Consider the following 115,343-nt stretch of genomic DNA (forward strand, 5'->3'; position numbering starts at 1 on the left):
TGAACCTGCGCTTGCTGAAAGGCGGGCATGCCCTTGCCCAGCATATCGGCGAAGAACAGCACCAGAAACAGGCCGGCCAGCCCCAGGGCGCCCATGGAGATCCATTTCAACCGCGCCGACTTGCGGTGGCGACGCCGGAGCTGGGCGCTGATTTCGTCGAAGGATTGACTCATCTCGGCGATTCCTCGGGATTAAAGATTGTTGACGCGATACTTCTCGCGGAAACGACGGATCATCAGCACCGACACCAGGTTCAGCGTCAGGGTCACGGCGAACAGCACCAGGCCGAGAGCAAACGCGGAGAGCGTCTCGGCACTCTCGAACTCGAGATCACCGGTGAGCGCGGCGACAATGCGTACCGTCACCGTGGTCATGTCCTCCAGCGGGTTGGCGGTAAGGTTGGGTCGCATGCCCGCCGCCATCACCACGATCATGGTCTCGCCAAGCGCTCGGGAGACCGCCAGCAGCGAGGCGGAAATAATCCCCGGCAAGGCCGCCGGCACCACCACATCACGGATCGTTTCGCCCTTGGTCATGCCCAGTGCCAGTGACCCCTGGCGCATGCTGTCGGGTACCGAGTTGATCACGTCATCGGACAGTGAGGAGATGAAGGGAATGATCATGATGCCCATGACAATCCCTGGCGCCACGGCGTTGTTGAAGGAAGCATCGAGGCCGAAGAAGCCGGCCACGCTGACGATGATCGGCGCCACCGTGATGGCGGCGAAAAAGCCGTAGACCACGGTAGGAATGCCGGCCAGGACCTCCAGGGTCGGCTTGGCCAGGGTCCGCACTCGCTGAGGAGCGAACTCGGCCATGTAGATGGCCGACAGCAGACCGACAGGAATCGCCACCAGCATGGCGATGGCGGTGATCATGAAGGTGCCGGCGAACAGTGGCACCGAGCCGAACTGGGCGGCGCTGGCCCCCTCCTCGGCACGGCCGGCCGCCGCCAGGAAACTGGCCCCCGGATTCCATACCGTTCCGGTAATGAATTCCCAGAAGCTGTGCATCTTAAAGAAGCGCAGCGCCTCGAAGACAATGGAGAAGAGGATGCCGAAGGTGGTGAAGATGGAGATCAGCGCCGCCCCCACCAGAATGAAGCGGATCACCCGCTCGATGGCCTGTCGGGCATGGAAGTCAGGGCGCACCTGGCGCACGCCGACCGTCAAGCCCACAGCAGCCACGACCAGGCTGCCGGCCAGCAGATAAAGCGGCGGAATCTTGGCACCCAGCAACAGCATCAGGATAGCGCCCAGGATGCCCACGGTGATAGCGGGTCCAGCGGTAGCCAGCACGGCGAACCAGGCGTATTGATCAGGTTGGGCGAACATGGCCGTGCCGGTAGCGCGCACTCGCGTGGCCTTGGCACGGCCAATGAAGAAGGCTATCAGACCCAGCAGCAGCAGAATGCCACTGAACAGTGCGAGGAGTTGGTCGGTCTGCATAGAAAACTCTCGGTGGCTGTCGGCGGCAGCTTGGCTGCCATAACATGCGACGGCCGGCAGCCTGAGCTGCCGGCCGGGTCAGGCATCCTTGCCCAAGGAAATGCCTTACAGGTCGGACACCTGCAGCGAGGCACGGTCAGCGACCTTCTGGCGAGTCGTTTCGCGCTCAGCTTCGGGCAGCGGGATCAAGCCGATATCCATCAGATAACCGCCCTCACCGATCATGGCCTCTGAGATAAACATGTCGACATAGTCATACAGCGGCGGCACATCTTCGGCGTGCTGGTTCTTGACGTAGAAGAACAGCGAACGGGCGATCGGATAGTCACCGGCACTGATGGCCTCGGCCTCAGGCGCCACGCCTTCGATGCTGGAAGCTCCCAGAGCATCGGGGTTCTCGACCAGGAAGGAGTAGCCGAAGATGCCGAAAGCGTTGGTGTCCTCGGTCAGGCGCTGAACGATCAGATTGTCGTTCTCGCCGGCATCGATATAGACACCGTCGGAGCGAATCTCGGTGTAGCCCTCACCGCCGTAAGCTTCCATTTCCTCGGAAGGAACTTCCATGGCGAGCTCTTCGAAGGCATCACGGGTACCGGAGGTGCTGGGCGGACCATAGATGGAGATCTCGCGATCCGGCAGGCTGGAATCGATGTCGCTCCAGTTGGTATAGGGATTGTCGACCAGCTCACCATCCACGGGCACCTGGGCAGCCACGGCCAGGAACAGCTGCTCGAGGGTCAGATCCATCTCCTCGTTCTCGCTGGACTGGGCAAAGACAATGCCGTCAGAGCCGATCTTGACCTCGGTGACATCGGTCACGCCGTTCTCCGCGCAGCGCTCCAGCTCGGAAGCCTTGATGCGACGCGAGGCGTTGGAGATGTCGGGCGTACCCTCACCGACACCGTTACAGAACAGGCGGATACCACCGCCGGAACCGGTGGACTCGATGACCGGTGTCGGATACTCGGTGGTCGCACCGAATTCCTCGGTCACGTAACTGGCGAACGGATAAACGGTGCTGGAACCAACGATACGAATCTGATCACGTGCCTGGGCAACGCCGGCCACGCCCACGACAGCAGCGGCGATGACAGTAGTCTTGAAAGTGCGGCTCTTGAGGATGCGATTCATGGAGTAGAGCTCCTGTTCATGGAAGTGTTCATCCTGCGCGAGACACAAGATGCCCCACAAAAATGACAACTTCATGACAGTCACTCGATGTAAAACCTCGAGAACCTGTTCTCAGCACTCCTGGCGCGCCGGCGCCGGTCGACCAGCATGACCGGCCAGCACGCGCAGCGCGAAATTGCCACTCAGCGAGACACACAGCATGGTCAACACCATCGGCCAGGCACTGTCGATCTCGAAGGCGGTCACGATCACGCCGGCCAAGGCCCCGCAGGTGAACTGGATGCTACCCAGCAGTGCCGTGGCCGTGGCGCTCATATGACTAAAGTGTTCGAGCATCGAGGAAATGGCGTTGGGCGTGATCAAGCCGACCATACCCATGAACACCATGATCAAAGGCACCACGCTGATAGGCGAATCGAGCCCGGTGGCCACCAGCAGAATCAGGCTCAGTGCCACTGCCAGTTGCACGCCCATGCCTAGCCGCATGTTCTGTTGCGGGGTACGGCGGCGCAGCAAACGGATATTGAGGCGATTGGAGCCCGCCATGACGACGACGTTGGCGCCGAAGACCACCGGATAGAGCGCCGGCGAAAGGCCATAGTGCGTCATGTAGAGAAACGGCGAGGCGGTGATGAAGGCGAACATGCCCGCGAAGGTCGAGGCCACCGACAGCACATATCCCATGGCCTCGCGATGGCGCAGCACACTGGCGTAATTGCGCAGCACCTGGCGCGGCGAGGCACTGGGCGCATCCGGCGAGCGGGTTTCCGGCAGCCGGGTTCCCATCAACCACAGCAGAAAGGCGGCATAAGCGGCCAGGAAGACGAAAATCAGCCACCAGTCGGCCAGATACAACAAGCCACTGCCCACCGCCGGTGCCGCCAGCGGCGCCAGCATCATGATCATCGCCATGGTCGACATGACCTTGGCGGCTTCCCGGCCACTGAAACAATCGCGCACGATGGCCGCGGAGTTGACCACACAGGCACCGCCACCCAACGCCTGTACGAAGCGTAGGCCGAGAAGTTCGGCAAGCGAATCGACCTGGGTGATCATCAAGCTGGCCAGCAGAAACACCACCAGCCCCGACAACAGCACCGGCCGGCGGCCAAAGCGATCGGACATGGGGCCACCGGTCAGTTGCCCGAGGGCGAACCCCAGCAGGAAGAAGCTGATCGACAGCTCGGTATGGTGAACACTCGCCCCCACCGCCTCGGCCAGCGCCGGCATTGCCGGCAGATAGGCATCAATGGCGAAGGGAGCCAGGGCGGTATTGGCCGCGACCAGCAGGGCGGTGCGTCTAGCATTGAGGATCAAGAAGCCTCCGGCAATCTTCCATGACAAGCCATCAATGATAACGTCAATTCGGTTTTCTTGCCGGTCGCTGTACCTTGCCCAGCGCACTTAGCCTGTATATTCGATCATTCGGCCTTGTTAGAGTGAAAGGCCAGTTCGAACGATCCACCCTGAATCCAGGCACACAAGGGACGCCCCATGGCAGACGACCTGCTTTCACAACTCAAGACCATGACCACTGTGGTAGCTGACACCGGTGACCTCGAGGCGATTCGCCGCTTCCAGCCCACCGATGCCACCACCAACCCTTCGCTGATCCTGCAGGCCGCCCAGCAGCCGGAGCGTCGCGCACGGCTGGCGGAAATCGCCCGTAGTGCCACCGACATCAACGACGCTCTGGACGCCGTGGCCGTCGAGATCGGAAGCGAAATCAGCGAGCTGGTGCCCGGCTATGTTTCCACCGAGGTCAGCGCCCGCCTGTCCTTCGACACCGGGGCCACCCTCGCTCGGGCCCGCTCGCTGATCGAGCGCTACGGCCGCCAGGGCATCGCCCCCGAGCGCATTCTGATCAAGGTCGCTGCCACCTGGGAAGGCATCCAGGCCGCCAAGGTGCTCGAACGCGAGGGCATCCACACCAACCTGACGCTACTGTTCAGTTTCGCCCAGGCTCAGGCCTGCGCCGACGCCGGCGTCACCCTGGTATCACCCTTCGTCGGCCGAATCCTCGACTGGCACAAGGCCCAAGAGCCCGACACCGACTTCAGCGGCGAGCGCGATCCCGGCGTGCAATCCGTACGGCGTATCTACGAACTCTTCAAGGGACATGGCTACGAGACCGTAGTGATGGGGGCCAGCTTCCGCAACAGCGGCGAGATCCTGGCGTTGGCCGGTTGCGATCGCCTGACCATTTCCCCCGCCCTGCTAGGCGAGCTCGCCGATACCAAGGCGCCACTGCAGCGCCAGTTGACGCCGCTGGAGGCCGAAACCGAGGCCCCCGAGCCCCAGGACGAGGCAGAATTCCGCTGGGCATTGAACGAAGACGCCATGGCCACCGAGAAACTGGCCGAAGGCATCCGCAAGTTCATGGCCGATCAGCGCAAGCTGGAAACCCTGCTCGGGGAACTCCGCCAGTCATGAACCCAGGCGCTGGTGTGCCCCGGCGACACGGCGGGGTGCATCAGCAATCTCGGGGTCGGTTTCGGTAAAGCACAGGCTTCAGCGGTGCTCGAAGGTCGCGCCCTGCGCCTCCAGCATCTCCACTAGAGGCTGGAACTGCTCGCGATTGTGCTCGCTCATATGCATCAGGATACGGTGGGCTTCGAGCACGCGCTGACGCGTATCCGCCTCATCGGCGGGTACCTCGGTCAGATCACGCAACTCATGGGGCTCGGTGATCGGCGACTCGACCAATGTGTAATAACTGGCAAAGCCCATGACATCAAGCATGCGCCGCACGTCGGGATTATCGACCACGATGGTGGGCGCCTGCTCGAGTCGTCCGCGCAGCGCCATGGCGACCTTGGCCAAAAAGCCAAGGGCGGTGGAGTCAACATTGGTCGCCTCGCGCAGATCGACCATTACCGCCTCGAGTCCCGGGGTATCGGCCAATTGCTGCGCTTGTTGATCGAGGGTCGCACACAGTGTCAGGCGCACATCGCCACTCAGCTTGAGCACGAAGACACCGGAATCGAACGCCGCCTGAAGGCGGCCTTCATGAATCATCATCGCCAAATCCGCTCAACATCATGATCGTCAGGTCGTCGGGCAGCTCGTCGTGTTCGGGCGCATCCGCGGCGATATCTCCATCGTCCTCCGCCACCTTGCCCAACGCAAGCCCCGCCTTGAGTCCCCTCAGGGTCTCATTGGCCAGTACGCGGCGTTCGAGTTCTCCCAACCTGTCGTTGAGCGTCTCGCCCGGCAGGCACTCCAGGATGCCATCGGAGCATAGCCAGAGTCTGAAACGCTCGGGCAATGGACACCCCAAGCAAGGATATTCGACATCCGGGAAAAGCCCTACCGGCATGCCTTCGCCGGCCAGCAGCGAGACATCACCGCCAGCAACCAGCACGGGCATGGGAAGCTGCGCGCCGAGCGAATAGTGCAGATAGCGACGCTCGCGGTCAATCACCCCGACGAACAGGGTCGCATGCTTACCGATACCGGTATCGAGCAACTCCCGGTTGAGCGCCGCCAGCCAGCGCGGTCCTAGCGCCTCGGGATCGCGGCCATCCCATTCATTCTGCCAGCGGTTGAATAGATATTTGAGCAGCACGGTCACGAAAGCCGATGAAGCACCATGGCCCGAGACATCGGCGAAGTAGAACAACGTGTAGCGATCATCGTAGTGCTGGAAATCCAGGAAATCCCCGGAGAGATACAAGGAAGGTGCGAGCCAGTAGTCGCAGCGGACGCTGCCCGAGTACTGCGGACGCGGCGGCAGCAGCTTGCGCTGGATCTGCCCGCCGGCCTGCTGGTCGAGCCGCAACATGGCCAGGTGAGTCTCGAGATGCTCGTTGAGTTCGGCCAGCCGTTGACGGTCCTGTTCCCGCTCCTCGGCCAGCCGGTTAATCTCGATGACCCGACGAATCATCCGCCGTAACAGATGACCATGGCGCAGCGGATCGACGACATAATCCACCAGGCCGGCATCCACCGCCGAGATCAACTCATCGTTGTGTCGATCATCGCTGACCACCAGCGTCGGCAATCGTCGGCACAACTCGGGCCATGCCTCCGGCGGCACCGCACGCGAGTGCGCCACCACCAGTGCGGTCTCCTCGGGCAATTGCTCGACACTCGTCACCGCAAGCACCGCCAAGCCGTCCTTGGCGATAGTTTCGGCCAGGGCATCGCGCTGCTCGCCCGGCACATCGACCACTCCGATCAACTGATTGTCGCTCGGCATTCCGTCATCGCCTCATTCGGCGAAGGCATCGTCGAAGTCGGTGCCTTCCAGATCGAAACCGTCGCTGGCGAAGGGGTCCTCCCCCAGTTCTCCATCGCTGACCTCGAAGCGTCGGCGCTGCAACCAGGTGTCGCGGATGAAACTGTAGCGATCGCCGCGGATCAGATCTTCCTGGTCGAGCAGCCCCGCCCGGGTATCAATGAGCCGCAGCCCGGTCAGCGAATAGCGTACCGTATCGTCCTCGACATAAGTCACCGGATAAGTGTAGAAGTCCACCGGCAAGCCACCGGTGTCACGCACGGTGCTCGGCCCCAGGAAGGGCAGCACCAGGTAAGGCCCGGAATCCACCCCCCAGACAGCCAGGGTCTGCCCGAAATCCTCCTCCCGGGCCGTCAAGTCCATGTGTGACGCCACATCGAAGATCCCGAGCACGCCTACGGTGGAGTTGATCAGGAAACGTCCCGTGGAGGCGCCGGCATTGGCACCTTTGCCCTGCAACAGGCTGTTGAGCGTGGTGCGAATCTCACCGAGATTCGAGAAGAAATTGCCCACGCCGGTCTGCACCGGGTCCGGTGTCACGAAGTGATACCCCTGCGCCACCGGCTTCAGGGCATAACGGTCGAGCGTGTCGTTGAAGGCGAAGACGCCACGGTTGAAACCTTCCCAGGGGTCTTCGGGATTCGCCTCGGTACCGCCCGACGTCGTGGCACAGCCAGACAGCACGGCGAGCGTCAGCCCTGCCAACAGGACGCGCCCAAGCCCCGGAACGAATTGCGTGGATGGTCGATTCATTGACTCTGCGGTCTCCCTACACATCATGTTGATTCCTTGCCATCAGCGGCGACGCACCACGACATTGCCGGCACTGTAGCCCGCGCCGAAGGAACACACCACCCCCAGGGCTCCCGCTGCCAGATCATCGCGATGCAGGTGGAAGGCGATGATGGAACCGGCCGAGCTGGTGTTGGCATAGCGATCGAGAATGATCGGCGCTTCTTCCGGCGTAGGGTCCCGCCCCAGCACGCGTCGCGCTATCAGGTCGTTCATGTGGCGGTTGGCCTGGTGCAGCCACAGGCGCGACAGATCGTCGCCGCCCAGTGAAAGGCTCGCCAGGTGCTCGCCGATCAAAGCCGCGACCAGGGGGCAGACTTCCTTGAACACTCGACGCCCTTCCTGGACGAACAGCTTGTCGGCGCCCAGCGGGTCGCTGTCGGTGACTCGGTTGAGAAAGCCCGCGTTATTGCGAATGGCATTGGAAAAATGCGTCACCAGACGCGTGCCGAGCACCTCGAAGCGCGATGCAACCGTCGCCACGGTCTCATCCTCCAGCACGATAGCCGTGCAGGCATCGCCGAAGATGAAGTGGCTGTCACGGTCGCGGAAGTTGAGGTGCGCCGAGCAGATCTCGGGGCTGACCACCAGCACGCGGCTGGCCGAGCCGGCGCGAATGGCATTGGTCGCGGCATCGATGGCGAAGGTAGCCGATGAACAGGCAACGTTCATGTCGTAGGCATGGCCACCGGCACCCAGCGCCGCCTGCAGCTCCACCGCCACGGCCGGATAGGCACGCTCCAGGTTGGAGCAGGCGACGATCACCAGGTCGATATCGGCAGCCGCCACGTCGGCGGCCAGCAGGGCTTCGTTGGCGGCAGCAACGCCCATCTCGGCCTGTATGGAAAGCGCCTCGTCATCGCGCGCCGGCAGATTTGGCCGCATCCGCTCGGGGTCGAGGATGCCTTCGGCATCCAGCACATAGCGGCTGTGAATACCTGAGGCCTTGACGATAAACTCCTCGCTGGACGGCTGCAACGGCTCCCGCTCGCCTGCCGCGATGGCCTCGGCCTGACGGGCATTTTCGGCGTCCACCCAGGTGTTGAAGGTCTTCACCAGGGCGGCGTTGTCGATCGCCTGTGCCGGCGTGAAAAGTCCCGTACCGGTAATCACCACTCGGGTCATGCAATGCTCCCTTTTTGCGGCTCATGGGCCGCATCTCAGCCGCGGCCGGTGATCTCCGCCCAGCGCTTTTCAAGGCGCTTGGCCGATACCGGCATTCGGGTACCCAATTGCTGGGCGAACAGCGAGACCCGCAACTCCTCGATCCACCAGCCGAACTCAACCAGTGCCGGGTCTTCCACCTCGCCTCGTCGCTCGCTTTCGCGTCGCGCGGCCAGGCGCGCCTCAAAATCCTGTATCTCCTGCATATGCATCTGATCGCGCATGCGTTCCCGCGGCGCCTTCTCCAGGCGAATCCGAGCGGCTTCCATGTAACGAGGATACTCCTCCAGCCACTCCCCCGCCTCGCTGACGAAGCCAGGATGCACCAGACGCTGCATCTGTGCCTTTAAATCACTGTAAACCAGTGCCAGCGACAGGTTGAGATTCCCCTTCAACGCCTTGGTCACTGCCAGGTGTCCCTCGAGGGCCTGCTCCAGGGTCGTCAGCAGCGCCTCCGCCTTCGGCACCAGTTCCGCGCGACACGCCGCCAAGCGCTGCTCGAGCTCATCCGCCGAGCGTGGCAGCGGGTCCACCGCCACGACCTGGCGGAAGGCCGCCGCCACGACATCGTCACTGAGCTGGCGCTTGCTGCCGACCTTGGTGAACAGCAAGGCGCAGGGTTTCATGCTGCCAAGACGCTCGATGGCCCTGGCCTGATCGGGCAGGCGTGCCATGGCGGCCCACACCACGCCCCGGCGATGCGCCTCTCGCGCCTTGTCGGGATGATCGAAGAGCTCGACGTCCAGGGCATCGCCGCGAGGCACCACCGCCGGGAAGGCCTCGACGCGGATGCCCGCTTGAGTCGTCACCCGGGATTCGGGAAGTGCCGTTTCCGGCAGGCTATCGAGCGCGCGTCCTTCGCTGGCCTGTTCGGCCAGCGCCTGGGCGCCCTGCCCCGCCGCTTCTTCGAAGCGTCGCTCAAGCTCGCGGACATCACGCCCCTGTCCGAGCTCCCGCCCTTCGTGATCGACCACCCGCAGATTCATGATCAGATGGGGCTCGAGCTGATCGAGCCGCCAGTCGTCGGGATGCGGGCGCGCGCCGGTCTTGCGCCGCAGGAACTCGCCCAGCGCCTCGGTGAGCGGCGTGTCGTCCGGCGTCATGGTCCGCAGGGCGGCGTCCACCCAGTCGGGGATCGGCACCACCTGGCGGCGTATGGACTTGGGCAGTGACTTGAGCAGGCTGATGCACTTCTCGCGCAGCAGTCCCGGTACCAGCCACTCCAGACGCCCCGCGGGCAACTGCGGCAGCATGGCCGCCGGCACAGTCAGCGTCACGCCGTCGTCCTCGGCGCCGGGCGCGAAATGATAGCTCAGCGGATAACGCACCCCACCCAGGGAGAGTTCGTCGGGATAGTCTGCCTCGGTGACCTCCTCGGCCTGACGGGCGAACAGCGCCTGGCGATCGAACTTGAGGATATCGGGATCATCGCGCTCAGCCTTCTTGCGCCAGGCCTCGAACCCCTTGCCGTTGACCACATCCTCGGGAATCCGGGCATCGTAGAAATCGAACAGCGTCTCCTCGTCGACCAGGATGTCGCGCTTGCGGGCCCGGTCCTCGAGGTCCTCGACCTCTTCGATCAGCGACCGGTTATGGGCAAAGAACTCGCCGCGCGTCTTGAACTCGCCCTCGACCAGCGCCCGGCGAATGAACAGTTCCCTGGATTCCTGCGGCGCGATGGGGCCGTAATGGACACGCCGGCGGGCAACGATGGGCAGGCCGAACAGGGTCACCTGCTCGAAGGCCACCACCTGGGCACGCTTCATTTCCCAGTGCGGCTCGCTGTAGCTGCGCTTGACCAGGTGCTCGGCCGCGGGCTCGATCCACGCCGGATCGATGCGCGCCACGGTACGGGCGAACAGCCGCGAGGTCTCGACCAGCTCGAAAGCCATCAGCCACTTGGGTGTCTTCTTCGCCAGCCCCGAGCCGGGGTGGATCATGAACTTGCGGTTGCGTGCGCCCAGATACTCGCGATTCTCGAGAAACTGGCCCAGATGCGAGAGCAGGCCCGGCAGCAGCGCCTGGTGCAAGCGCGCGGCGTTCTCGCGACGTGCCTGCCGGGCGGCTTCGTCATCCGCCTTGTCATCGGCAATGGCGGCGGGTTCCGGGGGCTTGGCCGGTACCTCAATGTCCATGTCGCGCAGCAACTGGCGAAGCTGGCGGAAGGTGTCGTGCCACTCCCGCAGCCGCAGATAATTCAGGTAGTGATCGCGGCACCAGCGACGCAGGCGATTGCCAGACAGCTCGTCCCTGGCGGCCTCGAAGCCGTTCCAGAGGTTGAGCAGTGCCACGAAGTCGGAATCCGCATCCTGCCAGCGCCGATGCGCCTGATCGGCGGCCTGGCGCTTGTCGGCCGGCCGTTCCCGAGGATCCTGGGTGGCCAACGCCGAGACCACGATCAGCACCTCGCGCAAGCTGCCCTGCTCGGCACCGGCCAGCAGCATGCGCGCCAGGCGAGGATCGATAGGCAGGCGCGCCAGACGCTTGCCCATGGGCGTGAGGCGCTGCCCGCCATCTACCGCGCCGAGCTCAAACAGCAGGCGGAAGCCGTCAGTGACGAAGCGCGAATCCGGTGGATCAACGAAGGGAAAGGCCGAGATGTCACCGAGCTTGAGCGACAGCATCGAGAGGATCACCGAGGCCAGGTTGGTGCGCCGGATCTCCGGATCGGTGAATTCCGGACGCCCCAGGAAATCCTCCTCATCGTAGAGACGAATGCACACGCCCTCCGCGATACGCCCGCAGCGGCCCTTGCGCTGATTGGCGCTGGCCTGGCTGATCGGCTCCACGGGCAGACGCTGGATCTTGGCGCGGTAGCTGTAACGGCTGATGCGCACCAGTCCCGGGTCGATCACATAACGGATACCCGGCACAGTGAGCGAGGTCTCGGCGACATTGGTCGACAGCACGATGCGTCGCCCCTTGTGGGGCGCGAAGACGCGGTTCTGCTCGGCGTTGGAAAGCCGCGCATAGAGCGGCAGGATCTCGGTGTCGCGCAGATCGGCGCGGCGCAGGGTGTCAGCGGTCTCGCGAATCTCGCGCTCGCCGGGCAGAAACACCAGGATGTCGCGGGGGCCATGGAACCAGCGCTTCTCGCGCTCGATGGTCTCGATCTCCTCCACCGCGTGCAGGATGCCCTCCTGAAGAGTGCGATCCTCCTCGTCTTCCTCATCGCGAATCAGCGGACGATAATGCACCTCCACCGGATGGGCGCGCCCGGACACTTCCACCACCGGCGCCGGTCGTGTCTTGCCCTCGGCATCCTCGGTGGCGAAATGCGCGGCGAAGCGCTCCACGTCAATGGTCGCCGAGGTGATGATCACCTTGAGGTCGGGGCGGCGCGACAGCAGACGCTTGAGATAGCCGAGCAGGAAATCGATGTTGAGGCTGCGCTCGTGCGCCTCATCGATGATGATCGCCTCGTAACGGGAAAGATCCGGGTCGTTGCGCGTCTCGGCCAGCAGGATGCCATCGGTCATCAGCTTGACCCGGGTGGCCTCTGCCGTCTGGTCGGTGAAGCGCACCTGATAGCCGACCTGCTCGCCGAGCGGCACCTGCATTTCCTCAGCCAGGCGAGTCGCCACGGAGCGCGCCGCCAGCCGCCTCGGCTGGGTGTGGCCGACGAGGCCGCGCTGGCCGAGCCCGAGTTCCAGGCACAGCTTGGGCAACTGGGTGGTCTTGCCCGAGCCGGTCTCGCCGGCCACCACCACCACCTGATGGTCACGCAGGGCCGCGAGGATGTCCTCGCGGCGCTCGGAAACCGGCAACTGTTCGGGATAGTCCAGATGCACCGGACGCGCGGCACGGGCCTCAACCTTCTCCCGCGACCGTTCGATCTCACGGCGTATCTCGGCAAACCCGCGATCCACGGGCTTGCCTTGGCGAAAGCGTCGGGTCAACCCGGCGAGACGCTTGCTCAAACGAGGAGCGTCCCGCAACTGAACGCCATCGAGCTCGCTCTGCAGGGCCTTCAGGGCATCGAGATCGATTCGGGAAGCGTCGGCGGCTCGGTCGGTCTGGGGGCTACTACTCACGATGGCTCGATGACTCCGGTGATCGTTGGCGGGGAGATTGTAACGCCCCGCCGGGTGCGCCGCCTAATCGAACCGGCCCAACCCCGGAGCCTCGACCACAACACTCACGAACTTTCGCTATCCTCGTCGCGCAACTGGCGGCGCAGCACCTTGCCAACGTTGGTCTTCGGCAGCTCGTCGCGGAATACGACCTGGCGCGGCACCTTGTAGGCAGCAAGCTCCTGCTTGCACCAGCGGCGCAGGGTCTCGGCATCAAGCTCGGGGTCCTTGGCCACCACGAACAGCTTGATCGCCTCGCCGCTCTCCTCGTCCGGCACGCCCACCGCAGCGGATTCCACGACACCGGGATGCATGGCCACTACATCCTCGATCTCGTTGGGATACACATTGAAACCGGACACCAGGATCATGTCCTTCTTGCGATCGACGATGCGGATATAGCCATCATCCTGCAACAGAGCAATATCGCCGGTATGGAACCAGCCATCAGCATCGATCGCCTTGGCGGTCTCATCGTCGCGCTTCCAGTAGCCCTTCATCACCTGGGGACCACGAACGCACAGTTCACCAGCCTCGCCCCAAGGCAGATCGTGGCCCTCGAGATCCACTACCTTCACCTCAGTGCCGGCCGCCGGCTTGCCGATGGTGCCGAGCTGAATGGCATCGATCGGATTGAAGCTGACGATGGGCGAGGTTTCCGTCAGGCCATAGCCCTCCGCCACCGCACAGCCGGTCACCTCTTCCCAGCGCTTGGCCGCCGCCTGGGTCAAGGCCATGCCACCGGAGATGGTCAGCTTCAGCGACGAGAAGTCCAGGGCGCGAAAATCCTCACGATTGCACAGAGCATTGAACAGGGTGTTGAGGCCAACAAACCCGGAAAAATTTAGCGACTTCAGCTCCTTGACGAAGGCATCCAGGTCGCGGGGGTTGGTGATCAGCACCGAGTGGTTGCCCGTCTCCAGCATGAACAGGCAATTCACCGTAAAGGTGTAGATATGGTAGACGGGCAATGGCGCGATGATGATCTCGCCGCCCTCGCGCAGTCCCTTGCCGATGGCCTGACGCGCCTGAAGCATGTTGGCCACCAGGTTGCCATGGGTCAGCATGGTGCCCTTGGCCAGCCCCGTGGTACCGCCGGTGTACTGCAGGACCGCGATATCGTCGGCGCCCCGGCTCGCCTCGCGATGCTCCAGGCCGGCACCGAGGCGCAGGGCACGCCGCAAGGGCACCGCCTGGGGCAGGCTATAGGCCGGCACCATCTTCTTGACGTACTTGACCACGGCATTGATCAACTGGCGCTTGGGGAAGCTGTGCAGATCGCCCAGCTCGGTCACCACCAGGTGCTCGATGTCGGTACGCTCCAGCACCCGTTCCAGCTTGTCGGCCATATTGGCCAGGATGACGATAGCCCGCGCTCCCGAGTCCTTGAACTGGTGGGCCATTTCCCGCTCGGTGTACAGGGGATTGGTATTGACCACTACCAGGCCAGCTCGCAGGGCGCCGAATACCGCCACGGGGAACTGCAGCGTATTGGGGAGTTGGATGGCGATGCGGTCGCCGGGCTCGAGGCTCGTCTCGTGCTGCAACCAGGCGGCGAAGTTGCCGGAAAGGCGGTCCAGCTCGGCATAGCTGAGCGTCTGCCCCATGCAGCTGAAAGCGATATTGTCGGCAAAGCGCTCGACGCTGGCGTGAAAGACATCCAGCACCGAGGTGTAGTCGCCGGTGCCTTCCATCTCGGGGCCATTGAGAATGGCCGGGTTGGCGTGCTCGTTCATGGCGTTCTCCACGATTCGTGCCGACCCAAGGGTCGGCCATTGTTATTCTGGAACTACCCTATACCAGCATGACTCGACAGTAAAACAGCCGATTGAAACTTACGTTTGATAGCGCCCTTGAATCTCGCCATCACGCCAGACCAGCAACTCGCCGGGCGCCATGCGTACCCAGTCCTCGTTGTCGGTGAGCGGTTCGGTGGCGATGACCGACACCACATCGTTGGGCGTGGTGTGCTCGGCGAAGTTCACTGCCAGCTCGGCATCGGAAAGGCTCGCCCGGCCGAAGGGCGCCCGCCGGGTGATGTGCGCCAGCTTGGTTGAACAGTAAGTGTAGAGATACTCGCCATCGGCCAGCAGTAGATTGAAGACACCAAGTGTCCGCAGGTGCTCGCACAGCGTATGCAGGTAATGCCACAGGGCGTCACGGTCTGCCGGCGGCTCGGGGAAGGCGCGACGCAGCTCGCCCATCAGCCAGCAGAAGGCATGTTCGCTATCGGTGTCGCCCACGGGCTGATAGAACGACAGCGGCAGCTGCTGCCATTCGTGGCTGAGCTGGCCATTGTGGGCATAGCACCATGGGCGTCCCCACATCTCGCGGGTGAAGGGATGGGTGTTGGCCAGCCGCACCTGCCCGACGTTGGCCTGGCGGATATGGCTGATGACGACGTGGGACTTGATCGGATAGTCGCAGATCAAGCGCGCGATCGGCGAGTCGACCGACGGATGGGGATCGCGGAAATCGCGATAGCCGCCGGCTTCGTAGAAGGCGATGCCCCAGCCATCGCGATGCGGCCCGGTGCCGCCGCCGCGATGCAGGAATCCGGAGAAACTGAAACAGATGTCGGTGGGCACATTGGCGCTCATGCCGAGCAGTTCACACATGCGGTTCTTCCCTCGTTTTGCCCCGTGACCGACGGCGACGGCGCCATCCCATGGCCACCAGCCACAGCAGCAGCAACGCTCCGATGACGATCCATATCCGCGGGTCCCTGCCGTGCTTCGCGACGGCGCGCTCCACGCCGGGCCAGCCGGCCTGCCAAGCATCACGCATAAGCGTCGGCACGGCATTGACCCACTCGACGAAGCGATCGGCGATCGTGTCATCGGGCTCACTGGTCGTCGCTTCGTCCGCTTCCGCGAAGCGTTCGGCGGACAACGTCGGCCCGGCCATGTCGGGTCGACCAATTCCCACCTCGCTATCAGCGTTGAGGGTCACGGTCGGCAACGTCAATTCACGGGTCTCGCCGTCCAGGGTCACCGTCGCCACCAGGCGCAGCGGCTGGCTTGTATCGTCCTCCAGCTCGGGCAAGGACAACCGCCATCGAGTCTCGTCCACCGCGGCGGCCTTGAGGCGCTGCCCCTGAAAGTCGCCATGGATCTCGGTGTTGTCGCGATTGAGCCGGGGATGCTCGGCGGCCAGCACCAAGTCGTTGCTGGCCGGATCATGCACCACACCGATTGCCGGCAGAATATTGACGGCCTGGCCCCGCTGCCGCTCGAAACCCTCGCCTCGGGCCCGAATCAGCAAGCGGGCATTGCCGGTCTGCATCGGCGCCGACAGCCGGCCCCGGAAGCGACCATCGGCCGTGGCGTCGAGCTGTTCCGAGGTAATCGTTGCATCGTCATCTCCCACCAGCGTCACGGAAAAACGCAGCTCGTCGGGCAACGGCGTCTCGGCATCCTCATGCTCGAGCCAGGCCTCCACCGGTACCGGAAAGCCGCGGTACAGCGTCGTTGGCAGCCCCGACGTACTCAGCCGCCAGGGCGAGGTCACGCTGACCCGGCTCTTCGGCCCCACCGGCCCCTCGAGGCGCCATTCGCCGGCCTCGGGGTCGGGCACGCGAATCAGGTCGAAGTGCGGCTCCACCTGCCAGCGGATGTCGTCGGGAGCGGTCTCGGCGGTGTAGCGAGTGCCGTCCGGTGCCACCAGGGTCACCGGTTCCTCGTCGGGGCCGTGGAAGACCAGCGCCGAGAGATTCTCCACACTCGGATCGACGACGAAGCGGTCGTCCTCTTCCAGCGGCAGCTGGTCGGCCGGAAAGATTCGCTCGATGATGTCCAGGAAGGCACCCAGCAGGCTCTCCGGCGACTTGGCCACGCTGGCCAGCCCGCTGGTGCGCTGCGCCAGTTGCTCGACCAGGGCCAGATCGGCCTCGTCGGAAAAGGCGATGGCATGCACCACCACGCCCCGGTCGGCGAAGCGCGATGCCATGCTCTCCACCAGCCGCTGCCGGGATGCCGAGTCGATGCCGGGCTTGTTGCCCCGCGACGGCGGCAGGTCGATGACCCCATCGGTCATCAGGATCAGATGTCGCCAGCCATTGGCCTCGGCCGAGGCAGCCTGATCGAGCGCCGTCTCGATATCGGTATACTGCTGATAGTCACGCAGCGCGGGCGGCAACGCCAACGCCCGCTCGCGCCACTGCTCGGACACCTCACCCAGGGGAAGCGGATTGTCGACCCGCTCACCGAAGGTCCAGACGCCGGCACTCACGCCTCCCGGCAGCAGCGACACCAGAAGCTCCATGGCACTGGCCGCCAACTGGTCGGGATCGTTGCGCTTCATGCTGCCGGAGACATCGACCACCACCCGCACATCCGGGCGCTGCTCCGGCACCTGAGCCAGAGCCGCCCCGCCCCACCCCAGGCAACTTACCAACAGCGACATCACGAGGTAGATGGAGGAAGCGCGGCAACCGAATCTGGCCATAGTGGTTCCTTAGGTCTTGTACGAAAATCGACCACTTGTTCGTACTGACCTTAACCGACGACCGGCTCCCGGCGCGCCTTGTCATCCCGTCCGCGATCGGCATGCGACGTTGTCCCGGTCCGATCACCCTGCGAATCGCCGTTTGAGCGGCGCTTGGATACCCGGCCACGCCGCCACAGCAGCAGCCCCAACAGACCGCCCAGAGCAGCTGCCACCGCTACCAGCAACAGCGCCGAAGCCATGGTGCCGCCATCCTTCTCGAGGAAAGCCAGGCCTCCCACCACCACTGCCGGCGCCATGCCGGTATAGGCATCGCCGGCATCGTTCAGCGGCGTACTAAAGCTGGAAGGCACCCACATCACCCCGGCCACCGCCCAGGTGATCACCAGTCGCGGCAGGCGTGGCAGGAAGGCCAGCCCCAGATAGCCCGTGCCGAGCACCACCAGCGACAATACGCCGTAGCTCAGCCATAGTAGAGATATAGAATCCGAAATCAGCATCGATAACCCCATCGGCGTATGGTAAAGCTTCCCCAGTGACGCACCTTATTGAATTCATTCCGAGTATGGTACATCCAGCAGCATGAAAGCACAGCCGCCACGTGATCAAAACGTCGATAGCGACATCAACGCTCGCCCCATCCAGCGCTTCCGGCGCCCCGACGACCCCGACTGGCACTGGCTGGAGCAGCGTGACGCTCCCGAGGTGACAGCCTTCCTCGAGGCCGCCAACGATGAGGCTCGCCGCTGGTTCTCGACGCTCGAGGGCCTCACCGAGCGGCTCTATCACGGCCACCTCGCACGTCGCGAACTGGCCGTCCACGGCCTGCCGACAGCGCTGGACCATTTCACCGTATGGAGCGAAACGGCGGCGGATGCCGATCATCCGGTGTGGTGGCGCCATGCCAACGACGCGCCGGAAACCACCGAGCCCTTCTTCGACATTCAAGCCCGGGCCCGCGACAGCGCCTTCTTCGAGATCGGCGACATGGCGCTCTGCCCCGACGAGACCTGGCTGGCCTGGACGGAGGACACTCAGGGCAACGAGACATTCACCCTCTGGCTGCAGCACTTGCCCGATGGCGAACCGCTCAAGTTGCTCGACGACATCGGCCCGGAGCTCTGCTGGGCGGAGGATGGCACGACACTGCTGTTCACGCGCTTCGATGCCACCCAGCGCCCGGAGAGCATCTGGCGCCTGTCGTTACGGCTCACGGCGCCCTCTCCGAGTATCGACCACGAGGCGCTGATACTGCGCGAGACGGATCCGGAGTTCTGGCTCGGGCTGGGCAAGACACGCTCCCGGGAGTGGCTGGTGCTGGAGTCCGCCTCCAAGGACACCAGCGAGACCCACCTGGTTCCCGCCCGGACCCCGAATCGTCCGCCATGGCGATTCCAGCCCCGGGAAGCCGGCGTCGAATATGCCCTCGATCATCGCCCCGGCCACTTCTATGTGCTGCACAACCGCCACGCGCCTCACTTCCGGCTCGACCGGCTCGACGAAATCGCGCCGGATTCGGCCGGTGAGACGCTGATCGAACATCGTGACGACACCACCCTGGAGGGCGTCGACGCCTTCTCCTGGGGACTGGTGCTCACCGAACGCGACCATCAAGAAGCCCAGGTCCGGCTACGCGTCATCGAACTCGACGCGGCCCACGCCCGACAGCGGGACAGCTGGCTGCCGTTAAACGAGACACCCTGCAGCCAGGCGCTGGACGCCACGCCCCACTTCGACACTCGCCGCCTCAGATTGCACGAGGAATCCTTCACCCAACCGCCGAGCTGGACGGAAATCGACCTGGACAGCGGCCAACGCCGCCTGCTCAAGCGCCAGGCCATATATGGCGATCTACAACCCGAACAACTGACCTGCCAGCGCCTCTGGGCCCATTCCCACGACGGCGAACGAGTACCGGTCTCGGTGGTGATGCGCGCGGACCTGACGGGACACCCGCTGCCCACGCTGCTGCACGGTTACGGCGCCTACGGCGAAGTACTCGATGCCTGGTTTTCGCCCGCTCGCCTGGAGCTGCTGGCCCGGGGCGTCGCCTTCGTCGTCGCTCATGTGCGCGGCGGTGGCGAGCGCGGCGAACCCTGGTACCTGGCTGGCAAGCTCGAGCACAAGACCAACAGTTTTCAGGACTTCCTCGCCGCCCGGGATGCCCTGGTCGAGCAAGGCATCAGCGACGGCGAACGTATCGTGGCCCATGGCGCCAGTGCCGGCGGACTGCTGGTCGGCGCCAGCCTCAACCTGTCTCCCGAGCGTTTTCGTGCGGCGGTTCTCGACGTGCCTTTCGTCGATGTTCTGCGCACCATGCAGAATCCTGACCTGCCGTTGACCACCGCCGAATACAGCGAATGGGGCGACCCGCGCGACCCGGCCGTACGCCAGCGCCTCCAAGCCTACTCTCCCCTGGACAACCTGCCCGAGCGCCCCTGGCCACCCGTCTTCCTGCAGGGCAGCTGGCACGACACCCGAGTCGCCTACTGGGAGCCGGCCAAGCTCTACGCCCGCCTCAGCGAGCTGGCTGGTCCCGGCAACACACCTCCGCCGCTGCTGCGCACCGACATGGATTCCGGCCACGGCGGTGCATCCGGACGCTTCAAGGCCTGGCATGACCACGCGCGGGAGGATGCCTTCATTCTCTGGGCGCTGGGCAAGGCTTGACACCGCAAGCTTCGAGCTTCGAAATGCGAGCTTCACCCCCCGAAGTATGCCGCTCGCATCTCGCGGCCCGCAGCTCGTATCTCGGGTCTCGCGAATCAGACATCGCGCGAGCTGAAGGCGACGGTGCGGACCAGCGCCGTCACTTCCTGGCCCACGACCAGGCCGAGCTCGTCGTAGGATTTGCGGGTCAAGCGGGCGCCCAACATCTGGCTACCCAGGCGCAGGCGAAGTTCCATGGTGGCCGCATCGCCGGGCGGCACCCAGGCCTGCTCGATGACCGTGACCAGTTGGTTGCGATAACTGAGCTCGGCACTCGGTGCACGCGCCAGCGCCACTTCGCGCACCGGTACGCGTAGCCGCACGCGTTGCCCCAGCGAGGCCGTCATGCCGGGCACGATAAGCACCTGACCATCATCGAGGCCCAAGCGGGTCAGTCCGTAGGCCCCATCGTGCGCCTGGACGCTGGCCTCGAGGGGCATGGCAGCATCGAAGCCCCCCAGCGCATCGGTGAGATCGCAGCGTTCCATCAAGGCGTCCAGCTTGCCCTGGGCACGTACGCGCCCCTGCTCCATCAGGATCAGCGTATCGGCGACCTCGACCAGCTCGGCGGGTTCATGGCTGACATAGACGATGGGAATATCGACCTCGTCGGCCAGACGCTGGATATAGCGCAGCAGCTCCCGCTTGCGCGCCCCATCCAGGCCGGTCAACGGCTCGTCCATCAGCAACAGGCAAGGATCGCTGAGCAGGGCTCGCCCGATAGCCACGCGACGCGCCTCGCCGCCGGACAGCGTGGCCGGGTAGCGCGCCAGCAGATGATCGATGCCCAGCAAACCGACGACGGCCTCGAAGCGCGACGCCATGTGCGCCGGCATGGCGTAGGCCAGGTTGCCGCGCACCCGATAGTGCGGAAACAACCGGGCCTCCTGGAAGACCACGCCGAGGCGGCGGCGGTGGGCCGGCACGAAGTGACGCGTGGCGGTATCCACCAAGGGTTCACCATCCAGCTCAATGCGGCCGCGATCCGGCCTGTCGAGGCCGGCAATCAGGCGCAGCAGGCTGGTCTTTCCGCTGCCGGAAGCGCCGAACAGCGCCGTCACGCCACGCCCGGGCAGGGTCAGGTCGGCCTCCAGGGAGAACGCCCCGAGCCGATGGCTCACCTCCAGGATCAGGCCGTTGTCGTGATTCATGCGTCCCGCCCCTGGAGTCGTGCTCGTGCGCGCCTGGCCAGCCACTCGGACGCCACCAGGGAGATCATCGCAATCACGACCGACAAGGCGCAGAGCCGGGCCGCCGCCGCCTCGCCGCCGGGCGTCTGGATCAACGAATAAAGCGCCAACGGCAAGGTGCGCGTCTCGCCGGGAATGTTCGAGGCGAAGGTGATGGTGGCACCGAACTCCGAGAGGGCCCGCGCAAAGGCCAGCACGCTGCCGGTCAACAATCCCGGCAGCGTCAGTGGCAACGTGATGGTGGCAAAGACCCGCCAGCGCCCGGCGCCCAGTGTGCTGGCGGCGGCCTCCAGACGCGGATCGACCGCTTCAAGGGAGAGCCGCAGGGCGCGCACCAGCAGCGGAAAGGCCATGACACCACCGGCCACGGCGGCCCCTTGCCAGGTGAACGGCAGGCGCACACCCCACCACTCGTTGAGCCATGTTCCCAAAAGGCCCCGGCTGCCCAGCGACATCAATAGCAAGTAGCCCACCACCACCGGCGGTAGAACCAGTGGGAGATGCAGCAGGCCATCAAGCAGTGCCTTGCCGCGAAACTCGTGACGCGCCATCAGCCAGGCCACGGCGATGCCGGGAAGCAGGATCCAGGCCACGGCAACACCCGCGACCCGCAGACTGATCAGGATGGCTTCGATTTCGGCATCGCTCAGCATTCAATACGCTCCACACGATTCGAGACGCGAGACGCGAGACGCGAGACGCGAGACGCGAGACGCGAGACGCGAGACGCGAGACGCGAGACGCGAGACGCGAGCAGGATGGTGCCGCCGCCCTCTAAGCCGTCAACCCTTCAGCTCGTCGCTCGTCGCTCGTAGCGCGAGTCTAGGCTCCGAACCCCTCTGCCCGAAATATCGCCTTGGCGTCGTCGCTCTCCAACCAGCGGCGGAATGTCAGAGCACCTTCAGAGGGATTCGCGCCGATCACGGCGATGGGATAGATGATCGGCTCGTGAGCATCGGACGGGAACAAGCCCAACAGCCTGACGCCGTCGCTGGCCTCGGCATCGGTGCGATAGACCACGCCCAAAGGTGCCTCGCCGCGTTCGACCAGGGCCAGCGCCGCCCGCACGTTATCGGCACGCGCCAGGCGCGGCGCCAGCGCTTCCCACTCCCCCAGCGATTGCAGCGCCTGCCGGGCGTAGATACCAGCCGGCACATGCGCCGGGTCGCCGGCGGCCAGACGTTCGCTCTCGCCCAGTCGCGCGGCGAGCGGCTCCCCGTCTCCCGGAGTGAACGGCTTGCGCGACGTGTCAGCCGGCGCCACCAGCGCCAGACGATTGTGGGCCAGGTCGGCGCGTTCGCTCAGCGTCACTCCCTGCTCGCCCAGCCAGTCCATCCACTCGACATTGGCGGAGATGCAGAGCTCGGCAGGTGCACCGTTGGCGATCTGCCGCGCGAGCGTGGAAGAAGCCGCATAGACCGGCACCACGTCCACGTCATGCGTCGCCTCGAAGCGCGCCACCGCACGGTCGATGGCATCGGTCATCGATGCCGCCGCGAACAGTTCGACCCGCTCGCCCGCCGACGCCGATGACGCCAACATCAACAGCATCGTTCCGAGCAGGACGGCGGCCATGCACCTGCATCGTCGCTTCACGGCAAGCTCCCGGAATGCCTCAGTTATCGACGGGAATAATAGCGATGATATGGTCTTCAAGTGCTTCCTCCGGAATGCCTTGCTGCGAAACGGCGAAGCTGCGCACACTGATCCCCTTGCGATGGACACGCTCTGGGTCACCGGAAATCAACGGGTGCCAGCCGGCAAGCTTGCGCCCCTCGGCCAGGCGGCGATAGGCGCAGGAGCCCGGCAGCCAACTGAACTGTTCGACGCGATCCGGCGTCAGTTGCTGGCAGTCCGGCACACGCTCGAAGCGGTTCTCATAGTCACCGCACCGGCAACTGCCGATATCCAGCAACTCACAGGCCACGTTGAGCACCGCCAGATCCCCATCATCGTCCTGAAGCTTCATCAGGCAGCACTGGCCACAGCCATCGCACAGCGCCTCCCACTCCTCGTCGGTCAATTCCTCGAGGGGGAAGCGTTCCCAAAAACGTTCTCTCATGATTCTCCCGAGCTACGAGCGACGCGAGCAGCGAGGTTCGAGGTGACGAGCTGCGCGTCTTGGTTTTCGAGTCTCGCGGCTCGCCGCTTGTGTCCTTCCCTCTCCCTTCTTCCCTCTCCCTTCTTCCCTCTTCCCTCTTAATCTCTTCCCACTTCAGTACTTCGCTTCCGTCGGTGCACGATAGAGATCCAGCAGGTACTCATTCTTGGCCGGCGGCAGCTGCAAGTAATAGCCCTTCTCCTCGATGGCCGCCATGATGTCAGCCCCCGAGGTACGCGCCAGCCTCTTATCGGGGGTGAGCAGCAGGGTCATGGCCGAGACGGGTTCGCCGAAGCGCTCGAGCAGGGCTTCGGGCACCTCGGCAAGCCCCCGGGTCTTGTCCACGAAAAGATACATTTCGTCCTTGCGCGAACTCTTGAAGACTTCGCACAGCAGCTTGCCCTTGAAATAGGTCATGACGTTTCCGATGTTTCGTGAAGGACGGTCTCGAGCGCTTCGGCAAGCCGCTCGCCTCGCCAGCCGTCGGGCATGGGCAGCGGCTCACCCCGCAACGAGGCACTCACCAGGGCCTCCAGATCGCGGCGACGCAGCAATACCTCCGGTGCCATTCCCAGGGCTTCGGCCTCACGACTGACCACTTTCTTGAGTGCCTTGTAACGCTTCTTGAAAGCGGGCTCCATGGGCGACCAAGGCGGTGTCGGCAGATGCGCTTCCTCGACGTGGCGCGCCTCGCGCACCAACGCCAGCAAGGTATCTCCCTCGCGCTTGACCAAGGGTGGCTTCATGCCTTCCACACCGGCCAGTTCGTAGCGATTTTCGGGCATCCGTTCGGCAATGCCATAAAGCAGCTTGTCGCTGACCAGCCAGCCGCGCGGCAAGTCGCGCCGACGAACTTCGCCCTCGCGCCAGATGGTGAGCCGCCGATATGCCTCGATCTGGCGAGGCGAGAGCCGCCATAGCTGACGCTGTCGCAGGTACCACTGGCCATCGCTATGCTCGTCGCGCGCCGCTTGTTCGACCAGTTTCCGGCACTCTTCCTCCAGCCAGCCCAACCTGCCGTAACGCTCCAGGGCATCGCGCTGGGCCTGCCATACCTCCAGCAGATAGATCACATCGAGGGCGGCATAGGTCGTCTGCGTTTCGCTCAACGGCCGCTCCAGCCAGTTCGAGCGCGTTTCGTCCTTGGGCAAGGTTTCGCCGACCCAGAATTCGACCAGCTTCTGATAGCCCATTGCCGGCACCTCGCCGAGCAACGCCTGGGCGATCTGGGTATCCACCAGTGGCGATACCGTCACGCCGGCCCAGTGGAGGAAGACCTCCAGGTCCTCGCTGGATGCATGCAGCAGCTTCACCGGCCCTTCGCCGAGCAGCCGGCGAAAGGCGTCGGTGCAGGCCACCACCGTCGGATCGACCAGGTAGGCCGCACCGCCGACACAGAACTGGACCAGGGCGGGCACGGGGTGAAAGGTCTTCTCGCGGAAGAACTCGGTGTCCAGGGCGATGACATCGGCCTCGGCCACTTCGGCGCAGGCCTCGTTCAGGGCCTCCGGTGTGTCGATCCAGCGAATCTCGGGAGTCAGGGGCATGCAGGATTCCGGTGGGAAAATGAGATCACTCGCTCTCGAAAGGCAAACGACCATTGAAGGCTCGGCTCAGGGTGCCGCCGTCGACGTACTCCAGCTCGCCTCCCATGGGCACGCCATAGGCGAGCCGCGACAGCTTCACGCCGCGCGGCCCCAGTTGAGAGGCTATGTAGTGGGCAGTGGCTTCGCCCTCCACGGTGGGGTTGGTGGCGAGAATCACCTCTTCGACACCGTCCTCAGCTACACGGGCATCGAGCTGGTCGAGCCCGATGTCCTCGGGGCCGATGCCATCCAGCGGCGAGAGATGGCCATGCAGCACGAAATAGCGTCCCCGATAGCCCCTGGCGTCCTCGATGGCCAGCAGATCGGCGGGCGATTCCACCACGCACAGCACGCTGTCGTCACGGCGGTCGCTTTCGCACAGCGCGCAGATCGTCTCTTCGGTCAGGGTACGACAGCGCTGGCAATAGCCGACCTGCTCGAGCGCCACGCCCAGCACCTCGGCCAGACGCTGACCGCCCTCGCGATCACGCTCGAGCAGATGCATGGCCATGCGCTGGGCGGTCTTGGGCCCTACCCCGGGCAACACCCGAAACGACTCCATCAACCGATCAACCAGAGGGGAAAAGCTCATATGATGTCTAGCATCCTGCTGTCCAGGGAAGGCGACCAATGATTCCAGATGGTGCGCTGATTCATGTCGCGAGCGAAGACAGGCCGGCCGCCGCCGGCACGCAAGCCCCGCAGTTTACACGACAGTAAATGAGGACGCTGAGTACCGCCGGCAGCCGGGATGTCGAGCGCAGCAATGAATCAGTGCATCATCAGAAGGGCATCTTGAAACCCGGCGGCAGATTCATCCCAGCCGTCGCCTCTTCCATCAGCTCCTTGGAGCTGGACTCGACCTTGCGCACGGCATCATTGACCGCGGCGGCGAGCAGGTCCTCGAGCAGTTCCTTGTCTTCTTCCATGACGCTCGGGTCGATATCGACCGAGATCACGTCGTGGCGACCGTTCATGGTCACCTTGATCATGCCGGCCCCGGCTTCGCCCTGGACTTCGGCCTTGGCGACCTCTTCCTGGGCCTTCTGCATCTTGTCCTGCATTTCCTGGGCCTGCTTCATCAGGTTGCCCATTCCACCCTTCATCATGGCGGTATCCTCGTCTCGTGAATTATGTCGGCGCGGTGGCGGCATTTCACCACCGACGCGCGTTGTCTCGTCAATACGCTCGTCAATACATTGGGCCGGACCCAAGGCAGCTTGCGCTCAGCCCCGAGCGTGCTCGCCGGACGGCTTGACCGATGCCTCGACCAGGCGCGCACCGAATGCCTGCTGTAACTGCTTAACATGGGGGTCGGCCTTCAGGGCGTCAACCGCCTGGGCATGACGCTCGGCGGCGAGCCGGTCGGCACGCTGTTTGGGCGTTTCCACCGAATCGGGCAATTCACCATCGCTGATCACCAGGCGCCGCTCGACCCCCGCCCCGGCCAGGGCCTCCCGGATGCGCTCCACGTGCACCTCGGCCTGCATCGCGGCCTGGGAGGGATCCAGGCGCAACTGCAGGACCTCGCCGTCATCATGTTCGACCATGCAGTGGGCCGCCAGGTTGCGCGTGAGTCCGGACAATCCCAGGGTATCGAAGCTCGCCAGCCAGGCATCGTGGGTCAGGGCGCCATCGGCCACGACAGGCTCGGCGGCGGGTGTCGGTGACTCTTCCTCGATCGCCTCGGCAGGCGCCGGCTCCGCTGCCTCAGTCGCGACCTCGAGCGGCGGAGCGCTATCGATATCGGGGGCCGACGCAACGGATGATGCCACCTCGTTGGGTTCGAGGGCCTGCGCTTCGACGCTCTCTTCCGGCTCGGCTGGAGCCGGCTCAGCGGAGGCTTCCGGATTCGCGGGCATGTCCTCCCAGGGCGGCGTCGAAGCCGGCTGGGGCGACGCTTCGGGAGATTCTGGAGGCTCGACAGCCGGTTCGGGCACCGCTTCCAGGGTGGGATCAGGTGCTGCAGTGGGCTCCGGTGGCCTGGCCGATTCCTCCGCAGCAGGCGGCTCGGGCGCCGAGGTCTCGGTGCTGGCAGGCGCATTCTCCTCCCTGGCAGGCGCGGCGGAAGACTCGCCACTCGGAACACCTGCTCCGCCACTGCTTTCTCCACCGCTTTCTCCACCGCTTTCGCCGCCACTCTCGCTACGGCTTTCGCCACGCATCGGCAGCGGCGTTTTGGCGGGCCTGGGCACGCCCTGGGGACGGAAGGCCAGCATGCGCAGCAGCGTCATTTCCAGCGCGGTGCGCAGATCCGGCGCGTGGCCCATGTCGCCCCGCCCCTGCACACCGATCTGGTAATAGAGCTGGATATCCTCGGCGGTGAAGCGCGCCGCCAGTGCCAGCAGGTCATCCCGGTCGCCGTGTCCGTTGTCCAGCGCATCCGGCACCATCTGGGCGATTGCCAGCCGGTGCAGGATGGCGGTGACATCGTCGAGCACGGCGGCGAAATCCGGCCCCTGCTCGGCCAGCGCGGCGACCTCGGCCAGCAACCGGGCGGCATCCGCCTCGGCCAGGGCCTCGATCAACGCCAGTACGTGTCGATGATCGAGAGTGCCCAGCATGGCTGCCACATCGCCATGACGAACCTCGCCCTGACCAAAGGCGATGGCCTGGTCGGTGAGACTCATGGCGTCGCGCATCGAGCCCTCGGCTGCCTTGCCGAGCAGCCACAGCGCGCGCTCCTCGAAGGGAACGGACTCGGCCTCGAGCACCATCGAGAGATGACCAACGATGCGCTCCGGCGGCATGTGCTTGAGCGTGAACTGCAGGCAGCGCGACAACACCGTGGGCGGCAGCTTCTGCGGATCGGTGGTCGCCAGCAGGAACTTCACGTGGGGCGGCGGTTCCTCCAGCGTCTTCAGCAGGGCGTTGAAACTGCTGGTCGACAACATGTGTACCTCGTCGATGAGATACACCTTATAGCGCCCCTGGGTCGGCGCGTACTGCACGTTGTCGAGCAGTTCGCGAGTGTCCTCCACCTTGGTGCGCGAGGCGGCGTCGACCTCGAGCAGATCGACGAAGCGCCCCTGATCGATGGCCTGGCAGTTCGCGCATTGCCCGCATGGTTGCGAGGTCACGGCCTCGTCGCCCGGGCCACCCGCCGTGCAGTTCAGGCACTTGGCCAGTATGCGCGCCAGGGTGGTCTTGCCCACGCCCCGAGTACCGGTGAACAGGTAGGCATGATGCAGCCGCCCCTGGTCCAGGGCATTGACCAGCGCGCGCTGGACATGCTCCTGCCCGACCAGTTCATGGAAGGTGCGCGGCCGCCATTTGCGGGCCAGTACCTGATAGCTCATGCGGCTCGGAATCCTTGCAGCTGGGCCGGCTGGCAGCCGGAAACGTCTGATTCGCCGATCACGGCGAATACTTGGAAGTCGGCTCATTCTACCGGGTGGCGACCGGGGCGCAAAGTCGCGGCAAGGGCCGGCGTTTTCCATGCCGATCACTCGGAAGTCGCCGCTCTGCCCTCGAAGCCGCTCAGCACGTTGACGACGTTGATGCCGATCTCCTCCACCGCGTAACCGCCTTCAAGCAGGAAGGTCGTCGGCAATCCCAGACCGGACAGACGGCGACCGACCTCGCTGAAGTCGTCGCTGGTCAGCTTGAACTCGCTGATCGGGTCGTTCTCGAAGGCATCCACACCGAGCGAGACGATCAGCAGTTCGCAGCCGGCGGCGCGAATGCGCGCCAGGGCATCGTCCAGCGCCCTCGCCCAAGTTGCAAAATCGGTGCCCGGCGGCAACGGATAGTTGGCATTGAAGCCCTCGCCCTTGCCCCGACCGGTCTCCTCGGCATGACCGAGAAAATACGGGAAGCATTGGCGCGGATCGCCATGCAGCGACAGGAAGAGCACATCATCACGCTCGTAGAAGATCTGTTGGGTGCCGTTGCCGTGGTGAAAATCGATATCCAGCACCGCCACCCGGACGAGGCCGTGATCCAGCGCGTACTGGGCGGCAATGGCGGCATTGTTGAAGAAGCAGTAGCCGCCGAACTGGTCGGTAGCGGCGTGATGGCCCGGCGGCCGGCACAGGCCGAATGCCGGCTCGCCTGTGGTCAGGCTATGACGAACGGCGGACAGGGCGATGTCCTTGCTCGCCTGGGCCGACTCGAAGGTGCCCTCGCAGATCGAGGTGTCCGCCGAGAGCGCATAGTGGCCGAGCCGCCCATCGAGATGCTCGGGAATGACATCGCCCGGCATGGTGCGTGTCGGCCAGATCCAGGCGATCACCTCGCCCTGGCGCCCCAGGGCTTGCCATTCGTCCCAGCATCCGGCCAGAAAGTCCACGTAGTCACGATCATGGATCGCCAGGACCGGCGCGAGCCCGAAGTCATCGGGCTCGCGTACTTCTCCAAGCGCTGTCCTGTGCACTCGCTCGAGTACCAGATCGACGCGTTCGGGGCACTCATAGGGCGTCACCAGGACGCCGCCATCCAGCTCTGTACGCGCTCGCCGCTGCTGGGTAGCGACACTGTGGAAGGTCAACATCGGCGTATCGACTCCTTGAGCATCTCAGAGAGCTGACAGGATATCAGGAAGCTACCGCCTGCTGCTCCAGTTCGCGCTTGAGCGAATCATCGAGCCCCAGCGCGGACGCCAGCTGATCGAGCCAGGCACGCTCCATGGGATTGTCGTCGTCGATCACCGCGACGCTGACCAGGTACATTTCCCGGGCCGCCTGGGGCGAGTCTGCCTGGCGTGCCAAGGCCAGCGCGTCGAGCGGCGCCTTGAGCTGACGTTCCACCCAGTCGTGCAGCTCGTCATCGGCCCCCATTTCATCGATTTGCTCGGCGAGCATGACACGCTCCCGCTCGTCGACATGACCGTCGGCCCGGGCCGCCATGATCATCGCCTGCAGCAACTCCAGGCTGCGTTGTTCCTGCTGGCTGCCCTCGAGATGATCCATGGGCCGGCCTTCACGCGCCTCATCGCCATCGGCACCGCCCCGGGAATTCTGCCAGGCCTTCCAGGCCAGCATGCCGACACCGGCGATGGCGCCATACTTGAGCGCCTTGCCGCCCATCTTGCGCCCCCGCTTGGAGCCGATCAGCATGCCCAGGGCACCACCGCCCAGCAATTGCTTCGGGTCGAAACCGCCCTTCTGGCCTCCGCTCTGGCCACTGCCGCTTGAGAACTGGGACGACAGGTTATCGACCATGCCCTTGAGATCCGTGCCGCCCGTTCCGGAGCTGCCGCCGGCCTGCTTCATCAACTGATCGAGAATGCGCTTGGCGTTCATCCTGGCCTCCTTTTCGAGTTCGCCACTGCCTTGGATGATCGGCTCGCCACTTCGTTTCATCAAGCCGTAAATACGCAGGCAGGATGAGCCACGTACAAGCAGGATGAGCACGGAAGAATGGCGCAAAAAAGCAGAAGGGGGAGGACAGGATAGGGGAAGGAGAAAGAATGGGGAAATAACTCGGGCCAGAATGGAGGCGGCCCCGACAGCCACATCCCGGCACACGCGTCCATCACTACCGTTGCTCCCTTCCGGGCCTGGCGGGGTTCGCGATCTAGCGTTGCGGGAGGACCGACGGGGCCACCACAGACGACACATTTTGCTGTCGAACTCGACGGGCGATCAAGTGCTTATCGAGCGGTGCGCACTATAACAAGCACACGTCCTCCGGACAAGTCATGAAAGCTGTCGCGCCTTGCGTTGGTACGGATCGTCACAGGATGGCGCGGGTCTCGACTATGCTGAGGGATAGCATCATTCGAAGGGCGAGCGCCGATGCCTCGTCCATCGCACCATGGAGGTAGCTATGAAAAAGGATCCCGACAAGGGCTACATCGCTCTGCTGGGCTGGAGCCTGAACGCCATCGAGGCTGCCGAGAATTTCGACCGCCGCTACGTGATCGTGGCACCCGACTGGGCAGAGGAATATTGCCAGCAGCACGACCTGCCCTACGTTTCCTGGAACTTCGAGCGCCTCAACGACCGCTCCATGGAGATCGCCGAGACGCTCAAGGACATGGGCGTCAACGTCGCCATCCCGCTGTACGAGGAAACCGTGGAATGGGCCGGCGCCATCAACTCAGTGCTGCTCGACAATCCGCGCCTCTACGGCCAGTCGCTGTTGCTGCGCGACAAGGCGCTGATGAAACGACGCGCGCAGCTCGGCGGCATCCGTGTCGGCATCTTCGAGGAAGCCCACGACAAGGACGACGTCATCCGTTTTCTCAAGCGGGTCAACCAGACGCTGCTCAAGCTCGATGGCGACCCCAACGACCCCATCCACCTCAAGGCCTTCGACAAGGCGGGCTGCCTGGGCCACCGGGTCATTCGCACGCCGGATGAAGTCGACACCATCCCGGAAGAAGAATTTCCGGTACTGATGGAGTCCCACCTGGACGGCTGGGAGTTTGCCGTCGAGGCGTGGGTCCACAACGGCAAGATCGCCTTTCTCAATATCTCCGAATACGTGACCCTGGGCTACTCGGTGTTCGTGCCTGCCTCTCCCGAGCTCGAGCGCTACCGTCCGCAGATCACCGCCCAGATCGAGAAGCTGATCAAGACCTTCGATATCGAGTTCGGCCTGATCCACCCGGAATACTTCGTCACCAGCGACGGCGAGATGTATTTCGGTGAGGTCGCCTACCGACCACCCGGCTTCAAGGTTTTCGAACTGCTAGAGCGCGTCTATGGCTTCAATGCCTACCAGGCCAGCATGCTGGTCTTCGATCCCAAATCGACGCCCGAGGATGTAGCCGCCTTCTTCCCGAAGGAGGTTGTCGACGCCGACGGTTACGCCGGCTGCTTCGGCGTCTACCCGCGCCTGAGGGTCGTCAACCGTCTGGAAATCCCCGAGGAAGTGGAAGATCACCCCTATTTCGAATCCCACGAACTCGCGCCTCCTCAGCAGGAAACCGTCACCAAGCGCACGGCCTTCGGCACGCACTGGGGGCTGGTCTACTTCAAGGGCGACGATCCCCATCGCCTGCGCGATCTGCTCAAGACACTGGAAGAACTTGATTTCTATGTCTGAACGGGGCGTCATGACGAAAAGTGATGATCGGGAGTCCGCGTGACGACGCAATCGAACAACCCTCACAACGGTGGGCCGCCCAATGACGATGGCAAGCTCGCCGCCCTGCTGACCAAGCTGGATACCGCCATCGGTCAGCTGGCCGAGGCCCCGGACTTCGCCAAACCCGGCAAGCTCCCCCAGGTACTGGACACGGCTCGGCGGGCGATGCTTCAGGAAGGCGGGTGCGCGGCGGTCGAGTGGCGCGCCATGGAGATGGAACAAGCGGGCCTCTTCCAGGGTTCCGACTGGGCCACGCCCCAGTTCCTGCTGCCCTCGCTGACCGTTCAGGCATTGCAGAGTCCCGATCCGAATACCGTCGTTGTCGAGGCCTTGAGCGAGTTGCGCCTGCTGCCCGTGGCCAAGGGTGAAACACGCCATGCGCTGATCTCCGCGGAGCAGGCGCACCATTACCTGACCCAAGTCATGGCCTTGAACCTATCGCTGCTGTTCGGTGCCCCCACCGAGGCGGAACGCGCCACCCAAGGACGACTGGCCAACCTGCCCCGCCAGCTGTTCCAGCACCTGGCGACGCGCATCGGCTACGAGCACATCATCGACAGGCTGATCGAAGAGATCTGGCGCATCCTCAACCAGCGACCGATCCAGGTCGAGCCGGTCAAGCGCATGATCACCCAGATCGCCATCTGCCAGGCCGATCCCGCTATCGACCTGGGCGCCAGTGGCCAAGGCGCCGATCGTCTCGTCAGCTCGCTGTTCGGCCCTACCCAGGCCTGTCGCGAGGATCCCGGTCTCGACATCTATCGTGAACGCCTGGCGAGCATGGATGCTACCGCCCTGCAGGCGGAGGCCACGGGCTTCGCACGGGCCATGCACGATACGGGGCTGGTGTCGCCTTATCATGCCGTGCTGCTTCAGCACCTCACCGATCACGGCGACCACCTGCTCGCCGAAGCCTTGGGGCTCTCCGCCACGGGGCGCGACTGCCTGCTGTGCTATCAGGAACTGGTGCGCACCCTGATTCGCGATGCCATCCTGCCGGAAACGGCCCAGGCGGCCTATGGCCTGGCATTGATGCTCGAGCGCGGCATTCTCTATCAACCGCCGGTGGCACCGGCCATGTGGCGCCAGCTCGGCCTGCCGCTTTCGGAATGGTCCAGGGCGCGCCTCAACCTGGCCTACGGCGAGGCCGTCTCACCGAGCGCCAGACTCCTGGAAGGCGTACTCTGCATGCTCGGGCAGCCGCTCGGGGTCGGCCAGGGCAACAACCCGACCTGCCAGTCGGCCCGCGCCCTGTCGATGTGGGCCTACAACGATCCAGACTATCTACTGCAGATGGTGGCCTGGGCGGCCCGGGACGACGAGATCATCATGCACTTCGAGGGCCAGCCGATCTCGTCCATGGCGAGCCTCTCCGGCGTGGCCAGCGAATTGCCCATGGACCTCGACCCGGTCTCGCTGATCGTGGTGCCTCACCTGGACCGCATCTACGCCGAAATGGGCCGACGCTGCATCGGCCGGGAAGGCGATCCCCATCGCTGGGTCAATCCCGAATTCCATGGCTGGTGGTCGGGACGAGGCTTTCGCATCAATGTCGATGTGGCCAGTGGCCAGTTGACCGAGCTGGACACCTTCCTGCGCCACTTCTATGCCAGCTACCACCCCGACTACAACGGCAACCAGCCGTTGATCCATCCCCAGCCGGCAGGCATCGCCGTGACCGACAGCGCCGCCCGTTTCATCGGCTGGCACGCCATCACCATCCTGCGCGCCGGACTCGATCCCGACGGCACTACCCGCGTCTATTTCTACAACCCCAATAACGACAGCGGCCAGGACTGGGGCGATGACGTCAAGGTCAGCACCGCCGGTCGCGGCGAACGCTTCGGCGAGGCCTCGCTGCCCTTCGATCAGTTCGCCTCCCGACTCTACATCTTCCACCACGACCCGCTAGAGCGTGGCGAACTGGCCCAAGTGCCCCAGTCGGAGCTCGAGCGTGTCATCAGCTATATCGAGCGCAGCTGGGGGGCCGACCGCCTGCCTCCGGCCGGCCTGCAGGCCGCCGAGAGCAACACGCCTCACTCGTGAACACTCGGGCGCTGCGGCGCCCTTTCCGTGGCCTGGCAAGCGTCAGTCCGGTAGTTCGAGTCACATCCGGCCTCATCGGTATCCGACGAATCAATGCCTTGTGTCATAATACCGCCATACCCGCTGCCGGAACCGATGCACCATGCCACGCCTCGATCAACTCCTGCTCGGCCAGGGCTTGGCCCGCTCACGCACCCGCGCCCAGCGGCTGATTCGCCATGGACGGGTACGCCGCGCCGACGACGGTAAGGTGCTGATGCGCCCCGGCGAAAAGCTCGCCGAGACGGTGGAGTTGATGGTCGATGAGGATCCCGAGGAGCGCTATGTCTCCCGGGCTGGCCTCAAGCTCGAAGCTCTGCTGGAGACGCTGTCGCTCGATCTTCACGGCCGGAGCGTCCTCGACGTGGGGCAATCCACCGGCGGCTTCACCGACTGTGCACTGCGCCATGGCGCTCGTCATGTGATCGGCGTGGAGGTGGGACGCGACCAGTTGGATGCCCGCCTGCGCGCAGACCAGCGTGTCCTCTACCTGGAAGGCCTGAATGCCCGCGCCATGCGCGATGATGCCCGCCTCCAGGCGGCACTGCGTTCACATCCGGTGGATGTCGCCGTCATGGATGTCGCCTTCATTTCCCAGACCCTGATTCTGCCGGAGTTAGCCGCCATCCTGCCCACGGGAAGTGAGCTACTGTCGCTGGTCAAGCCACAGTTCGAAGTCGGCCCCGAGGGCGTCAACGCCCAAGGCCTGGTCACCGAAACACACCGCTACGCCGACGTTGAAACGAAACTGCGCGCCGCCTGCGCGTCCACTGGCTTCGAGATCCACTACTGGCGTGAAAGCCCGATTCGCGGCGGCGATGGCAACCGAGAGTTTCTTCTCTACGCCCGGCGACGTTGAGAACGTCACATATGCCTACAACGACCCCATATCTATCACACGATCCGTCATGGCGAGTGTTGAAGGGCGGTGCGCGATCACGACCCGAGTGATGGATAACGTCTGTATCGCCGCATTGATCGCAGCTTCGTTCTCGGGGTCAAGGTGACTCGTCGCCTCGTCCAGCAGCAGAACCTTGGGTCGCCGATACAATGCCCTGGCTAGGATGACCCTCTGCATCTGCCCTCCCGACAACGTGCTCCCCATGTCACCCACAAAGGTTTCGTAACCCATCGGCATCTTCACGATCTCATCGTGAATGGCGGCCAACATCGCACACTGATGAACGAGACGGATATCAGGCTCCGGGTCGAAACCACTGATATTTTCAGCAACCGAGCCGGCAAAAAGACGGTCATCCTGCAACACGCACCCAACTCGATCCCGATAAGCAGCTGCCCCAATGGATGACAGCTCCTTGCCATCGATACAGACGTGACCTTCACTAGGTAGCATCAAGCCAGACAGGATCTTCAACAATGTGGTTTTACCGGAGCCCGAAGGACCAGAGATACCGACACACTCCTGGGCACCAATGGAAAAGCTAATTTCTTTCAGAACATCATCTTCACTATCAGCATACCGAAAACTGACATTTTTCACATCGATACTTCCACCACCTTCTGCATCCTCATCGCCCCCTGAAGAACCAGAGGATAGATCACTTTTTTCAGGTTCTATCAAGGCAATATCGGCAACACGCTCGCCATGAAGCGACAGCATTCGCAGCTGTATCATGGTGGAGACAAAGTTATCCATCCGGTTGGTAAATTGATCCTTGTATGAGAGAAAGGCTATCAACATGCCTACCGATAGCGCATCCCCCATAATGGCACGCGCACCAAAATATATGATAATGATTCGATCAGCACCAAACAGAAGTCGGCTGGCATTTTGAAACACGATATCAAATTTTTCCACTTGCAAGTTAGCATTGACCCGATCGACCAAATAGTTGATCCAGACAGAGCGACGTCTCTCCTCTAGGTTAAGAACTTTTAGACTAGCCATCCCACGCAGGCTTTCCATGAAATGAGTATTCTCCTGCGCAGCATATACAATGGCTTCTTCCGACAAGTTCCTATACGGATGATAAAGACAAAGCCTGATAATGGTGTACACGAGAACGGCCACAAGGGGAACACTGGCCAACCAGCCTCCATACAGCCATAGCATGACAATCAGTGCAATGGACATGACACCATCCAGAAGTGCCATGATGGCGCTAGTAGTAAGCGTCTTCTGTATAGAATCAAGAGAACCAAAACGTGATACAATATCACCCACATGACGCTTCTCGAAGTAGCTAAGTGACAAGCGCATCAGGTGATCGAACAGTCCCGCTTTCCACTGCAAGACCAAGCTCGAGCCAATCAACATTGAAGACCAGGAACGAACAAAACTAGCCAACACCTGGAGGATCAATAACAACACAAAGGCAATTGTTATCAATGTCAGAAGATCATGATCCTGTGCCACGATCACCTGATCGATCACCATTTGAAAGCCAATTGGCATGGCAATAGTCACGATTTCCAGAAGCACAGATATTGCAATGATCTGCAGCGCGGCCCGACCGATGCCGGATGTCCGCTTGATCATTTCTGTTACATGGATGCGCTCACGCTCATCCTTCTTCGTAAAGAGCTCGTTTGGCCATGCCTCAAGAGCGACGCCGGTAAATCGCTTAGAGACTTCCGAATATGGCAGTTTTCGACTTCCGGTAGCCGGATCATGAATGGTAACGCTGTTCGCACCAACACGCGTGAGAACGACGAAGTGATTGTGATTCCAGTGAAGTACACATGGCAACTGCAATTTCCCGAGGTCGGAAAGCTCCAGCCGCACAGCTCTCGTCGATAACTTGAGATCTCCCCCTACTTTCAGCAGATCCCTTAATGCCATTCCCTTCAATGAGGTGGAAAATCGATGACGCATCGCGGGAAGGTCGAGAGTATGCCCATGATGGCTGGCAATCATCGCCATACAGGCAAGGCCGCATTCCGCTGCCTCGGATTGAATGATGACAGGCGTCCCTCGCCTTATGCCACCCAATAGACGCTTTGGTAGTTCTGAAAGATTCATTGTGCTTCTCCCTCAGCATCTAAAACTTCCGCAAGTCCATAAAGTGGCTCAAATATCCACTGATAGATAGGGCGTGTCTCTACCATGATGTGAGCTTCTACCTGCATACCAGCCTGCAAGGGGACACGATCACCATAAGTGATGGCAAAGGGGGAGTCTGGCTTCACGGTGATGCGATACACAGCTGTCGAGGAAGGAGCAGAAGCTCCATTATCTACAAGCATTTTTATTTCATCTTGTTTCAGAGGAGCGCGCGATATTCCGGATACCGTCCCGGGATATTGACCAAATTTTTGGTAAGGAAAAGCAGAATAGCGCAATAACACCCCATCACTCTCGTGCAAGAAACCAATATCGCGATTCGGGACTAGCATCTGTGCCTTGAGCTGAGCATCATCCGGGAGAATCGTGAGAAGAGGAGTGCCTGTAGAAACCGTCTGCCCTGCCTGAGTGGAAATCGACTCGACGATGCCGTCTCGCGGAGCAGTAACACGAATGGATTGCCGAGATTCCCCCTCCGCAACCTGCTTTTCAATATCAATGAGCTGACGACGCAACCTTCCAACTTCAGAGGCAGAACTCAAATCGAAGGAAGATAACTCATCGCGAATATTTTCCAGTTCGGATCTCAGTCTGACATGCTGTCCTTTAAGCCGTTCCAGAGTCTCACGCCGTTCCATATATGCCTGTAAGCGACTTTCAAAGGCCTGAGAGGGCGTCAGCCCTTTATCCATATATTCTTTTTGCTCCATGGCATAACCATGCAGGGTGTCAGAAAACTCCTCCGAAACCTTTATCTGCTCTTCAATTTGTTCGATTTCCCCAACAAGGTTATCCTGTTGATTCCTCAAAGCATTCTTTTCCTGAACCGCCAACTTCTCATGCCGCTTTATTTCTGACTTTATTTCTTCCCTTTGATCTCTCAACAACTGATTGACAACTTCTTGTGTATCCCCCAGTGCGGTTGTGCTTTCAAGATTTATCTCATAGAGGACGTCTCCCTTCCCAACACTCTCTCCCTTCTTCACATGCTGACGTGTTACCCAACCATAGCTCGGCGCAGAAACTCGAGTCAGTCCTTCAGTCGGCAACATGACTCCGGACACGGAAACACGCCGGGTATAATCCCCGAATATCAGGAAAGCAATAATCGCGACAACGATAACCAGGGATGTCACGGCCAGAACTATTGTCGGGATATTTTGCAATACGGCGGGACGTCCCAGCCACGTCATCCGACGTGCCTCAAATGATTCCTTTCTAAACAAGGACGAATTCTCACTCATGCAGCAGGTACTCCCTTACCCATTCATGCTGCTCCATCACTGCCTTTTTGGTTCGCCGAACAAGACCTCTTCTATCTATCGCGAAAGGTCATCCATCGGCGAAAGGTTATCGCTCCCCACTCTTACAGAAACGATGCTCGCTTATCAAGGAGATCAATACGCTAAAACAGTAGAACCCCCCATACATTTACGGCTCTATCGTGCTTCATGTCGGCAATCTTCTACGGTCACCCCATTGCCAGCTTACTCCACCATTCTTCCATCATGCCACCCTTTTCAATAGCGATGCTCCCTCTTACCCCATAGAACCAGAAGACCACCTGCACGTCTGGTATATTTTATTCATTTCAGAAATTTGACTAGCATTAATCATTATCAACCATTGCAACCCGAACAAACAAACATCTCACATAACAAAAAAACAACACTCGGTAACACTCTTCAACCTGCAACCTGTCATGACCCCCAAGCCATGGTGCGGACGAGCCCCATGAGTGGATCGCAACAGATTATTCATCTTAACATTACCGCTACAAATATGTTTTTACAGTACTGAATACTGCCCACCTGGCCTGACCTGGGCTTGACCTAGGCTTGACGCTTTTTACTTGAATAATCTAAAGATGTGAGTGCTGTTCAGCGGGATGACTGCTGCAACAGCACAATTTTTACAGCAGTACACAAGGAGGTCACATGTCTGATTCGACCATTCGCGCCATGAGTCTCGATGAGATCGATATCGTCTCTGGCGGTATTAGCTATGATCAAGCCTATAACGACTTTCAAGAGGGTGGACAGCAACTCGGTGCAGGGGCCGGCAAACTTGTGGCCAGTGCCTGGACCGGCATTGCCCTGACACCGGCGCTCATTGCAGACTCACTGGGTCTGGGTACATCACTGCCCGGCGGGCTCCCCGAACTACCCTGACCCTGAAGCTTCACAGTCACAAGGCGGTGCCCATGAACATGGGCACCGCCTTGCCTGAGTGATGACTCACCTTTTCATGCTCATTTTTGTGGCAATAGCTTCCCACCGCTTTACCTGACCACAGGGCTAGGCGCTAGCGCCCCCCACCATCACCGCCACCGTCGACGTCACCAGGGTCTCCCGCCGCACCGGGAGGAGGATGGCGCGGTTCATCGCGGCTCGACGATGATACGGACGAGCGGGACTGCAGCTTGGTGCGAGCACCATCGCTACGGTGCAACCAAACATCCATCTGGTTGAATGCGATATCCAGGTCATGCTCGGCCAGCAGCTCACCAACGCGGCCATTGAGTTCATCGCTGGCATACAGGCGATCACCGAGGCTGTTGACGAAGATGCGCAGCTCGAACTCCATGGCATTGGCGCTGTATCGCATGAAGAAGGTTTCCGGTGCCGGGTCGCGCAGCACTCGATCATTCTCGTCGGCAGCCTGCTGCAATAGACGCTGCACCAGGCGATGATCAGAGCCGAGCTCCACACCGTAGGTCAGTATTACCCGCGTGATGTTGTCCGACAGCGACCAGTTGATGAGCTGATCGGTGACGAACGTCTTGTTGGGGATAATGATCTCCTTGCGATCGAAGTCGGTGACCGTGGTAGCGCGGATCCGAATCCGACTGACCGTGCCGGTGAGGTTGCCGAGGGTGATGGTGTCGCCGATGCGTACCGGGCGTTCGAAGAGAATGATCAACCCCGAAATGAAGTTGGCGAATATCTCCTGCAAGCCAAAGCCCAGCCCGACACCCAGGGCCGCCACCAACCACTGCAGTTTGCTCCAGGAGACGCCGAGCGTACCCAGTGCCATCACCACGCCGGTGCCGACGATGGTATAGGACAGCAGGGAGCTGATGGCGTAGGCACTCCCCTGCTTGAGCTCCAGACGCGACAGCACCATCACCTCGAGCAATCCAGGCAGATTGCGCGCCAGCATCAGGGTTAGCGCAACGACCAACAGGGCCACGATGGCATCGGCCACGGAAACCGCACCACCCACCAGATCGGCGCCCTGCTGCCCCTCGCCGCCCAGCAGCATGACCTGCTCCAGGTAGCCCAGGACCGTGAGGAGGTCGGCCCACACCAGATAGAGCACCACCAGAAAGCCGATCAACAAGGCCAGCTTGGCCAGGCGCAACGATTGTTGATTGACCTGCTTCATGTCCAGTGGAGGCTCTTCGACGACATCGAGCCCACTCTCGCTTTCATTCTCTTGCAGCGCACGACGACGCGCCAGGGCCCGGCGGTACGCCAGACGACGCGCGGCCACGGCCAAGCCCCGCACCACAGCTGCCTCTACGAGTATCCATACGCCCAGCACATACAGGGTGATCACGAACCGGCTGACCAGGCTCAAGGCCGTGTAGGCATAACCGGATACCACCAACCCGCCCAGAAATAACGGTACCGCCGCCATCGCCAATCCCAGCACCAGACGGAAGAACTTCACACCGAAAAAGGGCGTATGCGCCATGATCAGCTTGGCCAGCGACAGACTCATCCCCAAGAGCCCTGCCAGCAGTATGCCCATGGCCAGAGGGCGAAGGTTGAGATTGATCCCGGCATCACGCGCCAGGGGGGCGACCAGCAATACCGGAATCATCGCCGCAAACAACCACAACAGCCAGCGATGCAATCTCGACACATAGGCCGACGGCCAATAGAACTGGCGCACGGCGACGCCATCGGCGGTCAGCAGGCGACGCGCCCAAGCCACCACCGCCCAGGCCAGGGCAATCTGCGCCAGCGACCAGCCGATATTCTGTGCAACGCCCTGCCCGCCAAACAGCAACGCCAGGCCGATGCTCGCCAGGACCAATGGCAGAGGCATCGCCAACAGAGCATTGAACATTATCGCCTTGGGCGTATGGGCCTGGCTGTCACGGCGCAGATGGCCGATCTCATCGTGCAGGCGCAACAAACGACGCTTGAGGGTTCGCCTGAGCAGCAGCAATCCCGCCGCCGCCAGTAGCAGCGGCAGGCCCAGCAGCGCCCTGGCATCCGGCATCGTCCAGTGAGTCGGCAAGGCCTGGCGCCACTCGCCTTCCCGCCACTCGGTCCTTAGATGATCCGGCAGCTTGAGCAACCAGGCGAGATCCAGAGGACGTGCGTTGGCCACCCAGAACAACTGTTTGTTGATAGTGTCGCGCAATGACCGGCTGGTCGACAGCAATTGTTGCTGATGGAGCTGCAACTCGATGGCCGTGCTGAGCATCTCGCCATAGGTTGGCTCAAGCTGTTCCAGCAGGTCACGACGTGCGCGAAACAACTGCGCCAGCGGCGCGACCAGTTCAGGCGACATTTCATCGTCTGTCGCACTCGCCATCTGCTCCTGCGCCAGCGTATCGGCATCCTTGAGCGTCTCGCGCTGCCGATCCAGCTCAAACTGACGCAAGCGCCAATCGGCGATCTCGTCCTTCAATCCTCCCCGCACCTCGACCTTGGGCAAGGCCTGGCGCTGCTCCCGCAGGATCCTGGACAACAAGGTGCTACCACGGATGGCCTCCACGTGTTCGTCCATACCTCTCTGCAACTGACGCACCTGGTCGAGCTGACGCCGCACCTCGAGCCCCTGGCGTACCAGCTCATTAGCCTGACTGGTAATGCGCAACAGCTCCAGGCTCATGTCCCGATTGACCTGCTGAGCTTCGCTCACCAAAGGATGGCTCGCCACATCATCGGGTTCGTCCTGCACGGCCTCGGCAATCGCCTGTTCGGATCGCTCCCGGCGTCTCTGGTCGATCACCCCCTGCAAGGCCAACACCTGGGCTTCCTGGCTGGTTACACGACGCTGGAGCAGGTCCCGGCGCTGCTGTGCCAGTTCCCGCAAACGCGAGTTGGTTGCCAGCTCACGCTGATGCAACGCCAGACGTTGTTCGGCCAGTGCCCGTTGGGTACGAGCATGCATGTGCCGAGGATCGCTCTCGTCGACATCACGTGCCTCCAGATCCTCGAGCGTGCGGCGACTCTCCTCCACGGCCTGAGTCGCATCGGAAATGCCCTGCTGGGCACGCTCCGGTAACGTCTGAGTACCCAACAAGCGTGTCTCGATCTGCGACAGACGATCCTGGTCCCGACGCAACGCGTCGGACGCTTCTTTCAGCCGACTCTCCAGCGTCTCCAGATCCAGCGACTCCAGGGCTTCGAGAGAGGACGCCGGCGTGTCGTCCTGATTCTCCGATAAGGCCTGCTGCAACTCCCTTAATTCGGTGGGAGCTTTCTCGACACGCTTTTCCAGGTCCTCGAGCCGGGTCTTGGCGGTCTCCTTGGCTGCCAGATCATCGAGTGCCGCCTGCAGGGTGTCGATCTTCTCCTGAGCGGCCGCATCGGGCTCTTGCCCTTCGGCGGGACGCAGTTCCTCCAGGCGCTGTTCGATCTCCTCACGCGTCGGCGGCTCGACTGCCCAAGCCGTCGAGCCGACCAGAGCCACCAAGAGGCAAATAATGTGCAATACTTTTATGCCGGCACGGCGCGACACTAGATTCACGAACACCTCGTCATCGGTGACACCACGGGAATTCTTGTGATTCTCGATGCATATTGCCCACAAGGCAATTGCCGGCGTCGCCATGCTGCCACAGTTGACTTGCTTCACCGGCATGGTAGAAACGGCGTCCTATACCTTGGCAATGCAGGCGGCGCATGAAGCCCTCACGACTCCTTATTCCTGTGTTGATGATTGGCCTGGCTCACGAAGCGACGGCCGCCGAGTCGCTGAGCGACGCCGAACGGGAAGCCATCGAATCACGCATTCAGTCGTTACAGACGGAACTGCAGCAGTTGCGTGGCCGCCTGCGCGACGACACGCCTTCGGTCCAGCGCACCGCCGTGCCGGCCGAAGACCACCAGGAAACGGAACTGGAAGAGTCGGTGGCCGAACGACGCATGCTCGAAAGGGCATCCGAGCGGAATCCCTTCGCCATCACCGCCCATCGACGCAACTACCTGCTGCCGATGAGCTATACCGCCCGGCCCAGCGATCGTACCCTCAACAGTGGCGGGGACGAAGCCAGCGCCGATCGCATGGAGATGCAATTCCAGTTCAGCGCCAAATTCGAGCTCATCGATGACAAGTTGCCCGCCGATGGCGATCTCTACTTCGGCTATACCCAGCGTAGCTGGTGGCAAGCCTACAACACGGATGCCTCCTCGCCATTCCGCGAGACCAACTATGAGCCCGAGATCTTCGCCGACTTCGACAATGACTGGACGATCGCCGGCTGGACCAACATCCACAACCGGATCTCGCTCAACCATCAGTCCAACGGACGCTCCGGCGACATGTCACGTAGCTGGAATCGCCTCATCCTGACCAGCACCTTCGTCAACGATACCTGGGCCGTCTCGCTGGCCCCCTTCTGGCGCATACCAGAGTCCGAGAGCGATGACGACAACCCCGACATCGAACACTTCGTAGGCTATGGCGATGTCACCGTGGCCCGGCGGCTGTTCGATGACCACGAAGCCAGCCTGATGTGGCGTGGCAATCCGGACAGCGGCCACATGGGAGCTCAGTTCGATTATTCCTGGCCCCTGTTCGGCAAGATTCGCGGCCACGTGCTGTACTACCACGGCTACGGGGACAGCCTAATCGACTATGACCGCAGCGTGCACCGACTCGGCATCGGTTTCAGCCTGAATCCCCTGTTTTCTTCGGGCGAGTTCAAACACTGAGGGCTGCGCATAATGCTTGCGCCACTAACGGCGAATGCTATGCTGGCCTTGTCATGTACCGTCAGAGGAAGACACGATGACCGACCATACCCCGCACAACCGCGACGCTTCCCAGCAGCTCAAGGAAGACCTGCACAACCTGTCACAGACCGTCGAGGAATTGGTGAATGCCACCGCCGACGACTCGCGCAACAACGTCAAGGAACTGCGCGAACGGGCCGAGAAGCGCCTCAAGGATACCCGGGCCCGTCTCGAGGCCCGAGGCGAGCGTGCCTATCACGAAGCCCGCGACAGCATGACGCGCCAGGCAGATGCCTGCGACCGTTACGTCCATGACAACCCCTGGACCAGCATCGGCATCGGTGCCGCCGTCGGCGTTGTCGTCGGAATGTTGCTCGGGCGGCGCTGATGGCGGAGAGCCAAGGACCGGCACAGCGTCTGTTCGACGCTGGAAAGCGCCTGCTGGGCAGCCTGCTGGCCACCGGCGAGACGCGCCTGCGTCTCGCCGTGCTCGAGCTCGAGGAAGAACGCGCCCGGCTGGTCACGCTGCTGATGCTGGCCGGACTCAGTCTCGTTCTGCTGCTGCTCGGCCTGGGCACCTTGACCGCCCTCGTCATCGTCGCCTTCTGGGACAGCCACCGCCTGACCGCGATCGCCATCAGCGCCGGTGTCCTGCTATTCGGTGGCGCGGGGCTGGCAGCCTGGGTCATGCATCTGGCACGGCGCCCCACTCTGCTGGCCAGCACCCTGAAACACCTGGCCCTGGACCGCGAACTGGTGGAGTCGCAACGTGACGCGCAACAATGAGACGACTCGCCGTGAGCGCAAGGCCTCACTCGAGGCCGCTATCGAACAGCAGCGCGTGGACATCCTGCTGGCGGCGGAACGCTGGCATGACGCGAGCGCGCCGTTGGAGAACGGTTGGCAGCTGATACGACGCTATCGCACACCGGCACTGGCACTGGGAAGCTTCATGTTGTGGCCGTTGCTGCGACGCCCCGGCAAGGCGCTGAAATTCGGGCGACACCTGGTGTTCGGCGCGATGGCCCTGAAACGCTTCGGGAAACTGCTGCCCGGTCGCCACTGACCGCCCTCCGCCCGGCTGACTCACACCCGCGACCCCGGATAAACGCGACGGCACCTATCATCACCTCGTAACACACCCATGTGTCAGCCCTGTTATGATCCTGTGTCAACACACGACAAACAGGGAGCCGATCACACATGCGCATGCTGGCGCTCTACAGCATCAAGGGAGGCGTCGGCAAGACTGCCTCGGCCGTGAACCTGGCGGCCCAGGCCGCTCGGGCCGGCTACCGCGTGCTGCTCTGGGACCTCGATCCCCAGGCCGCCACCAGCTTCTACCTGCGCACCAAGCCCAAGGTTCGAGGCGGTGTCGAGAAGCTGGTCAAGGGCAAGGCGTCGTTCGACAAGGTGATCCGTGCCACCCAGATGGAAAACATCGACCTGCTGCCGGCAGCCCTGGCCTCACGGGAAATGGACCGCCTGCTGGCCAAGCGCGGCAACAGCCACCTTCGCCAGATCCTCAAGCCGGTGCGCAGCGACTACGATCTGGTGATCCTCGACTGCCCGCCGAGCCTCTCGCATCTCTCGGAGAATATCTTCTCGAGCGTCGACGCCCTGCTGGTCCCGGTCGTGCCGACCACGCTCTCGCTGCGCACCCTGGAACAGCTGCGTGACTTTCTCGACGACCGGGATCAGGACTGCACCTTCTGGCCCTTCATCACCCTGGCCGATCGACGTCGCAAGCTGCATTGCGAGGTCATCGACACCATGCAATCGCAGTGGCCGCTGATGCTCTCCACGGTGATTCCCTCGGCCAGCGTGGTCGAACGCATGGGGCTCGAGCGCGCGCCGGTTCACACCTTCGCGCCGCGCAGCGTTGCCGCCCGGAACTACCAGGCCCTGTGGCACGAACTGGACCAGCGCCTAGGATGAATCGCGCATAGCCGCACAGGCTGCCTCCAGATGCGCTGACAGCTCCGCGATACCACCTGCCACCCCGGTGCCCGTGGCCACCTCGTAATGAGCCAGCAGGCATTGCCGGTTCTCATTGAGCAAGCTCATGAAACCACGCAGGTGCCGTGGCGCCGAAGCCCGCGGCCTCTCGCCCCGAGCAGCGTCGGCCAGCCTGGCATCGAGCTCTCCAGTCGCCTGTTCGAGAGCTACAGAGCGAATCGCCGTCTCACGCACCAAGTCGTCATGCAGCACCCCAAAGGCATCCTGGAAGTCCTTCATGGCCTCCTCCGCACGCCGACAGTCCGACGACGTATCGCGCCAGGGGCGCAAGAGATAACGAATGCGCTTGCCGGTGATACGCGGCCGATGCAAGGCCTCGGCCTCGTCAACGCTCCCCACCGCCTCGACTTCCGCCACCAGACGCTCGTGCAGCCTCGAGAATGCCCGCGCGCTTGCTTCACCGAAATTCGGCGCGCGCGCCTTCTTGCGGGTACGCAGGTTGCCGAACCGCGTCCGCAGACGGGCTTCCAGCTCGGAAAAATGCGTCTCGATCGCCAGGTCAGCCGCTGTATAGGCCTCCGCGACCTCGTCTTCGAGCCGCTGCCGCCACCACTCGCCCGCACCACGCTCGGCGGCAGGCATGCCGGGCAGTGCCTGAACCAGCCAGGCGAGCATTACCTCGCCATCCCGCGCTCTGTTGGTTGCCCGCGCCAGGTCGCGCAGATCACGCCTCAAAGGGTTGGGGAAATCGATGCCGGGCTGGCCCCGATAGGCTTGCAGCCAGGCTCGCAGGCGACGCAGCGCCACCCGAAAATCATGCAGTCCTTCGACATCCGCCGGATCCATGATACGCGGCCTGGCGCGGCGCGCGTCCTCCAGCAGGTCCAGGCCGACCTCGCCGACCACACGGCCCAGGCGTCGTTGTTGCAAAGGCTTGGTCATGACCGCCTCCTTTCGTCGTCACGCTCCCAGTATAGAAGTCGACGAATCGCCGGAAGGAGGTCAGCCACAAGGAGAAACGGCAGGCGAGTGGCACAACGGCCATCACTCCGTCATACCGCCTGCCCACAGGCCACACCGGAAGCCCAGGCCCACTGGAAGTTATAGCCGCCGAGTTCGCCGGTGACATCGAGCACCTCGCCGATGAAGCGCAACGGCGGCAGTCCCTGGACCTCGAAGGTCTTGGACGACAGGCTACGGGTATCGATGCCGCCCAGGGTCACTTCGGCGGTCCGCCAGCCCTCGGTACCGGCGGGTTTCAGATGCCAGTCATTGAGATGAGCCGCCCAGGTCGCCAAGGCGGCATTGGAGCACTCAGCGAGGGGGCCATCCCCGCCATGCCATTCCACCAGCGCCTGGGCAAGGCGCCGCGGCAGGCGTTCGGCCAGCCAAGTGGAAAGGCGCCGCTTGGGCGTCTCCCGGCGCGCGGCCGTCAGGGCGTCGAAGGCATCGGTATCGGGCAGCAGGTCGATGCTCAGGGCATCACCGGCCTGCCAGTAGCTGGAAATCTGCAGCATGGCGGGCCCTGACACGCCGCGATGGGTGAACAACATGGGCTCGCGGTATTCGCCGCCATTGCACCGCACTACCACCTCGTGACTGAGGCCGGCCAGCGAGGCGGCGCGCTCCTTCCAGTGCGATGTCAAGGTGAAGGGAACCAGGGCGGCCCGCGTCTCGGTAACGTCCAGCCCGAACTGGCGCGCGATGTCATAGCCGAACCCGGTGGCCCCCATGGTCGGAATCGACAGGCCGCCGGTCGCCACCACCACCGCCCCGGCGTCGATGCGCCCCAGGCTGGTCGACAGTCGCATGCTCTCGCCCAGGCGCTCCACGGCATTCACCGAGGTCTTGAGACGCAGCTCGACACCGGCCCACTCGCATTCAGTGAGTAGCACATTCAATAGGTCCTTCGCCGAGCCGGCGCAGAACAGTTGCCCCGGCGCCTTTTCCACGTGCTCGACACCATGCCGCTCGACCAGCTCCACGAAATGCTCGGGGCGATAACGCTTGAGCGCCGAGATGCAGAAATGCGGGTTGCGCGAGAAGAAGTTCGCCGGTGTGGTCGCCATATTGGTGAAGTTGCAGCGCCCGCCCCCGGACATCAGGATCTTCTTGCCGGCCTTGTTGGCATGATCCACCACCAGCACCCGGCGCCCCGCGTATCCCGCCGTCAAGGCGCACATCAGGCCCGCCGCTCCCGCACCGATCACGACCACGTCGTATGTCATGTCTCTCTCCTGCAGAACGCACGCTGCCTTCCCTTCCTGGCCCAGGAACGCAAAACCGCGCATTCTAGCAGAGCAGGCAACCGATAGGCGGCTCGGAACTTGTGCATTCTTGCCACACTTTCGTTTTCCACTCAGGGTACGCTGTGCAACGCAGGGCACTGTCTGAGCGGTCAACAGCTGTCCGACGTTGCAGGGCTGGATGCCCGATCTCATCACCCCCTGGATCACACGAGCCTCTCATGATCGCGAGACCCAATGCCGCCGCCTGGCGGAAGCGCCTGCCACTATTGTTGCTTGGCCTGACCCTGGCCTTCCCCTCGTTCGCCCAGACAACGCCGGCCGAGCAACCAACGGCGGTGATCGCCGCCCGTGCCGAGCTCGCCCAGTGGAGCGATCCGCTGGATGCCCTGGGCACCCTCAAGGCCGACGAAAGTGTGACGCTGTCGGCCAAGGTGACCGAGACCATCGAGAGTCTCGAGTTCGAAGGCGGCGAGCGGGTCGAAGCCGGTGATGTGCTGGTGCGCCTCGATAACGACGAGGCCCAGGCCAATCTTCGCGTGGCCGAAGCCCTGCGTGATGAGCGCCAAGCGGCCGTAGATCGTCTCGCCCAATTGCAGCAACGCAACCTGGGAACCCGAGCCGATGCCGAGGACAGCCGCGCCCAGCTTCGCCAGGCACAGGCCGAGGTCGAGTCCCTGCAGGCCCAGCTCGATAACTTCCAGATCAAGGCGCCCTTCTCGGGCGAAGTCGGTTTTCGCAATATCAGCATCGGCGCCCTCGTTTCTCCGGGCGATGAACTGGCCACGCTGGACAAGATCGATCGCATGAAGCTCGACTTCCAGGTGCCCGAAGTCGCGCTCGGCTCCCTGGCACCCGGCATGTCGCTCACCGCCACCAGTGCCGCCTTCCCTGAATCCGATTTTCAGGGCGAGATCGCCACCATCGGTACCCGGATCGACCCGGTCAGCCGCAGCGTGTCGATACGCGCCCTGATCGACAACCCGCAACGCAAGCTGCGCCCCGGCATGCTGATGGAAGTCACCATCGCCCGTCGTCAACGCCAGGCCCTGGTGATTCCCGAGGCGGCACTGATTCCCGAAGGCAAGCGCCACTACGTGTTGATCATCGACGCGAGCGACGACGACCGCGTGACACGCCGCCAGGTGAGAGTCGGCGAACGGCGCCCCAGCGAGGCAGAGATTCTCGACGGCCTCTCCCCCGGCGACCTGATCGTCAGCCACGGCGTGGAACGCGCCCATGACGGCGACCGAGTCCGCCTGCTGGGCATTGCCGATGACGACACCTCGGTGCGCGCGCTACTCGAGGCCGACCGCAACGCGGGAGATGCCTGATGCGCCTGTCTGACGTTTCCGTCCAGCGGCCGGTACTGGCCACGGTACTGGCCGCCCTGATCGTGGCCTTCGGCCTGCTCGCCCTCGACCGTCTGCCGCTGCAGGAATATCCCTCCATCGACCCGCCGGTGGTCAGCATCAGGACCGACTATCCCGGCGCCTCAGCCGATGTAGTGGAAACCCGGATCACCCAGGTGCTGGAAGATCGCATCAGTGGAGTGAGTGGCATCGAGGTAATATCGTCTTCCAGCTCGGACGGCAGCTCCAACATCAGCGTGGAGTTCGGCCTGGACAAGGACATCGACGCCGCAGCCAACGACATCCGTGATCGTATCGCCGGCGCTCGGAACAACCTGCCTGACGAGGCCGATGCCCCCGAGGTGCGCAAGGAAGATTCGGGATCCGATGTCGTGATCTGGCTCTCCCTGTCGGGCAGCGACTATGACATCGGTGAGCTCACCGACTACGCCGAACGCTACCTCACCGACCGATTCTCGGTGCAGGACGGCGCCTCTCAGGTCATCGTCGGCGGTGGCTACGAATACGCCATGCGGGTCTGGCTAGATGCCGACGCCCTGGCCGCCCGCGGGCTGACCGTGGGCGACGTCGAGAACAGCCTGCGCGAGGAAAACGTCGAGCTGCCCGGCGGTTCAGTGGAATCCCGCGACCGCCAGTTCATGGTGCGCCTGCCTCGCAACTTCGCCACTCCCGAGGACTTCCAGGCCCTGGCCCTGTCTCGCGACGACAACGGCTACCTGGTGCGCCTGGACGACGTGGCCCGGGTGGAAATCGGCGCGGTGGAAGAACGCTCGCTGTTCCGCGGCAATGGCGTGCCGATGGTCGGCCTGGGCATCCGCAAGCAGTCCACCGCCAACGTCCTGGCTCTCTCCAAGTCGGTCAAGGCGGAACTGGCCCGCGTCGCGCCGACACTGCCCGACGGCATGGAACTCAAGCTGCACCATGACGCCTCCACCTTCGTCTCCAACGCCATTTTCGAGGTCGTCCAGACCCTGTTCATCGCCATGGGGCTGGTCGTGGTGGCCATCTTCGTCTTCCTCGGCAACCTGCGCACCACCCTGGTCCCGGCGGTCACCGTGCCCATCGCCCTGATCGGCACCTTCGCTGCCCTGGCCGCCATGGGCTTCACCATCAACCTGCTGACCCTGCTCGCCCTGGTGCTGGCTATCGGCCTGATCGTCGACGACGCCATCGTGGTGCTGGAGAACATCCACCGCCGCATGCAGGAATACGGCGAAACGGCACTGGTCGCCGCCTACCGGGGCAGCCGCCAGATCGCCTTCGCGGTGATCGCCACCACCCTGGTGTTGATCGCGGTGTTCGTGCCATTGAGCTTTCTACAAGGCGACATCGGTCGGCTGTTCTCGGAATTCGCCCTGACCCTGGCCGCCGCTGTCTCCATCTCCACGCTGCTGGCACTGACCCTGACGCCGATGATGGCGTCCAAGATCCTCAAGCGCGACATGCATGAAGGGCACATTGCCCACGGCGTGCATCGCGCCCTGAACGCCTGCCGCGCCGTCTATCGACGCATGCTCGAGCGCGTGTTGCGCTGGCGTTGGCCGGTCATGGCGCTGTTTCTCGCCTTGATCGGCGCCATGGTCTGGCTCAACGCTCAGTTGCCCCGGGAATACACCCCCCAGGAGGATCGCGGTACCTTCTTCGTGCTGATCAACGGCCCCCCCGGCGCTACCTACGACTACATGCTCGACTACATGGACGAGATCGAGGCGCGCCTGCTGCCCCTGCGCGAACGCGGCGAGATCGAGAGGATCCTGGTGCGCGCGCCCCGCGGCTGGGGCACCATCGAAAACTTCAACGGCGGCTTCGTGATCGTCAACCTCAGCGACTGGGGCAGCCGACGCGCCGCATGGCCGATCATGAACGAGATCCGCGCACGCCTCACCGACTTGCCCGGCGTCCAGGCCTTCCCGGTGATGCCCCAGGGATTCGGTGGCGGCGGTATGGATCAGTCGATGCAATTCGTGCTCGGCGGCGGCACCTACGATCAACTCGCCGAGTGGCGCGATACCCTGATCGAGCACATTCGTCAGGACAATCCCAAACTGCTCAACCTGGACAGCGACTACGAGGAGAACCAGCCGCAGCTCAGGGTCGACATCGACTACACCCGGGCCGCCGATCTCGGCGTCACCGTCAGCGAGATCGGCAGTACCCTCGAGACCCTGCTTGGTGGACGCACCGTGACGCGCTACGTCGACGACGGCCAGGAGTACGACGTCATCCTCGAGGCCGAGCGCGGCTCCCGGCCCAGCCCCCGCTCGCTGGACAGCATCATGGTGCGCTCGTCACGCTCGGGCGAACTGGTGCCACTCTCCAGCATGGTCACCCTCACCGACTTCGCCGGCCCCAGCACACTGAATCGCTACAACCGGCTGCGTGCGGTGACCATCCAGGCCAACCTCGCCGACGGCTATTCCATGGGCGAGGCGCTCGACTATCTGGAAACCACGGCCGACGAACTCCTGCCTGCCGAGGTACAGACCGACGTCAAGGGCGATGCCCGGGACTACAAGGAAGCCAGTAGTGCCACCACCTTCCTGCTCGCTCTCGGCGTCGTGGTGGTCTTCCTGGTCCTGGCCGGCCAGTTCGAGAGCTTCATCCACCCGCTGGTGATCATGTTCACGGTCCCGTTGGCGATGATCGGCGCCCTGCTCGGCCTGGGACTCAGCGGCCAGTCGCTGAACACCTACAGCCAAGTAGGGCTGGTAATGCTGGTAGGCCTGGCGGCCAAGAACGGCATCCTGATCGTCGAGTTCGCCAACCAGCTACGCGATGCCGGCCACACCTTCCACGAGGCACTGGTCGAGGCCGCCGTGACCCGGCTGCGCCCGGTCGTGATGACCGCCGTAACCACCATGGCCGGCGCGGTGCCCTTGATCGTCTCCAGCGGTGCCGGGGCCGAGACGCGCCTGGTACTCGGCACCGTGATCCTCTGCGGGTTGGCCAGTGCAACGCTGTTCACGCTGTTCGTGGTCCCCGTGGCCTATGATCTCCTGGCTCGACGCACCGGCTCGCCCGGCGCCGTAGCCCGGCAACTGGATCGCGAGATGGCCGAACAGCCTTCCGAACAACGTTGAAGCAGCGACGAAGGCTTGCCCGACCGTGAGGCGCGCCGTCCGACTAGGCTTGTCGTGATGAAGACATCACCTGTCGTATCGGCGCCTTCCTTGCCGGGCGCAAATCCCGGAAGCTGAAACGACAAGCGTTTGATAACAATCTACAAGGACTGCATTCATGATCGATTCCCTGCAGAGCGCCCTGTCCCGTCGCGCCACCCTTTGCGCCCTCATCACCGGCATGAGCCTCGGTGGTCTGACGCTGAACGCCCAGGCCGCCACCCGGATGGATTTTTCCAACGAATACAACGCCAGCTCGATCCACGCCGAGGGTGACGCCTGGTTCATCCAGCGCGTCGAGGAACTGACCGACGGCGAGGTCGACATCACCCTGCACACTGGCGCCTCACTCGGGTTCCGCTCCGGCGATCATTTCTACGCGGTCGCCGACAACGCCGTGCAGATCGCCGACAGTCTGTCCGGCACCCTCGGCGGCATCGACTCCATCTTCCTGCTATCGTCGTTGCCCTTCCTCGCCGACGACGTCGAATCGGCCAAGCGCCTTTACGAGATCGCCCGGCCGGAATACAAGAAGGTCTTCAACGAGAATGACCAGATACTGCTCTACGCCTCGCCCTGGCCGGCCAGCGGCATCTGGTCGAAAGAGCCCGTCACCGACATGCAGGTCCTGCAGGACCTCAAGATCCGCACCTACGACCGCAACGGCACCGAGATCCTGCGCAATGCCGGGGCCTCCCCGGTCAAGCTTTCCTGGGCCGACGTCGTGCCCCAACTGGCCACCGGCGGCATCGAAGCCGTGCTGACCTCGGCGGAATCCGGCGCCAACAGCAGTTTCTGGGAACACCTGCGCGACTTCAGCGCGATCCAGTACGCCATCCCGCTCAACATGGTGCACATGAATCGCGACGCCTTCGAATCGCTCGACGAGTCTCAGCAAGAGGCCATCAGACAGGCCGCCAAGGAGACCGACGAGCACAACTGGGAGGTCGTCAAGCAGCGCGTCGCCCAGAATTACGAAACGCTCGCGTCGCACGACGTCACTCTTCACGACCCGATTAGCGATACGTTCCGCGCCGAACTGGAAAAAGCCGCCACCCCGGTCGTCGACAATTGGCTCGACGATATCGGCGAGCGTGGCCAGAAGATTCTTGACGAGTTCAACCAGCGCCAGGCGTCTGAATGATGTCCACGACGCCTGCACATTCCCGAGGCCCACTCGAGACGCTCACCAGCCGACTCGGCCAGCTCGCCTCTGGGCTGGCCAGGCTCGGTGCCTGGCTCGGCATGCTGCTGATTGTCTACATGCTCGGCCACATCCTGCTCGAGATCGCCCTGCGACTGTTCGGTCACTCGACCTTCGTGCTCGACGAGTTCATCGGTTACAGCGTCGCTGCCATGACCTTTCTCAGCCTGCCCTATGCCCTTGAACAGGGCGGCCTGATCCGCGTCTCGCTGGTGCTCGAGCGGTTTCCGAAACGCTGGCGTTGGCCGTTCGAGCTCTTCGCCAGCATATCCACTCTGCTCGTCTTCGGTTGGCTGGCACATTTCTGGACCATCGCCGTCCAGCGCAGCCATGCTCGCGGCATCGTCAGCGAAACCCTGGCGGAAACGCCTCTCTGGATCCCCCAGGGTGCCGTGCTGCTCGGGCTGTACCTGCTGTGCCTGGTCCTCGTCGTCCGGACGCTCAGGATCCTGGTCGAACGCGCCACCTTCGACAGCGGAGAGTCATGAATGGATACGCTACTGATCGGCCTCGGCGTGCTTGCCCTGCTGCTGGGCGTGCTGGCGCTGGGCAGTTGGATCTTCGCCGGCCTGGTGATCGTCGCGATGCTATCGCTCTGGGGTCTGGGCGACTTCGGCTTCGAGCGCATCGGACTGATCCTGTCGAAGATCCTCTTTCGTGCCGCCAACAGCTGGGAGCTCTCGGCGATTCCGCTGTTCATCCTGATGGGAGAGCTGATCTTCCGTTCGAATATCGCCGAGCGCTTGTTCAAAGGGTTGACGCCGCTCACCCGGCACCTGCCCGGCGGCATCCTGCACACCAACGTGCTGGGTTGTACGCTATTCGCCGCCGTCAGCGGCTCCAGCGCCGCCACCACGGCGACCATCGGCAAGATCACCACCCGCGAACTCGCCAACCGGGGCTATGATCGCCGCCTGTCGATCGGTTCTCTGGCCGGCGCCGGCAGCCTGGGGCTGCTGATCCCGCCATCGATCGTCATGATCGTCTATGGCGTCCAGGCCGAGGTTTCGATCAGCAAACTGTTCATGGCCGGTGTGTTGCCCGGCTTGCTCGTGGCACTGCTCTACATCGGCTATGTCATGCTGCGCTGTCTGGCGACCCCCTCTCTCGCGCCCCGGCAAGAGGCCGACTCGACCACACCCTGGCAGGCCCTCTGCCTGCTGGCTCCGGTACTGGGCCTGGTCGTGGTAGTGCTCGGCGCAATCTACACGGGCATCGCCACCCCATCGGAGGCCGCCGCCATCGGCTGTGGCGCTACCTTGCTCCTGCTCGCCGCGGAGCGCCAGCTGAGCGTCGGCCTGTTTCTCTCCGCGTTGCGCGGCGCCCTGGTCACCGCCGTCATGGTCTGCAGCCTGCTGGTGGCCGCTGCCATGCTGTCGACGGCCATGGGCTACCTGCACCTGCCCAGTGAGCTGGCAAGCTGGATTGCCCGGCAGGGTTTCTCGCCGATCGCCCTGCTGCTGGCCATGGCGCTCTTCTACATCCTGCTCGGACTCTTCCTGGACGGCATCTCGATCACCGTGATGAGCCTGCCTATCACCCTGCCTATCATCATCCAGGCCGGTTACGACCCACTGTGGTTCGGCATCTTCCTGGTGATCATGGTCGAGCTCGGGCAGATCACCCCGCCGGTGGGTTTCAATCTCTTCGTGCTCCAGGGATTGACCGGCGAGAGCATCAGCCGCGTGGCCCTGGCGGCGGCGCCGTTCTTTGCGCTGATGTGCCTGGCGGCGCTGATCATCAGCGTCTGGCCCGAGATCGCCCTGTGGCTGCCCCGGGTGCTGTCGGGATAAGGGTTAGGCTCATGGGTCTTCGGGGCCGATCCACACCAAGGGATTATGGGCGACTTCCCAGAGGTGGCCGTCGGGGTCGGCGAAGTAACCGGAATAACCGCCCCAGAAGACCTTCTGCCCCGGCTTGACCAGGCTGGCCCCGGCCTCGACCGCTTGCTCCAACACCGCGTCCACCTCGGCCTCGCTCGCCACGTTGTGAGCCAGCGCCACGCCCCCGAACGCCGGCTTGTTCCCCACGGCCATGCCGGCATCCTCGGCCAGGGCCTCGCGTCCGTAGAGCCCCAGCCAGGTGCCGTTCAGGGTGAAGAAAGCCACTTCCGGCGGCGACTCGAGCCTTGGCCAACCGAGCCCCTGTTCATAGAAACGTACGGCCCGCTCGATGTCATCGACACCGAGCGTGATCATGCTGATTCTGGGTTGCATATCGGCTTGGCTCCTGTTGTGTACAGCCCCAACATAGATAGCTTACTCAGTTCCGTCACTGTCGGAGAAGCACTGATTTATGTCGTGAGCGCAACAATAAATCATTGCTTCGTTAGTCTCGCCACCACCAATCAGCCTGACTCTCAGCCACCGCATCATGCGCATGCAGGCTCTCGGCGTGCACGACCCGCACATGGAAACCAGCAATTCCCGATACATCGCTTAGCGCCTGGTGCAACCGACGGGCCGCGTCCTCGCAAAACATGGTGTTCTGGCCATTGGCCAGGGCAAACGCCTGCTCGTCGACACGCTTGACCGCCGTCTGCAACGCCGTCCCCAGCACTGCCTCGACTCGCTCGATCAAGTCCAGCCAGGGCGGCGTATCGACTCCATCGGCCAGCCGCACCGTGATCCGCGCCTCGCTGCGCTGACTGTGGGGCGTGGCCAGGATGCCATGCGATTCGCCCAGCCAGTCGCGTATCGAAGCATGGTCGAGGGATTCGTCGCCGAAGTCCCTGTCGAACTGTTGCTGAATCAGTTGGCGCGCCAACGCCGCCGAACATGGGCAAGTCGAGGAATAGCCGACCTTCAGCTCAAGCTGCGTCTCGACGCTGTTACCTTCGCGCCAGCTTCGCAGCGCGACGGGATAGCCCTTCCAACCTGCCAGCGGGCTGACCAACGCCGGCCGACGCAGTGTCAGCTCACCCGTCAGGAAAAGTCGCGCCCGACGGGAGAGCCCGGTATGGCTCGCCAGGAAGTTCTCCAACAGCCCGGCGATTCGCGGCACCTCGAGCTCGCGTTCCGCCAGTTCCTCCAGCAGCAGATAGAGCCGGGACATATGAATGCCCCTGGCAGCAGGATCATCGAGACTGACCGATGCCGCCACCCGTGCGTCGACGGGATGATCGACCACGCGCACTGGCAGGGAGATACCGTCCATGCCCACCCAGTTCAACGCACCATGCGTCGCCGTACGACCTGCTGCGACATCCTCGAGCGCCTCAGACATCATGAGGCCTCCCGCTCATCGACGATGTTCCAGCTCGGAAACGGATCGGGTAGAGCAAGCCAGCCATCCAGCCCTGCCTGCAACTGCTCGTCGTCGAGCAGGCAAGCGTCCAGGGCACGCCGGATTTCGACCTCGTCCATGTTCTGGCCGATGAAGACCAGTTCCTGGCGCATGTCGCCGAATGGCTCTTGCCATTTTTCGATGATGCGTTGACGAAAGGCCGGCTCATCGGGCCAGTGCTCCTCCGGAATGGCCTTCCAGAACATGCCTGCCAGGCCGTAATGCGCAATGCCGCCGGCCTGGCTCCACTGGCCGGCATGGTGCGGCCGACTGGCCAGCCAGAAGAAGCCCTTGGAACGCAGCAACCGGTCGCCGAAACCTCGCTCGTGCAGCTGATCGAAGAACCGCTGGGGGTGGAAAGGTCGTCTCGCCCGGTAGACGAAGCTCGATACACCGTATTCTTCCGTTTCCGGCTGGTGCTCGCCACGCATTTCCTTGAGCCAGCCAGGTGCCTGACTGGCGCGCTCGAAACTGAACAGGCCGGTATCGAGCACCTTGTCCAGAGGCACCTCGCCATAGCGCATGGCGATCAGTTCGGCCTGCGGATTGAGGGCTCGCAACACGCCCTTGAGTTCCACCAGTTGCTCGGCTTCGAGCAGGTCGACCTTGCTGATCAACAGCACATCGCAGAACTCCACCTGGTCGACCAGCAGATCGGCCAGGTTGCGCTCGTCGTCCTCGCCGAGGCTCTGCCCGGCCTCCTCGAGCGAGTCGGCCCGGCGATACTGCTCGAGAAAATTCACGCCATCGACCACCGTGACCAGGGTGTCCAGCCTTGCCACGTCCGACAGGCTGCGTCCCTGTTCGTCCTCGAAGGTGAAGGTTTCGGCCACCGGCAACGGCTCGGAGATGCCGGTGGATTCGATCACCAGTTGATCGAAGCGCCCCTCCCGGGCAAGGCGTCCGACTTCTTCCAGCAGGTCCTCGCGCAAGGTGCAGCAGATGCAACCATTGCTCATCTCGACCAGGCGCTCCTCGGCACGGTTCAGCGCCACATCGCCACGCCCGTCGCCGCGCACCAGGTCAGCATCGATATTCACCTCGCTCATGTCATTGACGATCACGGCGATACGGCGTCCTTCACGATTGGCCAGGATGCGGTTGAGCAAGGTGGTCTTGCCGGCTCCCAGGAATCCCGACAGCACGGTAACCGGCAGCGGGTCTTGAACATGGGTCATCGTCGTCCCTCCTTCATTCGACATGGCAATGCGGCAAATAATATACGTTATAACATAACAAAAACACCACCCTCTCCGGCAATGCCCGTGTCGATACGGATGACCTCACTCAAGCGGAATGAATGGCATGGCGAAACACCGGATCCGGAACCCGATGCCGACGTGCCTGTCAACCGATCAGTGCCATACTGTGGGGAAACACCGAATACATGGCGATTATCGCACCGGCCTGTTACCGGGCATTTCCCGGTCGCCGGCGCGTTCAAGCCTCTCCAAGGAGGATCGAACCATGCTGGAACTATTGCCCTCGGGCGCCGATCACGTAGTAGCGATGCGCGTCGGTGGGAGAGTCGATGCCGATGATCTGCAACGGGCTATCGACGCCATCGAGTCGGCCAAGAAGACCCATCCGCGCATCAGCCTCTACACCGAAATCGACGATATCCGCTGGATGACCTTCACGGCCTTCCTCCGTGATCTCGGCTACGGCCTGACCCAGATCGGCGACATGGGTCGCTACTACCGGGCCGCCACGGTCAGCGACAAGCACTGGATCCGCCACCTGGTGCGGATCGAGAACCATGTATTCCGCTCCATGGAGATGCGCACCTTCCGCGTGCGCGACAAGCGGACCGCTTTGGTATGGGTCTGCCAGCCGCCACCCGATCACGACGGGCATGAAGGGGCGATGGCCTAAGCCTTGCCCAGGCTCGGCCCGGCAGCCCCTCAGGACGCCGAGCAGGCGCCTCGCGCCACGCCATGCGACAGGCCAATGTGCTCATCGAGCAGCGCCCTGGCCTGCTCGATGCGTCGTTCCATCGCCAGTTGCACCAGTTCGCCATGCTGCCGATCGAGCACCTCGCGAACCTCGGGATTGGGCGGCGCCAAGCGGCGGTAGCGATCGAACTGATCGTGCAGTTGCTCGATGAAGCGCAGTAGCCATGGCGAGCCACAGGGCGCCAGCAAGGTCCGGTGAAAGCGCAGGTGTGCCTGCTCCCATTCCTCCACCTCCTGCGGTCGCTCATCGGCACGCCGCAACCGATGGTGCGCTGCCAGCAGCAGCGATTCCCATTCGGCATCGCCGTTCTGGAAAGCCTGGGTCAAGGCCATGCACTCGAGCTGGCTACGCAGGTCAGCGATGTCATCAAGCTCATCGAGTCTCAGGGGCGGCACTCGAAAGCCGCGCTGATTGACCTGTTCCAGCAGCCCGTAGGCGGCCAGGCGATTGAGCGCCTCGCGCAAGGGGCTGAGTCCCACCTGATAGCGCGTTTTCAGGCTGCCGATGGCGAGCTTCTCGCCGGCCGCGAAACGCCCGCGAATCAGATCCTGCTTGAGGGCATCGAAGACCCGGCTGGCGGCGGTAGCGCCCGTTGGGGGCGAGGCGGCCCCACTGACGTTCGGTGTACTCATGATATCGCTCTGGCTGATCGCCTCCGCAGGGTACGTCTTCGGTTGACGCTATCCAACTCCCGCGCCATAGTGATTTCCGAAAAATCGATTTTTTAAAAAACAACGATTAAAAGTCAATCGATGCAGGCAGCTACCTGCCGTTCCAAATCGGTTCGCCACGCCTGGCAAGAACCGGCACAACAAGACAAAGAGCCATGCCCCATGCGCATCATACGACGACAGCCTCTCGAAGGTCGCCATCATCTCATTCTACTGGCCGGCGCGATTGGCATCCTGCTCTATGGCATCATCGCCTTGGGTACGCCGACCGCCATCGCCCTGATCACCGCCGGCGCCTTCGCCATCGCGCTCTGCCTGCTCTGGGGCATCGGCTGGCAACGTATTGAAAATGACCTGCTGGCGGGCATCCACGCCATGCTGGTGCCCATCCTGATCTTGATCAGCGTTGGCATGATGGTGGGCGTCTGGATGCTCTCCGGCACCATTCCAGCCATGGTCGCCATTGGCCTGGAGGCGCTTTCGCCGGCGTTGTTCCTGGTTGTCGCCTGCTTGTCATGCTCGATGATGTCGATCATGGCCGGCACCTCCTGGGGTACTCTGAGCACTATCGGCGTGGCTCTGATGGGCGTTGCCATCGGTCTGGACATTCCCCCGGCCTATGCCGCGGGCGCCATCGTCACCGGCACCTTCTTCGGCGACAAGCTCTCTCCACTCTCCGATACGACGGTCATGGCGTCGGCCGTCTGTGGCGTCAATATCATTACGCATATCAAGCATATGCTGTACACCACCCTACCCGCCTACGGGCTGGCACTCGTCATCTATGCCTGGCTGGGTAGCGTAGCGGCCACCAGCGGCGGTATCTCCGGCGATACCCAGGAAATTCTGCAGGCCCTGCACACCAACTTCGAGCTGACGCCCGTGACCCTGTTGCCCCCGCTGGTCGTCTTTGCCTGCATTCTGCTACGCCAGCCGGTTCTGCCCTCCTTCTTCCTCGGCATCCTGAGTGGAGCACTGCTCGCCATGCTCGTCCAGGGAGCCTCGCTGTCAGCGGTGGGCGAAGCCCTGAACACCGGCTATACCGCGGACAGCGGCATCCCCATGGTCGATGACATGCTCTCGCGCGGTGGCCTGCAGGGCATGATGTCCACTGTGGCCGTGCTGATTGCCGCCGCCGTACTGGGTGCTCCTTTCAAGAGCGCCGGCACCCTGGATGCCGCCGTGCAAATGCTGGCCCGCCGTCATGCCGGTCGTCGCCAAGTACTCGGTGGCGCCATGGCGTTGCATGGAACGGCCTTCCTGCTGACGGGCAGCTATTACGTCACCTTCTCCCTGCTCGGTCCGCTACTGCGTCCTCTCGTCACCGCCAGCGGCAGCGACCCCAAGAACCTTTCGCGTATTCTCGAAGACACCGGCACGACACTTTCGCCCCTCGTCCCCTGGGGGGTGACCGGGGCCTTCACCGCCGCCACTCTGGGCGTGGCCACCGCTGATTTCTTCATCTACGCCATCCTCTGTTATGCCACGATTCTGTTTTCGCTCTTCTATGTGATCAGTGGCCTGGCACAAGGTCGCCCCATCGCCGCAAGCGATGCCAGCTCCTGATCACGACCCTCATATGAGTTACCGCATCGATACCTGGAGACGATATGCCAACATCCTTTTCCGCCACGACACCCTATGCCTCGCAGCGCAGCCTCACTTACGCACGTCACGGCATGGTGGCGGCGTCCCAGCCGCAGGCCAGCCAGGTGGGACGCGACATCCTGGCCCAGGGCGGTAACGCCGTGGATGCCGCCATCGCCACGGCGGCGGCACTGACCGTCGTCGAACCCACCGGCTGCGGCATTGGCGGCGACGCCTTCGCCCTGGTGTGGATCGCCAGCGATGATGTCGGCAACGGTCACCTCCATGGCCTCAACGCCAGCGGCACCGCGCCGGCTGCGCTGACACCGGAGGCAGTGGCGGCGGACGGGCACACCGAGATGCCCCTGCATGGCTGGACGCCAGTCACCGTGCCCGGCACCCCCTCCGCCTGGGCCGAGCTGTCGCGACGCTTCGGCAAGCTCGACTTTGCCAGCCTGCTGGCACCCGCCATCCGGCTGGCCCGCGAAGGCTTTCCGGTCTCCCCGGTGATCGCCAGCCTGTGGCAACGCGACGAGGCCACCTTCCGTCGTCACCTGGAAGGCGAGGCGACCCAGGCCTGGTTCGAGACCTTCACCCCGGCCGGTCGCGCGCCTCGCGCCGGCGAATGGCACCGCTGCGTCGATCAGGCCGCCACGCTCGAATGCATCGCCGAGACCGGCGCCGAGAGCTTCTATCGCGGCGAGCTCGCCGAGCGCATCGACGACTTCTCGCGCCGCACCGGGGGATACCTGCGCGCCGAGGATCTGGCCAATTACCGGCCGGAATGGGTCTCGCCCATCTCGGCACGTTACCGCGACGTCGATGTCTGGGAGATTCCCCCCAACGGGCAGGGCCTGGTGGCCCTGATGGCACTGCGCATTCTCGAGGGATTCAAGCCCGGCCACCGCGATGATCCCGAGGTACTGCACCGTCAGCTCGAGGCCATGAAGCTGGCCTTTGCCGACGGCCAGGCCTACATCACTCAGCCCGAGCACATGAGCCAGTCCGTCGACGCCCTGTTGAGCGATGCCTATACCGAGTCGCGACGCCGGTTGATCGGTGACCGTGCCCTGACGCCCGAGCCCGGCACGCCACCCGCCGGCGGCACGGTCTATCTGGCTACCGCCGACGCCGAGGGCAACATGGTGTCCTATATCCAGAGCAACTATCACGGCTTCGGCTCGGGCGTGGTGGTGCCAGGCACCGGCATCGCCCTGCAGAATCGCGGCCACGACTTCAGCCTCGACCCGAATCACGACAACTCTCTGGCACCCGGCAAGAAGACCTATCACACCATCATCCCCGGCTTTCTGACCCGGCGAGGCAAGGCACTCGGCCCGTTCGGCGTGATGGGCGGCTACATGCAGCCCCAAGGGCATGTGCAGGTGGTGATGAACCTGGTCGACTTCGGCCTCAATCCCCAGGCCGCGCTCGATGCGCCACGCTGGCAATGGCTGGGCGAGCGACGCATCGGCATCGAACGCGGCTACCCGGTGCATCTGGTCCGGGCCATGGCCGAGCGCGGCCACGACATGCGAATCGCCCACGACGAACGCAGTTTCGGGCGTGGCCAGGTCATCCTGCGCGATCCTGACACCGGCGTTTACAGCGGGGGCACCGAGCCGCGTACCGACGCCAGCATTGCGGTGCTATGACCATGTGGCAACGGCAGATTCGACTCTTCATGGCCTTCCTGCGTGTCGGCCTGTTCGGCTTCGGCGGCGGTCCTTCGATGATTCCGCTGGTCCGTCGGGAAGCGGTCCAGCGCCACGCCTGGCTGGACGATAATGACTTCGCCGACGTGCTGGCCATCGGCAATACCCTGCCCGGCCCCATCGCCACCAAGATGGCCGGCTACATCGGCTATCGCGTGGGCGGCCCGCTGGGCGCCATCAATGCGGTGGTCGCCGTCACCGTGCCCTTGATCCTGGCAATGATTGCCCTGCTGGGCCTGTACGCCCGCCATGGCGACCAGCGCTGGGTCCAGGGCATGGGCCAGGGCGTGATCCCCGTGGTGATGGTCATGATGGCCCAGTTGACGCTCGACTTCTTCGCCAAGTCTCGGGCCGGCCTGGGTTGGCTGGCCACCGCGATACTCGGGATCGCTGCCGGCGGCCTGATCTATGGCCTGGGCCTGCATCCGGGCCTGGTGATCGGCGCCATCCTGATCACTGCCCTGTTGCGTCCCATGCGCCGAACCTCTGCCGAGGAGGCCTCCCGATGATCTACTGGCAACTGTTCCTGGCCTTCTTCGTGCCCAACATCGTCGGTTACGGCGGCGGCCCTGCCATCATCCCGCTGATCGAGAACGAGGTAGTCGGCCGCTACGCCTGGATGACCTCACAGGATTTTGCCGAGACTCTGGCATTGGGCAATGCCCTGCCCAGCCCCATCGCCACCAAGATGGCCGGCTACATCGGCCACGACGTGGCCGGCGTGCCCGGCGCGCTGATCGCCGTGCTGGCTACCGTCGCCCCCTCGCTGCTACTGATGCTGGCAGCCCTCGGCACGCTCTACCGCTACCGGAACTCGCCCCGGGTCAAGGCCATGAGCCAGTGGGTCCTCCCGGTGGTGATGGTGCTGATGGCCTATCTGACCTGGTCTTTCCTGGACGAGGGGCTCGACACCCTCGGCTGGCTGCATACCGCCATTATCGGGGGAGTCTCCGCTCTCCTGCTCATGATGACCCGGGTACATCCCGCCCTGGTCGTGTGCTTCGGCATCGGCTACGGCGCCCTGCTGCTGGGCTGAAGCGGTGCCCTAGTCAGCGAAAGCATGACGTTGACGGCAGGGAGCACCCAACGAAGATGGGTGCCTGATTTTCCCGCTCAGTCGCCTGCTTCGGTATCGGAGAGCTCCATGATCATGCGTGTCGTCAGGTAGAGTCGGGGCACCACACTGTCGACCAGCACGAATTCCTCATCGCTGTGATAGCGTCCTCCTGCCAGCCCAAGGGACTCTAGCACGGCCGGGGTTGAGGAATCGGCATGATAGGCATAGGCCGCATCAGTGCCACCACCGATCTCGACAGCCTGCAGTTCCCGATCGAGCTCCCGGTAGATCTGCTGAGCCTGCTCGGCCAGGGCTTCGGTCTGGGGATTGGAGGGCAAGGGCGGACGCCCCTTTTCGAGACGGAACTCCACGTCGGTATCATCGATCAACTGGTTCTCGATGATATCCCGGGCCTCGTTCAGGACACGCTCGTATTCACTGCTATCAAAGTAGCGCATATCACCTTCGGCCCGAGCCTGCTCGGGAATGATATTACGCTTGCTGCCACCTTCGACGATTGTCCAATTAAGCGTGGTCTCCTTGTCCGGGTCACCGAGATCCTTCAATTGCAGCAACTGGTGGGAGAGCTCCATGACAGCGTTACGCCCCTCATCCGGTGCGCCTCCGGCATGGGAAGATCGACCGTTCACCTCGAGGAAAGCGTAGTTGATACCCTTGGTGACAACTGTCACGGCATCGGAGTCCCCCTCACTGAACGTCGGTTCAAACACCAACACCGCATCCTGCTCGGCAGACAGTTGCTGGATCAGATCACGAGAACCGAGCGAACCTTTTTCCTCATCGGGATTGAAGACCACGGTCAACTGGCCATAGTCGTCGAACCCTAGCGTCTCCAGCGCCTCCAGACTGTGCAGGATCACGGCTACGCCGCCCTTGGCATCTCCCACTCCCGGTCCATAGGCGCGATTCTCCTCTATGTGGAAGGGGCGCTCCTCGGCAGTACCCTCGCCGAAGACGGTGTCGTAGTGGATCATCAACATGATGTGGCTATTGCCATTCCCCTGAAGGCGCCCCACCAGAGTGTTGCCACCGTAGGCCTCGGCGGGGTGAGTCTCCACCTCAGCACCGAGGGCTTCCAGACGCTCGGTGAGCAGCGTCTCCACCTTGTTCAGGCCGGCGACAAAGCCCGTTCCAGAATCGATGTTGACGAGCGTTTCCAGGGTCTGCAGTAACGGTTGTTGCTGTTGCCCGACGGCATCGTGCACTTCCTGGTGTGGAGCGGCATGCGCCACCGTGGTGAGCATGCCGTATGCCAATCCCATGGCCAGCATCGAGGGCTTCATCGGTGTCTCCTGTTTTGTTGTATCAGCAATATCGAAGTTAAGCAGAGGTTGAAGGAAACGCAACCAGGGCCACAACCAGCACGAGGTACATGATCAATGTATCCAGTTGCAAGGACTTGCAAGAAAACTCTGGGCGGACTGGACTGCGCAATGGAAAGAACCAATGGGAGCGATCTCCCCATAACTCTGGAGATAACCAGGCTGATGGAGTGAGTGCTCCACCAAGCATTAAGTTCGTATACCTAGATCAGAGCGCAAAAAAAACGGCACCCCAACCGGAACAATCGGGATGCCGTGAACATGACGCAGCAGATTGACAGCGAGCCGAGAAGGAGGGGCAGCACGCATGGCTGAATCGGCGTCACGCTTCAAGCATGACGCTTCCCCTTCCCTTTCTCTACGCGCGATTTCATGCAAGACCTGTAAGACATTCCCGATAGTCAATGACGGCATTCGACGCCCCGCCATAAGCCTTTCCCTACGGGTCGGCGAGCCCAAACGGACTTGCCTTGCCGACTATTCCACTCGATACTGTATATAAATACACATCAGGTGCCACTCTATGCCTGACACCACCCCACGCACACCACCGCTGCAACCCGGCGCGTTTGCGTCGACCACCGCACGAGCGGGCCTTACCGGCTTCCCCTCTCCGGCGGAGAACTATGCCGAACGCACGCTGGACCTCAACGAGCGACTGGTGAAACACCCTGCCGCGACCTTCTTCATGCGCGTGGAGGGGCACAGCATGCAGGCCCATTCCATCCATCACGGCGATATCCTGGTCGTGGACCGCTCGGTGACGGCCTGTTTCGGGCACATCGTCATCGCCCTGGTCGATGGAGAGGTCGTCGTGAAGTGTCTCGAGCAACGCCACGGCCGCACTTTCCTCTGTTCCGGGCACCCCGACCATGCCCCCATCCCGGTCAACGAACGCAGTCTTCAGATATGGGGCGTGGTACGGTCGGTCATCCATGAGTTCCCGATATGATCGGGCTGGTCGACTGCAACAACTTCTATGTGAGCTGCGAGCGCGTCTTCAAGCCGAGCCTGGAGGGTCGCCCCGTCGGAGTGCTGTCCAACAACGACGGCTGTGTCATCGCCCGCTCCAGTGAGCTCAAGGCCATGGGCGTGGAGATGGGCACGCCGGCCTTCAGGCTGCAGTCCTGCCTGCAGCGCGGCGAGATCCACCTGCAGTCTTCCAACTACGAGCTATACGGCGACATGTCCGCCCGCGTCAGAATGGTGCTCGAGGAAGGCGTCGACGAGGTGGAACCCTACTCCATCGACGAGATGTTCGTGCGGCTGGAAGGCTTCGACGATGCTGCCCTGTCGCGCCTGGCACGCTCGTTGTACGACGACGTGCGACGCGACACCGGCTTGCCCGTGTGTGTCGGCGTAGCGCCCACCCACACCCTGGCCAAGCTGGCCAATCATGTCGCCAAGTCATCTACCACGTATCGGGGCGTCTGTGTCCTCACCGCCGACAGCAACGAGACACGGCGCGTGTTGCAGCACACCCCGCTCGGCAACATCTGGGGACTCGGACGCCGCATGGCCGAACGCCTGGCGCTACTGGGGCTGCGCACCGCCTGGGACCTGAGAGTCGCCGATGCCAAGGCCCTGCGCCGCCATCATTCCGTAGTGCTGGAACGCACCATCCTCGAGTTGCGCGGTATCAGTTGCATCACCATGCAGGACGGCGACATCCGCCGGCGCATCATGGTCTCGCGCTCCTTCGGTCGCGCTACCGGCGAATGGCAGGACCTGCGCGAAGCCGTCAGCCAGCATGCCCAGCACGCCGCCGAGAAGCTGCGCCACCAACGCAGTCTGGCTCGCGCGGCGTACGTCTTCCTCCGGACCAACCGACACCGTCGAGATCTTCCCCAGCACATGCCAGAACTCATCGTCGAGCTGCCTCGTCCCACCAACGACAGCCGACCGATCATCGCCGCCGCCCGCCAGGCGCTGACCCGCCTGCATCGTCCCGGCTATCGCTACATGAAGGCCGGCGTGATGCTGCTCGACCTGCTGGACATCGAGCACCACCAGCTCTCGTTACTGGATGCATCCGACGACACCGAATGCCAACACGGCGAACGCCTCATGGCCACACTGGACACCCTGAACCGTCGCATGGGGCGTCACACCATCGGCTTCGGCCTCCCCGATCCCGAGGCTCCCTGGCGACTGCGCTGCGGCAACCTGTCATCGCGCTACACCACGCGCTGGGATGAATTGCTCAAGGCCAAGGCATGAATCTGCCACGGAGATGGTATCGTCGCCCCCGAACGATACCGCTCTCTACGATGGCCCTGACCCGTCGACGGGACATGTAGATAGCCCCGCGGTCCGGCGCGTACAATGCGCCCTCCACTTTGGTCGGACCCGCTCGGCCCAAGTCTTTCATTCATGATCCTCCCGCGAGATTCTCCGCCGTGCTCTCTACCGCCAACATCACCATGCAGTTTGGCCCCAAGCCGCTGTTTGAAAACGTTTCCGTCAAATTCGGCCAGGGCCATCGCTACGGCCTGATAGGGGCCAATGGCTGCGGCAAGTCGACCCTGATCAAAATTCTCGGGGGGGACCTGGAGCCCACCAGCGGCCAGGTGATGAAAGACGCCACCACGCGACTGGGCAAGTTGCGCCAGGATCAGTTTGCCTTCGAGAACGAACGTGTCATCGATACGGTGATCATGGGCAACGAAGAACTCTGGAACGTCGCTGCGGAACGTGAGCGCATCTACGCGCAGGCCGAAATGAGCGAAGAAGATGGCATGGCGGTCGCCGATCTCGAAGTGCGCTTTGCCGAACTCGATGGCTATACCGCCGAGGCCCGTGCCGGAGAATTGTTGCTGGGCCTGGGCATTCCCCTCGAGCAGCACGACCAGCCGATGAGCGTTGTCGCGCCGGGCTGGAAACTCCGTGTGCTGCTGGCCCAGGCGCTGTTCAGCGACCCCGACGTACTGCTGCTCGATGAGCCGACCAACCACCTCGATATCAATACGATTCGTTGGCTCGAGGACATCCTCAAGGCACGCTCATCGACCATGATCATCATCTCTCACGACCGCCACTTCCTGAATAGTGTCTGTACCCACATGGCGGATCTGGACTACGGCGAGCTGCAGCTGTTTCCCGGTAATTACGATGAGTACATGACCGCCGCCACCCAGGCACGCGAGCGCCTGCATGCCGAGAATGCCAAGAAAAAGGCGGAAATCGCCGAGCTGCAGCAATTCGTCAGCCGCTTTTCGGCCAATGCTTCCAAGGCCAAGCAGGCGACGTCGCGCCAGCGCAAGATCGACAAGATTCAGCTCGAGGAGATCAAGCCCTCCTCGCGCGTCAGCCCCTACATTCGCTTCGAGCAGAACAAGAAAATTCACCGTCACGCCCTGAACGTGGAAGAACTCTCCAAGGCGTGGGGCGACAATGTTCTGTTCGAACGTTTCGGCCTGCGCGTCGAAGCAGGGGAACGCGTGGCCATCATTGGGCCCAACGGAGTCGGCAAGACCACCTTGCTCAATTGCTTGATGGGCACGATGCCGCCTGACGCCGGCGACGTGAAATGGACCGATGCCGCCGAGGTCAGTTACTTCGCACAAGACCACGCGGCTGATTTCGACGGCGGCGAGACGCTGTTCGAATGGATGCAGCAGTGGACGACCGGCGGCGAGCAGACCGTACGCGGCGCCCTGGGGCGGATGCTGTTCTCCAACGATGAGATCGGCAAGTCGGTGAAGGTCATCTCGGGCGGCGAGCAGGGGCGCATGCTGTTCGGCAAGCTCATCCTGCAAAAGCCCAATGTGCTGGTCATGGATGAGCCGACAAATCACCTGGACATGGAGTCCATCGAAGCGCTCAACCTGGCACTGGAGCACTATGCCGGCACGCTGATCTTTGTCAGTCACGACCGGGAATTCGTCGGCTCGCTGGCCACGCGCATCATCGAGATGAAAGACGACGGCATCGTCGATTTCAGTGGTAGTTACGATGATTATCTGCGCAGTCAGGGCGTTGCCGGATAAGCATTCACTCGCTCATGATGGGCAGCACCTGCCGCCCATCATGAGTGGCCAACCTCATCGACACAGCCCTTTCACAACTCGACCTGGATCGTCTCGTGCTCGACGGCATAAGCGTCGCTCAGCATCGCCTTGATCTCGACCAGCACCCGCTCCTGGCCCGCTCCTTCGTCCAGAATCGCATGCAGCGACATCAATGGCCCAAAGCCAAGCGCCGCGGGTAACACCCCGAGTGGGCTCACGACCAGGCTCAAAGCTCTATTCGCCCGCGCAGCAGCCCCCACAAGCGGCCAAGACCGACGGAAAAGGCGAACAGGGCAATACCAATCACCACCGACACACCGCCTTGCCAGAGAATCGCATGGTTGGCCGAGGCCATCTGCGTGCCCAGAGTGATCGCCCCATCAGCGAGATAGTGGATGCCGACAACGGCCACCCCTGCCGCAACCAGCGTCTCGGTGGATGCCGAGACATCGGTCGACGCGGGCGACAGCCAGGCAGCAAGCGGCTTGCGTGCCAGGATCAGCGCCAGTCCCAGCAGCACACTGACCAGAACATGCACGCTGTGCAGGACCAAGATGTTCGGGCCATCCGCTGCCTGTCCCAGTGCCGAATTCAACCACATTACATACAACGAAACTGCATAATCCGGCATGCGCCTGACCACCAACCAGATACCCAGCACGGCCAGCAACACTTCGGCCAGCTGACGGGCGTGATAACGGGGCATATGCTGTCCTCGAGCCGCTTGATGAAGCATCCCTGACACCCGAAGGATGCCCGAGCTGCCTCATCATGCCACACCGCCTTGACGCATAAAGCCCGGCACGCTGGCCGGGCTGATGAACGAACCTGAACGGACGTGAGGCCACTGCCATCAGGCCGTTTGGTTATAGCCGTTGTCGAGGAAGGGATAGTCGATGTAGCCCTGTTCGTTGCCACCGTAAAAGGTATCTTGATCCGGCTCGTTGAGCGCGGCACCAGTGCGCAGGCGCTCGGGCAGATCGGGATTGGCGATGAACGGCCGACCGAAGGCGATGAGGTCAGCGGTGTTTTCTGCCAGGCGCTGTTGGGCCCGTTCGGCGTCGTAGTGGCCGCAATAGATGAGCCCGCCACTGAAACGCTCACGCATCTGCTCGCGGAAGCCTTCCGGGAAGGTGGTATCGCCACCGGCCCAGTTGGGCTCGTTGAGGTGGATGTACGCCAGGCCGCGTTGATCGAGCTGCTCGGCCAGGTAGAAAGCCATCGCATCGGGCTCATCGTCGCTGAGGCCGAAAATCTCGATGAAAGGCGTGAGACGAATGCCCACACGATCGGCGCCGAACACCTCGGACACCGCATCAATCACCTCCAGCGGGAAGCGCGCGCGATTCTCTATCGAGCCGCCATAGCGGTCGGTTCGCTGGTTGGTGCCGGTGGCGAGAAACTGGTTGAGCAGATACGCATTGGCCGCATGCACTTCCAGCATGTCGAAGCCGGCGCGCTTGGCCCGCACAGCGGCTTGCCGATAATCCTCGACGATACCCGGGATCTCGTCGGTCTCCAGCGCCCGCGGGGTGCTGGTGGGATGACGTCCGGCGGAGCCGTCCTCGAACTCGACGAAGCACTGTGCACCCTCGCCCCTGAGCGCGCTGGGCGCCACAGGCTGCTGGCCATCGGGCTGAACCATCTCATGAGAGACACGCCCCACGTGCCAGAGCTGCAGGGCGATGCGCCCGCCCTTGGCATGCACGGCCTCGACGACCTGTCGCCAACCCGCTTCCTGCTCATCGGTCCAGATGCCCGGGGTGTACACATAGCCACGGGCCGTCGGTGAAATGTTGGTGGCTTCGCTGATGATCAGACCGGCCCCCGCACGCTGCTCGTAGTAAACCTGCTGCAGCTTGCCGGGCACGCTGTCAGGCGTACGCGCCCGGGTCAGTGGTGCCATGATGACGCGGTTGGGCAGGCTCAGGCTGCCCAGTTGAAAAGGGGTGAAAAGTGTCGTGTCGGTCATCGATTCGACTCCTGTGGCGAATGGGCGTTGGCAGTTATGGCGACGCCCTGGTCGGAAAACAAGTGATGCACACAATAAGCTTGTTAATAATTTTCGCAAAACCAGTGCGACCATTGACCCGATAGTTGGGGCTTATCATGACGATCCGAGCTACCTCGTCGCGAAGGGCCCTCGTAACCAGAGCTCTGGCAACAAGAGCTCTGGCACAAAGAACTCGCACGCCAGACACTGCGGCAAGCCCAACCCACGTGATAATCTCCCACAAACCCTTGATACGAACCCTTGACCAGGAGTGCGCCGTGACCGCTGTCGAGATACTGGAACGCCTGGTGGGCTTTGCCACCGTGTCACGAGATTCCAACCTGGCCCTGATCGAGTGGGTCGAGGCCTGGCTTGACGACCATGGCGTCGAACATTGGCGCATCGAGAGCGACGATGGCGGCAAGGCCAACCTGCTGGCCCGCATCGGGCCGGCGGTGGAAGGCGGCGTGGTGCTTTCCGGGCACACCGACGTGGTTCCGGTAGATGGCCAACCCTGGTCGAGCGACCCCTTCGTACTGCGCGACGGCGACGACGGCCGCCTTTACGGTCGCGGTACCTGCGACATGAAAGGCTTCATCGCCTGCGTCCTGGCGGAGGTCCCCAACTGGGTGAAGATGACATTCGAACGCCCCCTGTGGCTGGCCTTCTCCTACGACGAAGAGATCGGCTGCGTCGGAGCACCGCGCATGATCGAGCGGCTGATGGCCGACCACCCTCGCCCCTCGACGGTGATCGTCGGCGAGCCCACCCTGATGCAGCCGGTGGTGGCGCAGAAAGGCGCGACCAACCTGCACACCACGGTCACCGGCCGCGCCGCGCACTCCAGTCAGGTCTATCAGGGCGTGTCGGCCATCCATGTGGCCGCCCGGCTGGTGACGAAGATCGAAGACGTGATGACCGAACTCAAGGCCGAAGGGCGCGTCGACGAGGCCTTCAATGTGGTGCATTCCAGCCTGCATGTCGGCCGCATCGAAGGCGGTACCGCGATCAACATCATGGCCCGGGAATGCACCTTCGAGTGGGAAGTTCGTCACCTGCCGAGCGACAACGTCGATGAACTGCTCGGGCGCATCGATGCCTATGCCGCCGAGCTGGAAGCCAGAATGCAGCAAACCGCGCCCGAGGCCGGCATTGTCACCCAAGCGCTGAATGTCACGGTGCCGGCCCTGGCCGACCGCGACAACGACGAGGTGCTGACCCTCTGCCGCTCCCTGTTGGACGACGACATCGACACCTCGGCCGTCGCCTACGCCACCGAGGCCGGTCAGTTCCAGCGTCAGGGACTCTCCACGCTCATCTGCGGCCCTGGCAGCATCAGCCAGGCCCATCAACCGGACGAATACATCGAACACGAACAGCTGCTGGCGGGACAACGCTTCATGGCGGCACTCGGCGAACGCCTGTCGAACGAAATGACGGCATGAAGCTCTGGATCATCAAGATCGGCGACACAGAAACGCCCGATGCCGCCGCTCTGCTGGCCCGATTTGCCAGCCTGGTGGTGTCCGGTGAGCGGACAACGCCAGCCAACTAGTCGGTATTCGCCGCTTCCTGCATGGCCTGTTCCTGAAGGAGGCGCTCGTCCGGAGCACCGGCGGCGGCCTTGCGGCGTTGCCGATGGAGATCGCGCAGCCCACTGATCAGCATGGCGGCAACGATTATGCCGCCGCCCACGAAAGCCAGCGGCGGCGGCACCTCGTCCAGCCACCACCACACCAGCAAGGCACCGACCAAGGTTTCCAGCAACATGACCAGGCTGACCTCGGCGCCGGGCAGATAACGCGGCCCGGTCTGGATCAGGAAGTAGGCGGCCGGCAGAAACAGCGCCAGCAGTGCCAGGCGCGGCACATCTTCGGGCGGCGGTAGTTGTGCGCCTCCCAGCAGTACCGCCGGCACCAGCATCGCCAGACAGCCCAGCGGCAGCACGACGGTGGTATCCACGCCGCGTTGACGGTCGCCACGCTGGACGCTCGCCACTGTGGTATTGACGGCAATGGAGATCGGCACAAACAGCGCGATCGCCAACCCCAACGGACTCCCCTGGCCGATCTCGCCCACCGCCATCAGGCAGGCACCGGTCACGCACACGGCAATCACCACCCAGGTCTGACGGCGCAACCGCTGACCGAAGACGAGCATGCCGATCAGCCCCGCCACGAGCGGTGCCAGGTTCATCATCACCAGTACATTGCCGGCGGCGGTCAGGCGCGCAGCGCCGACGAAGGCCCAGGCGCTGCCGGCGAACGCCAGCGGACACCACCAAGCTGCGGCACCACAGGCACGAATGGCGCCCGGCAACTGCGTGCGATAGCGCAAGATGGCAATCAACAGCAGCACGCTCCCCAACAGCAGGCCGCGCCAGAACATGAAGGTCGCCACCCCGGCCTGTGTATCCTTGATCAACAGGGCATCCGGCGACAGCAGCAGCACGCCGGTCATGGTGATCAGATAGCCCCGCAGGCGGAACGGCAGTCGCTTCCACATGGTTGGTTCCTCATCGTTGTTTACCCAACCGTTGTTTACCCAACATCATCCAAGAGGGCTCATAAAAGCAAACAGGCCGGGGAATGTCCCCGGCCTGTTTGGATGCCTCTCAGCTACCGCCCTTGCCAGGCGGTGCCATCATCAGGCCCGTGCGCGACGGCCTGAATCATCGTCGCGCTGGCGACGCGGCGCGCGATCTTCACTGATTTCCAGCGGACGACCGCCGACCCGGGCGCGTGCCATCTTGGCTAGAATGCTGGACGGCAAGCCGCTGGGCAACTCGACGACGGAAAACGCATTGCGGATGTCGATCCGGCCAATCCGGTTGCCTTCGATGCCACCTTCGTTGGCCAGGGCGCCAACCAGCTGGCCCGGTTTGATGCCATCCTTGTGGCCCACGGAGACGCGGTAACGGATCATACCCTCGCTGGAACCACGCTCGCGACGCGGCGCTTTCCCCTCGCGAGGTGCACGCTGCTCCTTGCGCGGTGCCTGCAGGCGACCAATGGGCGCTTCGTCGGCTCGCGCCAGGGCAGCGAAGGCACAGGCCAGCTCGACCGGGTCGTAGCCTTCTGCGATCAGGCGCTCGACCAGATCATGCTGGGTGTCGGCATCCTTGGTCAGTGAGCCGATCACGCGCTGGTGGAAGACCTCGTCACGATGGGCGCGAATGGCTGCCTCGTCGGGCAACTCCATATCTTCCATCTTGCGACCGGTGGCACGCTCGAGCCAGCCAACCTTGCGGCCCTCGCGGTTGCCGGCAAAGGTAATGGCCACCCCGGCACGACCGGCACGACCGGTCCGGCCGATACGATGCGTATAGGCCTCGGCATCCTGTGGCAAGTCATAGTTGATGACGTGGGTGATACGCGGCACATCCAGGCCACGCGCGGCCACGTCGGTAGCGATCAGCACATCGATCTTGCTGCGCTTGAGACGCGTGATGGTACGCTCGCGCAGGCTCTGATCCAGATCACCGGACAGGCTCGCCACGCTCAGCCCACGCGCCGAGAGTTGCTCCATCAAGGTGGTGCAGGCCGCCCGGGTGCGTACGAAGACGATCGCCGCATCGACCGGCTCCACTTCAAGGATGCGTGCCAGGGCTTCGAGCTTGGCACCGCCATCGATGCGCACCCGGCGCTGTTCGATGTTGTCGCCGCTGGAGGCTCGCGACTCAATGGTCACCTTGACCGGTTCCACCAGGTACTGGTTGACGATGCGCTCGATCTCGGTGGGCAAAGTCGCAGAGAAGAACACGCGCTGAGCGTCCTTCGGGGTGTCGGCGACCACGCGCTTGACGTCGTCGATGAAGCCCATGCGCAGCATCTCGTCGGCTTCGTCGAGCACCAGCGCGGAAAGCCCGCCGAGCTTGAGACTGCCACGATTCAGGTGATCGATGATACGACCCGGCGTACCGACCACGACCTGGGCGCCACGGCGCAACGCCTGCAACTGGTCGCGGTATTCCATGCCGCCACACAGGGTCGCCACTTCCAGGCCCTTGAGGTTCTGGCCGTATTTGGAGAAGGACGCGGCAACCTGCTGCGCCAGCTCACGGGTCGGCGCCAGCACCAGCACCTGGGGTTCGCGACGCTCGAGCTCGAGACGCGAGAGAATCGGCAGGGCAAAGGCAGCGGTCTTGCCGGTACCGGTCTGGGCCTGGCCCAGCATGTCGCGGCCTTCCAGCAATGCCGGAATGGTCTGTGCCTGGATCGGTGACGGTGTTGCGTAACCGAGTGTCTCAACAGCGGAGAGAACGGCGGGCAGCAGGGCCAGATCGCCGAAACTCGGCGAGGCGACGGAAGTCGAGGTCATGAATCACACCTTGGTAGGCCGGGATCACCGGCAAAAAACATCAGTCATGGCGTCCCGTACACCTGGCATACAGTCAAGGTCCCGACATTGCGGGAGTCTTAAGCGGAGTCGGGGACGCCGGTCGCACCTAGCATCCGATACTGACTCGCCAACTCGGCGAGTGCATCGTCGTGGCGACCGTCTGCGCCGAATTCGCACGGGTAGCGAATTCTCGTCGGCGCTCCATCTACACAGTTCAAACGCTTTGGGCCTCGGCCCGGCGTTGTCGACCACCGCATTCACGTTGGTGAACGGGTCGCGTCGTCATGATGGTGGGGTCAGCACATGCGAGGAGCGCACATGCTACCATCGTCGCGCCACCCTGACCAGTCCTTTTCCTCGAGGTACCCCGATATGCCCAACCTGTGGGTCGATGCCGACGCCTGCCCCCGAATCGCCCGCGAGATCATCGTGCGTGCCGCCGAACGGACCGCCATAACGACCACCTTCGTGGCGAATCATCAAGTCCCCCTCCCCCCATCGAAATGGGTCAAGGGGTTGACGGTGAGTCACGGCTTCGATGCGGCCGACGACGAAATCGTCGACCGTCTCGCCGAGAAGGATCTGGTCATCACCTCCGACCTGCCCCTGGCCATGGCCGCCATCGAGCGCGGCGCCAGCGTCATGACCAGCCGGGGAGAAGCCCTGGACAAGAGCAACATTCGCGCCAGGGTCCAGATGCGGGACTTCATGGAGACCCTGAGAGCCAGTGGTGAACACACCGGCGGTCCCAAGGGTTACTCGGACGTGGACCGGCGTGAATTCGCCAACGCGCTGGATCGTTGGCTGGCGCGTAACGCGACCTGAGAACGCGGCTATGCCGTTGGAAGAGACAAGGCTTCAGCCGCGCTGACGTATTCCCTTCCCCGGTAGGCGCTCGCGATCGTGAGGGCGTTCGAGATCCAGCAGCGGGCCGGCAGGGACAATGCGCGTCGGGTTGATGTTGCCGTGGCTGACGTAATAATGGCGCTTGATGTGATCGAAGCTCACCGTCTCGGCAACACCCGGCCACTGGTAGAGTTCGCGCAGATAATGGGAGAGGTTCGGATAGTCTTCCAGGCGGCGCAGGTTGCACTTGAAGTGTCCATGGTAGACCGCATCGAAGCGCACCAGGGTAGTGAACAGTCGAATGTCCGCCTCGGTCAGCCATTCGCCGGCCAGGTAGCGCTGTTCGGCAAGACGCGCCTCAAGACGATCCAGCGACTGGAAAAGCGCGCTGACGTGCTTCTCGTAGACCGGCTGTTCGGTGGCGAATCCCGCCTTGTAGACCCCGTTGTTGACGTGATCGTAGACATCGGCGTTGACGGCATCGATGGTCTCGCGCAGATCCTCGGGATAGAGGTCCAGACGGTTGCCGGAGAGACCGTCGAAGGCCCCATTGAACATGCGCACCAGCTCCGCCGACTCATTGTTGACGATGCGCCCCTCACGCTTGTCCCACAGCGCCGGCACGGTCACGCGGCCTGTATACCGGGAGTCGGTCAAGGTATAGAGCTGATGATGGAATTCGACATCGTTTAGAGGGTCGCCGCTCGAGCCCTCGTCGCGATCATAGCTCCAGCCCTGATCCAGCATCAGCGGGCTGGTCACGGATACGTCGATCAGCGACGTCAAACCCTTGAGGCGACGCATGATCAGGGTGCGATGCGCCCAGGGGCACGCCAGCGAGACATACAGATGGTAGCGCCCTGCCTCGGCGGGCAAGCCGGGTTGCCCATCCGGCCCCGGGCTGCCATCAGCCGTCACCCAGTCGCGCAGCTTGGCGGATTCGCGGACGAATTCCCCACCATGCCGCTCGGTGTCGTACCACTGGTCATGCCAGCGTCCCTCGATCAGCAGGCCCATGTCGCCACTCCTCTCTCACAGCCAATTTGATCTCAGCTTAAGCCGAAATTATTGATGCTCAAGCGCAGTTTTTGGCGACATTCATTCGATTTTATCAACTCTTCGAGCATCGGGGCAGACCGCCACTTCATCACGCAAATGCTGCGCCATGGCATGGGTCGCCGGGCCGGCGCGGTCACGATCGCGATGGATCAACTGCATGGGCGCTTCCCGTATACCGCCAGCCGACAGCGGCAATGGCTTTAGCCGGCCACTCGCCAATGAGGCCTCGATCAGCGTCTCCGGTACCCAGGCGAATCCCAGGTTACGCTCGAGCATGTCAATGGAGGTACTGAGATGGCTGACCGTCCAGCGCTGCTCGGCTTTCAACCAGCCCGCATCCAGCGACTGGCGCTGCGCCGAGTCCCTCACCACCAGTTGACGGTGCTGCTCAAGGTCACGAAGGTCCAGGACGCGATCCAGCTTGTGCAGAGGATGCTCGGGATGCGCCACGGCGATGAAGCGCACCGACACCAAGGGTTCCCCGAGGAACCCCTGGGCGGCGAGTCCCGAGACGACCAGATCGGCGGAGCCGTCATACAACATTTCGACCCCGCCATTGAGCACCGACTCGTGAAGCTGCACCCGCACATGCGGATAGTCGCGAGAAAAGGCTTCCATGGCGCGTGCCAGAACATCGGGAGGAAAGATCTGATCGACACTCAGCACGATCTCGGCTTCCAGCCCTTCGCCAAGCCGTTCGGCGACATCCTCCAGGGCCTCGGCCCCTTCCAGGAGCTGACGGGCACGCCGCAACAACAGCTCACCCGCCTCGGTCAGGCGCACCTGCCGCCCCACCGGCTCGAGCACCTCGACACCCAACTGCTCCTCCAGCTTGTGAACCGCATGGTTGAGCGTGGAAGGACTCTTGTGAATGGCCTCGGCGGCACGGGCGAAGCCCCCATGATCGACCACCGCGGCAAGCATCTGCCATTGCGCAAGCGTGACACGCGACATTTTCGATTCCCTCGAATGCTAACTCCAAAACTATGCGCTTAATTTTCGAAAATATCGGCCTAAAATGCTAGTCATTACCTCCATTACTCAGGAGATGCCTTCATGAACACTCCCATTCCACGCCACGTAACCCGCCGCCAACGCAGTCAGCCCAGCCGTGACGGTGATGGCGTCGACATCCTGCGCCTGCACGATTTCGGTGGCGGCCTCGATCCCTTCCTGATGCTCGACGAACTCATCGCCGCACCAGGAGACGATGCCATCGGCGGCTTTCCGCCCCATCCGCATCGCGGCATCCAGACACTCACCTATGTGGTGCATGGTGGCCTGCGTCATGAGGATCACCTCGGCCATCACAGCAGCATCGGCGCCGGCGACGCTCAGTGGATGCATACCGGGCACGGCATCATCCATGGCGAAACGCCTTTCACCGACGCCGAAGGGCTACATGCCTTCCAGCTGTGGATCAATCTGCCGGCCCGCGACAAGCTGAGCGAACCCACCTATCGCGATGTGCGCGCCGAGGACATGCCACGTCTCACGGCGCCTGGTGCAGAACTGATCGCCCTGGGCGGCACCTGGCAAACCACGGATGGCCAGACTATTGAAGGGCCTCTGGATGCCCTGGCCGGCCAGAGTGCGGTGGCCCTTCTCCACCTTGATGCAGGCTCGTCCCTGTCGCTGTTGTGCCACGCCACCCGGTTACTGGTATTCGTCTTCGACGGCAGCCTGACGGCCAACAGCGACAATCTGACGCATGGCGAACTGGCCAGCTTCGGCGAGGGCGATACTCTGGAACTGTACGGGACCGAAAACGCCCGGATCCTGCTGCTTTCCGGCGAGCCTCACCATGAGCCGATCGCCCATCACGGTCCTTTCGTCATGAATCACCAACACGAGCTGGAGCAGGCCATGCGGGATTATCGCGATGGTACCCTGGCGGTTTCCCCGGCCGAGAAAGGGCTTGCCAAGGGTCGTTGAGGCATGGCATCGTCGCTCTTAACAAACAGCGTTCGATTTGATTTGTGCTGCTCGCCCCGCCAGGTAACGGGGCGAAACGGCGGCTTACTGTATGAATATATAGTCTAGGCACTCCCGGTTTCATGGGTTATGGTTCTCATGCCTATTTATATGTCATTTACGTTTATTCATTCAGTCACGACGGCCCAAATTCATGATGCGAATCCTCCATTCGCTGCCCCGCACGCACAAGTTACTATTGTTACCCGTTGCCACCATGGTTACCGTGCTGGGCGCTCACAAGATCGTCTCCACCCTGGAAGACACCCGATACGAGCATGACACGGCACAGAACGCCACTCTGCTCGTCCCTCTCGAACCCAACTCCAGTCCTGGCGTCCCTTCCCTGACCCTGGATCGCACTCCCGTTTCCAAGGCGATTGATGTCGCCTCGCGCGCCGTGGATGCCACACGCGAACATGTGCCGCTCTCGCAGTTGACCGCCGGTGAAGTCGTCGACATCGACTTCATCAACGCCGCCCAGGCCGGCCGCGATAGCATCGCCTCGCTGAGCGATACGCCCGAAAGCGAGGCGGCGCCGCAAATCGATGAGGGTGCTCGCCACATTGCCGTCGTGCTCGGTACGGTGGCCAGCGGTATGCTGGCGTCGGACAAGCGCCTGCTGGCTGACGCCACCTCCTATGAAGACGTCAGCGAGGCCGAACTCGAGCTATTTGATGAAGGCCCGATCATCCTCGAGGAAGAAATCGCCGCCAACGAGCCTTTCGTGCCCGAATGGCAGACCTATACCGTACAATCCGGCGATACCTTCACGGTCCTGGCACAGGACCGTTTCGGTATGGGCTACAGCGAGGTCACGGCCCTGCTGGACAAGATGCCTGAACCCAAGCTGCTGACCCGATGGAATGTCGGCACTCGCTTCGATTATCAGCTCGATGCCGAGGGCAAGCTCTCCGCACTGCGCATCATGAGCAACCCGCGCGACGGGTATCTGGTCAAGCGTGAGGATGGCAGCACCGAAGTATCAACCATCGAACGCGCCGGAGAGTCGACCCAGCGCATGTTCGCCGGCACCATCAGTGGCAGCTTCGCCCGCTCGGCACAGGCCACCGGCCTGACCAGCGCCGAGGTGAGCGAACTCTCCCGAGTGCTGGAAAAGAAACTCGACTTTCGCCGCGACACACGTCGCGGCGATCATTTCGAGGTCCTCGTGGAATCCGACATCATCGACGGTCAGAGCCTCGACCCACGCATCCAGGCCGTCAGATACGATGGCTCGCGCATGGATCTCACCCTGATCCGCAATCCTCAGGACAACAACTTCTATACTCCGGAGGGTGAAAGCCTCGATCCCTCGTTCAATCGCTACCCGTTCGAAGGCCATTACCGAATCAGCTCGCCCTTCAATCCGCGCCGCCATCATCCGGTGACCGGCCGTATCAGCCCCCACAAGGGCACCGACTTCGCCATGCCGACCGGCACGGCAGTGAAGGCGCCGGCCAACGGCCGCGTCGAAAAGGTCGGCAATCACCCGGCGGCGGGACGATACATCGTCATTCGCCACGACAACGGCTACAAGACGCGTTACCTACATCTCTCGAAGCCGCTGGTCAGCCGTGGAGACCATGTCACCATGGGCGAACGCATCGCCCTGTCCGGCAATACCGGGCGCAGCACGGGGCCTCACCTGCACTACGAAGTGCTGGTCGACAACAACCAGGTCAATGCCATGAAGGTCGCCCTGCCTGAAGGTGGCAGCCTGAGCGGCAAGGCCCTGGCCAGTTTCAAGCAACAGACCGGGCCGGTACTTGCGGCCCTGGATAGCGGCCAGACCGGAACGGTCGTGGCCAGCACACAAGCCAAGGACAAAGACGACGACGAAGGCTGACGCGCATCGCTTCGCAAGGCCTATGAGCTCGCCGCCCCACCTTCTTCACGGTGGGGCGGTGTCGTTTCCGAGGCAACAATGTTTTCCGAGGCAACAATGTTTTCCGAGGCAACAATGTCACCCAGTTCCGCCAGCCGCCGCTCGAGAAAGGCACGCTCGGGAAGTTGCTCGCTGAGACTCAACGCCTGTCGATAGGCAACCCGGGCACGCTCGTTGTCGCCAAGCCGGCAGCACAGATCGGCGCGCGCCGCATACGCCAGCCGATAATCGACCAGTTCCCCACGAGCCAGTAACGCGTCGACCAGGGCCAGCCCCGCTTCGGGACCATCGCGCATGGCCACGGCCACGGCCCGGTTGAGCTCGATGATCGGCGATGGCGAGGCCTGAACCAACACATCGTAAAGCCCGGTAATACGCGACCAATCGGTCTGTTCGACGCTGGCCGCCTCGGCATGGAGCGCCACAATCGCGGCCTGAAGGGTATAGGCTCCGACTTCCCCGGATGCAAAGGCACGCCCGAGCAGTGTCCGCCCCTCGGCAATCATGGTGCGGTTCCAGAGGCCTCTATCCTGATCGCGGAGCAGTATCGGCTCACCCGCCACATCGGTCCGCGACACACGACGCGCTTCGTGCAACAGCATCAACGCCAGCAGCCCCATGACTTCCGGGTCCGGCAGCAAGTCCAGCAACAGGCGGCCCAGCCGTATGCCCTCTTCGGCCAGCTCGCCTCGCGTCATCCGCTCGCCCACCGAGGCGACATAGCCTTCGTTGAACACCAGATAGATCACGCTAAGCACGCTTTCCAGACGTTCCGACAACTCAGTGGCCTCGGGCACCTGATAGGGAATGCCGGCATCGCGGATCTTGGCCTTGGCCCGCACGATTCGCTGCGCCACGGTAGTGGGTCGGGTCAGGAAGGCATGGGCAATCTGCTCGGTGGTCAGGCCGCATATCTCGCGCAGGGTGAGCGCTACCTGCGCGGACGCGGGCAAGGCAGGATGGCAACAGGTGAAGATCAACCGCAGCCGGTCGTCCTCCACGGCTTCGATATCGGCGGGATCTCCCATACCTCGCGGGGCTTCATCGAGCCGTTCGGCAAGCGCTCCCTGTGACGCATCGAAGCGGGCCCGCCGTCGCAATCGGTCGATGGCCTTGAAACGTCCTGCCGACACCAGCCAGGCGCGAGGCTTGTCGGGAACACCCTCACGCGGCCACTGGTCCACCGCCGCCATGAAGGCATCGTGCAATGCCTCCTCGGCGAGATCGAAATCCCCCAGGTAGCGAATCAGGGTCGCCAGCACGCGACGCGACTCGTCGCGGTAGATGCGCTCGACCAGAGCGTGTACCCGGGCACTCATGTCCGCCATCTTCCAGGCGCTTCAATCGGTCGCCAACGCCCATGACCACTTCGTTGCATGCTCTTCTCCCACGCATCTCGGAAACGCTTTGGCATGGCGCCATCAGTGCGCGGGAAACGGCGATCGCCAGGCATCCAGCGCATTCAACTGGTCATGCCAACGTTGTACATCGGGAAACTCTTCCAGCGGAAGCCTTGCCTGATCAGCGTAGGGGAGCGTCACCGCCACGGCAAAGTCCGCCACGCTGAGCGTCTCTCCCACCAGATACGTACGTCCCTGCAAATGCGCATCGAGAACGGCCGCATGGCGCCTGAAGTCCGCCAGGGCCGACTCGACCGCCGTTTCATCCGCTTCTCCCAGGCTAAACCGTGGCTTGATCACGTACTCGAAGTACAGGGCGCCACTGCAAGCGGTGAAGTGCTCGGCATTCCAGCCGAACCAGCGCACGATATCGATCTGACGCGCCGTATCCCGGGGCCACAGAGACGTACCCGCCTTGTCGGCCAGATAGCACATGATGGCATTGGATTCCCACAGGACGCGCTCCCCGTCGACGAGCGTCGGCACCTTGGCATTGGGATTGAGCTTCCGGTAATCAGGTGTCAGGTGCTCGCCCTTGCCCAGGTCGAGGTAGACATATTCGATAGGCGACTCGAGCAAGCGCGCCACCGCACAGACCGAGCGAGGCTTGAGGACATCGGCGTAATAGAGTTGCATGCAACCTCCCGTCGAGATGGCCCGTCACGCGGGCACGCATATGCTGACATCGCGACTTTCTTTTTTTCAGTCAGCCGCCTCGCAATTGATCATCCAGGGCGTGCCGAAGCGATCAACCAACATGCCGAAGCGTATGGCCCAGTGGGTCTATTGTAGCGGCATCTCGACCTGGCCGCCGGCCGAGAGAACGCTGAACAAGCGCTCGGCCTCCTCGATTTCCTCAACGTGCGCGGCAACCGAGAACCCCTGCGGCGTCTTCATGTAAGCCGGGGGACAATCCGAGCCCATCAGCATCCAGCCATCCGCCACCAATCGCGCATGCATGATCTTGTCGGGATCCAGGGTCATCTCGCCATCGCACTGCGGGCCATTGCCATAACGCTCCATCGCCTCGATGCGACCACCGAAGCACTCCGCATAAAAGGTCATGGCGGCCTCACAGTCGCCGTCGAACATCAGATAGGGATTCATGTGCATATCATGCCCTCCTCATCCACGCTCGCCGGCGGCCGAGCGTGCCGGCACTTCCAGCTCGCGCACCGGACGCACCTCGATGCTGCCCACCCGGGCCGCCGGAATGCCGGCCGCAATGGTCAGTGCCTCGTTCAGGTCCCGCGCCTCTACCATGTAGAAACCAGCAAGCTGCTCTTTGGTCTCGGCGAAGGGGCCATCGGTGATGGTCGTCTTGCCGGTGCGCACCCTGACGGTGGTCGCGGTCTGCACCGGAGCCAGAGCCTCGCCGGCGACCAAACGACCACTTTCCTGGACGCTCTCGGCATAGGCCAGGCACTCCTCGTCCCGCGGACTCTCCGGCAAGCTGTGCAGGAGCTCTTCATCGCTGTAGACCAGACACAGATACTTCATGATGCTCTCTCCTTTCTTGTGGTCGTTCAGCCTTGAGTCGTCTGGCGGGACCCGGATTCGACAGATGTCACGACGAGCTTCGAGCTTCGAGCTTCGAGCTTCGAGCTTCGAGCTTCGAGCTTCGAGCTGCATTCTGGCTCGTATTTCATGTAGACGACCAAGGAAACGCTGCATAAATTGGCGAGCGTAGTGAATCGCAAGGCGCACGGAGCACAGAAAGCAAGACATAACAGTCAGTTAGGCGAGCTTTCGAGCACCGCGCAACACAGCGATTTGCACGCGTAGACATTTAAGCAGTGTTTCCCTAACGCATGCCCCGGAAAGTATCGACCACATGCCCGGCCAGCACATCCGTGGCCTCTCCGGCGAGCCCGGAGCGCAACAACAGCACACGATAATCGCCCAGCGGCGGTAGTCCCGCATCATCGCCGAGAATGCTCAACGGTGTGCGCACCAGGTTTCGTGGCAAGGGCGCCACAGCCAAATCCGCCAGCAACGCCGCCTCCTGACCGGAGCAGTTCTCGCTGATATAGGCGATGCGATACGCCAGGCCGGCATCGTCCAGTGCCGACAAGGCCATGCGTCGCCAGGCACAGCCGTGATTGGCCATCGCCAGCGGTAATGGCGAACGCTCCAGCGCTACGCCACCTTCACGCCCCGCCCAGACCAGCGGTTCGGTATGCACGACCTCGCCGCGATCGGCGGGAAAGCCTTCATTGCCTGCCGTGGCCAGCACCAGGTCGAGCTCACCCTTGTCCAGACGTTCCAGCAGCTCGATGCTGCGACCGACCATGACATCCACCTGTACGGCGGGATGCGAACGCGCGAACTGCGACAGTACCCGGGGCAGAATCCGTGAACCCACGTCATCGGGCGTTCCGAAGCGCACCGTGCCTTCCAGAGACGGCGCCAGGAACTGCGTCACCGCTTCCTCGTTGAGTCGCAGCAGCCGGCGGCTGTAGCCCAGCAGCATCTCGCCCTCGGGAGTCAACCGCACCTGACGCGCCTCCCGCACGAACAGGGACTGACCCAGCGTCTCCTCGAGGCGCTTGATCTGCATGCTTAGCGCGGATGGCGTACGAAAGACATGATTGGCCGCCCGCGTGAAACTGCCGCTCTCGGCAATGGCAACGAAGGAACGCAGCACGTCGGTATCGAGCAGCGGCAAGGCCGTGGGACGCGAGACAGCGGGAGCGGTGTCCATGACATATCACCTTTCAGAATTTCTGAATCGTGAATGTAGACCTTTTCACTGGATTGAACAAACCCCAGGCACCATCCTGAGCACCGAGGTCGCGACCCCTGGAATCTTTCCATCGGCCCATCCCCCGCACAGGGGACATACGCGAGAGGTGCTCTCATGAATGCTTTCAACACACCGCATCCGACGCCGCAATGCCGCGACGCACGTCATGCACCCGACATCGAGGTGCCACCGCATGCCGAAGGCGGCGAGCGGCCGCACAACCAGCTACCAACGTTCTACATGCCGGCCATGCCACCACTGGGATTGATCAACGCTCTGGAAGGCTGGATCGTCAATCGGGCCCGTCAATGGCGACGTCGCCGCGAATTCCGTCGTCAGGTCGCCAATCTACTGGCTCAAGATGACCGGATACTGGCCGATCTCGGCCTCAAACGTGACGAGATCGAGCGAATCTCGCGCATGCCGCCCGAAGAAGATGCCTGCCAAGCACTGCTTGAACGCCGGGTGGACCACCGCCCCGACTCGGCATGAAGAAGAAGGAGCACGCAGGGCCGACACCCCCGTCGGTCCTGCGTTGTCTTGTCGCCTTGGGTGTCAGACAGCTAGCCCGGTACTCTCCCGCACCACCAGTTCGAAGGGCATGATGCGATGCTGGTCCGCTGCGTCATCCCGGTCATCGATGATGTCGAGCAGCAGGGATACGGCCTCGTGGCCGAAATCCTCGGCGGGCTGGGCGATGGTCGTCAGGGAAGGGGCGCAGTAGGAAGCGAAGGCGATGTCGTCGAATCCTGCCACCGAGATATCCTCGGGCACACGCAGTCCCGCCTCCTTGATGCGTCGCATCGCGCCCATGGCCATTTCATCGTTCTCGCAGAAAATCGCCGTGGGCGGGTCGGTGCGAGCCAGCAGGTCACCGGCCGCCCGATGCCCCGAAGGCGGCGTGAAATCGCCGGGGCACCATAGGCTTTTATCCGGCGTCAGGCCGGCGGCCGCCAGAGCATCCTGGAAGCCCAGCAGACGATCCCGAGTCAAGGGGCTGTTGCGCGGTCCCTTGATCATGCCGATACGATGGTGCCCCAACGACAGCAGATGCTCGGTCACCGCCCGGGCAGCGGCACGGTTGTCGAGTTTGACGGTGGGGCACGGTGCCTCATCGAGCACCTCGCAGACATTGACCATCGGCGGTCGCTCCTGGCCATTCAGTGTCGTGAAGGGATCGTAGGCGCGCAGCTGGATGAGGCCATCGGCCTGACGGGTCGACACCATGCCGGCATAGGCCCGCTCGGTGCGTTCGTCGCCGAGGGTATTGCACAACAGGATGCCGTACCCCCTGCGTTGGGCCGCTTCCTGGATGCCACCGATCACCCGAGCGAAGAAGGTATTGGCGATGGTCGGCACCAGGACCACCAGGTTGCGTGTCCGTTGGGAGCGAAACTGCACCGCCATCATGTTCGGCCGATAACCGGCCTTCTCGACAGCGGCCAGCACCCTGTCGCGCGTTTCCGGCGACACGATGTCGGGCGTTTTCAGGGTACGCGACACCGTCGCCACCGAGACATCGGCCAGTTCGGCCACCTTGCGAATGTTGGTCATGCCGGGTTGTGATCCTCCTCGATCTCGTCGCACGCCTCGGCGTCGCCACAAGGGCCCAGTCTACTGCATCGCCGCATCGTGCTCATCGCCCGATTACCGTCCGCCTCTGCGACCTAGGTCGCATTGCTCCCGGACGTTTGGCTGACTAGCTTGCAATGTAATGTAACCGGTTACATAAACACAACGAACAACTCAAGACGAGTCAGGGAAACACAGCATAAATCAGCAAGCATCGTGCAGCCCCTGGTGCACGGCGCGCATCCCCGTGGAGGACAAATGACGACGGCAAAACGACGCGTGCGAATGGGCATGATCGGTGGCGGTGAAGGCGCCTTCATCGGCCAGGTCCATCGCCTGGCCGCCGCCCTGGATGGCGAACTGGAGCTGGTCTGCGCCAGCTTCAGCCGCGACCCGGACAACAACGCCCGCACCGGCGAGGCCTGTGGCCTGCCGGAACGACGCCTTTACCCGGACTGGCAGTCGCTGATCGACGGCGAACGCCAGCTTGCCGACGACGAGCGCATGGACGTGCTGGTCGTGGTCACGCCCAATCACCTGCACGTGCCTATCAGCCAGGCGGCGCTCGAGGCGGGCTTCCATGTCTTCTGCGAGAAGCCGGCGGCGACCACCCTGGCCGACGCACAACGACTCGCCACCACGCTCGACGCTGGCGACTGCCTCTACGGCCTCGCCCACACCTACCTCGGCTACCCCATGGTCTGGCAGGCGCGCCGCCTGGTGCGCGATGGCGAGCTCGGCCGCCTGCGCAAGATTCACGTCGAATATCCCCAGGGCTGGCTCGGCACCCGCCTCGAGGCCACCGGCAACAAGCAGGCCGGCTGGCGCACCGACCCCGATATCGCCGGGGCCAGCGGTTGCATGGCGGATATCGGCACTCACGCCTTCGGCCTCGCCGAGTTCATCTCGGGCCACCATGTCACCGAGCTGTGCGCTTCTCTCGGCGTTCATAACGAACAGCGGCGCCTCGACGATGACGGCGACGCGCTGTTCCGCACGGCCGAGGGCGCCAGCGGCACCCTAACGGCCAGCCAGGTCTGCACCGGCGAGGAGAATGCCTTGAAGATCCGCCTGTATGGCGAGCGCGGTGCGCTGGAATGGCGGCAGATGGAGCCCAACACCCTGGTGCAGCGGCGCCTCGATGAACCCATGCGCGTGCTGCGTGCAGGCATCGACCAACCCGGCCTGGCACCGGAAACCCTGGAGCGCCTGCGCCTGCCCGGCGGCCATCCCGAAGGCTATCTGGAAGCCCTGGCCAACCTTTACCGCGACTTCGCCTGTGCCATTCGACGTGGTGAGCGCGGTGCCGCCGAGGGCGTGCCCGGCATGACCGAAGGCCTGCGTGGCATGGCCTTCATCGAGGCGCTGCTGAAAAGCCAGGCCAGCACCGCCAAGTGGACGCCGCTCGACGACCAGCCTCGCCAGGATGATGCGGAGACGACGACATGACGAATACGCACGACTCGAATTCACAAGACAGTGGCATCAAGGGACCGGCGATCTTTCTCGCCCAGTTTCTCGACGATCACTCGCCTTTCAACGATCTCGATTCGATCACCCGCTGGGCCGCCTCGCTGGGGTATCGCGGCGTGCAAATGCCGACCGTTGACCCGCGCCTGATCGACCTAGAACTCGCCGCCGAGAGCCAGGATTACTGTGACGAGCTGAACGGACGCTGCGCCGAGGCAGGCGTGGCGATCAGCGAGTTATCCACCCACCTCCAGGGGCAACTGGTGGCGGTGCACCCCGCCTTCGACGAACTGTTCGACGGCTTCGCCCCCGCGCACCTGCATGGCCGTCCCGATGCACGACGCCACTGGGCCGAGGAGCAGCTCAAGCTCGCCGCCCGCGCCAGTCGGCGCCTGGGGCTCACAGCGCACGGCACCTTCTCCGGCGCCCTGCTGTGGCCCTACTTCTATCCCTGGCCGCAGCGCCCGTCGGGGCTGATCGAGGAAGGCTTCGCCGAGCTGGCCCGTCGCTGGCGGCCGATCCTCGATGTCTTCGACGAACAGGGCGTCGACCTGTGCTTCGAGGTTCATCCGGGCGAGGACCTGCACGACGGCGCTACCTTCGAGCGTTTTCTCGACGCCGTGGACGACCACCCCAGGGCGAAGATCCTCTTCGACCCCAGCCACATGGTGCTGCAACAACTCGACTATCTGGGTTTCATCGATCGCTACCACGAACGGATCGGCATGTTCCACGTCAAGGATGCCGAATTCACGCCCAGCGCCCTCAGCGGTGTCTACGGCGGCTATCAGGGCTGGGTCGATCGCCCCGGTCGCTTCCGCTCGCTGGGCGATGGCCAGGTCGATTTCAAGGGCATCTTCTCGCGGCTCACCCAGTACGGCTACGACGGCTGGGCAGTGCTCGAATGGGAGTGCTGCCTCAAGGATGCCGCCCAGGGGGCCGCCGAGGGCGCTCCCTTCATCGCCCAGCACCTGATCCAGCGCGCCGACAAAGCCTTTGACGACTTCGCCGGCACCGACTCGGACCCCGGGCGCAACCGGCGTCTGCTGGGACTCGGCAACCCTAGCTAGCCACCAATACGACACAACAACGGAGCACGCCATGCTACGCACTCGGCTCGGCCTCATGATGTTTCTGCAGTTCTTCATCTGGGGTGGCTGGTTCGTCACCCTGGGCACCTTTCTTTCCCAGAACCTGGACGCCACCGGAGGCCAGATCGGCATGGCCTTCTCGACCCAGTCATGGGGGGCGATCATCGCTCCCTTCATCATCGGCCTGATCGCCGATCGTTACTTCAACGCCGAACGCATCCTCGCCATTTTGCACCTTGCCGGGGCCGCCTTGATGTTCGGCCTGTACCGCTCCCAGGATTTTGCGTCCTTCTATCCGCTGGTCCTGGTCTACATGATCCTCTACATGCCCACCCTGGCGCTGGTGAACTCGGTCTCCTTCCGCCAGATGCGCGACCCCTCGCAGGAGTTCGCCAAGATTCGGGTCTGGGGCACCATCGGCTGGATCCTGGCCGGCCTGGCGATCAGCTACCTGTTCTCCTGGGACGGCGCCGAGGCCATCGCCGGCGGTGCGCTGCGCAACACCTTCCTGATGTGCGCCATCGCCTCGCTGGTACTGGGCGTCTACTGCTTTACCCTGCCCGCCACGCCCCCCAAGGCGGATATCCGCAAGGGCGGCCTGAAAGAGATTCTCGGGCTCGATGCCCTGCAACTGCTCAAGGACCGCAACTACGCGATCTTCTTCATCGCCTCGGTGCTGATCTGCATTCCGCTGGCCTTCTACTATCAGAACGCCAACCCTTTCCTGGCGGAGATCGGCGTGGCCAACCCCACCGGCAAGATGACCCTGGGGCAGATCTCGGAAGTCCTGTTCATGCTGTTGTTGCCGGTGTTCATCCACCGCTTCGGTATCAAGATCACCCTGATCGTCGGCATGCTGGCCTGGGCGGTGCGCTATGCCCTCTTCGCCTTCGGTGATGCCGGTGAAGGCGTCTACATGCTGCTGATCGGCATTGCCCTGCACGGCGTCTGCTACGACTTCTTCTTCGTTTCGGGGCAGATCTACACCGATGCACGCGCCGGTGAACGCTTCCAGAGCGCGGCCCAGGGCATGATCACCCTGGCCACCTACGGCGTCGGTATGCTGATCGGCTTCTGGGTCGCCGGCCTGGTCACCGACCACTACGTCACCGCCGAGGGCCACGACTGGTACGGCATCTGGCTGTTCCCCGCCCTTTTCGCCCTCGCCGTCCTGTTGCTGTTCCTGGTGGCCTTCAAGGACAAGGACCGGGCCAGCGCGAGTTCCGAAACGAGCCGCACCTGAACCTGCCTGCGATCCGTTCGTCGACGCTATGCCCGGCGAACGGATCAACCTCCCTCAAAGCGCCTCGGATCTCAAGGCGCTATCAATCTCAAGGCGTTATCAATCTCAAGGCGCTGCCGATCTCAAAGCGTCACTGACCGATCCAGCGCCTCGATCAAGGCACCGTCGCGATCATAGATATCCGGCCGGAAGGCCAACTCTCCGTCGGGTTCAGGCTGCACGGTCCAGTAATGCAGCACGACCGGCACGTGACGCGCCAGCAGCACGTTGCGGGTCTTGCCATCGGCGATCAAGCGACGGACATTGGCCCGGGTGTCGGTATCGTCGAACAGCAACTGCGCCAGTTCGAGTACGCCTTCCACTCGGATGCAGCCAGAACTCAGTGCCCGTTGTGAGCGACTGAACAGCCCGCGCGATGGCGTATCGTGCAGGTAGACCATGTGATCGTTGGGGAAACGCACCACCAACTGCCCGAGGGGATTGTTCGGCCCGGCCTGCTGGCGCAGCATCACCCCGCCGGGATTCGACCAGTCGATGCTGTTCGGGTCCAGTTGTTTGCCCGAGGGGCTGAGTACCGAGAGGTTCTTGGTCGCCAGATACCCGGGATCGCGCCGCACCTTGGGCAGCACATCCTCGCGCATGATGGTCGGTGGCACCGTCCAGGTCGGATTAATGGTCAAATGGGTGATCTCGGAGCGCAGCGACGGCGTCCGTCGATAGGGTTGCCCCACCACGATTCTGGCCCGCCAGGTGTCGCCGTTGGGGCGGAAATAGCGCAGGTCATAGCCGGCGATGTCGACCAGCACGAAGGATTCCGGCAGCCCGTGCAACAGCCAGCGGGCACGTTCCATGTTGGCGCGAATCTGATCAATGCGACGATCGACGCTCATGTTCAGGGCCTCGAGCGTGCGCGGCCCCACCACGCCATCATCGGCCAGCAGGTGGTGACGCTGGAAGCGTCGCACGGCATCGACCAGGGCCTCGTCATAGACCCTCGGTTCCGGTGCCTGCAGTTCGACGGACGGATAGTAGCCCTCGTCGGCGGCCACCACCTGAGTATTGCCGATCGACGCCAGGCGCTCGCGCAATGCCGTTACGCCTTCGCCCGTGTCACCTGGGCGCAGCGGTTCCTCGACGCTCATCAGCGCCGGCCAGCCGCCCTGACGTTCGATCTCGCGGTAGTGGGCCAACCCCTCGCGCAACTGCTCATAGGGTTCATAGGGCGGACGTGCCAGGTCGATCGCCGCGGACACGTCACCGTCGTCCAACGCCCGCGAGATGGCGGCCAGGTCGAGCGAGGGCGGCTCGATGGACAGATCCCAGTCGTCATCGATGCGATGCGGATCGACCTTGCCACGCTGCAGGTGCATCAGGGCCGTCATCAGGGTACGACTGGCCTGCAATTCGAAGCGGGCCCGAGTCTCGTCATCGGTACCGTCCATGAGCGCCGTCCGGGCCGCTGCCTGGAGCTCGTCGGGCCGATAGTCGCTCGGTACGAGACCGTCCGCGTCCAGCGTCTTCAGAGACTCGACCAGGGCGTCCACGATCTCGGCATCCTGCCAGATCGGGTGATCACCCCGCACCGCATAGAGATTGCGCAGTCGAGAGGAGGCCTCGGCCAGTCGTTCCTCCAGCGCTTGGCCGCCCTTCGGTGAAGCCGGGGCATCCGACTGGGCCATGGCAGGGCCGCTCAGTGCCAGCCAGGCTCCGAGGATCCAAGCGCCTCGATGCAAACGTGTATACCGAACCTCGGTGGCGAACATGACGTGACCTCCCTGCGAATCGTCGACAAAATTGGCCATCCAGGCCAGTATCGTCATAATAATGCCAGACGGCGCACAATGGGAAAGCGTCGAAGGGAATACAAACTGGGCCCGGGACGATCTCCACAGATCGATACTGGTTCCAACTATCATCGACGGGAACTCGCGGGATGCCAAATTGCAAGCTTCGCCGATCGATCGGCCTCTTACTGATCGGCGCCTTGACGTTATTCACCTCCCCGCTACTGGCGGGGGACTTCATGGTCCGGGCCTTCACGCCCCAGCAACTCGATCAGCCTCCCCTGGCACAACAGTTGGCCCATATGGCGCCCCACGCCAATCCCGGCGTTCTCCATCTGGCCGCCCGAGCGCTCAACTGTGCCGACCCCGGGGCCGACCGCCTGGCAGTAATCGACTTCTCGCTGCCCTCCACCGAGCCCAGGCTGTGGGTTTTTGACCTGCGCCACGACCGCTTGATGTTCCGCGAACTGGTCTCGCATGGCCAGGGGTCCGGCGACAACATGGCCTCGGCCTTTTCCAATATTCCCGAGAGCCACCAATCCAGTATCGGGCTGTTTCGCACCCTCAACAGCTATGAAGGCAGCAACGGTTATTCCCTGCGCCTCAAGGGACTGGAACCGGGCGTCAACGACCTGGCTTACGAGCGCGCCATCGTGATGCACGGGGCCGACTACGTCAGTGAAGACTTCATCGAGAAGGCTGGCCGCCTGGGCCGCAGCCACGGCTGCCCTGCGGTACGCGAGGAAATCGCCGTACCGTTGATCAACAGCATCAAGGATCAGCAATACCTCTTTACTTACTATCCCGACCAGGAATGGCTCAGCCAGTCCACCTATCTGCGTTGCCCCGGCAACGATTCACGACTCGCCATGCAATGAGTCGAACGCCCCGCCTTCCGGCACCAAGGCGGGGCGTTGCCTCACTTTCTCGCACTGCCATGTATCGCCACATCCCTCTCCGATGGCTCATTCCACCCCATATTTCGTTATAGGCGACTGAATATAAACGCCATATAAAATCATGGCAGACCATGTGCTTGGTTAACACCAAAGAAATGGTGGACGTGGACCAGGCCCCTCGCGGTACGAGTGCGTCGAACCCGACCTTCAACGACGAAGGCCCGGCTCGTGTTGTTCGACAATCACTCGACGAGGCTCCCCATGGAAATCCGCAACAAGGCCAACAGGATTCGCCTGTTCACCCTCAAGACGCCGCAGATGCGCGCCTTCCACTTTTCGTGGTTCGCCTTTCACATCTGCTTTTTCGGCTGGTTCGGCATCGCCCCGCTGATGGCGGTGGTCCGCGATGACCTCGGCCTGACCAAGACCCAGATCGGCAACACCATCATCGCCTCGGTGGCCATCACCGTGATCGTGCGGCTGGCCATCGGCGTGCTCTGCGACCGCATCGGCCCGCGTCGCGCCTACACCTGGCTGCTGTGCCTGGGCTCGCTGCCGGTGATGAGCATCGCCCTGGCCGACAGCTTCGAGGCCTTCTTCCTCGCCAGGCTGGCCATCGGTGCCATCGGCGCTTCTTTCGTGATCACCCAGTATCACACCTCGATCATGTTCGCCCCCAATGTGGTCGGCACCGCCAATGCCACCTCGGCCGGCTGGGGCAACCTGGGCGGCGGCACCACCCAGATCCTGATGCCGCTGATCTTCTCCGGCCTTCTGATGCTCGGCGTCAACGAGGCGCTGGGCTGGCGCCTGGCCATGGTAGTGCCCGGCGTCGTGTTGTTCCTCTGCGGTATCGCCTACTACGTTTTTACCCAGGATGCTCCCGACGGCAATTTCGACGAGCTTCGCGCACGCGGCGAACTGCCGCCAGCCAGCGGCGAGAACGGCATGGGCCGCAGTTTCGCCGCTGCCGCCAAGGACATCCGCGTCTGGGCATTGTTCGTGGTCTACGCCGCCTGCTTCGGGGTCGAGCTGACCATCAACAACATCGCCGCCATCTATTACTTCGACAACTTCGACCTGACACTGGCCACTGCCGGCCTGATCGCCGGGCTGTTCGGCCTGATGAATCTCTTCGCCCGCACCCTGGGCGGCGTCTTCTCCGATCTGTTCGCCCGCAACGGCGGCCTCAAGGGTCGGGTTCGCTGGTTGTTCTTCGCCATGCTCTGCGAGGGCGTGGCCCTGATGTTCTTCTCGCAGATGCAGGTCCTGGCGCTGGCCATCGCCATCATGCTGGTGTTCAGCCTCTTCGTGCAGATGGCCGAGGGTGCCACCTTCGGCATCGTGCCCTTCGTCAACAAGAAGGCGCTCGGCGCCGTGGCCGGTATCGTCGGTGCGGGTGGCAACGCCGGGGCTGTGGCGGCCGGCTTTCTGTTTCGCTCCGAATCGCTCAGCTACCAGCAGGGGCTCTTCTACCTCGGCATCGCCGTGGTGATCGCCGCCCTCTGTACCCTGGTGGTGCGCTTCTCCCCCGAAATCGAGGCCGAGGAAACCGCTGCCTATCGCGACGCCGCCGGCGACAGCGGCTCCGGCGCCCTCTCGCTGCGCTGATAACGCCTTCCCCGGAAACGCCCGCGCTGCGACAACGCATCGGGGGCGTTTTATGCTTTCCAACCCCATGCGACGTCACCACTATCTGGGAAGCGCTGCACAAATCGTGCAGTGTTTCCCCTCACGTTGCAGAGCCACTCATATATGCCCATGCTGGAACCTGCAATACGGCGGCTTCTTGCCGTCTCTATCCAATGTGAAAGGAGCCTGAAATGACGATCGCCATCGGTGACCGCATCCCCGACATCACCCTCAAGACCAACGGCGAGCAAGGGCCGGAGGACATCTCCACCGGCGAGCTGTTCGCCGGCAAGCGCGTGGTGCTGTTCGCGGTGCCGGGCGCCTTCACCCCCGGCTGCTCCAACACGCACATGCCGGGTTTCGTGGTCAACGCCGACAAGCTGCTCGACAAGGTGGATGTCGTGGCCTGCATGGCCGTCAACGACGCCTTCGTGATGGATGCCTGGCAGAAGGACCAGAACGCCGAACACATCACCATGCTGGCCGATGGCAACGCCGAGTTCGCCCGCGCCCTGGGCCTGGAGATGGATGCCAGCGCGGGCGGCATGGGCACGCGCAGCAAGCGCTTTGCCCTGATCGCCAATAACGGCGTGGTGGAGTACCTCGGCGTCGACACCAAGGGCGTGGAGCAGAGCAGTGCCGAAACAGTGCTGGCACAGCTCTGAAAGAACATAGCAACATCATGATGGCCGACACTCGGCCACCAAGGAGATGACCATGAACGATGCCATGACCCTGCGCGGCAGTTGTCTGTGCGGCGCCGTGACGCTCTCCGTCGAAGCCGAACGCCAGAATGTCGCCGCCTGCCATTGCCAGATGTGCCGCACCTGGGGCGGTGGTCCCCTGCTGGCCATGGAGTCGGTGGGCCGCGCCACTCTCGAGGGCGAGGATCAAGTCAGCATCTATGCCTCATCCGACTGGGCGGAACGCGGTTTCTGCCGACACTGCGGTACCCACCTGTTCTACCGACTCAAGACCGGAGAACACTATGCCGTGCCGGTAGGCCTGGTCGACAGTGGAGAGGCCTGGACCTTCGACTCGCAGATCTTCATCGACGAGAAGCCGGCCTGGTACCACTTCGGCAACGCCACCCAGGATCTCACCGGCCAGCAGGTCTTCGAGGCCTTTCAGGCCGGCGAGGAGTAGCCCTGGCCATTCGAGCGGGAGACAACCTCCTCCCGCTCGTTCCCGCCTGTCATACCCGGCCCATTCCGCTCTTTTCCTCTTCGAACGACATGCAGGATCACACCACCTCTGCCATTTCACGGGGATCCCATGAACCTTCTCATCAATATCGATGTTCCCGACCTTGGCCCCGCCGTCGATTTCTATCGTGATGCTCTGGGCCTGACGCTCAACCGCTTTCTCGATGACGATGTCGCCGAACTAACCGGGGCCTCATCGAGGCTCTATCTGCTGCAGAATGCGGCCGATACTCCCTCCTCATCGCCGGGATCGACGCCCCGTCACTACAGGCGGCACTGGACACCGGTACACCTCGACTTCGTGGTGGAAGATCTGGATGCCGCGGCACGGCGCGCAGAACACGCCGGTGCCCAACGGGAGAGCGAATGTCGCGAATGGCGCGGGTCGCGCTGCATCAGCTTTTCCGACCCCTTCGGGCATGGCTTCTGTCTGATCGAGTTTACAAATGATACCTATGCCTGAGGCAGAGCCTCTCGTCCCATCATGATCGACGCGCCAATGCATGCGAGACTGTGGCACCGGACACACTCGACAGCCGACGATCATGACACCGAGACAATATACCGAAGACGACGAACCCAGGGTCGCAGCCCTCTGGCGGGCCAGCTTTCCCGACTACACGGGCTACAACACCCCCGAAGCCGTGCTCCGCGCCAAGCGCCTGGTGGACGACCACATCTATGTGATCGAGGACGATGGCGAGATCATCGCTACCTGCATGGCTGGTTATGACGGTCATCGTGGCTGGTTGTATTCGGTCGCGGTGGCAGATTCACGACAAGGAGAAGGCCTCGGCAGGCGCATGGTCGAGTTCGCCATCGAGCGATTGCGCGAACTCGGCTGCGTCAAGGTCAACCTGCAGATACGAGGTGGCAATGAGGAGGTGGCGGACTTCTACCGCCGCCTCGGCTTCGACACCGAGGACCGGATCAGCATGGGACTGATCCTCACCCCCTGACACAAAAACCCCCGACTTTTCCGGTCGGGGGTGGTGCGGTACATCGCAAGCGCATGCCAGGGCGTTACACCCCGATCTCGCCACCATCCTCCCGCTGAATGACGACCGTGGAGGCGCGAGGACGAACGGTCCCCTGCGTCTCGGCAGTGGCATCCTCCGTGGAAGGCCAGTTCCCCGGATGCTGGATGTTGATGAACATCGCCGTCTTGTCCGGCGTGAAGAAGATGCCCGTCACCTCGCAGCCATTGGGGCCGACGGCGAAGCGCTTGAGTTGCGCCTGGTCACCACCGCCGATCACGGCGGCGTCACCCTCGGCCTGGTTGACGTTCTGCGGCACCACCGCCAGCACCTGGTCGTTGGTGTAGTCCGCCACATTGTCGTAGCCGTTATCCGTCTCGATCCACAATATGCCCTGGCCATCACCGCGATCATCGTAGTGCAGGCCATCGGGGCTGGCGAACTGGTTAAGCTCGGTCAGGCCGGAGAAGTTGTCGGCATCGTTGACGGCAGCACCAAAAACGAACACGGCCCAGTCGAAATGGGACGCGTCGCTGCCTTCACGCCAGCGGATCACCTGACCGGCGCTGTTGTTGGCGCGCGGGTTGGGCCCATTGGTCGGCGCCGTGGCAAACCCTACCCCGAGCTCTTCAACATCGCTGCCATCGTTGGTGTAAGTCGCCGCGCTTCCTTCTTCGGTCCGCTGGGAGTTGTTGGTCAGGGTCATGTAGACATCGCCGGAGGCCGGGTCAACAGCGCCCCACTCCGGACGATCCATGGGCGTGGCGCCCATCATGTCGGCGGCATCGCAGGTATTGATGATGACACCGGCCAGATCGTTGGCCGCCAGGTTCAACGCCTGAGCCAAGGTACGGCCGTCCTGCGTCTGCGCATCCGGGGTCAGCGGCAACCACTCGCCGGAGCCGTCGGCATTGAAGCGGGCCACGTAAAGCGTGCCCTTGTCCATGTACTTGGCGCCGATCGCCAGGCGGTCATAGTTGGAACCCGGACGGTTGGCATCCGCCGGATCCCAGACGGCATCCGAGACAAACTTGTAGATGTACTCGTTGCGCGAGTCGTGCCCGGAATAGAACACCACCGGCTCGCCCTCGACCAGCTTGCCCGGCCAACAACCTTCGTGGCGGAAACGCCCCAGCGCCGTACGCTTGACGGCGCGCGCCCCGGTATAGGGATCGATCTCGACGATGTAACCGAAGGTACGCGGCTCATTGCGGTAGTCGTCGGTGGCCGAAGCGCCCGTCGGCGTGGCGTTGAAGCGAGTGAATTCATCGTCCACTTCACTGGCATCGCCGGCAGCAGTTTCCCAGCCGTAGCGGCCGCGCCCCTCGGAAATACCGATACGATTGTCATCCAATTCACGCCCGGCATCCTTGATGAAATAGCCCGGCCAGTTTTCCTCACAGGTCAAGTAAGTGCCCCAAGGCGTGTAGCCATTGGCACAGTTATTGTTGGTGCCACGGGTCATGGTGCCGTCAGGCGAGAACTTGGTCTTGACATAGTCGCTACCGGCCACCGGGCCACTCAGCTCCATCTCGGTGGCACTGGTGTAGCGGCGGTTATAGGACGAATTGGGCATGTGACGCCAGCGGCCATTTCCAGCCTTCTTCACCTCGACGATGGTGATACCGTGGGCATTGATCTCGGTGCGCACTTCATCGGCCGGGCGAGCCCCTTCCGCAGCATTGGTCGGACCTCCCTGCGGCGCCCAGAGCGCTCCCTGGTCGATGTACTCGTTGTTCATCACCAACAGGAAGTTACTGGAAGCATTGTTCTCGTCGAGGGCGAAATTGTGCATGCCGTCGTGGTGCATGCCAACACTGTTGGCCTGGATCTCCGGAGTGAAGCTCAGGTCTTCCCTCCATGACGGTGCCTGGCTGTTCAGCGGGGTCCCCCAGGGAATCAGTACCTGAGCGGTATAACCGGCCGGCACGGCCACGGCATCCGTCAATGAACCGCGAATGGCATCGAAGGCCAGCGACAGCGGTGTCTTCTCGGAACCGGGGGTGGAGGTGTCACCGTCGCTGGAATCACAGCCGGCCAGGCCGAACCCGCCCAGCACCGTCATGGCGGCCATGCCAAGCCCACCCTGCATGACACGCCGGCGTGAGACATGCTTCTCCAATACCGAGGAGAATGGCTCATTATCACTCGGGTTCAACAGGCGATGGTCCTCGATTTCCTTGCTCATTCCGGTCTCCTCATCGTCCTTTTTTTCGGTAAATTAGCGTGCGATTTAAGATTTTTAACAACAACTAATTTAATTCGGCGGAGATAGACTGATGGCGATAAATGACAAGAGAATGACGAAAAAATGGATGCTCCCTCAAGATTTCCCTCAAGCCGTTTGATTTCACAATACTGCAACAAAAAATCCGCAACATACGCCAGCTCAGGAAACGCAGGCATTCAAGCGATGTTTTCTGTTGGGCGTTTCCCCATAGGCCTGGTACGAAAAGCCGACGCACGAAGGTGGGTTTCGTACAGGCCTGACGCTGGCAACGGACAGACACGCCAAACCGCCACAGCGGAAAAGGCTTCGATTGATCACTACTATGACCGACTCTGCTCAGGAACACCGCACGCCCTCCCACCACCCGGCCCCGGCAGATACCGACTCCACACCACTAAGTGACCATGGCCGATTGCGACGGCGTTTCCTGGGATTCGGCGGGGTACTTGCCGCCACCGGATTGAGCGGTTGCGCCACGGGGTTCTCCCGGTCCGCGGCCGAGGCCCCCCGCCACGGACTGCCGGACCAGAGTGGCCCTACCCTGCTGCTCTATGCCGATGTGCTCGATGCCCATCAGCCGGAATATCCGGCCACGCCCGCGACCCGCCTCGGGCCGGCCGCCGCCCTTGGCCGGGCACCCTGGGCCACGGGCCGAAGTCTGGAAGCGTTATCAGGCGTTACCACCGAGGCCACGCGCACACTGACCGGCTCGCCACTCGGCCAGCGACCTATCGGCGGCAGCAGCGCCCTGGCGGCCACGCTCTGGGACTTGCGTCGCCGCCTCCCGGCGGACGGCACCCTGACACTGGAAAACGGACAATGCTGGAACGGCGGCGGCCTGGGTTATCTGACCCAGGGCGACTCGGGCGTCACCCTGAGCCAATGGCTGAACGCCGACGTACGGGTCAGCAGCGACGAGCGCTACCTCTGGCCGGAGCGCACCGCCAGCCTGTATCGCCGCTTCGCGCGACCGGTCGTCGGCTGCCTGGATGAAGGCCGCAACCCCGAAAGTCTGGTTGCCGACTTCGAGCTTTTCGAACGCGGCGGTGCACGGCTGGCCGTGGTCGGCGCCACCGACCCGCATGCCACGGATGAGCCACGCAAGCTCGACGACTGGTTCCACGCCATCCAGGCCGCCAGCCAGTCGGCCCGTGACCAGGCCGACCTGGTGATCATCCTGGCCGATACCGGTAGTGGCCCGGCCCGCTGGCTTGCCGAACGCCTCGATGCCGCCGACCTGATTGTCGCCGCCCGCGGCCAGGATTTCTGGCCGACCCTGGTCGAGGTGGAAAGACGCAGCGGCGACAGCGTGCCACTCTGCTTTCCCGGCAGCCGGGCGACCGGCGTCTTCCAGATCGCCTGCCATGCCCGGCACGGCCGATGGCGTTTCGAGTCCCGGTTCGTGCTCGCCGATCCGGCGCCACAAGACGTCGATGTCGCCGAGCGGCTTACCGAACATCAACACCAGTTACGCACCCTGCGCGCACCTTACCGCGACTGGCTGGATCGGCCCCTGGCCGTGGCGCCCGACTGGCTATGGCGACGCGACACCACCGGCGGCAGCTGGGACGCCCTGATCGTCGCGGCGCTGCGCGAGAGCGCCGGCGAACAGGCCATCGCCCTGGCGCCGGGCCTGCGCCACGACCGCCGAGTGGCCCCGGGCGAGACCATCACCCGCGATCATCTGCTGACCCTGAGTGGCGGGCATCCGGGCGCCGTCACGCGCCGGAACGCCGACAGCACCGCCCTGCACGGTCTGCTCGAACGGGCGGCCGACGCCTGTTTCGGCACGCCCATGCTGCTCGACACCAGCCAGGACCTGCCACGCCTGGCCGGCATCGGCTGGCGCTGCCGCTACAGCCGCGAGACCGGACAACGCGTCGCTCTGAAAGGCAGCACCCCGGGCACGGTGGTGACCTGGAATCCCGATATTGCGTCTCAGGCCGGGCCGCCACTCTGGCAGTTACTGGAGGATTACCTGTCGAGCACGGGCCTTGCCAGCCTGCCGCCACGGCCCGAGGCCGAGCTCAGTTTCGTCGAGGGTCATCCCGGCTGGCATCCCGAGGACCGGCCAAGCCAATGAGCGTCGTCACCGCTCAAGAGCGCTTCCGCCGGTGGGCCGGCGTGCTCGGCAACATGCTGCTGGCCTGGCTCGCCGCGCTGGTCATCGCCGACCTGGTCGCACTGAACCAGCCCGCGCCAGGCGTGCGGGGCCAGGGCGCGCCGCTCGCCTCGCCGGCACCGCTGCCCAACGTCGCCTCGCGGCTCTGGCAGGCCGACCGCCAGCCCGCCAGTGGGCTGAACGATACCCAACTGCCCCTGAGCCTCGTCGGCAGCTTCCGCGCCGCCCCGCTCAGCCGCAGCCTGGTGGTAGTGGCCACACCGAGTGGGCAGGTCGCCGTCCGCCCCGGCGACGCCATCATGGACGGCGTGAGGTTGGCGGGAATCGACGAACAGGGGCTGATCCTCGACAACGAAGGCCGTCGCGAACGCCTGCGCGCATCAGGCGACGACGACGCCACGATCATCGGCATCCGGCGCTTGAATGCGCCTTGATGCCCCATCCGGAGCTTTTTCATGACCGCCACGACGCCCTCCCGGCACAGTTCGTTGTCCGCCTCGGCCATACGCCTGGCCCTGCTGCTGTGCACGGGGTTGCCCTCGGCTTCCCTGCTGGCCCAGAGCGACCCGGCGCCGGTCTATGGCGTCAGCTTCAAGGAGGTCAGCGTCGCCGAGTTCGCGGCCGGCGTCAGCGACATTACGGGCACCGATTTCGTCATCGATCCCCGGGTGCGCGGCACCCTTTCGGTGGAAAGTCCCAAGCCGGTCACCGCCGATGAACTCTACGGGCTCTTCCAGAACACCCTGCAGAACCACGGCTACGCCACCGTGCGGCTGCCCGACAATCGCGTGCGCATCGTGCCGGAGCAGGTGGCACGCACCCAGCCCTTGCCGGTCGGCCTGGATGACGCCCAGGGCAACGAGATCGCCACCGAAGTCCTGCACACCGAAAACCTCGCTGCGGCGGAGCTCGCCGGCATCCTCGAGCCGCTCATCGATGCCAATGTCGGCACCCTGACGCCCAACCCCGGCAGCAACTCCGTGGTCGTGACCGATTGGAAGGCCAATCTCGGGCGCCTAAAGCGGCTCACCGAGCGCCTCGACGGCTACCGCCAGGCCGACACCGAGGTCTTTTCGGTTACCCATGCCAATGCCAAGCGCCTGGTCCAGACACTCAAGGACGTGCTGAGCGACGACGGCAGCACGGCCACCGTGGTCGCCGATGCCCGCGCCAATGCGGTGGTGGCTTTCGGCACCTCGAGCCAGCGGCGCCAGGTAGCGACCCTGATCGCGCGCCTGGATGCTCCCCAGGACCACGACACCACCACGGCGGTCATTCCCCTCAACCATGCCGATGCCGCCGATGTCGCCCAGGTCCTGGGCGATCTGGCCAACAGCGCCAGCGGCTCGCGGGCGATACCGCCCCGGAATGGGAGCACAGGGAGCGACGGCGCCGACGCAACCGAAAGCCAGGCCGGGAGCCAGTCACTGGCGGCGGCGTCATCGGGCAGCGGGCTCGATGGCGTCGCCTTCGCCGTTCATCCCTCGACCAACGCCCTGGTCCTGAGCGGCCCGCCCAGCGCCCTGGAAGGCTATCGCGAACTCGTTTCCCGCCTCGACATGCGCCGCGCCCAGGTGGCGGTCGAAGCGATCATCGCCGAAATCACCGAAAGCCGCGCCAAGGAACTCGGCGTGCAGTGGCTGTTCGGCGACATCAGCGGCGAGGGCACGGTCCCGGCGGGCGGCGTCAACTTCCCGTCCGCCTCGTCGCCGGGCATCAACCAGATCGCCGCCGCCGCGGCCAGTCAGGACGCTTCCACCCTGGGCTCCCTGCTCGGCAACCTCAACGGCGTCACCGCCGGCGTGGGCCGGCTTTCCTCGGGGGGCGTGAGCTTCGCCATGCTGCTCAATGCCCTGCGCAGCGATACCCAGACCAATCTGCTGTCGACGCCCTCGCTGACGACCCTGGACAACGCAGAGGCCTCGATCCTGGTCGGCCAGGAAGTGCCCTTCGTCACCGGCTCCACCACCGTCGACAACACCAACCCCTTCCAGACCATTCAGCGCGAGGATGTCGGCGTCAAGCTGAACATCCGCCCCACCATCGGCGCCGACAACAGCATCCGTCTGGAAATCATCCAGGAAGTCTCCTCCATCGATGAAGGCGTCCAGGCCAGCGATGTGGTCACCAACAAGCGCGAGATCGAAACCACGGTCCTGACCCAGAATGGCGGCATCATCGTACTGGGTGGCTTGATCAGCGACGAGAATGCCAATGCCGAACAGAAGGTGCCGTTGCTGGGCGACATTCCCGGCGTCGGTCGCCTCTTCCGTTACGACCGCGATACCCAGGACAAGCGCAACCTGATGGTCTTCATCCGCGCCCGGGTACTGCGCGATGCGCCGCAGACCCAGCAGATGGCCCGCCAGCAATACACCCGCATGCGCCAGCACATGCTCCAGGCCGAGCTGCCGGGCGATCAGGCCCTGCCGGAACTGCCTTCGGCATCCGCCACCTCGGCGAGTGGCATGTCGGGTACGTCGGTATCGGGTGCCGCGGCGTCCGGCAACAGCCTGCAGGCGCTTTATCCGTCGGCGCGCAGTCGCCTGGGGAGCCTGGCGCAATGAACGCCCCGCAGCCCGCGACCACCGCCAGTCTCATGCCGTACCGACTGGCCCAGCGCAGCGGCGTGGCCATCGACTGGCAGGCCGAGGGCTATCACCTGCTGGCCCGCCGCGATGCCGATCCCTTGATTCTCCAGGAACTGCGGCGCAGCCATGGCCCTCCGGCAGAGATCGAATGGCTCGACAGCGAGGCCTACACCAGCCGTCTGGGGCGTCTCTACGACGCCCAGCGCGAGACCAACAACCGCTTGATCGAGGGGCTCGCCGAACACGTCGACCTCGACGGCCTGATGCAGGAGCTGCCGCGCACCGAAGACCTGATGGACGCCGAGAACGAGGCGCCGGTGATCCGGCTGATCAATGGCATCTTTTCCGAGGCGCTGCGCCTGAGCGCCTCGGACATCCACATCGAACCCTTCGAACGCGAGCTGATCGTGCGCCTGAGGGTCGATGGCGCCATGCGCGAGATCCTCGACCCGCCACGCGTACTGGCGCCGATGCTGATCTCGCGCATCAAGGTCATGGCCGGGCTGGACATCGCCGAGAAACGCCAGCCCCAGGATGGACGCATCACCGTTCGCGCCGCCGGGCGCCCGGTGGACATTCGCGTCTCGACCCTGCCCGGCATCCACGGCGAGCGGGTCGTGATGCGCCTGCTCGACAAACAGGCCGCGCAATTGACGCTCGACGCCATCGGCATGCCGCCCGACACCCTGGCGGCCTACCGGCGCGCCCTGGCTCGCCCCAACGGCATCCTGCTCAATACCGGCCCCACCGGCTCGGGCAAGACCACCACTCTCTACGCCAGCCTGACCGCGCTCAACGATCGCCGGCGCAACATCCTCACCGTCGAGGACCCGGTCGAATACGCGCTGCCCGGCATCGGGCAGACGCCGGTCAACCCGCATGCCGGCGTCACCTTCGCCCGCGGTCTGCGCGCCATTCTGCGCCAGGATCCCGACGTCATCATGATCGGCGAGATCCGCGATCTGGAAACCGCCGCGACCGCCGTGCAGTCGAGCCTGACAGGCCACCTCGTGCTCTCGACGCTGCACACCAACAGCGCCCTGGGCGCCATCGCCCGGCTGCGCGACATGGGCATCGAGCCCTTCCTGCTGGCCACCAGCCTCAAGGGAGTCATGGCCCAGCGCCTGGTGCGCCGCCTGTGTCCCGACTGCCACCGCTGGCGTGCCCCCAGCAACGCCGAGTGCCGACAGTTCCAGGGGCTCGAGTCCCTCTCGCGCATCGCCGAGCCGCTCGGCTGCGACGCCTGCGACCACACCGGCTACCGAGGGCGCCTGGGGCTCTACGAGTTCATCGCCATCGACGACACCCTGGCGGCCATGATCCACGACGGCGCCAGCGAAGCGGCACTCGCCGCCCATGCCTTCCAGCAGGCCGGCTCGCTAGCCGATGCGGCCCTGGAACGGCTCGCCGATGGCGACACCAGCCTCGAGGAGGTGCTGCGTGCCATTCACCAGTGAGCCACTCGTCCGTGACCCGGGAGCCATCCGCTGATGCCGACCTATCGCTATCTGGCGCTGGATCTCGAAGGCCGCCGCCGTCGCGACGTTATCCAGGCCGAGAACGAGCGCCATGCCCGAGAACTGCTCAGCGACCGGGGCCTGTTCGCGCGCCGCCTGGAGGAGATACGAGGCGCGCGGCAACGCCGCCGCGGCCAGCGTCTCGATGCCGAACGCCTGACGCTGCTGACCCGTCAACTGGCGACCCTGATCGATGCCGGCATCCCCATCGGCCAGGCCCTGGAGGCGCTGGCCAGCCAGGCCGACCGGGAAGCCGCCCGCGCCCTGCTGCTGTCGCTGGTCAATCGGGTCCGCGAAGGTTACAGCCTGGCCGATAGCCTCAAGGCCCACCCCGCCAGCTTCGATCATCTCTACGTGGCCCTGGTCGCCGCCGGCGAGCGTGCCGGTCAACTGCCCCAGGTGCTCGAACGCCTGGCTGACCATCTCGAACGCAGCCAGCGGCAGCGCCAGAAGGCCAAGGGCGCGCTGGTCTACCCGCTGGTGCTGGTGCTGGTCTCGGTCGGCGTGGTCAGCGGCCTGATGACCTATGTCGTACCGCGCCTCGCCGCCCAGTTCGAGCGTTCCGACATGACCCTGCCCTGGCTGACGCGCGGCCTGATCGCCCTGGCCGATGCCATGCAGAGCCTGGGGCCCTGGCTGCTCGCCACGTTTCTGCTGCTGGGGCTGGCCGCCGCCCGCTTACTGCGTCGGCCCGCCATCCGGCTGAAGGTCGACCGCCGCCTGCTAACGCTGCCGCGCCTGGGCGAGCTCCTGCTACTGCTCGACAGCGCCCGCCTGACGCGCACCCTGGCGATTCTCACCCTGAGCGGCATTCCGCTGGTCGATGCCCTGCGAGTCAGCCGCGACACCCTGGCCAATGCCTGCTTGCGCCAGCATCTCGGCGAGGTCGAAGAAGCCGTCACCAGCGGCGTCAGCCTGCACCGCGCCCTGGCCGATACCGGGTGTTTTTCTCCGACCCTGCTGCACATGGTGGCCAGCGGCGAATCCAGCGGCCGCCTCGGCGAAATGCTCGAACGCGTCGCCGCCACCCAGGAAAGCGCCTTCTCGCGACGCGTCGACATGGCGCTGGCGCTCTTCGAACCGCTGATCATCCTGGCCATGGGCGGCGTGGTACTGACCATCGTCCTGGCCATCCTGCTGCCGATCATGAGCCTCAACAGCGCCATGGCGCTCTAGCCACCGTTTCATCATCCACCAGGAGGAATTCCATGACAGCTCCATACCGCTCTCCCAAGGCCCAGGCCGGCTTCACCCTGCTCGAGGTCATGGTCGTGATCTTCATCCTCGGGCTGCTGGTCGCCATCGTCGCGCCCAACGTGCTCAGCAACCAGGACAAGGCCATGCAACAGAAGGCCAGGGCCGACATCGCCACCCTCGAGCAGGCCCTCGACATGTATCGGCTCGACAACCATCGCTATCCCACCACCGAGCAAGGGCTCCAGGCGCTGGTCGAGGCGCCGCGCCAGGAACCGCTGGCCACCAATTACCGCCAGGAAGGCTATGTGCGTCGACTGCCGGATGATCCCTGGGGCAACCCCTACGACTATCGCAATCCCGGCGAGCATGGCCGCTTCGATGTCTTCAGCCTGGGTGCCGACCGGAAGCCCGGCGGCGAAGGCAACGATGCCGACATCGGCAACTGGATGCTGTAAGCCCCACAGATGGCGTCATTCTTGCATTCGCTCGCCATCCGCGAGAGCCCCGAGCAGCACAGCCGAGCCGAAGCCCAGTCGGGCTTCAGCCTGCTGGAGCTGTTGATCGTGCTGACGATCGTCGCCGCGCTGACCGGACTCAGCGTGGCCTGGCTGGAAGGCGGCAGCGCACCGAGCCTAGACAGCGCCCGGGAGCAGCTGCGCACCGACCTCGAACGGGCCGCCATCCAGGCCATGGAACAGCAACGGGTCATCGGGATGCGACCCAACGAGACGGGATACGCGTTCGTGACGCGAGACACCGGCAGCGCCGAATGGCGGAGGCTCGAAACGAGCGACCTGCCCGCCCGCCGCTGGCCACTCGATCTCCACCTGCAACGCGACCCGGCCGCCCCCGAGGACCAGGCGACGCCCTGGCTGGTCTGGTGGCCCGATGGCGAGGTGCTGGGCGGGCGCCTGAGCCTGACGATCGGCGACCGCCAACGCCGCCTGCTCATCGACGCCCTGGGGGTACGGGCAGCAAAGGAGCGAGACGATGCCTGAGCCCCGCAAGGCCGACGGATTCACGCTGCTCGAGGTCATGGTGGCGTTGTTCATCCTGGCGGTGATCGCCGCCATGGTCAGCCAGACCGTGCATCAGCGGACCCGCACGGCCCAATTGGAACGCGAGCGGTTACCGCTGGTGATGTGCGCCCGCGCCCTGAACAACAAGTTCAGTCTCGCCGGCTACTGGCCGAGCGTTGGTCGCCACGAGGGGCAACGCCAGTCGAACGGGCACGACTGCCATTGGCGCCTGGAGGTCGCGAGCACGCCGGTCAAGCAGTTGCGTCGCGGCACCCTGAGCGTGGCCAGCCAACCCTTGCCGGCGCCAAACAGGCTCGACTTCACGGTGTTCCTGGCGCCATGAGCTTGAGACCGACCTTGAGACCGACCTTGAGACCGACATTGAGACCGACCTTGAGAAAGCCCATGAACGAGCATCGTCAGGCCGAGGCCGGCTTCACCCTGCTCGAGGTGGTCATCGCCATCGCCCTGACGGCCCTGATCGGCGTCGCCGTGGCGGGGCTGGTCAATGGCCTGGTCAGTGCCGAGGAACGCTTCGCCACACCGCCCGACGAGCGCCAGGACATGCGCTTTGCCCGCCGCCTGGAAGACCGCCTCCAGGCCCTGGTCGAGCGCTCCCTGCATGAAGGCGGGCAACCACTGCTCAACCATCGCCTCGACTACCGCCCCGAGCCGGGCCTGCTGGAATGGGTCGCGCTGGTCGGCGAGCCCGTCGCGCTGGGCGACCGCGTCAGTCGCTTGCGTCGCCAGCGCCTGAGCTGGAATCTCGAGCGCGGCGAACTGCAATTGGCCTCCACCGGCCTGCTCGATGCCGTGGACACGCCTGAATGGCAGCAGGATGCCCGGCTGAACGGCATCGAGAGCGTCGAGATCGCCTTCCATGAACACGGTCAATGGCGCCAGACGCCGGCCACCGCCAACGCTCAGACAGTGCGTGGACTGCGCCTGCGCTGGCAGCGTCATGGTCAGGTACACGCCATCGTCGTGCGACTGCCGGAGGTTCAACCATGAACCGCCCGTTGCCCTCCAGTACACGCCAGGACGGCGCCGCCCTGCTGATGGTGCTGCTGTGCCTGGCACTGGTCAGCCTGACCCTGACGAGCCTGAGCGAACAGGGCCACCGGGACCTGGCCCGCCTGAGCGAGCTCCAGGCGCAGACCCAGGCCGACTTCTATGCGCAAGGCGCCGAGGTGATCGCCCGTCGCGCCCTGACCGACGCCGCCGTACGCCAGGCAGGCCTGTGGTGGCAGAGCCTGCGCGGGCGCTCGCTGTCCTACCCCACCGACCATGGCCGGATTCACCTCAATGTCGAGGATCTGCGAGGCTGCCTCAACCTCAATGCCCTGGCGGGCACGGGCGCCGACCTGGCCCGGCGCCAGTTGACCCACTACATCGATCACCATCTCCAGGGACGCCCCGTGGCGGGCCTCTCGACCGACGCCTTTCTTGCGCGGCTGATGGACTGGATGGATTCCGACGGCGTGGCCCGCTCCGGCAGCCTCGACGGCCCGGACTATGCCAACGATGTCCGCGCCGGCCTCGGGCCACGCACCACCGCCAATACCCCCCTCGCCGACATCAGCGAGATCAACTGGCTGGCTCCGCTGGACAGCCGACGCTCCCGTCGCTTGCCCGAAGGGCTGTGCGTCTATCCCGACAGCGGGCCACTGACGCTCAACCTCAACAGCCTGCCCGTCGAACGGGTCGCGCTGCTCGATTCCCTGCTCGAGGGCCGGGTGCCGCGTGGCGGGCTCGAACGCCTGCTGAGATCGCGTTCCGCCGCCGGTTACCAGAGCGTCGACGCCGTGCGCAGCGCCCTGGGCGATCCCGATGACTTCAACGAGCTCGCCCGCCGCCTGACCCTGACCCCGGACCTGCTGCGCCTGCATATTCGGATCGAGATCGGCGACCGCCAATACCACTATGTGCGCCTGCTTCAAGCCGAGGGGGTGAGCCCCTGGCAACCCCGAGCGCCCGCCGCCCGGGTGCGAATTCTCCAACGCTATCGCGGTGAAGCGCCCCATTCGCCCTTCCCGACATCTTTCCCCGAGGAGGCTTCATGACATCGCTGCCGATTCGACTGCCTCGACGTCAAGGCGGCCGCAGGATGCCTCGGCCCCGGCTACTGCTGATGCCACCGGCCACGCCCCACGATCATGCGACCCCCTGGAACTGGACGCTGCTCGATGCGACGACGACACCGCCGGGCGGCACCTGGACACCCGGCGATCCCTTGCCCGAGGCCCTCCAGTCGGCCGGCCACGAAACGATCCTCGTGTTGCCGCCAGCCTCGGCGACCCGTTTTGAGCTCACCGCCCCCAAGGGACTCAAGCGAGACGAGTGGCCACTGCTCGTCGATCGGTACCGCTGCGACGAGGGCAACGGCGAGCCGCTGACACTGGCCCGGCTCGACCATGTCCAGGGCCGCCTTGTGCTGGTCGGCGTGGCGCGTTCGCGACTGCAGGACTGGCAGGCCACGCTGGCCCGGGCCGGGCTCTCCCCAGCGGCCTGGGCTCCGGCCTTCATGGGCCAGCCGGATCCCCCCGAGCGTGCCCTCTGCGCCCTGCCCGCCGGCGACGACTGGATGCTGCGCTGGCATGACGTCGAGGAGAATCAGGCGCCAGGTCGTTGCCACTGGCTGAGCTGGCCACGCAACACCGCCCTGCCTCCCGCCCTGGCCGAGCGCGAGTGGTATCAGCCGCTCGCCGACGAAGACACACTGGCCTGGCTGGCATTCCTCGGTCGTCATCTGCCCCATCGCTTGCCACGCCTCGCACCGCAGCCGGGCCGGGGCAGATCCAGCCGTCGTCTGCCGATCTCGCTCGCAGGCGCGAGGGCCTGGCTGCCGCTGCGCCGCTGTGGACTGATCGTGGCACTGCTCCTGCTGCATGGCGGGCTCGTCGCCTGGCAAGGCCATCAATCCACCCGTGAAGCGGCCGAGCGGCAATTGGCTGCCCGCTTCATGTCAACGCCCGCCAGCGCGGACGACGCCAGCCGGCGCCTGGCGGAACGGGCTTCGGCCCTGGCCGATCTGGCCCAGCGCCGAGCGCGCATCGAGGAACATCTGGCCGCCCTGAGTGACCTGCCCGACCCAGCCAGGCTGCAACAGCTTGAAGTCTCGGGTCAGCGAATGCGCCTGGGCTGGGCCCCGGAGGCGCTGAGCGCCGCCGAGCTGGAGGCCCTGCGCTCCCGGCTCGCCGGCCTGGGTCAACTCACCGATACGCCGACGCAACTGACCCTGGAACTCGACCTGTCCGCTACCGAACAAGGGGGGCAAACACCATGAGTGCGTTGATATCTCTGCTCTCGCCACTGCAACAGGCCTGGCTGTCTCGCGAACCCAGGGAGCGCCGGACCTTGGCCATCGGCGCCGGCATCATCGTCCTGCTGCTCGGCTATCTGGCCATCTCGCGGCTGGGCGATATCGACATTACCGACACCGCTCCTCCGCCGGCGGCCGCCTCCCGCCTTCCGGCCATCCAGCCACTGGCGCAGGAGCGCTGGCTGGCCGCCGCCGAGCGCCACGGCATCGGCGCACCGCGCCTGGAATCGCAAGCCCATGGCCTGCGCCTTCAGGGGCGAGTGCCACAGCCGCAGAGCGTCACGACCTTCGCACGCTGGGCGGCGCAGCATGGCTGGTGGACCACCGATTGGTCGCTGACACGGGAAGCGGACGACGGCCTGGCGCTGGACATGACCCTGGTGGCAGAGCTCGAGCGCCTGCCCATCGCCGCACATGACGAGGCCACGCCATGAAGCGCTACATCGGCCGAGCGGCCCAGGCCATCCTCATCGCCGGCATTTTCTGTCTGACCCTGCTGTTCACCCTGCCGCTCGGTGCCCTATCGAGCCTCATCGCGGCCAGTCTGCCCGAGGAAGTCGGCCTGGAAGAACCGCGCGGTCGGTTGCTGGATGGCCGGGCCACGGCGTTGATCGTCGAGCCCCGGCCCGGCTGGCCCCTGAGATTCGAACCGCTGAACTGGCATCTTGGACTGGATGGCTGGCGCCCTGAACTGCACCTGGGCATCGGCGACGGCTGGGCGCTCGACGCGCGACTGGAGGGCCTGAACATGGCCTGGCGGCTCGAAGGCGGGGATCTCGCGGCCCTCGATACCTCGGCGCTGCCGGTAGGCTCCGGCATCGGCCTCGGTGGCAGGCTGGAAGGACAATTAGAGGGTCGAATGGGGCCAAGCGGTTGCCTGGCGGCCAAGGGGCGGCTCACCGGTCCCTCCCTGCAATTGAAGGCGCCCGAGATCGTCCCCCTGGAACAGGCGACCTTGAGCCTCGATTGCGCCCAGGGCCAGGACGCGTGGCAATTCACGCTCGGTGAGCCAGATGATGCGCGGCTGCGTGCGACTCACTCGCTGCTCGGCGGCCATGGCAAACTGAACGCCCGGCTTCCGGCCGATCATCCCTTGCTCACCTACTGGCGACTGCTCGACCCGAGCGTGACGCCCGGCGAGCAATCGCGTCAGTGGTAGGCGGCATCCTCGCGGTGCACCGCCGTGTCGACGAGCCGGCGCGCCTCGGCCAGGCGCACCACGCTACCCACGATGATCAGGCAGGGCGACGGCAGCGGATGGGCGGCGAGCCGTTCGGGCATGTCGGCCAGGGTGCCGACGAGCGCCTCTTGCCCGGGCAGGCTGGCATTGGCGACCAGCATGATCGGCCAGTCGCCAGGTAGCCCGGCACCACGCAGGCCGTTGCAGATGGCCTCGACGCGGGACAGCCCCATGTAGAACACCAGGGTCTCGTCGCGACGCGCCAGGGCGGGCCAGTCCGGCTCGCCCCCCTCGCGACACTGCTGGGCGGTGATCAGGCGAAGCTGCTGGGCATGGCCGCGATCGGTGAGCGGAATGCCCATGCTCGCGCAGGCCGCCGAGGCGGCGGTGATGCCGGGCACGATCTCGCTGCCGATCCCCGCGGCGTCCAGCGCGGCCAGTTCCTCGCCCATGCGCCCGAAGACGCCGGGGTCGCCACCCTTCAACCTGACGACCCGCTTGCCCTCGCCGGCCAGGCGCACCATCAGCGCACCGATCTCGGCTTGGGCGACACTGTGCTGCCCCCGTGCCTTGCCCACGTAGTAGCGCTCGCGTCCGGCGGGAATCAGGGCCAGGATCTCGTCGCCCACCAGGCGATCGTAGACCACGGCATCGGCATCGCGCAGCAGGCGGGCGGCCCTGAGGGTCAGCAGTTCGACATCGCCGCTGCCGGCACCGACCAGGAACACCCGGCCGGTCCGGTGGCCCTGGCGACGCCCCGCAGCGTTGTGCGCCTCCCGCCATGGGCCCCGCGCCTCCCACCAGGAGAGGGCGACGCGCGCCAGCGAATCCACGGGGCGCAGGATGCCCTCAAGCCGGCTCGACATCAGGGATGGGATGAGACGCATGGGCCCTCTCCTCTTCGATGAGTGATTTCAATTCGGGAATGCAACTGCCGCACTGGGTGCCGCAGGCCAGCCGGGCACCCAGCGCCTCGACGCTGGTATCGCCCTCGCGGATTGCCGAGGTGATGGCGCCCTGCCCGACCTGATGACAACTGCACACCAGGGGGCCATCGTCGGCGGCGCCGTCCTCGCAGGCGGCCAGGATGCGGCGCCGCTGGCCCGCTTCCAGGGCGATGCCCTCGGCGGCTTCGGCGAAGCGCTCATCGAGCCAGGCCAGTCCCGGCAGCTCGGCCGGCGGACCAACCATCAACCACCAGCGCAGGCGACCCACCTCGATTCCCGCGGCACGCAGCCGGCCGTCGGCCGGATCGTCGCACCACAGCGAGACCGCCACCGGCAGGGTCTCGGCCAGCCAGGCCAGCCAGTCGCGCTCGGCGGCGGCAGGGGCGCCGGCCAGTTGCCAGCGTTCGGCATGGGCCATGGGAATTCGCGCCCAGTAGCCGGTCTCTCGGCGCACCTGCGCGCCCACGTCGAGATCGGCGGCGACCACCAGGGTGGCCTCCCAGGCGCTGGGTAATGTCGCCAGGGCCACGGCGCCGTGCTTCGACTCGGGCTGACCGGACAGCGGATCGACATGCGACGCCAGCAGTGCGCCGGCCAGCGCCGAGGTGCTGAAGCGATCGCTCCAGTGGATGGGTACGAACAGTTCGCCGCGCCGCTGCGCCGGCGAGATGCGAACCCGACCCCGGTAGTCGCCGTCCTCGCCCTCGAGTCGCGCCAGCCCCTGATCGGCCAGGCCCAGCTCGCGGGCGTCCTCGGGATGCACCTCGATGAAGGGTTCGCTGCGGTGGTTCATCAGCCGTGGCGCCCGGGCGGTGCGCGTCATGGTGTGCCACTGGTCGCGCACCCGACCGGTGTTGAGCCGGAAGCGGCGGTGCTCGCCGAGGGCCTGGACGGGACCGCGTGGTGACACCGGCACCAGCCGAGCCCGGCCATCGGACGTGGCGAAATGGCCATCCTCGAACAGGCGCGGTGTCCCCTGCGGCGCCTGGCGCGTTACCGGCCACTGAATCGGCGTCAGGGCGTCATAGCCCTGGCGATCGAGTCCGGCCAGCGCCGAGATATCGAAGCAGCGCCGCCCGTCGCCCTCATTCTCGAAGCCGGACAGGCGCGCATGTTCGACGAAGATATCAGCCGGGTGCCCATAGTCGAAGGCCTCGCCGAAGCCCAGGCGCCGCGCCACTTCGCTGATGATCCACCAGTCGTGGCGGGCCTCGCCCGGCGGCGCCATCAGGCCGCGCTGACGCGAGATGCGGCGCTCGGAGTTGGTCACGGTGCCGTCCTTTTCCGACCAGCCGGAGGCCGGCAGTACGATGTCGGCCACCTCCAGCAGATCGGTATCGGCCATACACTCCGAGACGATCACCAGCGGACAGCGGGCCAGCGCCGCGCGTACGCGATGGGCCTCGGGCAGGCTGACCGTGGGATTGGTGGCCATGATCCACACCGCCCGGATCTCGCCGCGCTCGATGGCCTCGAACAGCGCCACCGCCTTGTGCCCCGGCCCTTTCGGGAGACGCGGGACGAGCGAGTCGGTGCTCCAGAAGCGCGTCACCCGCTCCAGGGCGCCGGGGCTGTGGTAATCCATGTGGGCGGCCAACTGGTTGGCCAGGCCGCCCACCTCGCGCCCG

General features: G+C 63.7%; 101 protein-coding genes, 1 other RNA gene and 1 pseudogene (2 of these 103 running past the window's edge). 51 read left to right on the forward strand and 52 right to left on the reverse strand.

Annotated elements, in window-relative coordinates; all coding sequences use genetic code 11:
* The 4 genes from pstA to FZZ93_RS01500 all read right to left on the reverse strand — a co-directional run.
* Positions 1 to 173, reverse strand: partial view of a phosphate ABC transporter permease PstA gene (gene pstA / locus FZZ93_RS01485; RefSeq protein ID WP_149320552.1) — the 5' end (the start) only. Its footprint begins 994 nt before the window's first position; only the first 173 of its 1,167 coding nucleotides appear in the window; it begins with the start codon at positions 171 to 173; its stop codon lies beyond the left edge, outside the window.
* An 18-nt stretch (positions 174 to 191) separates the two neighbouring features.
* Positions 192 to 1,448 (reverse strand): phosphate ABC transporter permease subunit PstC, encoded by a 1,257-nt coding sequence (pstC, locus tag FZZ93_RS01490; protein WP_149320553.1) that lies wholly within the window; start codon positions 1,446 to 1,448, stop codon positions 192 to 194.
* 105 nt (positions 1,449 to 1,553) lie between these two features.
* Positions 1,554 to 2,579, reverse strand: a complete 1,026-nt coding sequence (locus FZZ93_RS01495) for a substrate-binding domain-containing protein (RefSeq protein WP_149320554.1) — start codon at positions 2,577 to 2,579, stop codon at positions 1,554 to 1,556.
* Between the two features lie 111 nt (positions 2,580 to 2,690).
* On the reverse strand, positions 2,691 to 3,896 hold the full coding sequence (locus FZZ93_RS01500; protein ID WP_149320555.1) for a multidrug effflux MFS transporter: 1,206 nt from the start codon (positions 3,894 to 3,896) through the stop codon (positions 2,691 to 2,693).
* Positions 3,897 to 4,073: 177 nt separating this feature from the next.
* Here FZZ93_RS01500 and tal point away from each other — a divergent pair, with 177 nt between their 5' ends.
* Entirely contained in the window at positions 4,074 to 5,012 is a 939-nt protein-coding gene (tal, locus tag FZZ93_RS01505) for a transaldolase (protein ID WP_149320556.1), read from the forward strand.
* 78 nt (positions 5,013 to 5,090) lie between these two features.
* Here tal and FZZ93_RS01510 read toward each other — a convergent pair whose 3' ends face one another.
* From FZZ93_RS01510 to FZZ93_RS01550, 9 genes are all read right to left on the reverse strand, one after another.
* Entirely contained in the window at positions 5,091 to 5,600 is a 510-nt protein-coding gene (locus FZZ93_RS01510; RefSeq protein WP_149320557.1) for an STAS domain-containing protein, read from the reverse strand.
* Positions 5,587 to 6,780 carry a PP2C family protein-serine/threonine phosphatase gene (locus FZZ93_RS01515; RefSeq protein ID WP_149320558.1) on the reverse strand — a complete coding sequence of 398 codons (1,194 nt, stop codon included), beginning with the start codon at positions 6,778 to 6,780 and terminating at the stop codon, positions 5,587 to 5,589. Before FZZ93_RS01515 ends, FZZ93_RS01510 begins: the two co-directional genes overlap by 14 nt.
* A gap of 12 nt (positions 6,781 to 6,792) precedes the next feature.
* A complete protein-coding gene (locus FZZ93_RS01520) occupies positions 6,793 to 7,572 on the reverse strand; it encodes an MlaA family lipoprotein (protein ID WP_187774427.1) in 780 nt (259 codons plus the stop codon).
* Between the two features lie 42 nt (positions 7,573 to 7,614).
* Entirely contained in the window at positions 7,615 to 8,736 is a 1,122-nt protein-coding gene (locus tag FZZ93_RS01525) for a beta-ketoacyl-ACP synthase III (protein WP_149320560.1), read from the reverse strand.
* 35 nt (positions 8,737 to 8,771) lie between these two features.
* Positions 8,772 to 12,764 (reverse strand): ATP-dependent RNA helicase HrpA, encoded by a 3,993-nt coding sequence (gene hrpA, locus FZZ93_RS01530; RefSeq protein ID WP_425460605.1) that lies wholly within the window; start codon positions 12,762 to 12,764, stop codon positions 8,772 to 8,774.
* A gap of 149 nt (positions 12,765 to 12,913) precedes the next feature.
* Positions 12,914 to 14,584, reverse strand: a complete 1,671-nt coding sequence (locus tag FZZ93_RS01535) for an AMP-binding protein (RefSeq protein WP_149320562.1) — start codon at positions 14,582 to 14,584, stop codon at positions 12,914 to 12,916.
* A 99-nt stretch (positions 14,585 to 14,683) separates the two neighbouring features.
* Positions 14,684 to 15,466 (reverse strand): class II glutamine amidotransferase, encoded by a 783-nt coding sequence (locus FZZ93_RS01540; protein WP_149320563.1) that lies wholly within the window; start codon positions 15,464 to 15,466, stop codon positions 14,684 to 14,686.
* Positions 15,459 to 17,294 carry a vWA domain-containing protein gene (locus FZZ93_RS01545; RefSeq protein WP_149320564.1) on the reverse strand — a complete coding sequence of 612 codons (1,836 nt, stop codon included), beginning with the start codon at positions 17,292 to 17,294 and terminating at the stop codon, positions 15,459 to 15,461. The genes FZZ93_RS01540 and FZZ93_RS01545 overlap by 8 nt, the downstream gene beginning before the upstream one ends.
* A gap of 50 nt (positions 17,295 to 17,344) precedes the next feature.
* Positions 17,345 to 17,794, reverse strand: a complete 450-nt coding sequence (locus FZZ93_RS01550) for a hypothetical protein (protein WP_149320565.1) — start codon at positions 17,792 to 17,794, stop codon at positions 17,345 to 17,347.
* An 82-nt stretch (positions 17,795 to 17,876) separates the two neighbouring features.
* Here FZZ93_RS01550 and FZZ93_RS01555 point away from each other — a divergent pair, with 82 nt between their 5' ends.
* Positions 17,877 to 19,964 (forward strand): S9 family peptidase, encoded by a 2,088-nt coding sequence (locus FZZ93_RS01555; protein WP_149320566.1) that lies wholly within the window; start codon positions 17,877 to 17,879, stop codon positions 19,962 to 19,964.
* A 95-nt stretch (positions 19,965 to 20,059) separates the two neighbouring features.
* Here the strand turns inward: FZZ93_RS01555 and modC are convergent, their stop codons facing one another.
* The 12 genes from modC to ffs form a co-directional block, all read right to left on the reverse strand.
* Positions 20,060 to 21,154: a molybdenum ABC transporter ATP-binding protein gene (gene modC / locus FZZ93_RS01560; RefSeq protein WP_149320567.1), complete on the reverse strand. Its 1,095-nt coding sequence runs from the start codon at positions 21,152 to 21,154 to the stop codon at positions 20,060 to 20,062.
* A complete protein-coding gene (gene modB / locus FZZ93_RS01565; protein ID WP_149320568.1) occupies positions 21,151 to 21,846 on the reverse strand; it encodes a molybdate ABC transporter permease subunit in 696 nt (231 codons plus the stop codon). The genes modC and modB overlap by 4 nt, the downstream gene beginning before the upstream one ends.
* A 169-nt stretch (positions 21,847 to 22,015) precedes the next feature.
* Positions 22,016 to 22,768, reverse strand: a complete 753-nt coding sequence (gene modA / locus FZZ93_RS01570) for a molybdate ABC transporter substrate-binding protein (RefSeq protein WP_187774428.1) — start codon at positions 22,766 to 22,768, stop codon at positions 22,016 to 22,018.
* Positions 22,769 to 22,808: 40 nt separating this feature from the next.
* Positions 22,809 to 23,255: a YcgN family cysteine cluster protein gene (locus FZZ93_RS01575; RefSeq protein ID WP_149320570.1), complete on the reverse strand. Its 447-nt coding sequence runs from the start codon at positions 23,253 to 23,255 to the stop codon at positions 22,809 to 22,811.
* Between the two features lie 153 nt (positions 23,256 to 23,408).
* Complete coding sequence (locus FZZ93_RS01580; protein ID WP_149320571.1) at positions 23,409 to 23,711, reverse strand: YcgL domain-containing protein; 303 nt, start codon at positions 23,709 to 23,711, stop codon at positions 23,409 to 23,411.
* Positions 23,708 to 24,841 (reverse strand): ribonuclease D, encoded by a 1,134-nt coding sequence (gene rnd / locus FZZ93_RS01585; protein ID WP_187774429.1) that lies wholly within the window; start codon positions 24,839 to 24,841, stop codon positions 23,708 to 23,710. The genes FZZ93_RS01580 and rnd overlap by 4 nt, the downstream gene beginning before the upstream one ends.
* A 25-nt stretch (positions 24,842 to 24,866) precedes the next feature.
* Positions 24,867 to 25,472, reverse strand: a complete 606-nt coding sequence (gene recR / locus FZZ93_RS01590; protein ID WP_149320573.1) for a recombination mediator RecR — start codon at positions 25,470 to 25,472, stop codon at positions 24,867 to 24,869.
* 190 nt (positions 25,473 to 25,662) lie between these two features.
* On the reverse strand, positions 25,663 to 25,989 hold the full coding sequence (locus FZZ93_RS01595) for a YbaB/EbfC family nucleoid-associated protein (protein WP_149320574.1): 327 nt from the start codon (positions 25,987 to 25,989) through the stop codon (positions 25,663 to 25,665).
* Positions 25,990 to 26,106: 117 nt separating this feature from the next.
* Positions 26,107 to 28,179, reverse strand: a complete 2,073-nt coding sequence (gene dnaX, locus FZZ93_RS01600) for a DNA polymerase III subunit gamma/tau (RefSeq protein WP_149320575.1) — start codon at positions 28,177 to 28,179, stop codon at positions 26,107 to 26,109.
* Between the two features lie 146 nt (positions 28,180 to 28,325).
* On the reverse strand, positions 28,326 to 29,372 hold the full coding sequence (locus FZZ93_RS01605; RefSeq protein WP_149320576.1) for a histone deacetylase family protein: 1,047 nt from the start codon (positions 29,370 to 29,372) through the stop codon (positions 28,326 to 28,328).
* 43 nt (positions 29,373 to 29,415) lie between these two features.
* On the reverse strand, positions 29,416 to 30,123 hold the full coding sequence (locus FZZ93_RS01610; RefSeq protein WP_149320577.1) for a tellurite resistance TerB family protein: 708 nt from the start codon (positions 30,121 to 30,123) through the stop codon (positions 29,416 to 29,418).
* Between the two features lie 200 nt (positions 30,124 to 30,323).
* An RNA gene (gene ffs / locus FZZ93_RS01615) (signal recognition particle sRNA small type) lies at positions 30,324 to 30,420 on the reverse strand.
* A 229-nt stretch (positions 30,421 to 30,649) separates the two neighbouring features.
* Between ffs and FZZ93_RS01620 the strand changes: the two genes are divergently transcribed.
* The 3 genes from FZZ93_RS01620 (at position 30,650) to FZZ93_RS01630 (ending at position 34,859) form a co-directional block, all read left to right on the forward strand.
* Positions 30,650 to 31,873: an ATP-grasp domain-containing protein gene (locus tag FZZ93_RS01620; RefSeq protein ID WP_149320578.1), complete on the forward strand. Its 1,224-nt coding sequence runs from the start codon at positions 30,650 to 30,652 to the stop codon at positions 31,871 to 31,873.
* 39 nt (positions 31,874 to 31,912) lie between these two features.
* The gene (locus FZZ93_RS01625; protein ID WP_149320579.1) at positions 31,913 to 33,961 is read left to right on the forward strand and encodes a hypothetical protein; all 2,049 of its coding nucleotides are present in this window, start codon (positions 31,913 to 31,915) and stop codon (positions 33,959 to 33,961) included.
* A gap of 142 nt (positions 33,962 to 34,103) precedes the next feature.
* A complete protein-coding gene (locus FZZ93_RS01630) occupies positions 34,104 to 34,859 on the forward strand; it encodes a TlyA family RNA methyltransferase (protein WP_149320580.1) in 756 nt (251 codons plus the stop codon).
* A gap of 15 nt (positions 34,860 to 34,874) precedes the next feature.
* Here FZZ93_RS01630 and FZZ93_RS01635 read toward each other — a convergent pair whose 3' ends face one another.
* Both FZZ93_RS01635 and FZZ93_RS01640 read right to left on the reverse strand, forming a co-directional pair.
* The gene (locus FZZ93_RS01635) at positions 34,875 to 36,983 is read right to left on the reverse strand and encodes a peptidase domain-containing ABC transporter (RefSeq protein ID WP_149320581.1); all 2,109 of its coding nucleotides are present in this window, start codon (positions 36,981 to 36,983) and stop codon (positions 34,875 to 34,877) included.
* Entirely contained in the window at positions 36,980 to 38,269 is a 1,290-nt protein-coding gene (locus FZZ93_RS01640) for an HlyD family secretion protein (RefSeq protein ID WP_149320582.1), read from the reverse strand. Before FZZ93_RS01640 ends, FZZ93_RS01635 begins: the two co-directional genes overlap by 4 nt.
* A gap of 693 nt (positions 38,270 to 38,962) precedes the next feature.
* Between FZZ93_RS01640 and FZZ93_RS01645 the strand changes: the two genes are divergently transcribed.
* Positions 38,963 to 39,196 (forward strand): hypothetical protein, encoded by a 234-nt coding sequence (locus FZZ93_RS01645; protein WP_149320583.1) that lies wholly within the window; start codon positions 38,963 to 38,965, stop codon positions 39,194 to 39,196.
* 133 nt (positions 39,197 to 39,329) lie between these two features.
* Here FZZ93_RS01645 and mscK read toward each other — a convergent pair whose 3' ends face one another.
* Positions 39,330 to 42,851, reverse strand: a complete 3,522-nt coding sequence (gene mscK, locus FZZ93_RS01650; protein ID WP_149320584.1) for a mechanosensitive channel MscK — start codon at positions 42,849 to 42,851, stop codon at positions 39,330 to 39,332.
* Positions 42,852 to 42,892: 41 nt separating this feature from the next.
* On the opposite strand from mscK, the gene FZZ93_RS01655 reads away from it, so the two are divergent.
* The 5 genes from FZZ93_RS01655 (at position 42,893) to FZZ93_RS01675 (ending at position 45,883) form a co-directional block, all read left to right on the forward strand.
* Positions 42,893 to 43,924, forward strand: a complete 1,032-nt coding sequence (locus tag FZZ93_RS01655; RefSeq protein WP_149320585.1) for a phospholipase A — start codon at positions 42,893 to 42,895, stop codon at positions 43,922 to 43,924.
* A gap of 76 nt (positions 43,925 to 44,000) precedes the next feature.
* A complete protein-coding gene (locus tag FZZ93_RS01660; RefSeq protein WP_149320586.1) occupies positions 44,001 to 44,333 on the forward strand; it encodes an ElaB/YgaM/YqjD family protein in 333 nt (110 codons plus the stop codon).
* Positions 44,333 to 44,731 carry a phage holin family protein gene (locus FZZ93_RS01665; RefSeq protein WP_149320587.1) on the forward strand — a complete coding sequence of 133 codons (399 nt, stop codon included), beginning with the start codon at positions 44,333 to 44,335 and terminating at the stop codon, positions 44,729 to 44,731. Before FZZ93_RS01660 ends, FZZ93_RS01665 begins: the two co-directional genes overlap by 1 nt.
* Entirely contained in the window at positions 44,715 to 45,011 is a 297-nt protein-coding gene (locus FZZ93_RS01670; protein WP_149320588.1) for a YqjK-like family protein, read from the forward strand. The genes FZZ93_RS01665 and FZZ93_RS01670 overlap by 17 nt, the downstream gene beginning before the upstream one ends.
* Positions 45,012 to 45,148: 137 nt before the next feature.
* On the forward strand, positions 45,149 to 45,883 hold the full coding sequence (locus FZZ93_RS01675; protein WP_149320589.1) for a ParA family protein: 735 nt from the start codon (positions 45,149 to 45,151) through the stop codon (positions 45,881 to 45,883).
* Positions 45,884 to 46,135: 252 nt separating this feature from the next.
* On the opposite strand, the pseudogene FZZ93_RS01680 reads toward FZZ93_RS01675, so the two are convergent.
* Together FZZ93_RS01680 and FZZ93_RS01685 are read right to left on the reverse strand one after the other, a co-directional pair.
* Positions 46,136 to 46,846, reverse strand: a pseudogene (locus tag FZZ93_RS01680) (CHAD domain-containing protein); the annotation flags it as partial.
* Between the two features lie 110 nt (positions 46,847 to 46,956).
* Entirely contained in the window at positions 46,957 to 48,132 is a 1,176-nt protein-coding gene (locus FZZ93_RS01685) for a BaiN/RdsA family NAD(P)/FAD-dependent oxidoreductase (RefSeq protein WP_149320591.1), read from the reverse strand.
* A gap of 239 nt (positions 48,133 to 48,371) precedes the next feature.
* On the opposite strand from FZZ93_RS01685, the gene FZZ93_RS01690 reads away from it, so the two are divergent.
* The 5 genes from FZZ93_RS01690 (at position 48,372) to FZZ93_RS01710 (ending at position 55,639) form a co-directional block, all read left to right on the forward strand.
* Positions 48,372 to 49,484, forward strand: a complete 1,113-nt coding sequence (locus FZZ93_RS01690) for an efflux RND transporter periplasmic adaptor subunit (RefSeq protein ID WP_149320592.1) — start codon at positions 48,372 to 48,374, stop codon at positions 49,482 to 49,484.
* Positions 49,484 to 52,603, forward strand: coding sequence for an efflux RND transporter permease subunit (locus tag FZZ93_RS01695; RefSeq protein WP_149320593.1), 3,120 nt, complete (start codon positions 49,484 to 49,486; stop codon positions 52,601 to 52,603). Before FZZ93_RS01690 ends, FZZ93_RS01695 begins: the two co-directional genes overlap by 1 nt.
* A 157-nt stretch (positions 52,604 to 52,760) precedes the next feature.
* Positions 52,761 to 53,786, forward strand: coding sequence for a TRAP transporter substrate-binding protein (locus FZZ93_RS01700; protein ID WP_149320594.1), 1,026 nt, complete (start codon positions 52,761 to 52,763; stop codon positions 53,784 to 53,786).
* Positions 53,786 to 54,334 carry a TRAP transporter small permease gene (locus FZZ93_RS01705; protein WP_309675805.1) on the forward strand — a complete coding sequence of 183 codons (549 nt, stop codon included), beginning with the start codon at positions 53,786 to 53,788 and terminating at the stop codon, positions 54,332 to 54,334. The genes FZZ93_RS01700 and FZZ93_RS01705 overlap by 1 nt, the downstream gene beginning before the upstream one ends.
* Positions 54,335 to 55,639 (forward strand): TRAP transporter large permease, encoded by a 1,305-nt coding sequence (locus FZZ93_RS01710; protein ID WP_149320596.1) that lies wholly within the window; start codon positions 54,335 to 54,337, stop codon positions 55,637 to 55,639.
* 9 nt (positions 55,640 to 55,648) lie between these two features.
* Here FZZ93_RS01710 and FZZ93_RS01715 read toward each other — a convergent pair whose 3' ends face one another.
* The 3 genes from FZZ93_RS01715 to zigA all read right to left on the reverse strand — a co-directional run bounded on the left by FZZ93_RS01715 (position 55,649) and on the right by zigA (position 58,309).
* Positions 55,649 to 56,062 carry a VOC family protein gene (locus FZZ93_RS01715; RefSeq protein ID WP_149320597.1) on the reverse strand — a complete coding sequence of 138 codons (414 nt, stop codon included), beginning with the start codon at positions 56,060 to 56,062 and terminating at the stop codon, positions 55,649 to 55,651.
* Positions 56,063 to 56,174: 112 nt separating this feature from the next.
* Complete coding sequence (folE2, locus tag FZZ93_RS01720; protein WP_149320598.1) at positions 56,175 to 57,074, reverse strand: GTP cyclohydrolase FolE2; 900 nt, start codon at positions 57,072 to 57,074, stop codon at positions 56,175 to 56,177.
* On the reverse strand, positions 57,071 to 58,309 hold the full coding sequence (gene zigA, locus FZZ93_RS01725) for a zinc metallochaperone GTPase ZigA (protein ID WP_149320599.1): 1,239 nt from the start codon (positions 58,307 to 58,309) through the stop codon (positions 57,071 to 57,073). Before zigA ends, folE2 begins: the two co-directional genes overlap by 4 nt.
* A 289-nt stretch (positions 58,310 to 58,598) precedes the next feature.
* On the opposite strand from zigA, the gene FZZ93_RS01730 reads away from it, so the two are divergent.
* Entirely contained in the window at positions 58,599 to 59,006 is a 408-nt protein-coding gene (locus FZZ93_RS01730) for a SpoIIAA family protein (RefSeq protein ID WP_149320600.1), read from the forward strand.
* A gap of 29 nt (positions 59,007 to 59,035) precedes the next feature.
* On the opposite strand, the gene FZZ93_RS01735 is transcribed toward FZZ93_RS01730, so the two are convergent.
* Positions 59,036 to 59,719 (reverse strand): GntR family transcriptional regulator, encoded by a 684-nt coding sequence (locus tag FZZ93_RS01735; RefSeq protein WP_149320601.1) that lies wholly within the window; start codon positions 59,717 to 59,719, stop codon positions 59,036 to 59,038.
* Positions 59,720 to 59,920: 201 nt separating this feature from the next.
* Here FZZ93_RS01735 and FZZ93_RS01740 point away from each other — a divergent pair, with 201 nt between their 5' ends.
* From FZZ93_RS01740 to FZZ93_RS01755, 4 genes are read left to right on the forward strand one after another with little or no spacing between them, the layout of a single operon-like run.
* On the forward strand, positions 59,921 to 61,324 hold the full coding sequence (locus FZZ93_RS01740) for a Na+/H+ antiporter NhaC family protein (RefSeq protein ID WP_187774430.1): 1,404 nt from the start codon (positions 59,921 to 59,923) through the stop codon (positions 61,322 to 61,324).
* 44 nt (positions 61,325 to 61,368) lie between these two features.
* Positions 61,369 to 63,000, forward strand: coding sequence for a gamma-glutamyltransferase family protein (locus FZZ93_RS01745; RefSeq protein WP_149320603.1), 1,632 nt, complete (start codon positions 61,369 to 61,371; stop codon positions 62,998 to 63,000).
* Positions 63,001 to 63,002: 2 nt separating this feature from the next.
* Positions 63,003 to 63,569: a chromate transporter gene (locus FZZ93_RS01750; protein ID WP_149320604.1), complete on the forward strand. Its 567-nt coding sequence runs from the start codon at positions 63,003 to 63,005 to the stop codon at positions 63,567 to 63,569.
* On the forward strand, positions 63,566 to 64,096 hold the full coding sequence (locus tag FZZ93_RS01755; RefSeq protein WP_149320605.1) for a chromate transporter: 531 nt from the start codon (positions 63,566 to 63,568) through the stop codon (positions 64,094 to 64,096). The genes FZZ93_RS01750 and FZZ93_RS01755 overlap by 4 nt, the downstream gene beginning before the upstream one ends.
* A gap of 77 nt (positions 64,097 to 64,173) precedes the next feature.
* Here FZZ93_RS01755 and FZZ93_RS01760 read toward each other — a convergent pair whose 3' ends face one another.
* Positions 64,174 to 65,421 carry a glutamate carboxypeptidase gene (locus tag FZZ93_RS01760; protein WP_149320606.1) on the reverse strand — a complete coding sequence of 416 codons (1,248 nt, stop codon included), beginning with the start codon at positions 65,419 to 65,421 and terminating at the stop codon, positions 64,174 to 64,176.
* A gap of 562 nt (positions 65,422 to 65,983) precedes the next feature.
* On the opposite strand from FZZ93_RS01760, the gene FZZ93_RS01765 reads away from it, so the two are divergent.
* The 3 genes from FZZ93_RS01765 to FZZ93_RS01775 all read left to right on the forward strand — a co-directional run bounded on the left by FZZ93_RS01765 (position 65,984) and on the right by FZZ93_RS01775 (position 69,449).
* Positions 65,984 to 66,412 carry a LexA family protein gene (locus tag FZZ93_RS01765; protein ID WP_149320607.1) on the forward strand — a complete coding sequence of 143 codons (429 nt, stop codon included), beginning with the start codon at positions 65,984 to 65,986 and terminating at the stop codon, positions 66,410 to 66,412.
* Positions 66,409 to 67,680, forward strand: coding sequence for a Y-family DNA polymerase (locus FZZ93_RS01770; protein WP_149320608.1), 1,272 nt, complete (start codon positions 66,409 to 66,411; stop codon positions 67,678 to 67,680). The genes FZZ93_RS01765 and FZZ93_RS01770 overlap by 4 nt, the downstream gene beginning before the upstream one ends.
* Positions 67,681 to 67,859: 179 nt before the next feature.
* The gene (locus FZZ93_RS01775) at positions 67,860 to 69,449 is read left to right on the forward strand and encodes an ABC-F family ATPase (protein ID WP_149320609.1); all 1,590 of its coding nucleotides are present in this window, start codon (positions 67,860 to 67,862) and stop codon (positions 69,447 to 69,449) included.
* Between the two features lie 71 nt (positions 69,450 to 69,520).
* On the opposite strand, the gene FZZ93_RS01780 is transcribed toward FZZ93_RS01775, so the two are convergent.
* The 3 genes from FZZ93_RS01780 to FZZ93_RS01790 form a co-directional block, all read right to left on the reverse strand.
* Positions 69,521 to 69,688 (reverse strand): hypothetical protein, encoded by a 168-nt coding sequence (locus tag FZZ93_RS01780; protein WP_187774431.1) that lies wholly within the window; start codon positions 69,686 to 69,688, stop codon positions 69,521 to 69,523.
* A gap of 8 nt (positions 69,689 to 69,696) precedes the next feature.
* Positions 69,697 to 70,176, reverse strand: a complete 480-nt coding sequence (locus FZZ93_RS01785; RefSeq protein WP_149320610.1) for a hypothetical protein — start codon at positions 70,174 to 70,176, stop codon at positions 69,697 to 69,699.
* Positions 70,177 to 70,323: 147 nt separating this feature from the next.
* Positions 70,324 to 71,442, reverse strand: coding sequence for an alkene reductase (locus FZZ93_RS01790; protein WP_149320611.1), 1,119 nt, complete (start codon positions 71,440 to 71,442; stop codon positions 70,324 to 70,326).
* 299 nt (positions 71,443 to 71,741) lie between these two features.
* Here FZZ93_RS01790 and argE point away from each other — a divergent pair, with 299 nt between their 5' ends.
* Positions 71,742 to 72,908 carry an acetylornithine deacetylase gene (gene argE, locus FZZ93_RS01795; protein ID WP_149320612.1) on the forward strand — a complete coding sequence of 389 codons (1,167 nt, stop codon included), beginning with the start codon at positions 71,742 to 71,744 and terminating at the stop codon, positions 72,906 to 72,908.
* Between the two features lie 106 nt (positions 72,909 to 73,014).
* On the opposite strand, the gene FZZ93_RS01800 is transcribed toward argE, so the two are convergent.
* Positions 73,015 to 73,968 carry a DMT family transporter gene (locus tag FZZ93_RS01800; RefSeq protein ID WP_149320613.1) on the reverse strand — a complete coding sequence of 318 codons (954 nt, stop codon included), beginning with the start codon at positions 73,966 to 73,968 and terminating at the stop codon, positions 73,015 to 73,017.
* 141 nt (positions 73,969 to 74,109) lie between these two features.
* Positions 74,110 to 75,783, reverse strand: a complete 1,674-nt coding sequence (locus FZZ93_RS01805; protein ID WP_149320614.1) for a DEAD/DEAH box helicase — start codon at positions 75,781 to 75,783, stop codon at positions 74,110 to 74,112.
* Between the two features lie 393 nt (positions 75,784 to 76,176).
* On the opposite strand from FZZ93_RS01805, the gene FZZ93_RS01815 reads away from it, so the two are divergent.
* The gene (locus FZZ93_RS01815) at positions 76,177 to 76,629 is read left to right on the forward strand and encodes a YaiI/YqxD family protein (RefSeq protein ID WP_149320836.1); all 453 of its coding nucleotides are present in this window, start codon (positions 76,177 to 76,179) and stop codon (positions 76,627 to 76,629) included.
* Between the two features lie 33 nt (positions 76,630 to 76,662).
* Here the strand turns inward: FZZ93_RS01815 and FZZ93_RS01820 are convergent, their stop codons facing one another.
* Positions 76,663 to 77,667, reverse strand: a complete 1,005-nt coding sequence (locus FZZ93_RS01820; protein ID WP_149320616.1) for a glutathione S-transferase family protein — start codon at positions 77,665 to 77,667, stop codon at positions 76,663 to 76,665.
* Positions 77,668 to 77,748: 81 nt separating this feature from the next.
* Positions 77,749 to 78,663 carry a LysR family transcriptional regulator gene (locus tag FZZ93_RS01825; protein ID WP_149320617.1) on the reverse strand — a complete coding sequence of 305 codons (915 nt, stop codon included), beginning with the start codon at positions 78,661 to 78,663 and terminating at the stop codon, positions 77,749 to 77,751.
* Positions 78,664 to 78,765: 102 nt separating this feature from the next.
* On the opposite strand from FZZ93_RS01825, the gene FZZ93_RS01830 reads away from it, so the two are divergent.
* Positions 78,766 to 79,644, forward strand: a complete 879-nt coding sequence (locus tag FZZ93_RS01830; RefSeq protein WP_149320618.1) for a pirin family protein — start codon at positions 78,766 to 78,768, stop codon at positions 79,642 to 79,644.
* Between the two features lie 193 nt (positions 79,645 to 79,837).
* Positions 79,838 to 81,532, forward strand: a complete 1,695-nt coding sequence (locus tag FZZ93_RS01835; protein WP_149320619.1) for a peptidoglycan DD-metalloendopeptidase family protein — start codon at positions 79,838 to 79,840, stop codon at positions 81,530 to 81,532.
* Positions 81,533 to 81,552: 20 nt separating this feature from the next.
* Here FZZ93_RS01835 and FZZ93_RS01840 read toward each other — a convergent pair whose 3' ends face one another.
* From FZZ93_RS01840 to FZZ93_RS01860, 5 genes are all read right to left on the reverse strand, one after another.
* Positions 81,553 to 82,890: an RNA polymerase sigma factor gene (locus tag FZZ93_RS01840; protein WP_223111751.1), complete on the reverse strand. Its 1,338-nt coding sequence runs from the start codon at positions 82,888 to 82,890 to the stop codon at positions 81,553 to 81,555.
* A 102-nt stretch (positions 82,891 to 82,992) separates the two neighbouring features.
* Positions 82,993 to 83,607 (reverse strand): glutathione S-transferase family protein, encoded by a 615-nt coding sequence (locus FZZ93_RS01845; RefSeq protein ID WP_149320621.1) that lies wholly within the window; start codon positions 83,605 to 83,607, stop codon positions 82,993 to 82,995.
* Between the two features lie 147 nt (positions 83,608 to 83,754).
* Positions 83,755 to 84,084 (reverse strand): VOC family protein, encoded by a 330-nt coding sequence (locus tag FZZ93_RS01850; protein ID WP_223111752.1) that lies wholly within the window; start codon positions 84,082 to 84,084, stop codon positions 83,755 to 83,757.
* Positions 84,085 to 84,096: 12 nt separating this feature from the next.
* Positions 84,097 to 84,471 (reverse strand): YciI family protein, encoded by a 375-nt coding sequence (locus tag FZZ93_RS01855; RefSeq protein WP_149320622.1) that lies wholly within the window; start codon positions 84,469 to 84,471, stop codon positions 84,097 to 84,099.
* Between the two features lie 304 nt (positions 84,472 to 84,775).
* The gene (locus FZZ93_RS01860; RefSeq protein WP_149320623.1) at positions 84,776 to 85,675 is read right to left on the reverse strand and encodes a LysR family transcriptional regulator; all 900 of its coding nucleotides are present in this window, start codon (positions 85,673 to 85,675) and stop codon (positions 84,776 to 84,778) included.
* 156 nt (positions 85,676 to 85,831) lie between these two features.
* Here FZZ93_RS01860 and FZZ93_RS01865 point away from each other — a divergent pair, with 156 nt between their 5' ends.
* Positions 85,832 to 86,209, forward strand: a complete 378-nt coding sequence (locus FZZ93_RS01865) for a YjiS-like domain-containing protein (protein WP_149320624.1) — start codon at positions 85,832 to 85,834, stop codon at positions 86,207 to 86,209.
* Positions 86,210 to 86,272: 63 nt separating this feature from the next.
* Here FZZ93_RS01865 and FZZ93_RS01870 read toward each other — a convergent pair whose 3' ends face one another.
* Positions 86,273 to 87,271 (reverse strand): LacI family DNA-binding transcriptional regulator, encoded by a 999-nt coding sequence (locus FZZ93_RS01870; RefSeq protein ID WP_149320625.1) that lies wholly within the window; start codon positions 87,269 to 87,271, stop codon positions 86,273 to 86,275.
* Between the two features lie 276 nt (positions 87,272 to 87,547).
* On the opposite strand from FZZ93_RS01870, the gene FZZ93_RS01875 reads away from it, so the two are divergent.
* The 3 genes from FZZ93_RS01875 to FZZ93_RS01885 are packed head-to-tail and all read left to right on the forward strand — an operon-like array spanning position 87,548 to position 91,093.
* Positions 87,548 to 88,738 carry a Gfo/Idh/MocA family protein gene (locus FZZ93_RS01875; protein WP_149320626.1) on the forward strand — a complete coding sequence of 397 codons (1,191 nt, stop codon included), beginning with the start codon at positions 87,548 to 87,550 and terminating at the stop codon, positions 88,736 to 88,738.
* The gene (locus FZZ93_RS01880) at positions 88,735 to 89,829 is read left to right on the forward strand and encodes a sugar phosphate isomerase/epimerase family protein (RefSeq protein ID WP_149320627.1); all 1,095 of its coding nucleotides are present in this window, start codon (positions 88,735 to 88,737) and stop codon (positions 89,827 to 89,829) included. Before FZZ93_RS01875 ends, FZZ93_RS01880 begins: the two co-directional genes overlap by 4 nt.
* A 31-nt stretch (positions 89,830 to 89,860) precedes the next feature.
* A complete protein-coding gene (locus FZZ93_RS01885; protein WP_149320628.1) occupies positions 89,861 to 91,093 on the forward strand; it encodes a nucleoside permease in 1,233 nt (410 codons plus the stop codon).
* A 122-nt stretch (positions 91,094 to 91,215) separates the two neighbouring features.
* On the opposite strand, the gene FZZ93_RS01890 is transcribed toward FZZ93_RS01885, so the two are convergent.
* Positions 91,216 to 92,856 (reverse strand): L,D-transpeptidase family protein, encoded by a 1,641-nt coding sequence (locus tag FZZ93_RS01890; protein ID WP_149320629.1) that lies wholly within the window; start codon positions 92,854 to 92,856, stop codon positions 91,216 to 91,218.
* A gap of 170 nt (positions 92,857 to 93,026) precedes the next feature.
* Here FZZ93_RS01890 and FZZ93_RS01895 point away from each other — a divergent pair, with 170 nt between their 5' ends.
* The 6 genes from FZZ93_RS01895 to FZZ93_RS01920 all read left to right on the forward strand — a co-directional run bounded on the left by FZZ93_RS01895 (position 93,027) and on the right by FZZ93_RS01920 (position 97,572).
* A complete protein-coding gene (locus FZZ93_RS01895; protein ID WP_149320630.1) occupies positions 93,027 to 93,755 on the forward strand; it encodes a murein L,D-transpeptidase catalytic domain family protein in 729 nt (242 codons plus the stop codon).
* 282 nt (positions 93,756 to 94,037) lie between these two features.
* Positions 94,038 to 95,387, forward strand: coding sequence for an MFS transporter (locus FZZ93_RS01900; RefSeq protein WP_149320631.1), 1,350 nt, complete (start codon positions 94,038 to 94,040; stop codon positions 95,385 to 95,387).
* A 212-nt stretch (positions 95,388 to 95,599) separates the two neighbouring features.
* Entirely contained in the window at positions 95,600 to 96,073 is a 474-nt protein-coding gene (locus FZZ93_RS01905; protein ID WP_149320632.1) for a peroxiredoxin, read from the forward strand.
* Positions 96,074 to 96,125: 52 nt separating this feature from the next.
* A complete protein-coding gene (locus FZZ93_RS01910; RefSeq protein ID WP_149320633.1) occupies positions 96,126 to 96,554 on the forward strand; it encodes a GFA family protein in 429 nt (142 codons plus the stop codon).
* 129 nt (positions 96,555 to 96,683) lie between these two features.
* Positions 96,684 to 97,076, forward strand: a complete 393-nt coding sequence (locus FZZ93_RS01915) for a VOC family protein (RefSeq protein WP_149320634.1) — start codon at positions 96,684 to 96,686, stop codon at positions 97,074 to 97,076.
* Positions 97,077 to 97,158: 82 nt separating this feature from the next.
* Positions 97,159 to 97,572, forward strand: coding sequence for a GNAT family N-acetyltransferase (locus FZZ93_RS01920; RefSeq protein WP_149320635.1), 414 nt, complete (start codon positions 97,159 to 97,161; stop codon positions 97,570 to 97,572).
* A gap of 64 nt (positions 97,573 to 97,636) precedes the next feature.
* Here FZZ93_RS01920 and FZZ93_RS01925 read toward each other — a convergent pair whose 3' ends face one another.
* Complete coding sequence (locus FZZ93_RS01925) at positions 97,637 to 99,778, reverse strand: PhoX family protein (protein ID WP_149320636.1); 2,142 nt, start codon at positions 99,776 to 99,778, stop codon at positions 97,637 to 97,639.
* Between the two features lie 364 nt (positions 99,779 to 100,142).
* Between FZZ93_RS01925 and FZZ93_RS01930 the strand changes: the two genes are divergently transcribed.
* The 13 genes from FZZ93_RS01930 (at position 100,143) to FZZ93_RS01990 (ending at position 112,747) form a co-directional block, all read left to right on the forward strand.
* On the forward strand, positions 100,143 to 101,903 hold the full coding sequence (locus FZZ93_RS01930; protein WP_149320637.1) for a bifunctional UDP-sugar hydrolase/5'-nucleotidase: 1,761 nt from the start codon (positions 100,143 to 100,145) through the stop codon (positions 101,901 to 101,903).
* Entirely contained in the window at positions 101,900 to 102,376 is a 477-nt protein-coding gene (locus FZZ93_RS01935) for a type II secretion system protein N (RefSeq protein WP_149320638.1), read from the forward strand. The genes FZZ93_RS01930 and FZZ93_RS01935 overlap by 4 nt, the downstream gene beginning before the upstream one ends.
* Before the next feature lie 21 nt (positions 102,377 to 102,397).
* Positions 102,398 to 104,509 (forward strand): type II secretion system secretin GspD, encoded by a 2,112-nt coding sequence (gene gspD, locus FZZ93_RS01940; protein ID WP_149320639.1) that lies wholly within the window; start codon positions 102,398 to 102,400, stop codon positions 104,507 to 104,509.
* A complete protein-coding gene (locus FZZ93_RS01945; RefSeq protein ID WP_149320640.1) occupies positions 104,506 to 105,990 on the forward strand; it encodes a GspE/PulE family protein in 1,485 nt (494 codons plus the stop codon). The genes gspD and FZZ93_RS01945 overlap by 4 nt, the downstream gene beginning before the upstream one ends.
* A 33-nt stretch (positions 105,991 to 106,023) precedes the next feature.
* A complete protein-coding gene (gene gspF / locus FZZ93_RS01950; RefSeq protein ID WP_149320641.1) occupies positions 106,024 to 107,226 on the forward strand; it encodes a type II secretion system inner membrane protein GspF in 1,203 nt (400 codons plus the stop codon).
* Between the two features lie 32 nt (positions 107,227 to 107,258).
* The gene (gspG, locus tag FZZ93_RS01955) at positions 107,259 to 107,702 is read left to right on the forward strand and encodes a type II secretion system major pseudopilin GspG (protein WP_149320642.1); all 444 of its coding nucleotides are present in this window, start codon (positions 107,259 to 107,261) and stop codon (positions 107,700 to 107,702) included.
* 21 nt (positions 107,703 to 107,723) lie between these two features.
* The gene (locus FZZ93_RS01960; RefSeq protein ID WP_223111753.1) at positions 107,724 to 108,245 is read left to right on the forward strand and encodes a prepilin-type N-terminal cleavage/methylation domain-containing protein; all 522 of its coding nucleotides are present in this window, start codon (positions 107,724 to 107,726) and stop codon (positions 108,243 to 108,245) included.
* Positions 108,238 to 108,609, forward strand: coding sequence for a type II secretion system minor pseudopilin GspI (gspI, locus tag FZZ93_RS01965; RefSeq protein WP_149320644.1), 372 nt, complete (start codon positions 108,238 to 108,240; stop codon positions 108,607 to 108,609). Before FZZ93_RS01960 ends, gspI begins: the two co-directional genes overlap by 8 nt.
* 62 nt (positions 108,610 to 108,671) lie before the next feature.
* The gene (locus FZZ93_RS01970) at positions 108,672 to 109,277 is read left to right on the forward strand and encodes a type II secretion system protein GspJ (RefSeq protein ID WP_187774432.1); all 606 of its coding nucleotides are present in this window, start codon (positions 108,672 to 108,674) and stop codon (positions 109,275 to 109,277) included.
* Complete coding sequence (gspK, locus tag FZZ93_RS01975) at positions 109,274 to 110,329, forward strand: type II secretion system minor pseudopilin GspK (RefSeq protein WP_149320646.1); 1,056 nt, start codon at positions 109,274 to 109,276, stop codon at positions 110,327 to 110,329. Before FZZ93_RS01970 ends, gspK begins: the two co-directional genes overlap by 4 nt.
* Positions 110,326 to 111,552 carry a type II secretion system protein L gene (locus FZZ93_RS01980; protein WP_149320647.1) on the forward strand — a complete coding sequence of 409 codons (1,227 nt, stop codon included), beginning with the start codon at positions 110,326 to 110,328 and terminating at the stop codon, positions 111,550 to 111,552. Before gspK ends, FZZ93_RS01980 begins: the two co-directional genes overlap by 4 nt.
* A complete protein-coding gene (locus FZZ93_RS01985) occupies positions 111,549 to 112,022 on the forward strand; it encodes a hypothetical protein (RefSeq protein WP_149320648.1) in 474 nt (157 codons plus the stop codon). The genes FZZ93_RS01980 and FZZ93_RS01985 overlap by 4 nt, the downstream gene beginning before the upstream one ends.
* Positions 112,019 to 112,747, forward strand: a complete 729-nt coding sequence (locus FZZ93_RS01990; protein ID WP_149320649.1) for a type II secretion system protein N — start codon at positions 112,019 to 112,021, stop codon at positions 112,745 to 112,747. Before FZZ93_RS01985 ends, FZZ93_RS01990 begins: the two co-directional genes overlap by 4 nt.
* Here FZZ93_RS01990 and cobA read toward each other — a convergent pair.
* Together cobA and FZZ93_RS02000 are read right to left on the reverse strand one after the other, a co-directional pair.
* Complete coding sequence (gene cobA, locus FZZ93_RS01995; RefSeq protein WP_149320650.1) at positions 112,738 to 113,655, reverse strand: uroporphyrinogen-III C-methyltransferase; 918 nt, start codon at positions 113,653 to 113,655, stop codon at positions 112,738 to 112,740. The genes FZZ93_RS01990 and cobA overlap by 10 nt on opposite strands.
* Positions 113,618 to 115,343: the 3' portion of a nitrate reductase gene (locus FZZ93_RS02000; RefSeq protein ID WP_149320651.1), read on the reverse strand. It continues 1,016 nt past the right edge of the window; 1,726 of the gene's 2,742 nt are visible here — the last part of the coding sequence; its start codon lies off the right edge, out of view; it ends in the stop codon at positions 113,618 to 113,620. Before FZZ93_RS02000 ends, cobA begins: the two co-directional genes overlap by 38 nt.

The organism is Halomonas eurihalina (assembly GCF_008274785.1).
In the GTDB taxonomy this organism is placed as follows: Bacteria; Pseudomonadota; Gammaproteobacteria; order Pseudomonadales; family Halomonadaceae; genus Halomonas; species Halomonas eurihalina.

Bases quoted from the DNA above. Each gene is read 5' to 3' on its own strand.
- pstC (WP_149320553.1), bottom strand. From the start codon at position 1,448: ATGCAGACCGACCAACTCCTCGCACTGTTCAGTGGCATTCTGCTGCTG.
- FZZ93_RS01495 (WP_149320554.1), bottom strand. From the start codon at position 2,579: ATGAATCGCATCCTCAAGAGCCGCACTTTCAAGACTACTGTCATCGCC.
- tal (WP_149320556.1), top strand. From the start codon at position 4,074: ATGGCAGACGACCTGCTTTCACAACTCAAGACCATGACCACTGTGGTA.
- FZZ93_RS01510 (WP_149320557.1), bottom strand. From the start codon at position 5,600: ATGATGATTCATGAAGGCCGCCTTCAGGCGGCGTTCGATTCCGGTGTC.
- FZZ93_RS01515 (WP_149320558.1), bottom strand. From the start codon at position 6,780: ATGCCGAGCGACAATCAGTTGATCGGAGTGGTCGATGTGCCGGGCGAG.
- FZZ93_RS01520 (WP_187774427.1), bottom strand. From the start codon at position 7,572: ATGAATCGACCATCCACGCAATTCGTTCCGGGGCTTGGGCGCGTCCTG.
- FZZ93_RS01525 (WP_149320560.1), bottom strand. From the start codon at position 8,736: ATGACCCGAGTGGTGATTACCGGTACGGGACTTTTCACGCCGGCACAG.
- FZZ93_RS01535 (WP_149320562.1), bottom strand. From the start codon at position 14,584: ATGAACGAGCACGCCAACCCGGCCATTCTCAATGGCCCCGAGATGGAA.
- FZZ93_RS01540 (WP_149320563.1), bottom strand. From the start codon at position 15,466: ATGTGTGAACTGCTCGGCATGAGCGCCAATGTGCCCACCGACATCTGT.
- FZZ93_RS01545 (WP_149320564.1), bottom strand. From the start codon at position 17,294: ATGGCCAGATTCGGTTGCCGCGCTTCCTCCATCTACCTCGTGATGTCG.
- FZZ93_RS01550 (WP_149320565.1), bottom strand. From the start codon at position 17,794: ATGCTGATTTCGGATTCTATATCTCTACTATGGCTGAGCTACGGCGTA.
- FZZ93_RS01555 (WP_149320566.1), top strand. From the start codon at position 17,877: ATGAAAGCACAGCCGCCACGTGATCAAAACGTCGATAGCGACATCAAC.
- modC (WP_149320567.1), bottom strand. From the start codon at position 21,154: ATGAATCACGACAACGGCCTGATCCTGGAGGTGAGCCATCGGCTCGGG.
- modB (WP_149320568.1), bottom strand. From the start codon at position 21,846: ATGCTGAGCGATGCCGAAATCGAAGCCATCCTGATCAGTCTGCGGGTC.
- modA (WP_187774428.1), bottom strand. From the start codon at position 22,768: ATGGCCGCCGTCCTGCTCGGAACGATGCTGTTGATGTTGGCGTCATCG.
- FZZ93_RS01575 (WP_149320570.1), bottom strand. From the start codon at position 23,255: ATGAGAGAACGTTTTTGGGAACGCTTCCCCCTCGAGGAATTGACCGAC.
- FZZ93_RS01580 (WP_149320571.1), bottom strand. From the start codon at position 23,711: ATGACCTATTTCAAGGGCAAGCTGCTGTGCGAAGTCTTCAAGAGTTCG.
- rnd (WP_187774429.1), bottom strand. From the start codon at position 24,841: ATGCCCCTGACTCCCGAGATTCGCTGGATCGACACACCGGAGGCCCTG.
- recR (WP_149320573.1), bottom strand. From the start codon at position 25,472: ATGAGCTTTTCCCCTCTGGTTGATCGGTTGATGGAGTCGTTTCGGGTG.
- FZZ93_RS01595 (WP_149320574.1), bottom strand. From the start codon at position 25,989: ATGATGAAGGGTGGAATGGGCAACCTGATGAAGCAGGCCCAGGAAATG.
- dnaX (WP_149320575.1), bottom strand. From the start codon at position 28,179: ATGAGCTATCAGGTACTGGCCCGCAAATGGCGGCCGCGCACCTTCCAT.
- FZZ93_RS01605 (WP_149320576.1), bottom strand. From the start codon at position 29,372: ATGTTGACCTTCCACAGTGTCGCTACCCAGCAGCGGCGAGCGCGTACA.
- FZZ93_RS01610 (WP_149320577.1), bottom strand. From the start codon at position 30,123: ATGAACGCCAAGCGCATTCTCGATCAGTTGATGAAGCAGGCCGGCGGC.
- FZZ93_RS01620 (WP_149320578.1), top strand. From the start codon at position 30,650: ATGAAAAAGGATCCCGACAAGGGCTACATCGCTCTGCTGGGCTGGAGC.
- FZZ93_RS01630 (WP_149320580.1), top strand. From the start codon at position 34,104: ATGCCACGCCTCGATCAACTCCTGCTCGGCCAGGGCTTGGCCCGCTCA.
- FZZ93_RS01635 (WP_149320581.1), bottom strand. From the start codon at position 36,983: ATGAATCTTTCAGAACTACCAAAGCGTCTATTGGGTGGCATAAGGCGA.
- FZZ93_RS01640 (WP_149320582.1), bottom strand. From the start codon at position 38,269: ATGAGTGAGAATTCGTCCTTGTTTAGAAAGGAATCATTTGAGGCACGT.
- FZZ93_RS01645 (WP_149320583.1), top strand. From the start codon at position 38,963: ATGTCTGATTCGACCATTCGCGCCATGAGTCTCGATGAGATCGATATC.
- mscK (WP_149320584.1), bottom strand. From the start codon at position 42,851: ATGCCGGTGAAGCAAGTCAACTGTGGCAGCATGGCGACGCCGGCAATT.
- FZZ93_RS01655 (WP_149320585.1), top strand. From the start codon at position 42,893: ATGAAGCCCTCACGACTCCTTATTCCTGTGTTGATGATTGGCCTGGCT.
- FZZ93_RS01660 (WP_149320586.1), top strand. From the start codon at position 44,001: ATGACCGACCATACCCCGCACAACCGCGACGCTTCCCAGCAGCTCAAG.
- FZZ93_RS01665 (WP_149320587.1), top strand. From the start codon at position 44,333: ATGGCGGAGAGCCAAGGACCGGCACAGCGTCTGTTCGACGCTGGAAAG.
- FZZ93_RS01675 (WP_149320589.1), top strand. From the start codon at position 45,149: ATGCGCATGCTGGCGCTCTACAGCATCAAGGGAGGCGTCGGCAAGACT.
- FZZ93_RS01685 (WP_149320591.1), bottom strand. From the start codon at position 48,132: ATGACATACGACGTGGTCGTGATCGGTGCGGGAGCGGCGGGCCTGATG.
- FZZ93_RS01690 (WP_149320592.1), top strand. From the start codon at position 48,372: ATGATCGCGAGACCCAATGCCGCCGCCTGGCGGAAGCGCCTGCCACTA.
- FZZ93_RS01695 (WP_149320593.1), top strand. From the start codon at position 49,484: ATGCGCCTGTCTGACGTTTCCGTCCAGCGGCCGGTACTGGCCACGGTA.
- FZZ93_RS01700 (WP_149320594.1), top strand. From the start codon at position 52,761: ATGATCGATTCCCTGCAGAGCGCCCTGTCCCGTCGCGCCACCCTTTGC.
- FZZ93_RS01705 (WP_309675805.1), top strand. From the start codon at position 53,786: ATGTCCACGACGCCTGCACATTCCCGAGGCCCACTCGAGACGCTCACC.
- FZZ93_RS01710 (WP_149320596.1), top strand. From the start codon at position 54,335: ATGGATACGCTACTGATCGGCCTCGGCGTGCTTGCCCTGCTGCTGGGC.
- FZZ93_RS01715 (WP_149320597.1), bottom strand. From the start codon at position 56,062: ATGCAACCCAGAATCAGCATGATCACGCTCGGTGTCGATGACATCGAG.
- folE2 (WP_149320598.1), bottom strand. From the start codon at position 57,074: ATGATGTCTGAGGCGCTCGAGGATGTCGCAGCAGGTCGTACGGCGACG.
- zigA (WP_149320599.1), bottom strand. From the start codon at position 58,309: ATGACCCATGTTCAAGACCCGCTGCCGGTTACCGTGCTGTCGGGATTC.
- FZZ93_RS01730 (WP_149320600.1), top strand. From the start codon at position 58,599: ATGCTGGAACTATTGCCCTCGGGCGCCGATCACGTAGTAGCGATGCGC.
- FZZ93_RS01735 (WP_149320601.1), bottom strand. From the start codon at position 59,719: ATGAGTACACCGAACGTCAGTGGGGCCGCCTCGCCCCCAACGGGCGCT.
- FZZ93_RS01740 (WP_187774430.1), top strand. From the start codon at position 59,921: ATGCGCATCATACGACGACAGCCTCTCGAAGGTCGCCATCATCTCATT.
- FZZ93_RS01745 (WP_149320603.1), top strand. From the start codon at position 61,369: ATGCCAACATCCTTTTCCGCCACGACACCCTATGCCTCGCAGCGCAGC.
- FZZ93_RS01750 (WP_149320604.1), top strand. From the start codon at position 63,003: ATGTGGCAACGGCAGATTCGACTCTTCATGGCCTTCCTGCGTGTCGGC.
- FZZ93_RS01755 (WP_149320605.1), top strand. From the start codon at position 63,566: ATGATCTACTGGCAACTGTTCCTGGCCTTCTTCGTGCCCAACATCGTC.
- FZZ93_RS01760 (WP_149320606.1), bottom strand. From the start codon at position 65,421: ATGAAGCCCTCGATGCTGGCCATGGGATTGGCATACGGCATGCTCACC.
- FZZ93_RS01765 (WP_149320607.1), top strand. From the start codon at position 65,984: ATGCCTGACACCACCCCACGCACACCACCGCTGCAACCCGGCGCGTTT.
- FZZ93_RS01770 (WP_149320608.1), top strand. From the start codon at position 66,409: ATGATCGGGCTGGTCGACTGCAACAACTTCTATGTGAGCTGCGAGCGC.
- FZZ93_RS01785 (WP_149320610.1), bottom strand. From the start codon at position 70,176: ATGCCCCGTTATCACGCCCGTCAGCTGGCCGAAGTGTTGCTGGCCGTG.
- FZZ93_RS01790 (WP_149320611.1), bottom strand. From the start codon at position 71,442: ATGACCGACACGACACTTTTCACCCCTTTTCAACTGGGCAGCCTGAGC.
- FZZ93_RS01800 (WP_149320613.1), bottom strand. From the start codon at position 73,968: ATGTGGAAGCGACTGCCGTTCCGCCTGCGGGGCTATCTGATCACCATG.
- FZZ93_RS01805 (WP_149320614.1), bottom strand. From the start codon at position 75,783: ATGACCTCGACTTCCGTCGCCTCGCCGAGTTTCGGCGATCTGGCCCTG.
- FZZ93_RS01815 (WP_149320836.1), top strand. From the start codon at position 76,177: ATGCCCAACCTGTGGGTCGATGCCGACGCCTGCCCCCGAATCGCCCGC.
- FZZ93_RS01820 (WP_149320616.1), bottom strand. From the start codon at position 77,667: ATGGGCCTGCTGATCGAGGGACGCTGGCATGACCAGTGGTACGACACC.
- FZZ93_RS01825 (WP_149320617.1), bottom strand. From the start codon at position 78,663: ATGTCGCGTGTCACGCTTGCGCAATGGCAGATGCTTGCCGCGGTGGTC.
- FZZ93_RS01830 (WP_149320618.1), top strand. From the start codon at position 78,766: ATGAACACTCCCATTCCACGCCACGTAACCCGCCGCCAACGCAGTCAG.
- FZZ93_RS01835 (WP_149320619.1), top strand. From the start codon at position 79,838: ATGATGCGAATCCTCCATTCGCTGCCCCGCACGCACAAGTTACTATTG.
- FZZ93_RS01840 (WP_223111751.1), bottom strand. From the start codon at position 82,890: ATGAGTGCCCGGGTACACGCTCTGGTCGAGCGCATCTACCGCGACGAG.
- FZZ93_RS01845 (WP_149320621.1), bottom strand. From the start codon at position 83,607: ATGCAACTCTATTACGCCGATGTCCTCAAGCCTCGCTCGGTCTGTGCG.
- FZZ93_RS01850 (WP_223111752.1), bottom strand. From the start codon at position 84,084: ATGCACATGAATCCCTATCTGATGTTCGACGGCGACTGTGAGGCCGCC.
- FZZ93_RS01855 (WP_149320622.1), bottom strand. From the start codon at position 84,471: ATGAAGTATCTGTGTCTGGTCTACAGCGATGAAGAGCTCCTGCACAGC.
- FZZ93_RS01860 (WP_149320623.1), bottom strand. From the start codon at position 85,675: ATGGACACCGCTCCCGCTGTCTCGCGTCCCACGGCCTTGCCGCTGCTC.
- FZZ93_RS01865 (WP_149320624.1), top strand. From the start codon at position 85,832: ATGAATGCTTTCAACACACCGCATCCGACGCCGCAATGCCGCGACGCA.
- FZZ93_RS01870 (WP_149320625.1), bottom strand. From the start codon at position 87,271: ATGACCAACATTCGCAAGGTGGCCGAACTGGCCGATGTCTCGGTGGCG.
- FZZ93_RS01875 (WP_149320626.1), top strand. From the start codon at position 87,548: ATGACGACGGCAAAACGACGCGTGCGAATGGGCATGATCGGTGGCGGT.
- FZZ93_RS01880 (WP_149320627.1), top strand. From the start codon at position 88,735: ATGACGAATACGCACGACTCGAATTCACAAGACAGTGGCATCAAGGGA.
- FZZ93_RS01885 (WP_149320628.1), top strand. From the start codon at position 89,861: ATGCTACGCACTCGGCTCGGCCTCATGATGTTTCTGCAGTTCTTCATC.
- FZZ93_RS01890 (WP_149320629.1), bottom strand. From the start codon at position 92,856: ATGTTCGCCACCGAGGTTCGGTATACACGTTTGCATCGAGGCGCTTGG.
- FZZ93_RS01895 (WP_149320630.1), top strand. From the start codon at position 93,027: ATGCCAAATTGCAAGCTTCGCCGATCGATCGGCCTCTTACTGATCGGC.
- FZZ93_RS01900 (WP_149320631.1), top strand. From the start codon at position 94,038: ATGGAAATCCGCAACAAGGCCAACAGGATTCGCCTGTTCACCCTCAAG.
- FZZ93_RS01905 (WP_149320632.1), top strand. From the start codon at position 95,600: ATGACGATCGCCATCGGTGACCGCATCCCCGACATCACCCTCAAGACC.
- FZZ93_RS01910 (WP_149320633.1), top strand. From the start codon at position 96,126: ATGAACGATGCCATGACCCTGCGCGGCAGTTGTCTGTGCGGCGCCGTG.
- FZZ93_RS01915 (WP_149320634.1), top strand. From the start codon at position 96,684: ATGAACCTTCTCATCAATATCGATGTTCCCGACCTTGGCCCCGCCGTC.
- FZZ93_RS01920 (WP_149320635.1), top strand. From the start codon at position 97,159: ATGACACCGAGACAATATACCGAAGACGACGAACCCAGGGTCGCAGCC.
- FZZ93_RS01925 (WP_149320636.1), bottom strand. From the start codon at position 99,778: ATGAGCAAGGAAATCGAGGACCATCGCCTGTTGAACCCGAGTGATAAT.
- FZZ93_RS01930 (WP_149320637.1), top strand. From the start codon at position 100,143: ATGACCGACTCTGCTCAGGAACACCGCACGCCCTCCCACCACCCGGCC.
- FZZ93_RS01935 (WP_149320638.1), top strand. From the start codon at position 101,900: ATGAGCGTCGTCACCGCTCAAGAGCGCTTCCGCCGGTGGGCCGGCGTG.
- gspD (WP_149320639.1), top strand. From the start codon at position 102,398: ATGACCGCCACGACGCCCTCCCGGCACAGTTCGTTGTCCGCCTCGGCC.
- FZZ93_RS01945 (WP_149320640.1), top strand. From the start codon at position 104,506: ATGAACGCCCCGCAGCCCGCGACCACCGCCAGTCTCATGCCGTACCGA.
- gspF (WP_149320641.1), top strand. From the start codon at position 106,024: ATGCCGACCTATCGCTATCTGGCGCTGGATCTCGAAGGCCGCCGCCGT.
- gspG (WP_149320642.1), top strand. From the start codon at position 107,259: ATGACAGCTCCATACCGCTCTCCCAAGGCCCAGGCCGGCTTCACCCTG.
- gspI (WP_149320644.1), top strand. From the start codon at position 108,238: ATGCCTGAGCCCCGCAAGGCCGACGGATTCACGCTGCTCGAGGTCATG.
- FZZ93_RS01970 (WP_187774432.1), top strand. From the start codon at position 108,672: ATGAACGAGCATCGTCAGGCCGAGGCCGGCTTCACCCTGCTCGAGGTG.
- gspK (WP_149320646.1), top strand. From the start codon at position 109,274: ATGAACCGCCCGTTGCCCTCCAGTACACGCCAGGACGGCGCCGCCCTG.
- FZZ93_RS01980 (WP_149320647.1), top strand. From the start codon at position 110,326: ATGACATCGCTGCCGATTCGACTGCCTCGACGTCAAGGCGGCCGCAGG.
- FZZ93_RS01985 (WP_149320648.1), top strand. From the start codon at position 111,549: ATGAGTGCGTTGATATCTCTGCTCTCGCCACTGCAACAGGCCTGGCTG.
- FZZ93_RS01990 (WP_149320649.1), top strand. From the start codon at position 112,019: ATGAAGCGCTACATCGGCCGAGCGGCCCAGGCCATCCTCATCGCCGGC.
- cobA (WP_149320650.1), bottom strand. From the start codon at position 113,655: ATGCGTCTCATCCCATCCCTGATGTCGAGCCGGCTTGAGGGCATCCTG.